The sequence below is a fragment of the Actinomadura sp. 21ATH genome (assembly GCF_041951345.1).
Taxonomy (GTDB): Bacteria; Actinomycetota; Actinomycetes; order Streptosporangiales; family Streptosporangiaceae; genus Spirillospora.
In genome coordinates this window covers 1-111,557 of sequence record NZ_JBGNUR010000012.1, presented here as the reverse complement: position 1 = coordinate 111,557, position 111,557 = coordinate 1, and the positions used below count along the sequence as shown (strand labels likewise).

112 protein-coding genes, 1 tRNA gene and 2 pseudogenes are annotated in these 111,557 nt (G+C 71.5%); 58 read left to right on the top strand and 57 right to left on the bottom strand.

The genetic code is table 11. The features are described from left to right. Positions 1-26: 26 nt before the first annotated feature. A complete protein-coding gene (locus tag ACA361_RS29195) occupies positions 27-344 on the bottom strand; it encodes a WhiB family transcriptional regulator (protein ID WP_375017188.1) in 318 nt (105 codons plus the stop codon). Between the two features lie 164 nt (positions 345-508). On the opposite strand from ACA361_RS29195, the gene ACA361_RS29190 reads away from it, so the two are divergent. Beyond that, complete coding sequence (locus tag ACA361_RS29190; RefSeq protein WP_375017438.1) at positions 509-985, top strand: GNAT family N-acetyltransferase; 477 nt, start codon at positions 509-511, stop codon at positions 983-985. Between the two features lie 135 nt (positions 986-1,120). Then, complete coding sequence (locus ACA361_RS29185) at positions 1,121-2,617, top strand: CHAD domain-containing protein (RefSeq protein WP_375017186.1); 1,497 nt, start codon at positions 1,121-1,123, stop codon at positions 2,615-2,617. Positions 2,618-2,636: 19 nt separating this feature from the next. On the opposite strand, the gene ACA361_RS29180 is transcribed toward ACA361_RS29185, so the two are convergent. Both ACA361_RS29180 and ACA361_RS29175 read right to left on the bottom strand, forming a co-directional pair. Then, a complete protein-coding gene (locus ACA361_RS29180; protein ID WP_375017184.1) occupies positions 2,637-3,563 on the bottom strand; it encodes an NUDIX domain-containing protein in 927 nt (308 codons plus the stop codon). Continuing rightward, positions 3,556-5,640, bottom strand: coding sequence for an RNA degradosome polyphosphate kinase (locus tag ACA361_RS29175; RefSeq protein WP_375017182.1), 2,085 nt, complete (start codon positions 5,638-5,640; stop codon positions 3,556-3,558). The genes ACA361_RS29180 and ACA361_RS29175 overlap by 8 nt, the downstream gene beginning before the upstream one ends. Before the next feature lie 208 nt (positions 5,641-5,848). Here ACA361_RS29175 and ACA361_RS29170 point away from each other — a divergent pair, with 208 nt between their 5' ends. The 3 genes from ACA361_RS29170 (at position 5,849) to ACA361_RS29160 (ending at position 7,044) form a co-directional block, all read left to right on the top strand. Next, positions 5,849-6,259, top strand: a complete 411-nt coding sequence (locus ACA361_RS29170; RefSeq protein ID WP_375017180.1) for a gamma-glutamylcyclotransferase family protein — start codon at positions 5,849-5,851, stop codon at positions 6,257-6,259. A gap of 38 nt (positions 6,260-6,297) precedes the next feature. Next, positions 6,298-6,678: an ArsR/SmtB family transcription factor gene (locus ACA361_RS29165; protein WP_375017178.1), complete on the top strand. Its 381-nt coding sequence runs from the start codon at positions 6,298-6,300 to the stop codon at positions 6,676-6,678. A 126-nt stretch (positions 6,679-6,804) separates the two neighbouring features. Beyond that, the gene (locus ACA361_RS29160; RefSeq protein ID WP_375017176.1) at positions 6,805-7,044 is read left to right on the top strand and encodes a hypothetical protein; all 240 of its coding nucleotides are present in this window, start codon (positions 6,805-6,807) and stop codon (positions 7,042-7,044) included. A 24-nt stretch (positions 7,045-7,068) separates the two neighbouring features. On the opposite strand, the gene ACA361_RS29155 is transcribed toward ACA361_RS29160, so the two are convergent. Together ACA361_RS29155 and ACA361_RS29150 are read right to left on the bottom strand one after the other, a co-directional pair. After that, positions 7,069-7,422, bottom strand: coding sequence for an STAS domain-containing protein (locus tag ACA361_RS29155; protein ID WP_375017174.1), 354 nt, complete (start codon positions 7,420-7,422; stop codon positions 7,069-7,071). Between the two features lie 116 nt (positions 7,423-7,538). After that, positions 7,539-8,711, bottom strand: coding sequence for a PP2C family protein-serine/threonine phosphatase (locus tag ACA361_RS29150; RefSeq protein ID WP_375017172.1), 1,173 nt, complete (start codon positions 8,709-8,711; stop codon positions 7,539-7,541). 62 nt (positions 8,712-8,773) lie between these two features. Between ACA361_RS29150 and ACA361_RS29145 the strand changes: the two genes are divergently transcribed. After that, a complete protein-coding gene (locus ACA361_RS29145) occupies positions 8,774-9,274 on the top strand; it encodes a MarR family winged helix-turn-helix transcriptional regulator (protein ID WP_375017170.1) in 501 nt (166 codons plus the stop codon). Between the two features lie 63 nt (positions 9,275-9,337). Here ACA361_RS29145 and ACA361_RS29140 read toward each other — a convergent pair whose 3' ends face one another. Further along, entirely contained in the window at positions 9,338-9,754 is a 417-nt protein-coding gene (locus ACA361_RS29140) for an ATP-binding protein (protein ID WP_375017167.1), read from the bottom strand. A 202-nt stretch (positions 9,755-9,956) separates the two neighbouring features. Here ACA361_RS29140 and ACA361_RS29135 point away from each other — a divergent pair, with 202 nt between their 5' ends. Both ACA361_RS29135 and ACA361_RS29130 read left to right on the top strand, forming a co-directional pair. Next, positions 9,957-11,153 (top strand): hypothetical protein, encoded by a 1,197-nt coding sequence (locus tag ACA361_RS29135; RefSeq protein WP_375017164.1) that lies wholly within the window; start codon positions 9,957-9,959, stop codon positions 11,151-11,153. Between the two features lie 30 nt (positions 11,154-11,183). Next, on the top strand, positions 11,184-11,549 hold the full coding sequence (locus ACA361_RS29130; RefSeq protein WP_375017161.1) for a signal peptidase I: 366 nt from the start codon (positions 11,184-11,186) through the stop codon (positions 11,547-11,549). A gap of 39 nt (positions 11,550-11,588) precedes the next feature. Here ACA361_RS29130 and ACA361_RS29125 read toward each other — a convergent pair whose 3' ends face one another. From ACA361_RS29125 to ACA361_RS29090, 8 genes are all read right to left on the bottom strand, one after another. Further along, the gene (locus ACA361_RS29125; protein WP_375017158.1) at positions 11,589-13,325 is read right to left on the bottom strand and encodes a BCCT family transporter; all 1,737 of its coding nucleotides are present in this window, start codon (positions 13,323-13,325) and stop codon (positions 11,589-11,591) included. 236 nt (positions 13,326-13,561) lie between these two features. After that, positions 13,562-14,587: a hypothetical protein gene (locus tag ACA361_RS29120; RefSeq protein WP_375017155.1), complete on the bottom strand. Its 1,026-nt coding sequence runs from the start codon at positions 14,585-14,587 to the stop codon at positions 13,562-13,564. A gap of 25 nt (positions 14,588-14,612) precedes the next feature. After that, positions 14,613-18,692, bottom strand: a complete 4,080-nt coding sequence (gene fxsT, locus ACA361_RS29115; protein ID WP_375017152.1) for an FxSxx-COOH system tetratricopeptide repeat protein — start codon at positions 18,690-18,692, stop codon at positions 14,613-14,615. Continuing rightward, positions 18,689-19,723, bottom strand: coding sequence for an AAA family ATPase (locus ACA361_RS29110; RefSeq protein WP_375017150.1), 1,035 nt, complete (start codon positions 19,721-19,723; stop codon positions 18,689-18,691). Before ACA361_RS29110 ends, fxsT (ACA361_RS29115) begins: the two co-directional genes overlap by 4 nt. An 82-nt stretch (positions 19,724-19,805) precedes the next feature. After that, positions 19,806-21,305: a hypothetical protein gene (locus ACA361_RS29105; protein WP_375017147.1), complete on the bottom strand. Its 1,500-nt coding sequence runs from the start codon at positions 21,303-21,305 to the stop codon at positions 19,806-19,808. Positions 21,306-21,395: 90 nt separating this feature from the next. Further along, positions 21,396-22,937 (bottom strand): MFS transporter, encoded by a 1,542-nt coding sequence (locus ACA361_RS29100; RefSeq protein WP_375017145.1) that lies wholly within the window; start codon positions 22,935-22,937, stop codon positions 21,396-21,398. 425 nt (positions 22,938-23,362) lie between these two features. Further along, on the bottom strand, positions 23,363-25,213 hold the full coding sequence (locus ACA361_RS29095) for a tetratricopeptide repeat protein (protein ID WP_375017143.1): 1,851 nt from the start codon (positions 25,211-25,213) through the stop codon (positions 23,363-23,365). Positions 25,214-25,310: 97 nt separating this feature from the next. After that, positions 25,311-25,493: a hypothetical protein gene (locus ACA361_RS29090; RefSeq protein ID WP_375017141.1), complete on the bottom strand. Its 183-nt coding sequence runs from the start codon at positions 25,491-25,493 to the stop codon at positions 25,311-25,313. A 374-nt stretch (positions 25,494-25,867) separates the two neighbouring features. Here ACA361_RS29090 and fxsT (ACA361_RS29085) point away from each other — a divergent pair, with 374 nt between their 5' ends. Beyond that, the gene (gene fxsT, locus ACA361_RS29085) at positions 25,868-28,357 is read left to right on the top strand and encodes an FxSxx-COOH system tetratricopeptide repeat protein (protein WP_375017138.1); all 2,490 of its coding nucleotides are present in this window, start codon (positions 25,868-25,870) and stop codon (positions 28,355-28,357) included. On the opposite strand, the gene ACA361_RS29080 is transcribed toward fxsT (ACA361_RS29085), so the two are convergent. The 4 genes from ACA361_RS29080 to ACA361_RS29065 form a co-directional block, all read right to left on the bottom strand. Next, positions 28,354-29,568: an FxsB family cyclophane-forming radical SAM/SPASM peptide maturase gene (locus ACA361_RS29080; protein ID WP_375017135.1), complete on the bottom strand. Its 1,215-nt coding sequence runs from the start codon at positions 29,566-29,568 to the stop codon at positions 28,354-28,356. The genes fxsT (ACA361_RS29085) and ACA361_RS29080 overlap by 4 nt on opposite strands. A gap of 88 nt (positions 29,569-29,656) precedes the next feature. Then, positions 29,657-30,154 (bottom strand): GNAT family N-acetyltransferase, encoded by a 498-nt coding sequence (locus tag ACA361_RS29075; protein WP_375017133.1) that lies wholly within the window; start codon positions 30,152-30,154, stop codon positions 29,657-29,659. Between the two features lie 97 nt (positions 30,155-30,251). Further along, positions 30,252-31,127 carry a hypothetical protein gene (locus ACA361_RS29070; protein ID WP_375017130.1) on the bottom strand — a complete coding sequence of 292 codons (876 nt, stop codon included), beginning with the start codon at positions 31,125-31,127 and terminating at the stop codon, positions 30,252-30,254. Between the two features lie 109 nt (positions 31,128-31,236). After that, complete coding sequence (locus ACA361_RS29065; protein WP_375017128.1) at positions 31,237-31,710, bottom strand: carboxymuconolactone decarboxylase family protein; 474 nt, start codon at positions 31,708-31,710, stop codon at positions 31,237-31,239. A 146-nt stretch (positions 31,711-31,856) separates the two neighbouring features. Between ACA361_RS29065 and bla the strand changes: the two genes are divergently transcribed. From bla to ACA361_RS29015, 10 genes are all read left to right on the top strand, one after another. Beyond that, positions 31,857-32,825 (top strand): class A beta-lactamase, encoded by a 969-nt coding sequence (bla, locus tag ACA361_RS29060; protein WP_375017125.1) that lies wholly within the window; start codon positions 31,857-31,859, stop codon positions 32,823-32,825. A gap of 140 nt (positions 32,826-32,965) precedes the next feature. Further along, complete coding sequence (locus tag ACA361_RS29055) at positions 32,966-33,160, top strand: hypothetical protein (protein WP_375017122.1); 195 nt, start codon at positions 32,966-32,968, stop codon at positions 33,158-33,160. 87 nt (positions 33,161-33,247) lie between these two features. After that, the gene (locus tag ACA361_RS29050) at positions 33,248-35,776 is read left to right on the top strand and encodes a DUF4132 domain-containing protein (protein WP_375017119.1); all 2,529 of its coding nucleotides are present in this window, start codon (positions 33,248-33,250) and stop codon (positions 35,774-35,776) included. Positions 35,777-35,816: 40 nt separating this feature from the next. After that, positions 35,817-36,659 carry a DUF6597 domain-containing transcriptional factor gene (locus ACA361_RS29045; RefSeq protein ID WP_375017117.1) on the top strand — a complete coding sequence of 281 codons (843 nt, stop codon included), beginning with the start codon at positions 35,817-35,819 and terminating at the stop codon, positions 36,657-36,659. Between the two features lie 77 nt (positions 36,660-36,736). Beyond that, positions 36,737-37,345, top strand: coding sequence for a dihydrofolate reductase family protein (locus ACA361_RS29040; RefSeq protein ID WP_375017115.1), 609 nt, complete (start codon positions 36,737-36,739; stop codon positions 37,343-37,345). Further along, complete coding sequence (locus ACA361_RS29035; RefSeq protein ID WP_375017113.1) at positions 37,345-37,854, top strand: pyridoxamine 5'-phosphate oxidase family protein; 510 nt, start codon at positions 37,345-37,347, stop codon at positions 37,852-37,854. Before ACA361_RS29040 ends, ACA361_RS29035 begins: the two co-directional genes overlap by 1 nt. Before the next feature lie 481 nt (positions 37,855-38,335). Further along, positions 38,336-38,929, top strand: coding sequence for a hypothetical protein (locus ACA361_RS29030; protein WP_375017110.1), 594 nt, complete (start codon positions 38,336-38,338; stop codon positions 38,927-38,929). A 175-nt stretch (positions 38,930-39,104) separates the two neighbouring features. Further along, positions 39,105-39,734 (top strand): LysE family translocator, encoded by a 630-nt coding sequence (locus ACA361_RS29025; RefSeq protein ID WP_375017108.1) that lies wholly within the window; start codon positions 39,105-39,107, stop codon positions 39,732-39,734. A 561-nt stretch (positions 39,735-40,295) separates the two neighbouring features. Further along, the gene (locus ACA361_RS29020) at positions 40,296-40,661 is read left to right on the top strand and encodes a YybH family protein (RefSeq protein WP_375017106.1); all 366 of its coding nucleotides are present in this window, start codon (positions 40,296-40,298) and stop codon (positions 40,659-40,661) included. Between the two features lie 276 nt (positions 40,662-40,937). Beyond that, a complete protein-coding gene (locus ACA361_RS29015; RefSeq protein WP_375017104.1) occupies positions 40,938-41,318 on the top strand; it encodes a hypothetical protein in 381 nt (126 codons plus the stop codon). A gap of 203 nt (positions 41,319-41,521) precedes the next feature. Here ACA361_RS29015 and ACA361_RS29010 read toward each other — a convergent pair whose 3' ends face one another. From ACA361_RS29010 to ACA361_RS28985, 6 genes are all read right to left on the bottom strand, one after another. Continuing rightward, the gene (locus tag ACA361_RS29010) at positions 41,522-42,097 is read right to left on the bottom strand and encodes a Uma2 family endonuclease (protein WP_375017101.1); all 576 of its coding nucleotides are present in this window, start codon (positions 42,095-42,097) and stop codon (positions 41,522-41,524) included. Positions 42,098-42,763: 666 nt separating this feature from the next. Then, positions 42,764-43,171: an endonuclease domain-containing protein gene (locus ACA361_RS29005; RefSeq protein WP_375017100.1), complete on the bottom strand. Its 408-nt coding sequence runs from the start codon at positions 43,169-43,171 to the stop codon at positions 42,764-42,766. A 1,149-nt stretch (positions 43,172-44,320) separates the two neighbouring features. Next, the gene (locus tag ACA361_RS29000; RefSeq protein ID WP_375017097.1) at positions 44,321-44,737 is read right to left on the bottom strand and encodes a hypothetical protein; all 417 of its coding nucleotides are present in this window, start codon (positions 44,735-44,737) and stop codon (positions 44,321-44,323) included. Positions 44,738-45,502: 765 nt separating this feature from the next. Continuing rightward, entirely contained in the window at positions 45,503-46,354 is an 852-nt protein-coding gene (locus ACA361_RS28995) for a serine/threonine-protein kinase (RefSeq protein ID WP_375017095.1), read from the bottom strand. 303 nt (positions 46,355-46,657) lie between these two features. After that, positions 46,658-47,659, bottom strand: a complete 1,002-nt coding sequence (locus ACA361_RS28990) for an SUMF1/EgtB/PvdO family nonheme iron enzyme (RefSeq protein WP_375017092.1) — start codon at positions 47,657-47,659, stop codon at positions 46,658-46,660. A 25-nt stretch (positions 47,660-47,684) separates the two neighbouring features. After that, positions 47,685-48,464, bottom strand: coding sequence for an aminotransferase class IV family protein (locus ACA361_RS28985; protein ID WP_375017089.1), 780 nt, complete (start codon positions 48,462-48,464; stop codon positions 47,685-47,687). Between the two features lie 118 nt (positions 48,465-48,582). Here ACA361_RS28985 and ACA361_RS28980 point away from each other — a divergent pair, with 118 nt between their 5' ends. The 5 genes from ACA361_RS28980 (at position 48,583) to ACA361_RS28960 (ending at position 50,987) form a co-directional block, all read left to right on the top strand. Beyond that, a complete protein-coding gene (locus ACA361_RS28980) occupies positions 48,583-48,810 on the top strand; it encodes a hypothetical protein (RefSeq protein WP_375017087.1) in 228 nt (75 codons plus the stop codon). A 173-nt stretch (positions 48,811-48,983) separates the two neighbouring features. Continuing rightward, on the top strand, positions 48,984-49,217 hold the full coding sequence (locus tag ACA361_RS28975) for a hypothetical protein (protein WP_375017086.1): 234 nt from the start codon (positions 48,984-48,986) through the stop codon (positions 49,215-49,217). Next, complete coding sequence (locus ACA361_RS28970; protein WP_375017083.1) at positions 49,217-50,080, top strand: SAM-dependent methyltransferase; 864 nt, start codon at positions 49,217-49,219, stop codon at positions 50,078-50,080. Before ACA361_RS28975 ends, ACA361_RS28970 begins: the two co-directional genes overlap by 1 nt. Before the next feature lie 110 nt (positions 50,081-50,190). Further along, positions 50,191-50,541, top strand: coding sequence for a hypothetical protein (locus ACA361_RS28965; RefSeq protein ID WP_375017080.1), 351 nt, complete (start codon positions 50,191-50,193; stop codon positions 50,539-50,541). Between the two features lie 89 nt (positions 50,542-50,630). Beyond that, entirely contained in the window at positions 50,631-50,987 is a 357-nt protein-coding gene (locus ACA361_RS28960; RefSeq protein WP_375017078.1) for a recombinase family protein, read from the top strand. A gap of 87 nt (positions 50,988-51,074) precedes the next feature. On the opposite strand, the gene ACA361_RS28955 is transcribed toward ACA361_RS28960, so the two are convergent. Then, a complete protein-coding gene (locus ACA361_RS28955; RefSeq protein WP_375017075.1) occupies positions 51,075-51,455 on the bottom strand; it encodes a GntR family transcriptional regulator in 381 nt (126 codons plus the stop codon). Positions 51,456-51,582: 127 nt separating this feature from the next. On the opposite strand from ACA361_RS28955, the gene ACA361_RS28950 reads away from it, so the two are divergent. The 8 genes from ACA361_RS28950 to ACA361_RS28915 all read left to right on the top strand — a co-directional run bounded on the left by ACA361_RS28950 (position 51,583) and on the right by ACA361_RS28915 (position 57,996). Further along, the gene (locus tag ACA361_RS28950) at positions 51,583-51,924 is read left to right on the top strand and encodes a hypothetical protein (protein ID WP_375017072.1); all 342 of its coding nucleotides are present in this window, start codon (positions 51,583-51,585) and stop codon (positions 51,922-51,924) included. Beyond that, positions 51,924-53,270: an FtsK/SpoIIIE domain-containing protein gene (locus ACA361_RS28945; protein WP_375017069.1), complete on the top strand. Its 1,347-nt coding sequence runs from the start codon at positions 51,924-51,926 to the stop codon at positions 53,268-53,270. The genes ACA361_RS28950 and ACA361_RS28945 overlap by 1 nt, the downstream gene beginning before the upstream one ends. A 186-nt stretch (positions 53,271-53,456) precedes the next feature. After that, positions 53,457-54,194 (top strand): DUF2637 domain-containing protein, encoded by a 738-nt coding sequence (locus tag ACA361_RS28940; RefSeq protein WP_375017066.1) that lies wholly within the window; start codon positions 53,457-53,459, stop codon positions 54,192-54,194. A 24-nt stretch (positions 54,195-54,218) separates the two neighbouring features. Next, a complete protein-coding gene (locus tag ACA361_RS28935) occupies positions 54,219-54,608 on the top strand; it encodes a hypothetical protein (RefSeq protein ID WP_375017063.1) in 390 nt (129 codons plus the stop codon). After that, complete coding sequence (locus ACA361_RS28930; RefSeq protein WP_375017060.1) at positions 54,608-54,898, top strand: hypothetical protein; 291 nt, start codon at positions 54,608-54,610, stop codon at positions 54,896-54,898. The genes ACA361_RS28935 and ACA361_RS28930 overlap by 1 nt, the downstream gene beginning before the upstream one ends. 94 nt (positions 54,899-54,992) lie before the next feature. Continuing rightward, entirely contained in the window at positions 54,993-56,390 is a 1,398-nt protein-coding gene (locus ACA361_RS28925) for a replication initiator (RefSeq protein WP_375017057.1), read from the top strand. Next, positions 56,387-56,644: an excisionase family DNA-binding protein gene (locus ACA361_RS28920; protein WP_375017055.1), complete on the top strand. Its 258-nt coding sequence runs from the start codon at positions 56,387-56,389 to the stop codon at positions 56,642-56,644. Before ACA361_RS28925 ends, ACA361_RS28920 begins: the two co-directional genes overlap by 4 nt. Next, positions 56,644-57,996, top strand: a complete 1,353-nt coding sequence (locus tag ACA361_RS28915) for a tyrosine-type recombinase/integrase (protein WP_375017053.1) — start codon at positions 56,644-56,646, stop codon at positions 57,994-57,996. The genes ACA361_RS28920 and ACA361_RS28915 overlap by 1 nt, the downstream gene beginning before the upstream one ends. Before the next feature lie 88 nt (positions 57,997-58,084). Here ACA361_RS28915 and ACA361_RS28910 read toward each other — a convergent pair. Continuing rightward, positions 58,085-58,158: transfer RNA gene (locus ACA361_RS28910), tRNA-Gly, on the bottom strand. Between the two features lie 99 nt (positions 58,159-58,257). Here ACA361_RS28910 and dcd point away from each other — a divergent pair. From dcd to ACA361_RS28890, 4 genes and pseudogenes are all read left to right on the top strand, one after another. Next, positions 58,258-58,833: a dCTP deaminase gene (dcd, locus tag ACA361_RS28905; protein WP_375017050.1), complete on the top strand. Its 576-nt coding sequence runs from the start codon at positions 58,258-58,260 to the stop codon at positions 58,831-58,833. A 114-nt stretch (positions 58,834-58,947) separates the two neighbouring features. Then, positions 58,948-60,279, top strand: a complete 1,332-nt coding sequence (locus tag ACA361_RS28900; protein WP_375017048.1) for a glycine betaine/L-proline ABC transporter ATP-binding protein — start codon at positions 58,948-58,950, stop codon at positions 60,277-60,279. Positions 60,280-60,400: 121 nt separating this feature from the next. Then, positions 60,401-61,138, top strand: a pseudogene (locus ACA361_RS28895) (ABC transporter permease); the annotation flags it as partial. A 26-nt stretch (positions 61,139-61,164) separates the two neighbouring features. Then, positions 61,165-62,049 (top strand): glycine betaine ABC transporter substrate-binding protein, encoded by an 885-nt coding sequence (locus ACA361_RS28890; protein WP_375017045.1) that lies wholly within the window; start codon positions 61,165-61,167, stop codon positions 62,047-62,049. Between the two features lie 51 nt (positions 62,050-62,100). On the opposite strand, the gene ACA361_RS28885 is transcribed toward ACA361_RS28890, so the two are convergent. Together ACA361_RS28885 and ACA361_RS28880 are read right to left on the bottom strand one after the other, a co-directional pair. Continuing rightward, positions 62,101-62,853, bottom strand: a complete 753-nt coding sequence (locus ACA361_RS28885; protein WP_375017043.1) for a ZIP family metal transporter — start codon at positions 62,851-62,853, stop codon at positions 62,101-62,103. 80 nt (positions 62,854-62,933) lie between these two features. Beyond that, on the bottom strand, positions 62,934-63,692 hold the full coding sequence (locus ACA361_RS28880; protein WP_375017040.1) for a hypothetical protein: 759 nt from the start codon (positions 63,690-63,692) through the stop codon (positions 62,934-62,936). A 149-nt stretch (positions 63,693-63,841) separates the two neighbouring features. On the opposite strand from ACA361_RS28880, the gene ACA361_RS28875 reads away from it, so the two are divergent. Further along, positions 63,842-65,503, top strand: coding sequence for a BTAD domain-containing putative transcriptional regulator (locus ACA361_RS28875; protein ID WP_375017038.1), 1,662 nt, complete (start codon positions 63,842-63,844; stop codon positions 65,501-65,503). A 33-nt stretch (positions 65,504-65,536) separates the two neighbouring features. On the opposite strand, the gene ACA361_RS28870 is transcribed toward ACA361_RS28875, so the two are convergent. The 5 genes from ACA361_RS28870 to ACA361_RS28850 form a co-directional block, all read right to left on the bottom strand. Next, on the bottom strand, positions 65,537-67,690 hold the full coding sequence (locus tag ACA361_RS28870) for a (Fe-S)-binding protein (RefSeq protein WP_375017436.1): 2,154 nt from the start codon (positions 67,688-67,690) through the stop codon (positions 65,537-65,539). A gap of 325 nt (positions 67,691-68,015) precedes the next feature. Continuing rightward, positions 68,016-69,149, bottom strand: coding sequence for a CU044_5270 family protein (locus tag ACA361_RS28865; protein ID WP_375017036.1), 1,134 nt, complete (start codon positions 69,147-69,149; stop codon positions 68,016-68,018). Beyond that, positions 69,146-69,730 carry an RNA polymerase sigma factor gene (locus ACA361_RS28860; RefSeq protein WP_375017034.1) on the bottom strand — a complete coding sequence of 195 codons (585 nt, stop codon included), beginning with the start codon at positions 69,728-69,730 and terminating at the stop codon, positions 69,146-69,148. Before ACA361_RS28860 ends, ACA361_RS28865 begins: the two co-directional genes overlap by 4 nt. A 91-nt stretch (positions 69,731-69,821) precedes the next feature. Continuing rightward, positions 69,822-71,033: an acetyl-CoA C-acetyltransferase gene (locus tag ACA361_RS28855; RefSeq protein WP_375017031.1), complete on the bottom strand. Its 1,212-nt coding sequence runs from the start codon at positions 71,031-71,033 to the stop codon at positions 69,822-69,824. A gap of 92 nt (positions 71,034-71,125) precedes the next feature. After that, positions 71,126-72,025, bottom strand: a complete 900-nt coding sequence (locus ACA361_RS28850) for a LysR family transcriptional regulator (protein WP_375017028.1) — start codon at positions 72,023-72,025, stop codon at positions 71,126-71,128. 129 nt (positions 72,026-72,154) lie between these two features. On the opposite strand from ACA361_RS28850, the gene ACA361_RS28845 reads away from it, so the two are divergent. Together ACA361_RS28845 and ACA361_RS28840 are read left to right on the top strand one after the other, a co-directional pair. Further along, positions 72,155-73,675, top strand: a complete 1,521-nt coding sequence (locus tag ACA361_RS28845; RefSeq protein ID WP_375017026.1) for a 3-hydroxyacyl-CoA dehydrogenase — start codon at positions 72,155-72,157, stop codon at positions 73,673-73,675. 91 nt (positions 73,676-73,766) lie between these two features. Next, complete coding sequence (locus ACA361_RS28840; RefSeq protein ID WP_375017024.1) at positions 73,767-74,336, top strand: dihydrofolate reductase family protein; 570 nt, start codon at positions 73,767-73,769, stop codon at positions 74,334-74,336. Here the strand turns inward: ACA361_RS28840 and ACA361_RS28835 are convergent. Next, positions 74,315-74,560 carry a dihydrofolate reductase family protein gene (locus ACA361_RS28835; protein ID WP_375017434.1) on the bottom strand — a complete coding sequence of 82 codons (246 nt, stop codon included), beginning with the start codon at positions 74,558-74,560 and terminating at the stop codon, positions 74,315-74,317. The genes ACA361_RS28840 and ACA361_RS28835 overlap by 22 nt on opposite strands. Before the next feature lie 37 nt (positions 74,561-74,597). Then, positions 74,598-75,359: a class I SAM-dependent methyltransferase gene (locus tag ACA361_RS28830; RefSeq protein WP_375017022.1), complete on the bottom strand. Its 762-nt coding sequence runs from the start codon at positions 75,357-75,359 to the stop codon at positions 74,598-74,600. Between the two features lie 98 nt (positions 75,360-75,457). Between ACA361_RS28830 and ACA361_RS28825 the strand changes: the two genes are divergently transcribed. Both ACA361_RS28825 and ACA361_RS28820 read left to right on the top strand, forming a co-directional pair. Next, a complete protein-coding gene (locus ACA361_RS28825) occupies positions 75,458-76,048 on the top strand; it encodes a TetR/AcrR family transcriptional regulator (RefSeq protein WP_375017020.1) in 591 nt (196 codons plus the stop codon). Positions 76,049-76,085: 37 nt separating this feature from the next. Next, positions 76,086-77,228 (top strand): epoxide hydrolase family protein, encoded by a 1,143-nt coding sequence (locus ACA361_RS28820; RefSeq protein ID WP_375017018.1) that lies wholly within the window; start codon positions 76,086-76,088, stop codon positions 77,226-77,228. A 271-nt stretch (positions 77,229-77,499) separates the two neighbouring features. Here ACA361_RS28820 and ACA361_RS28815 read toward each other — a convergent pair whose 3' ends face one another. Beyond that, positions 77,500-77,964 carry an NUDIX domain-containing protein gene (locus ACA361_RS28815; protein ID WP_375017015.1) on the bottom strand — a complete coding sequence of 155 codons (465 nt, stop codon included), beginning with the start codon at positions 77,962-77,964 and terminating at the stop codon, positions 77,500-77,502. A 19-nt stretch (positions 77,965-77,983) separates the two neighbouring features. Between ACA361_RS28815 and ACA361_RS28810 the strand changes: the two genes are divergently transcribed. Beyond that, the gene (locus ACA361_RS28810) at positions 77,984-78,526 is read left to right on the top strand and encodes a hypothetical protein (RefSeq protein WP_375017013.1); all 543 of its coding nucleotides are present in this window, start codon (positions 77,984-77,986) and stop codon (positions 78,524-78,526) included. A gap of 21 nt (positions 78,527-78,547) precedes the next feature. Here the strand turns inward: ACA361_RS28810 and ACA361_RS28805 are convergent, their stop codons facing one another. Beyond that, positions 78,548-79,153, bottom strand: coding sequence for a histidine phosphatase family protein (locus ACA361_RS28805; RefSeq protein ID WP_375017011.1), 606 nt, complete (start codon positions 79,151-79,153; stop codon positions 78,548-78,550). Then, positions 79,150-80,373, bottom strand: a complete 1,224-nt coding sequence (locus ACA361_RS28800) for a PEP/pyruvate-binding domain-containing protein (RefSeq protein WP_375017009.1) — start codon at positions 80,371-80,373, stop codon at positions 79,150-79,152. Before ACA361_RS28800 ends, ACA361_RS28805 begins: the two co-directional genes overlap by 4 nt. 59 nt (positions 80,374-80,432) lie before the next feature. Here ACA361_RS28800 and ACA361_RS28795 point away from each other — a divergent pair, with 59 nt between their 5' ends. Next, positions 80,433-80,828 (top strand): DNA-binding protein, encoded by a 396-nt coding sequence (locus tag ACA361_RS28795; protein ID WP_375017006.1) that lies wholly within the window; start codon positions 80,433-80,435, stop codon positions 80,826-80,828. Further along, positions 80,825-81,460, top strand: a complete 636-nt coding sequence (locus ACA361_RS28790) for a transcriptional regulator (protein ID WP_375017003.1) — start codon at positions 80,825-80,827, stop codon at positions 81,458-81,460. The genes ACA361_RS28795 and ACA361_RS28790 overlap by 4 nt, the downstream gene beginning before the upstream one ends. Positions 81,461-81,478: 18 nt before the next feature. On the opposite strand, the gene ACA361_RS28785 is transcribed toward ACA361_RS28790, so the two are convergent. Both ACA361_RS28785 and ACA361_RS28780 read right to left on the bottom strand, forming a co-directional pair. Continuing rightward, positions 81,479-82,858: a hypothetical protein gene (locus tag ACA361_RS28785; RefSeq protein ID WP_375017001.1), complete on the bottom strand. Its 1,380-nt coding sequence runs from the start codon at positions 82,856-82,858 to the stop codon at positions 81,479-81,481. 104 nt (positions 82,859-82,962) lie between these two features. Continuing rightward, positions 82,963-83,391 (bottom strand): MarR family winged helix-turn-helix transcriptional regulator, encoded by a 429-nt coding sequence (locus tag ACA361_RS28780; protein WP_375016998.1) that lies wholly within the window; start codon positions 83,389-83,391, stop codon positions 82,963-82,965. Between the two features lie 91 nt (positions 83,392-83,482). Between ACA361_RS28780 and ACA361_RS28775 the strand changes: the two genes are divergently transcribed. After that, positions 83,483-84,562, top strand: coding sequence for an NAD(P)/FAD-dependent oxidoreductase (locus tag ACA361_RS28775; protein WP_375016996.1), 1,080 nt, complete (start codon positions 83,483-83,485; stop codon positions 84,560-84,562). A gap of 180 nt (positions 84,563-84,742) precedes the next feature. On the opposite strand, the gene clpB is transcribed toward ACA361_RS28775, so the two are convergent. From clpB to dnaK, 5 genes are all read right to left on the bottom strand, one after another. Continuing rightward, positions 84,743-87,349 (bottom strand): ATP-dependent chaperone ClpB, encoded by a 2,607-nt coding sequence (gene clpB, locus ACA361_RS28770; protein WP_375016993.1) that lies wholly within the window; start codon positions 87,347-87,349, stop codon positions 84,743-84,745. Between the two features lie 23 nt (positions 87,350-87,372). Then, positions 87,373-87,825 carry a heat shock protein transcriptional repressor HspR gene (locus ACA361_RS28765; RefSeq protein WP_375016990.1) on the bottom strand — a complete coding sequence of 151 codons (453 nt, stop codon included), beginning with the start codon at positions 87,823-87,825 and terminating at the stop codon, positions 87,373-87,375. Positions 87,826-87,832: 7 nt separating this feature from the next. Next, positions 87,833-89,008 (bottom strand): molecular chaperone DnaJ, encoded by a 1,176-nt coding sequence (gene dnaJ, locus ACA361_RS28760; RefSeq protein ID WP_375016988.1) that lies wholly within the window; start codon positions 89,006-89,008, stop codon positions 87,833-87,835. Positions 89,009-89,126: 118 nt separating this feature from the next. Continuing rightward, positions 89,127-89,774, bottom strand: coding sequence for a nucleotide exchange factor GrpE (gene grpE, locus ACA361_RS28755; protein ID WP_375016985.1), 648 nt, complete (start codon positions 89,772-89,774; stop codon positions 89,127-89,129). Next, positions 89,771-91,642, bottom strand: coding sequence for a molecular chaperone DnaK (gene dnaK / locus ACA361_RS28750; RefSeq protein ID WP_375016983.1), 1,872 nt, complete (start codon positions 91,640-91,642; stop codon positions 89,771-89,773). Before dnaK ends, grpE begins: the two co-directional genes overlap by 4 nt. A 282-nt stretch (positions 91,643-91,924) precedes the next feature. Here dnaK and ACA361_RS28745 point away from each other — a divergent pair, with 282 nt between their 5' ends. Both ACA361_RS28745 and ACA361_RS28740 read left to right on the top strand, forming a co-directional pair. Continuing rightward, positions 91,925-92,530, top strand: a complete 606-nt coding sequence (locus tag ACA361_RS28745) for an RNA polymerase sigma factor (protein WP_375016981.1) — start codon at positions 91,925-91,927, stop codon at positions 92,528-92,530. Beyond that, positions 92,527-93,708, top strand: coding sequence for a hypothetical protein (locus ACA361_RS28740; protein WP_375016978.1), 1,182 nt, complete (start codon positions 92,527-92,529; stop codon positions 93,706-93,708). Before ACA361_RS28745 ends, ACA361_RS28740 begins: the two co-directional genes overlap by 4 nt. A gap of 39 nt (positions 93,709-93,747) precedes the next feature. On the opposite strand, the gene ACA361_RS28735 is transcribed toward ACA361_RS28740, so the two are convergent. Together ACA361_RS28735 and ACA361_RS28730 are read right to left on the bottom strand one after the other, a co-directional pair. Next, positions 93,748-94,113 carry a hypothetical protein gene (locus ACA361_RS28735; protein ID WP_375016975.1) on the bottom strand — a complete coding sequence of 122 codons (366 nt, stop codon included), beginning with the start codon at positions 94,111-94,113 and terminating at the stop codon, positions 93,748-93,750. Continuing rightward, complete coding sequence (locus ACA361_RS28730; protein ID WP_375016973.1) at positions 94,110-94,406, bottom strand: hypothetical protein; 297 nt, start codon at positions 94,404-94,406, stop codon at positions 94,110-94,112. The genes ACA361_RS28735 and ACA361_RS28730 overlap by 4 nt, the downstream gene beginning before the upstream one ends. Positions 94,407-94,739: 333 nt before the next feature. Between ACA361_RS28730 and ACA361_RS28725 the strand changes: the two genes are divergently transcribed. The 5 genes and pseudogenes from ACA361_RS28725 (at position 94,740) to ACA361_RS28705 (ending at position 97,656) form a co-directional block, all read left to right on the top strand. Continuing rightward, positions 94,740-95,111: a hypothetical protein gene (locus tag ACA361_RS28725; protein ID WP_375016969.1), complete on the top strand. Its 372-nt coding sequence runs from the start codon at positions 94,740-94,742 to the stop codon at positions 95,109-95,111. Further along, positions 95,108-95,536 (top strand): MerR family transcriptional regulator, encoded by a 429-nt coding sequence (locus tag ACA361_RS28720; protein WP_375016968.1) that lies wholly within the window; start codon positions 95,108-95,110, stop codon positions 95,534-95,536. Before ACA361_RS28725 ends, ACA361_RS28720 begins: the two co-directional genes overlap by 4 nt. 187 nt (positions 95,537-95,723) lie before the next feature. Next, the gene (locus ACA361_RS28715; protein WP_375016966.1) at positions 95,724-97,061 is read left to right on the top strand and encodes a hypothetical protein; all 1,338 of its coding nucleotides are present in this window, start codon (positions 95,724-95,726) and stop codon (positions 97,059-97,061) included. 79 nt (positions 97,062-97,140) lie between these two features. Next, a pseudogene (locus ACA361_RS28710) lies at positions 97,141-97,377 on the top strand (YrhB domain-containing protein); the annotation flags it as partial. 51 nt (positions 97,378-97,428) lie between these two features. Next, the gene (locus tag ACA361_RS28705; RefSeq protein ID WP_375016963.1) at positions 97,429-97,656 is read left to right on the top strand and encodes a hypothetical protein; all 228 of its coding nucleotides are present in this window, start codon (positions 97,429-97,431) and stop codon (positions 97,654-97,656) included. A gap of 332 nt (positions 97,657-97,988) precedes the next feature. Here ACA361_RS28705 and ACA361_RS28700 read toward each other — a convergent pair whose 3' ends face one another. After that, entirely contained in the window at positions 97,989-98,912 is a 924-nt protein-coding gene (locus ACA361_RS28700; protein WP_375016960.1) for an RNA polymerase sigma-70 factor, read from the bottom strand. A gap of 222 nt (positions 98,913-99,134) precedes the next feature. Here ACA361_RS28700 and ACA361_RS28695 point away from each other — a divergent pair, with 222 nt between their 5' ends. Beyond that, positions 99,135-99,284 carry a hypothetical protein gene (locus ACA361_RS28695; RefSeq protein ID WP_375016958.1) on the top strand — a complete coding sequence of 50 codons (150 nt, stop codon included), beginning with the start codon at positions 99,135-99,137 and terminating at the stop codon, positions 99,282-99,284. Positions 99,285-99,416: 132 nt separating this feature from the next. Further along, positions 99,417-99,800: a DoxX family protein gene (locus tag ACA361_RS28690; protein ID WP_375016956.1), complete on the top strand. Its 384-nt coding sequence runs from the start codon at positions 99,417-99,419 to the stop codon at positions 99,798-99,800. A gap of 145 nt (positions 99,801-99,945) precedes the next feature. Here ACA361_RS28690 and ACA361_RS28685 read toward each other — a convergent pair whose 3' ends face one another. From ACA361_RS28685 to ACA361_RS28675, 3 genes are all read right to left on the bottom strand, one after another. Next, the gene (locus ACA361_RS28685; RefSeq protein WP_375016955.1) at positions 99,946-100,482 is read right to left on the bottom strand and encodes a hypothetical protein; all 537 of its coding nucleotides are present in this window, start codon (positions 100,480-100,482) and stop codon (positions 99,946-99,948) included. A 62-nt stretch (positions 100,483-100,544) separates the two neighbouring features. Continuing rightward, the gene (locus tag ACA361_RS28680) at positions 100,545-101,138 is read right to left on the bottom strand and encodes a hypothetical protein (protein WP_375016952.1); all 594 of its coding nucleotides are present in this window, start codon (positions 101,136-101,138) and stop codon (positions 100,545-100,547) included. Positions 101,139-101,599: 461 nt separating this feature from the next. Next, positions 101,600-103,081, bottom strand: coding sequence for an MFS transporter (locus tag ACA361_RS28675; RefSeq protein WP_375016950.1), 1,482 nt, complete (start codon positions 103,079-103,081; stop codon positions 101,600-101,602). A gap of 190 nt (positions 103,082-103,271) precedes the next feature. On the opposite strand from ACA361_RS28675, the gene ACA361_RS28670 reads away from it, so the two are divergent. Further along, complete coding sequence (locus ACA361_RS28670; RefSeq protein ID WP_375016948.1) at positions 103,272-103,871, top strand: helix-turn-helix domain-containing protein; 600 nt, start codon at positions 103,272-103,274, stop codon at positions 103,869-103,871. 71 nt (positions 103,872-103,942) lie between these two features. Next, on the top strand, positions 103,943-104,419 hold the full coding sequence (locus ACA361_RS28665; protein WP_375016947.1) for a nuclear transport factor 2 family protein: 477 nt from the start codon (positions 103,943-103,945) through the stop codon (positions 104,417-104,419). Here ACA361_RS28665 and ACA361_RS28660 read toward each other — a convergent pair. Continuing rightward, positions 104,374-104,748, bottom strand: coding sequence for a hypothetical protein (locus ACA361_RS28660; protein WP_375016945.1), 375 nt, complete (start codon positions 104,746-104,748; stop codon positions 104,374-104,376). The two genes, ACA361_RS28665 and ACA361_RS28660, sit on opposite strands and share 46 nt — an antisense overlap. A 344-nt stretch (positions 104,749-105,092) precedes the next feature. Here ACA361_RS28660 and ACA361_RS28655 point away from each other — a divergent pair, with 344 nt between their 5' ends. After that, complete coding sequence (locus ACA361_RS28655; protein ID WP_375016942.1) at positions 105,093-105,926, top strand: hypothetical protein; 834 nt, start codon at positions 105,093-105,095, stop codon at positions 105,924-105,926. A gap of 32 nt (positions 105,927-105,958) precedes the next feature. Here ACA361_RS28655 and ACA361_RS28650 read toward each other — a convergent pair whose 3' ends face one another. The 3 genes from ACA361_RS28650 to ACA361_RS28640 all read right to left on the bottom strand — a co-directional run bounded on the left by ACA361_RS28650 (position 105,959) and on the right by ACA361_RS28640 (position 108,150). Then, positions 105,959-107,182 (bottom strand): winged helix DNA-binding domain-containing protein, encoded by a 1,224-nt coding sequence (locus ACA361_RS28650; RefSeq protein ID WP_375016940.1) that lies wholly within the window; start codon positions 107,180-107,182, stop codon positions 105,959-105,961. A gap of 99 nt (positions 107,183-107,281) precedes the next feature. Then, entirely contained in the window at positions 107,282-107,896 is a 615-nt protein-coding gene (locus ACA361_RS28645; RefSeq protein ID WP_375016938.1) for a hypothetical protein, read from the bottom strand. Next, positions 107,893-108,150, bottom strand: a complete 258-nt coding sequence (locus ACA361_RS28640; RefSeq protein ID WP_375016937.1) for a hypothetical protein — start codon at positions 108,148-108,150, stop codon at positions 107,893-107,895. Before ACA361_RS28640 ends, ACA361_RS28645 begins: the two co-directional genes overlap by 4 nt. A gap of 556 nt (positions 108,151-108,706) precedes the next feature. Between ACA361_RS28640 and ACA361_RS28635 the strand changes: the two genes are divergently transcribed. Further along, positions 108,707-109,690, top strand: coding sequence for a hypothetical protein (locus ACA361_RS28635; RefSeq protein WP_375016935.1), 984 nt, complete (start codon positions 108,707-108,709; stop codon positions 109,688-109,690). Between the two features lie 182 nt (positions 109,691-109,872). Here the strand turns inward: ACA361_RS28635 and ACA361_RS28630 are convergent, their stop codons facing one another. Further along, entirely contained in the window at positions 109,873-110,646 is a 774-nt protein-coding gene (locus tag ACA361_RS28630; protein ID WP_375016933.1) for an ABC transporter permease, read from the bottom strand. Next, positions 110,643-111,557: ATP-binding cassette domain-containing protein (locus ACA361_RS28625; protein ID WP_375016931.1), on the bottom strand; the 915-nt coding region annotated here is incomplete at its 5' end. The genes ACA361_RS28630 and ACA361_RS28625, both read right to left, overlap by 4 nt.

Here is a 111,557-nt window from a genome sequence, read left to right as displayed (position 1 = left end):
ATAGTGCCGAAGGACGGAACGGGCCGCTACGCCGCCACGTCGCCGATGTCGCCGCGGACCTCGATGACGGGGAGGCGGCGGCGGGGCGGGGCCTCGGCGGAGCGGCGGAGGAGGCGGCGCTCCTCGGGCGTGGTGCCGCCCCAGATGCCGTCGGGCTCGCCCACGCGCAGCGCCCAGGAGAGGCAGTCGGCGGTCACCGGGCAGTTGGCGCAGATGGCCTTGGCCGCGCGTTCCTGCTCGCGCAGGATCGGCGCCGAGTAGCCGATCGGGAAGAACAGGTCCGGGTCGGCGCCGCGGCAGATGGCCTGGTCGCTCCAGTGTTCCTCGTTCTCGACGTGCTGCATGGCTGACTCCCTGTGGCGTCGTCGCTGACGCCGGGCAAGCTGGGGTGGGTTCGTACAACACAGCGTAGTACTACGACCTGTAGTACTACAACTCGTTGGCCACCCGGACGATACGGCCCGGCGGACCTCCGGATAGCCTGTGTGACGTGCGGCGTGATCAAGAAGTGACCTTCCGCGAGGCCGGCCGTGACGATCTCCCGGCGATCGTCCGGCTGCTGGCCGACGATCCGCTCGGCGCGACCCGCGAGTCGGCGGGCGAGGTCATCCCGGCGGCGTACTTCGACGCGTTCGACGCCATCGACAAGGACCCCAACAACGCCGTCATCGTGGCGGAGGTCGACGGGTCCATCGCGGGCACGCTGCAGCTCACCTACATCCCCGGACTGACGTACACCGGCGGCGAGCGCGCCCAGATCGAGGGCGTGCGGGTCGCCGCCGAGCACCGCGGCGGCGGGATCGGCCAGTTCCTCATCGGCTGGGCCATCGAGCGCGCCCGCGAGCGCGGCTGCCGGGTGGTGCAGCTCACCACCGACCGCCAGCGCCCCGAGGCGGTCCGCTTCTACCAGAAGATGGGCTTCCGGCCGTCCCATATGGGGATGAAGTATCACCTCAGAGACGGTGCCCAAACCGGCGATCTCTGACCGGGGCCGACGGTCCCGCCCGCCCGGGACCTTCGTCACGGCGGCGGCACCTCTCTATTTCTGTTCACCCTGCCGTGGAATGCTGGTCACGCAGGTGTGGTAACCAGCGCCGACGCGTGTAGGAGGACCCGTATCGTGGCCGTGAAGCATGTCGAGATCGAGCGCAAGTACGACGCCGCCGCCGATTTCACCGTCCCCGAGCTGACCGTTCTGCCGGGGGTCGCGGACGTCAGCGCTCCCGAGGTCCACCGGCTGCACGCCACGTACTTCGACACCGCCGACCTGCGGCTGGCCGCGCACGGGATCACGCTGCGGCGGCGGCGCGGCGGGACCGACGCGGGCTGGCACCTGAAGATCCCGGCCGGGCCGGACAGCAAGAGCGAGCTGCGCGCGCCGCTCGGCCGGGCGCAGGCCGTCCCGGGACGGCTGGCCGCGCTGGTCGCGGCGTTCGCTCGCGGGGAGCCGCTGCGGCCGGTGGCCACGCTGGAGACCGACCGCACGGTCGTGCGCCTCCTGGACGACGCGGGCGGCGTCCTCGCCGAGGTCGCCGACGACGCGGTGACCGGCACCGTGCTGGAGGACGGCACGCCGGACGCGTGGCGCGAGATCGAGGTCGAGCTGGCCGACGGCACCCGCGAGCTGCTCAAGGCGGCCGGCAAGCGGCTGCGCAAGGCGGGCGCGAGCCGGGCCGCGTCGGCGTCCAAGCTCGGCCGGCTGCTGAACGGGCAGCTCCCCCGCCCCACCGCGCGCGAGACCGCGGAGCTGGCCCGCGCGGCGACGGCGGCCGACCACCCGACCGCGGGCGACGCGGTGGTCGCGTACCTGGCCGCGCAGGTGCAGGCGCTCCTCACCTACGACCCGAAGGCGCGGCTGGCCGAGTTCGACGCCGTCCACCGGATGCGGGTGGCCACCCGCCGGATCCGCAGCGTCCTGCAGAGCTACCGGCCGCTGCTCGACCGGGAGCGGACCGATCCGCTGCGGCCGGAGCTGAAGTGGCTCGCGGACGCGCTCGGCGAGGTCCGCGACCTGGAGGTGCTGCGGATGCGCTTCACCGAGCGGGTCGAGGGGCTGGACGCGATCGGGGAGCCGGCGTGGCTGGAGGAGCTGGCCCGCCAGGAGCGGTCGGCGTACCGGCGGCTCAACGCGGCGCTCAAGGAGCCGCGCTACTACGCGCTGCTGGACGCCCTCGAAGCGCTCGTCGCCGAGCCGCCGCTGACCCGCCGCGCCGGGCGTACCGCCGAGAGCGAGCTGCCGAAGCTGGTCGTGCGCGCGTGGGGCCGGATGGCGGCGTCGTACGAGGCGATCGCGGTGGCGGACGACCCGGAGACCGCGCGGCACGACACCCGCAAGGACGCCAAGCGCGCCCGGTACGCGGCGGAGGTCGCGGTCGCCGTCCTCGGCGAGCCCGCGACGCGCACCGTCAGGAACGCCAAGCGCCTCCAGGAGGTACTGGGCGACTACCAGGACGGCGTCATCGCCGGCGACCACCTGAAGGCGGCCGCGGCCCGCGCCCGCGACACGGCGGACGCGTTCGGCCTCGGCGTCCTGTACGGCATCGAGCGCTGCGAGGCCGAGGCCGCCCTGGAACGCCTCGAAGGCACCTGGGCGTCCATCCCCGCCCCCGCGTTCTGAACGGGCTCAGCGGGCACGGCTAGGCACTGTGGCGCTCCAGGGCGGCGATGGCGGGGGCGCCGTCCTCGCCGCCCGCCAGGTGCGCCACCCAGAACGAGCCCTTCCGCAGCGCCGGCTCGTCCGGGAGCTTCTCGCCCAGCCGCCGGCACAGCCCGGTGATCAGCTCCGCGACGATCTCGCCGTGGGTGCAGACGATCGCGGGGACGCCGCCGTCGGCCAGTTCGAGCAGCCGGCCGAGGGCCCGCTCGCCGTCGGTGTCGCCGATGGTGAACGCGGCGTCGGTCACGACCGCGGTGCCCATGGCGCGCGCGTACGGCAGCACGGTGTCGAGGCAGCGCGCGGTCGCCGAGCTGACCGGGCGGGACGGCCCGTACGCGCGCAGCAGCGCCGACAGCCGGACCGCCTCGGCGCGGCCGCGGGCGTCGAGGGGCCGCAGCTCGTCGGGTTCCTCCCACGCGCTCTTCTCGCCCGCGGAACCGTGCCGCAGGATGACCAGCGGCCAGGTGTGCGCCGGGCCGGCGGTGAACTCGCGCAGCAGGTCGACGTCGTGCGAGTACGAGAGCCGCTCCGCGGCCTCGTCCACCGGGAGCCACGCGAGGCGGTCGACCTCGTCGTTCGGGACGGTGTGCGCGGACGAGGGCTCCACGCAGCGCGCGGCCCAGTAGTCGACCCGCTTGGGCCGGTCGCGGTGCAGGTAGGAGACCGGCGGCAGCCGCCGGCCGAGCCGGGCCACGAGCCCCGTCTCCTCCTCGACCTCGCGGACGACGGCGCGCAGCACGTGCTCCCCGCCGTCCAGCTTGCCCTTGGGGAACGACCAGTCGTCGTACCGGGGCCGGTGGATCAGCGCCACCTCGGGGCGGCCGCCGGGTCCGTCCCGCCACAGCACGGCACCGGCCGCCCGGACGAGCGCGGGCGGTCCGGCGGATCCGGCTCGGGGGTCAGCCATCGACGGTCCTCCAGCGGCGGCTCTTGACCAGGTGGCTCTGGATGTCGAGCAGCGGGGCGCCGGTCATCGCGGAGCGGCGCGTCCAGGTGCCGTCCTCCTCCAGCCACCACGTCTCGGTGCCGTCGTCCATGGCGCGGTCGAGCAGTTCGAGCAGCTCGGTGAGGTGGCCCTTGTCGGTCACCCGGACCAGGGCCTCCACCCGCCGGTCGAGGTTGCGGTGCATGAGGTCGGCGCTGCCGATCCACACCTCCGGCTCGCCGCCGTTCTCGAACGCGAAGACCCGGGAGTGCTCCAGGAAGCGGCCGAGGACGCTGCGCACCCGGATCGTCTCCGACAGGCCGGGGATGCCGGGGCGCAGCGCGCAGATGCCGCGCACCCAGATGTCGACCGGGACGCCCTCGCGCGCGGCGCGGTAGAGCGCGTCGATGACGACCTCGTCGACCAGCGAGTTGCACTTGATCCGGACGCGGGCCGGGCGGCCCGCCCGGCGGTGCTCGATCTCGTTCTCGATCCGCTGCACCAGCCCCGGCCGCAGGCTCTGCGGCGCCACCAGCAGGCGGCGGTAGGTGTTCTGCCGCGAGTAGCCGGTCAGGTGGTTGAACAGCGCGCTGACGTCCTCGCCGACGGTCGGGTCCGCGGTCAGCAGCCCGAAGTCCTCGTAGAGGCGGGCGGTCTTGGGGTGGTAGTTGCCGGTGCCGATGTGGCAGTAGCGGCGCAGCGAACCGTCGGCCTCCTCCCGGACGACCAGGGCGAGCTTGCAGTGCGTCTTCAGGCCGACGAACCCGTACACGACGTGGCAGCCCGCCTGCTCCAGCTTGCGCGCCCACGCGATGTTGGCGCGCTCGTCGAAGCGCGCCTTGAGCTCGACCACGACGACGACCTGCTTGCCGGCCTCGGCGGCGTCGATGAGCGCGTCCACGATCGGCGAGTCGCCGCTGGTGCGGTAGAGCGTCTGCTTGATCGCCAGGACGCGCGGATCGTCCGCCGCGTCCTCGATCAGCCGTTGCACGGTGGTGGTGAACGAGTCGTACGGGTGGTGGACGAGCACGTCCCGCTCGCGGATGGCGGCGAAGACGTCGGCGTCGGCCGGGAGCGCCTCCTTGGACGGCACGAACGGCGAGTACTTCAGCTCCGGCCGGTCGAGGTCGGCGATCGCCGACATCCCGGCCAGGTCGAGCGGGCCGTCCACCCGGTAGATCTGCCGCTCGTCGATCGCCAGCTCGGTGGTCAGCAGCTCCAGCACGCCGTCGGAGATGGAGTCCTCGACCTCCAGCCGGACCACCGGGCCGAAGCGGCGGCGCAGCAGCTCGCGTTCGAGCGCTTGGAGCAGCCCCTCGCTGATGTCGTCGTCGATCTCCAGGTCCTGGTTGCGGGTGACGCGGAACGCGTGGTGCTCCAGCACCTCCATGCCGACGAACAGCTGGCCGAGGTGCGCCGCGATCACGTCCTCCAGGGGCGTGAACCGGTCGGGGGACGCCTCCAGGAAGCGCGGCAGTACCGGCGGGACCTTGACCCGCGCGAACATCGTGGCGTCCGTCTCGGGGTCGCGCATGATGACCGCGAGGTTGAGGGAGAGTCCGGAGATGTACGGGAACGGGTGCGCGGAGTCGACGACCAGCGGGGTCAGCACCGGGTAGATCCGGTCGCGGAAGAGCCGGCGCATCTGCTCGCGCTCGGTCTCCGACAGCTCGTGCCAGCGCAGCAGCTCGATGCCCTCCTTGCTGAGGGCGGGCAGCAGGTCGTCGCGGAAGGCGGCGGCGTGCCGCAGGGACAGCTCGCGGGCCACGGCGGCGGTGCGTTCGAGGACCTCGCGCGGCTGCCGGCCGCTGGCCGACTGGACGGCGAGGCCGGTGGCCATCCGGCGGGCTAGCCCGGCGACCCTGACCATGAAGAACTCGTCGAGGTTGCTGGCGAAGATCGACAGGAACCGCACCCGCTCCAGCAGCGGGAGCCGGGGGTCCTCGGCCAGCTCCAGGACTCGCTGGTTGAAGCGCAGCCAGCTCTCCTCGCGGTCGAGGAACCGGTCTTCGGGCAGCGCTTCCGCACCGTGAGGGATATGTCCTGGATTGACGCTCATAGAGGTAATGATCCCTGGTCCAGATGAACAGCGGTCGAACAACGATGACAGGGGCGTTTCCGCCATCGGTCAGATACGCGGATCATGCCCACGGTTCCCAATGATCACTCCGGAATCGGGACACCGGCCGGGTCGCACGGGTGAGGGCCCGCGCCGGTGCCCGCGTACGGGCCGTACCCTGCCCGTCCATGAGGGATGTGAACGGGCGATGAACGGGTTGTTCGTCTACGGGACGCTGCGCTTCCCCGAGGTCCTGGAGAGCCTCCTCGGCCGCGTCCCCGCCCTCGCTCCGGCGAGCGTGCGGGGCTGGAGCGTCCGGGCGCTGCCCGGGGAGGTCTTCCCCGGGATGGTGGCCGAGCCCGGCGCCACCGCCGAGGGGGTGCTGATCACCGGTCTCGGCGCGGCGGAGCGGGAGCTGCTGGACGCGTTCGAGGGCGAGCCGTACGAGGTCGTGACCGTCCGGCTGGACGGCGGCGGGGAGGCGCGGGCGTACGCGTGGAGGGGGCCGGCGGAGCCGTACGGGTGGGACGCCGCCCGCTTCGCCGAGCACGACCTGCCGGAGTTCGCCTCCCTGTGCCGCGAGTGGCGCGAGAGCCTCGCGTGCCGACCTGAACATTAGTCGTTGCTTATATAAGTCGCCCATAGAATGATGAGGCCATGCACGCCTTCGACGTCCTGGGGGATCCGGTCCGGCGCCGGATCCTGGAACTGCTCGCCGACGGCGAGCGCGCCGCCGGGGAGATCAGCGCCGTGGTCCAGGAGGAGTTCGGGATCTCCCAGCCGGGCGTGTCGCAGCACCTGCGGGTCCTGCGGGAGAACGGGTTCGCGGCCGTCCGGGCGCAGGGCACCCGCCGGCTGTACTCGGTGGACCCCGCGCCGCTGCGCGAGATCGACGAGTGGCTGGAGCGCTACCGGCGGTTCTGGAACCGCCATCTGGACGCCCTCGGCACCGAGATCGCGCGCGGAAAGCGGGAACGCCGGCTGGCGGGCGACCCGGTCGACCCGGTCGAGCGGCCTCCGGAGGCAGCCGAATCCTGACTCCCGCGGACGCATTCGGCGATAGCCGCGGATGAATTGTCAGACCCATGGGCAATCATTCGTGGTATGAGCAGAGACTCCCATTCGGGGTTGCAGTGCCCGCAGTGCCGGACGCATCTCGCGCTCGTGACCGCCGATGACGGGCCGGCCCCGGCGACGGGTGATCCGCCAATCCTCGTACGCGAGGAATGGACCCCGCCGCCGGTGGCCGAGGTGCTGGCCCAATACGCCGGAAGATCCATCGACAGCGCCACCGCGCTGCGCGGTGCCGCCCGGGTCCGCGACAGCTTCAACCGCGCCCGGCAGGCCGCGGCCAAAAAGCAGGTGGAGCAGAAGGCCGCGCGGCGCGCGGCGCGCTCCGCCTGACCACTGATCCGATCACTCGGGCCATCACGGAAGGACGAGCAGCCGCTCCAGCCCGCAGCGTTCGATCAGCATCCTGACCTGGCGGGACACCCGCGCCAGCAGTAATGCGCCGCCGCGTTCCCGCACTTTCTTGGCCGCGTGGACCAGGACCGACAGGCCGTAGGAATCGCAGAAAGAGACCTCGCCGAGATCGAGCGCGATCCGGGGCCGCTCCCGGGCCGCCAGCACCTCGTCCACGGCCCTTCGCAGACTTCCCGCCCGCGCGCAGTCGAGTTCGCCGCCGAAACGCAGCACCACCCAGGGCTCCAGGGTGACCGCGCTCCCGGCGGCCGATTCCGTTCGCGATCGCACCGGTGCCGGCACCGCCCCCTGCGGCATCCAAAACCACTCCCTCCGCGTCGCCTCCGGCATTCCCAGAGGCACACTCCGTAACCCCCTTCCCACTGAATATCCGCGGCACCGCGGGAACGGGCGATGGCAGCATTACCTCACCGTCAGGTAAGCAACTCCGCACCGACCCGATCGCCGTCGAGCCGGTCAAGACAGACGATCACGGCATCGTCCACCGCTTCCGAGTCCTGATGGAAAGCCAGGAACTGCCGGATAAGCGTGCGCACGGCCTCGGCCGGTTTCTGCAGCCGGGTGTCCCGGAGAGCGCGCGGAAGCGCGTTCTCCCCGAACCGCTCGCCGCCGGGCGACCGCGCACCGTGGACGCCGTCACTGGCGATGACCAGCCGATCTCCCCGCTCGATGCCGAACTCCTCGGTCCGGTAATGGACGTCGCCGAACATTCCGAGCGGGAGCTGCGCGTCGAATTCGACCGCCTCGGTGGCGCCGTCACGCATCCGGAAGACGCGCGGCGAGCCGGCGTCGACGACCTCGAACCGGCCCGTCCCCGGCGTGTAGTCCATCAGCAGCGTCGCCACGTGCCGGGTACCGCGGTGGCGGGCGTACAGGATCTGGTCGGCGAGCGCCGCCTGCTCGGCGATCCCGGCGCCCGACCGGCGGGCGTTGCGGAGCGCGCTCACGGCCAGTTGCGTGAGCGCCGCCGACTCCGTCCCGTTGCCCATCCCGTTGCTCACGGTCAGGATGAGCCGGTTCCGGTCGACGGCCCAGTCGAAGTTGTCGCCCCACACCGCGTACGCGGGCTCCAGCTGTCCCGCAAGCTCGAACTCGGCGGTGTCGTACGACTGCCCCGGCAGCAGGTCCCACATCATCTCCGCGGCGAGCGTGAGCCGGGACCGCCGCCGGATCCTGCGGAACACGTCGGTGCCGGCGTCCGCGATCTGCAGCGCCCGCGCCAGCGCCGCCGCGGCCCCCGCCAGGCCGCCGCCCGGACCGGTGTCGACGTCGCCGGCCGCCCGGACGCTCAGCACGCCGAGCCGCTCGCCCCGCACGCTCAGCGGGAGGTGCACGGCCGGCGGCTCCCGCATCACCTCCTGCGCCGCGAACGCCCGCCCCGCCGGGGTGTTGTCGATCGGGACGGCCTCGCCCCCGTGGACCGCCGGGATCAGGGAGACCCGCCGGTAGTCGGCCAGCAGCACCTCGACCTCGGCGCGCGGGTCGCCGATGAGCGTCCGGACCACGGCCTCCGCCGTGCCGAGGAGCTCGTACGGCTGCGCGTTCCAGAGCTCGTCCTCCAGCTCGCGCGTGAACGGTGCGCTCATGGCCCTCCTCGCACGGCCCCGGGGAGGTGCCCCGGGGCACGCGGTGTGTAACAGTGGAGGACATGGTCAGCACGCCGGGGCGGGACGACGCCGAGGAGGCGGCCGCGGCCCTGGACGAGGCGGCCGGTGCCCTGGACGAGGTGGCCGGTGCGTTCATGGACGTCTGGGCGCGCTCTCACCACACCTCCGACGTGCCGGTGCCCGCGACGCAGTTGCGGGCGCTGTTCGTCCTGGAGCGCGGCCCCGTCAACGTCAGCAGCCTGGCCACCGAGCTGGGCGCGCTGGTGTCGTCGGCCAGCCGGCTCTGCGACCGGCTGGAGGCCGGCGGGCTGCTGCTGCGCGATCCCGGCCGCGACCGCCGCGAGGTCACGGTACGGCTGTCCGCCGAAGGGCAGGAGCTCCTCGACCGGCTCCGGCTGCGTCGCCGGGAGGATCTCGCGCGCGTGCTCTCCACGATGTCGACTCCCGCGCGGGCGGCACTGCTGTGGGGGCTCACACAATTCCACGAAGCCGCCTCCGCGTCACCTGACGGGAAGGGCCGTTCCTTCTCGCTGCCCGCCTGACCGCCCGTTCCCCGGCGCTCCGCCGCGGCCCCGGAACGTTCCGGAGCCGCCGCTTTCCCGGCGTCAGTCCCGCTGCGCGGCCAAGGACTTCTCAAAATGAACGATCGCGCCGTTCCCGTCGGCGCGATCTGCAATGTCCAGGTCTTCGGTGAACGCTCTCATGAGCTGGATCCCCCGCCCGCTCTCGGCGACCGGAAGGGGCCGCCCACCCCGTTTCCAAACCGCCGCGTCACCGGAGCGGCCCCCGTCGATGACGTCGATGACGCACTTCAACCCGTCCATATGCGCGCGGACCTCGTACTCCTTGCTGGATTCCGCGTGCTGGATGACGTTGGCGCAGGCCTCCCCCAATGCCAGCGCGATGTCTTCGCGAATCTCGGAGGCCACTCCCAGACCCCGCAGCGACGCGTCGAGCGTGTGCCGCACCAGCGGCGCGCTCTCCGCGTCCCGGGGCAGGGTCATCTCGATCACGACCTCCATGGCTCCCTCCATTCCCCGTCTAGGATCAAGACTTCCCGATGCCGCCCGGTGGAAACGGATCTATCAGCCGGCTGATAAAGATCGCCGCCAATCCCTGTCCGAACGCCGCATCGCCCCGTGCCGGCGGCTCGGCATAATCGCCTTCTCCCGGCCACCCATTCGGCCATGCCCGCACGGGCCGCGACGGTTCGCTGGAGGATCGGTGACGCGACACCCTGACCCCGCCCACGGTGACGACCATCGGCTGGCCGAGGCGCTGCGGGCGGGCCGCCCCGGCGCGATCGGCCATGTGTACAACGTTTACGGCCCGCACCTTTTCGAGTACGCCGACGTCCTGCTCGGCGACCGCAACCTGGCCGTCGAATCGGTGCGCGCGGCCCTCGTCGCCAGCGGCGCCGACCCCGCCGCCGTCCCCGGCCCCGGCCGCTTCCGGAGCTGGCTGTACGGTCTCGTGCGCGACGAATGCCTCGGCCGCCTGGGAGTGCGCCCCGAGGAGCCGGTGACGCGGGCGAGGCCGCTCGCCGCGGTGGGCGCCTCCGCCGAGCACGCGACCGTGGGCCGTGCCCTCCACGAATTCCAGGACCTTCAGGACCGCCCCCCGGTCCGGGAGGTGGCCGTCCCGATCGTGCCGCCCGAGCATCCCGACGCCTCGGCGGAGTTCCTCGCCGCCGCGGCCCTGGAGGCCACCGCGGCGACGAAGGTGACCCCCGCCTCCGCCTCCGGCGACGTTCTCGGGAAGGTCGTTGCGGGCGCCCGCGCCGTCCCTCCAGCGGACGGTTCAGGGACGGGCACGGGAAAGAGCAGGCGCTCGGGTCCCTTCCAGGCCGCGGCCGCCGCGGCGGCGCGCGTCCGGGTACGGCGGGCCCGGTTCGTGGTGATCGCCGCCGGTGCGGCCGCCGCCGTCGTGCTCACCGGGCTGCTCGTCGTCGCCCAGTCGCCGGGCGGCGGCCCGCCCCCGTCCGGGGCGGTGGCCGCGCCGGAGAGCAGCGCTCCGCCGCCCCCGCCGCCGGCCACCCCGAGCCCGAGCGGGACGCCCAAGGCGGAGAAGAGCGAGAAGCCGAAGAAGGCCAAGGCCCGGACGCGGCCCGCCACGTCCGGGCGCGGGCGGCTGGCGATCAGCGACTCGGACTGCCGCGGCATCGGCGTGGCGGGGCTGGGCGGTTCCTGCACCGTCCGGCTGACCGCGCGCGGCGGGCCGGTGCGGTGGTCGGTCAGCTCGGTCGACGGGCTGGGCGTCTCCGCGTCCGGCGGCGGCTCGCTCGCCAAGGGCCGGACGGCGACGGTGACCGTACGGGTGCGGCCGTCCATCGGCTGCTACGCGCGCGGCGGCGGGACGGGCAGCGTCTCGTTCGCGCCGGGCGGCAGCGCCGCGGTGTCCTTCACCTGCTGGCGCCGCTGACCCGCTGATCGTGGCCTACGATCGCCTTCCGTGGGCGAGGTGTATGTGGGGAAGGCCGCCGCCGACGCGGCGCTCGATCGCGGCTGGCTGCTGGGCCATTTCAAGCCGGCCGGCGACGCGCGGCACAGCGACGACGTCGAGATCAAGTGGGGGACGCATCCGCCCGGCGACCGGCGGGCGGAGTGGGCCGTGAACGAGAAGCGCACCGCGCTGCTCGTCCTGATCAGCGGCCGGTTCCGGGTGGAGATCCCCGGCCGCAGCGTGCTGCTGAGCGAGCAGGGCGACTACATCGTCTGGGGGCCGGGCGTGGACCACTCCTGGTACGCGGAGGAGGAGTCGGTCGTCCTGACGGTCCGGTGGCCGTCCATCCCGGGCTACGCCGTACCGCAGGAGTGAGCGCGGGGGCGGGCCCGGAAGCCCGCCCCCCGCTCCGTTTCAGCCGCCCTTGGACGGGGGCAGGGCGTCGGCCGCCGTGGCGCCGTTGGGGGCGCTCGGCACGACACCGAGCTCGAAGTCGCCGTCGTACAGCTCGTGCCCGGTGATGACCGCCGTCTCGACGGCCTCGATGCCGCGCTCGCCGCGCCGGATCAGCGCGTCGCTGCGCAGGTCGCGCATCAGCGCCACGCACATGCCGATCATCACCGCCATGAACGGCACCGCGACCAGGATCGTCAGGTTCTTCAACCCGGTGAGCGCCGCGTCGCCGCCCCCGCCGAGCAGCAGCATGACGGCCGCCACGCCACCGGTCAGCACACCCCAGACGATCACGACCGCGCGGGTGGGCTCCAGCGTGCCGCGCTGCGACAGCGTGCCCATCACGATGGACGCGGCGTCCGCGCCGGACACGAAGAAGATGCCGACCAGGATCATGACCAGCAGCGTGGTCACGCCGGCGATCGGGTACTCGTTCAGCACCGCGAACAGCTGCCCCTCCTGCGTCGCGTCGGGACCGGCCAGGCCGGCGCCCTGCGACTCCAGCCGGGTGGCGGTGCCGCCGAACACCGCGAACCAGACCAGGCTCACCACGCTGGGGACCAGCATCACGCCGCCGACGAACTGCCGGATCGTGCGGCCCCGGCTGATCCGGGCGATGAACATGCCGACGAACGGCGTCCAGGAGATCCACCACGCCCAGTAGAAGACCGACCAGTTCGACAGCCACTCGGCGATGTTCGCGCCCGCCGTGGCCTCGGTACGGGCCGCCATCTGCGGCAGGTCGCCCAGGTACGCGCCCACCGACGTCGGGATCAGGTCCAGGATCTGCACGGTCGGGCCGAACACGAAGATGAACACCAGCAGCACCAGGGCCAGCACCATGTTGGTGTTGGACAGCCACTGGATGCCCTTCTCGATGCCGGACACGGCGGAGGCGACGAACGCCAGCGTCAGCACCGCGATGATGGTGATCAGGACGGCCTCGCCGACCTCGTCCATCCAGCCGACCTCCTGGATGCCGCTGCGGATCTGCAGCGCGCCCAGGCCCAGCGAGGCGGCCGATCCGAACAGCGTGGCGAAGATCGCCAGGATGTCGATGACCTTGCCGGTGCCGCCGTTGGCGTGCTTCTCGCCGATCAGCGGCGTGAACACCGCGCTGACCGTCTGCCGCCGGCCCCGCCGGAAGCAGCTGTACGCGATCGCCAGGCCCACCACCGCGTAGATCGCCCACGGGTGCAGCGTCCAGTGGAACAGCGTGGTCGCCATCGCCGTGCCGATCTTGTCGGCGGAGTTCTGGTCGTACGTGCCGGGCGGCGGCTCGGCGTAGTGCGTGAGCGGTTCGCTGACGCCGTAGAACATCAGCCCGATGCCCATGCCCGCGCTGAACATCATCGCGACCCAGGAGACGGTCCGGAACTCCGGCTCCTCGCCCTCCCGGCCGAGCGTGATCCGGCCGTACCGGCTGAACGCCAGCCACAGGGCGAACACCACGAAACCCGACGCCGCCAGCACGAACGCCCAGCCGAGGTTGTGCATCGTGCCGCTCAGGAGCGAGGTGGAGAAGCTCTCCAGCGAGTCCGTCGCGACGCCGCCCCAGACCACGAAGGCGAGGGTCAGCACGGCCGTCACGCCGAAGACCAGCCAGTCGGTCCGCGGCAGCCTTTCCAGGACGCCGCCCGACGTCCCCATGATCTCTTCGCCCTCAGGTCGTCCCGGTTTCACACGTTTGTCCGGCATGCTCCTCGTCCTTCTCCGGCTCCTGGCGCGGAGGGGCGCGTGACCGTCCGCGACCGCCGGCCCGACCGAGCGTGCCCGGCGACTACGTCACTTATCCCCAACCGGCGGTCCGATCCCACGTTCGAGCGTGGACCGTTCCGATCCACCAGGGTGGAACGAATTCTTCGCGAACAGGTAAACCTAGATGCCGTTTCGCGCGTCAGGCAACATCGCCCCCGCCCGGAGTCCGCTGCCCCTCAGGGGCCGTCCGGTCCCAGGAGGAGCTGAGCGATGGCTCTTTCCAGGCGGCCCAGGGCCAGGGAATCGCCGGCGAAACCGCGCAGCGCGCGCAGCAACTCCTGGAGGCCGCCCGGGTAGTCGAGGCAGGTACGGATGATCTCGTACGTGTCGGAGCGCGCGTCGAACGACCGCGGGATCACGGACCTGATCTGGAGCGGCAGCGCGTTCACCACCCGCTCCCGGCTGCGCTCCGCCGTCATCTGCGGGATCGCCAGGGCGTGCTCCACCAGCTCGAAAAGGACGTCCCCGGACGGGACGGCACCGCTCCCCGCCCGGCCCTCCACCGGGGCCTCCCACCAGGGCGGCGGCGCGACGACGGCCCCCGGCGGCGTGGCCATCAGGACGCCGCCCGGCTCCGCGGGCGGCTCCGGCGGCGGGAGGCCGCGGCCCGGCAGCGTCACCCACGCGGCCGCCCGCGTCTCCTTCACCTCGACGCCGATCCGCCGGTAGTCCTCCGGGTCGACCGCGCCCCGCCCGTGCCGGACCACGTCGCCGTACACCGCCTCGGACACCGCCAGCCCCAGCTGCGCGCCGGACGCGCGCATCACCTCCTTGAACGCGGGCGCGTCCAGGATCCGGAACGCGTGGTTCACCGCGTCGCCGACGACGCCCGTCCCGTCCCAGTGCGCCTCGCCGGTGTGCAGCGCCGTGCGCAGCCGCAGCCGCGCCGCCTCGTTCGAGACGCCGTTGTGCACGCGCAGCCGGGCGAGCAGCATGGCGGCGACCTCGGTCACGCACGTCGCGCGGTCGGCGTGCGGCGGCATGATCACCATCGCGCCGTCGCCGCGGTCCTCAACATGGCACTCGCCGAGCGGGACGGCGCCGGGCACCGCGAACGCGGCCTCCAGCGCCGCGTACATCGCCCGCCGCACGTGCGTCCGGGCCTCGTCGGTACGCCCGGCGTCCCCGAACGAGGCGATGTCGCACACGAAGATCGTGCACAGCCCCGAGGGACGCCACCCCTCGGCCGCGGGAACCGGCATGTCGCATCCCCCTTCGCGGGAACGGTCACAGGGACGGAAGCTCGATGTCGCACTCCAGCGGCTCGCCGGCGGCGGCCGCCCGCACGTCCGGATGCCCGTCGCCGAGGACCGCGGCGAGCCCGGCCAGCGCCCGCTCGCCGTCCGCCCCACGGATCCGCTCGCTGTTGTGGGCGCACGCCAGCGTGTACGGGTGCTCGGGGCCGAGCCTCGTCCAGAACTCCTCGGCGGTGCGCGCGGACAGCTCGTACGCGGCGTCCGGCTCGCCGAGGAGCCAGAGGTCGTTGGCCAGCCCGTTCGCGCAGCACAGCGTGTAGTAGTGCTCGGGCCCGGGATGGTCGCGCAATGCCGCGTGCGCCGCCTGGTCGATCTCCAGCGCCTCCTGCACGTCGCCGAGGGCGCGCAGCACGATGCCGAGCCCGGCCGCGCAGGCGTGCGTGAACGGATGCCGGTTGCCGGCCGTCGCGCGGTACCCGGCCAGCGCGTCCTCGGCGAGGGAGCGGCCCGCCCCGGCGTCGCCGTCCGCCGTGCGCGCGAGCGCCGCGGTCATCGCGGCCGCGAGCGTGGTGGGATGCGACTCGCCCAGCCGCGCGGCGTTGGCGTCGAACGCCTCGTCCGCGAGCCGTACGGCCTCCCGGGTCTCCCCCGCCTTCCGCAGCATCCCGGCGTACAGCCGGTGCGCCCCGAGGACGTCGGGATGGGCGGGGCCGAGCGCGGCCGTCGCCTCGTCCAGCGCGCTGCGCTGGAGACGGCGGGCGTCCTCGTACCGGCCCAGCGCGTGCAGGTCGCGGGCGACACGGCGCCGTGCCAGCAGGACCTGCTCGGGGACCGGACGGTCGCCGCGGAGCACCTCTCCCAGGGAGTCCATGTCCACGGCATGGGCCTCGTGGAAGCGGCCGAGCAGGTAGAGGTCCCTGCCGACCGCCGCCGCGGCGTGCAGCGTGCTCACGTCACCGTCGCCGTACCGCTGCCGCATCCGCCGCCATTCGGCGCTGTCGAGCCGGTACGCCCCCTCGAAGTCGCCGCGCAGCCGCAGCTCGGCGCCGCCCGGGTCCGGTGCCGCCGCGCCGCCGGCCCGCCGCCGCTCGACGGCGTGCTCCAGCTCGATGACCAGGCCGTCCCGCACGCCGAACCGGTCCCGCCACTCGGCCAGGGCGCTCTCTCCCAGCCGCCGGGCGCCGTCGTGCTCACCGATCAGATGCAGGAACCGCACCTGGTCGATGACGACCTCGCGCACCTCGGTGCGTTCCCCCTCGACCAGTTGGGCAGGGGCCACCTGCGAGCTGATCCAGGTGCGCGCCTCCCAGCCGGACGGGCCGTCCGGTGCGGTCACAGGGGTGCCGGCGGCCAGCAGCGCATGCACTCTGTCTCTGCTGCGGTCGAAGGACTCGGCAGGCAGCTGCGCGGCCACCATGTCCCTGACCTCCGCGGAGACCTGGAGGGTGCCGGACGCGGGGTCGAACCGGCCGAGTCCCGAACGCTCGATGATCCGCATATCGGCCAGGACGTCCGCCCTGCCGGTCGTACTCGTGGCGAGCAGCCGGGCGGGCACCGGCCCGGAGGACAGGAAAGGCCACAGCTCCAGCAGCTCCATCGCCGAGGAGGCATCCCTTCCGAGGTCCTCGAACGCCATGGTCACCGCGGTCGCGAACGGGGCCGGCACGCTCTGGGGGCCGCCACCTCTCAGCGGCAACGAGATCCAATCAAAACTCCGGGCGAACCTGCCGAAATCGCGCCCCGGTTCGGCGAGCCAGCCGACCGCCACGCGCAGCGCGGGAGGGAGGTCTCCGAGAAGATCCGCAAGTCCGTCCGCGTCGGCGTCGCTCAGGTCCGCGACCTGGGCCTTGAGCAGTGAAACGCTCTCAGCACGGTGGAACGCCCCCACCACGACGCCCGTGCCCGCCCGCGCCCAGGCGCGGTGCCGGGAGGTGACCAGCACGTCGCCCACACCGCCCGAGCCCAGCGCGTCGGCGGGCGGCATCAGCCGCAGGATGTCGCCGGGCGCGCCGGCGTCATCGTAGACCAGCAGCCAGCGGCCCTGCGGGAGGCCGTCGCGCAGGGCGTCCAGGACCCTGCCGGCAAGTGCGGCCGGATCGTCCTCCGGGGGCAGGCCCATGTCGGCCGCCGCCCGCCGCAGCGCGGCCCGTGCCATCACCGGGTCGGAGGCGGGGATCCACAACGTCCAGGCGTAGTCGTGGACGTGCGCGTGGGCGTACTCCACGGCGACATGTGTCTTGCCCACGCATCCGAGGGTGCTCCCGCCTTCGGGGAGCAGGGCGGTGAGCCCGCCGCGCAGCTCCGTTCCGATGCGGTCCAGCAGGGCCTGGCGGCCCGTGAACGCGGGGTCGCGGGCCGGGACGCCGCTCTGCCGCCCGGCCGGTTCGTCCTTCGCCGTCGCGGGCTGCTCCCGTCCCTGCTCCCCGGGTACGGCGGACCCGGCGATGCGTTCGGCGATCTCGGTGTAGCGGCCGCCCAGCCGGGCCAGCACCTGCGCGGTGACCTGCGCGAACGGCCGTTCGAGCGGCGGGAGGGCGGTGTCGGTCCGGACGGCGGCCAGCAGCGCGGGGAAGTCGAGGGAGGAGCCCATCCGGGCGCGGACCGTGTCCCACACGGCGCGCAGGACCCCCAGGGCCTCGTCCCGGCGCAGCGCGCTCAGCAGGACGTCGCGGACGCCGTCCTGGAAGTCGTAGGCGACCTCGTCCGGGTCCCCGCCGCCTTCACCGGCGACGCGGAGGAGCCCGCTCAGGAAGACCTCCGCCAGGTGCGCCGGTGTCGAGCGCGGCAGCATCGACCGCTGGACGAGCCGCATGACCGGCAGCCGCAGCGGGGCGGCGGCCAGGTAGCCCGCCAGCTCGAACGCCGCCGGGGACGCCGACGCGCGGAACCGCAGCACCCGCGCCGGCGAGGAGAGGTCCTCCTCCGGCGCCGGGGAGGGGACCGGCACGCCCGCGCCGTCCGCAGCCGTCGCGCTCGCGGCGCCCTCGGCGACCGGGCGGCCGGTGAACAGCGCCGCGCCGGCGATCTCGTGCCCGGCGCCGGCGACCATCCCCGCCCAGGGCCGCAGCCAGCGCGGCTCCAGCTCCATCACCGGCACCGCCACGCCGGGCGGCACGGGGACGCCGCGCTCGCGCGTCCGGACGGCGAGGCGGGCGTTCGCGGCGCCGGGGGCGGGCGCGGCCAGCCGCACCGGTTCGACGGCCGCGCCGCACCGCCACCACAGCCGCTGCGGCAGCGGCTGGACGATCGCGACCGCGCCCGCCCGGCCCCAGCGGTCGAGCAGCGCGGCGGCCCGGCCGTCCTGCCAGGCCGCCCCGATGCAGTCGCTCAGCACGAGCAGGATCCGCCGGTGGGCCGGCCCGCCCGGCTCGTTGCCCGTGCGCGCCGTCCCGGCGGAGGGGGACGGGGCCGCGCGCAGCACCAGGGGGCCGGTGCCGGTGTCGAGGTAGCGGACGCGCACGTCCCGGAACACGCCGAGCCGTTCCAGCAGGAGCCGCAGCTCGTCGGCGGTACGGCGCCACAGCGCCATCGACGGCGACACGTCCACCACCAGGATCAGCTCGAACCGCCGCTCGGTGGCCGGCCGCAGCACCGGCTCCCAGCTGCCGGTCTCGGCGTACCGGCGGGCCGTCTCCACCTCGTCCAGCCGTCCCGGCAGCGGGGACCGGGAGCGCAGCCGCAGCGGCCGCAGCGCCCGGGAGATCGCGAGCGTGCGCGGGACGGCGGGCACGGCGGGACTGCGGACGGGGTACGAGGCGGCCGCCGCGCCACCGCCGTTGCGGCCGGTGAGGAAGAGGCCCGCCTGCGGTACCGGCACCGGGGTCTCCACGGGCCGCGCGCCGGGCGGGCCGTCGCCGTTGGCGCCGCCGGCGACCCGCTGCGGGTCATGCCCGTTCGCGATCGCCGGGGCGTCCCGGGACGGGCCGGAGCCGCCGGAGGCATCGTCCTCGCCGCTCCGGTCCTCCGGGACGGCGGGCGCGCCGGTGCCGGCAAGGGCCGCGTGGCGGTCGTCGCGGGGCAGGTGGCGGGCGAGCCACAGCGCGTCCGCCAGTTCCTCGACCGAGGGCGGCGGGTCCAGCCCGCGCAGCGCCTCGACCAGCCGGGCGATCATCCCGGGCCCGCGGTGTCCAGCGGCCGCATGATCGCCTCCACCAGCTGCTCCAGCGTGGCCTCCGGCGGCCGGGCGCCCGAGGTCGCCAGGTAGATCGCGTTCAGCAGCTGGTCGGTGGCCAGGTCGCCGGTGCGCCGCCGGTCGAGGAACTCCGCGATGAGGGCGCGGCCGCCGTCCCTGGCCTCCTCGCCCAGATGCGCGGCCACGATGTCGGCCAGCCGCTCGCCGGACGGCGGCTCGATCGCCACCCGGACGCAGCGCCGCAGGAACGCCGGCGGGAACTCCCGCTCGCCGTTGCTGGTGATGACCACGATGGGGAAGTCGAGGCAGCGGACCTGGCCGCGGCGGATCACCGCCCGCCCCTCATCATCGGCGGTCATCACCTCGACCGGCGGGCCGTCCTCGGGCAGCCGCTCCAGCTCCGGCACCGAGAACCGGCCCTCTTCCAGCACGTTCAGCAGGTCGTTGGGCAGGTCGATGTCGCTCTTGTCCAGCTCGTCGATCAGCAGGACGCGCGGGCGCTCCTGCGGCAGCAGCGCGGTCCCCAGCGCCCCGAGCCGGACGTACCGCCCGATCGCGGGCATCGCCTCGTCCGCCGGGACGTTGGCGCGGCGCACGTTCGCCTCCTGCACGCGCCCGATCGCGTCGTAGTCGTAGAGGCCCTGCTGGAGCGTCGTACGGCTGGAGATCGGCCAGTACAGCACCGGTCCCAGGCCCAGCTCGTAGGCGATGTTGTACGCCAGCGTCGACTTGCCCGATCCCGGCTTGCCGGTCACCAGCAGCGGGCGCCGCAGGTGCAGCGCGGCGTTCACCTTGTCGGCGACCAGCGGGTCCACCCGGTACGACACCGCCCGTTCGAGATCGGCCGGGCGGCCCGCCGTCGCCGGGTCGTACGCGCCGAACCGCCGCCACGGCGGGGGCGGCGGCAGCCGGTCGATGCCGCCGTGCGGCGCGCTGTTCCCCTTGTAGACGCGCCAGTCGCCGCCGGTCCCGTCCGGGACGGCCTCGGGCGGCTGATCGGGTGGCACCATGCGGACCTCCGAGAGTCTGGGTCATCGGGCGGGCTGGCGGTCGGGGGGTCAGGGGCGGCCGGGGTCAGGTGGGCGGTCGGGGTCAGGTGGGCGGTTCGAGCCGGACGTACGGCTCGGGCACGCGGTCGGCGTCGTCGAAGATCAGTGCCAGGTGCAGTCCCAGGTGCTCGTCCGGCTCGTCGGACAGGACGGCCGCGCGGCGCAGGTCGCGCACCCGGCGGGGGAGGGAGAGCAGGTCGCCGGAGTCCAGGAGGGCGCGGGCGTCCCGGTCGAAGCCGTCCGGCCCCCGGCCGTCCCGGCACCACACCACGACGGGGACGCCCGCCTGGAGCCCCACCCACAGTTCGTCGGCCGCGCCGGGCTCGGCCGCGCCCGGGTCCCCGGCGCCCGGCGGGAAGGCCAGCGCGAGCCCGGCGGTCGTGTGGTCGGACAGCAGCGTGAAGAGCCGCTCGTCGCCGTACTCGCCCGGCCGCCCGATCACGTGCACCGAGGCGTGCTCCGGGTCGTCGCGCAGCCGCTCCCACTTGCGCCGCCAGTTGTGGTGCAGCGCCCGGTGCCGCAGCCGGTCCAGGCTGCGCAGCACCACCGGGTACTCGATGCCCAGCCGGCGCGGCAGCCCGGCCACGGACACCTGGAACTGGTCGAACGGCCGGTCGACCAGCGCGCGCGGCAGCACGAACTCGATGGTCAGGTCGGGGACCTCGCGGCCCGTCACCCGGTGGTCCTCGACGAGCAGCGACTCCACCAGGGCCGGCAGCCGGCCCAGCGGCAGCGGCTCCTCGTCGCAGCGCAGCATGATCCCGGGCTCGCCGGCGAACTGGAGCCACGCGGTGACCAGGAACCGGTCGAAGTCCGCGCCGTCCGGACGGCACTCGATCACCAGGTACGCGTCCCGCTCCGCCGCTCCCGTCCCGCGCCCGGCGGGCAGCGCGCCGGGCCGCCGCAGCCGCGCCCGTTCGACGCCGAACCGGGCGGCGGCGCGGGCCGTCCACGCGTCGAGCGCGTCGGCCACCGGGCCCTTCGCGTACGCCGTCAGGTCGGTCACGAAGGTGAGCAGCGGCGGTACGCCGTCGGTGCCCAGCGGGACCTCCTCCAGGTACGCGACGAAGTCCCGGATGCCCCACACGTTGCCGCCCTGCGCCGGGCCCAGCGGGCCGAGCGGGCCGACCGCGTTGCGGTAGAGGCCGGGCAGGTCGCCGAAGTACACCGCGTTCAGCCCCTGCGCCTCCAGGGCGTGGACGAGCTGGTAGAGCTCGCGGCGCTCGGCCGGGTCCAGCAGCGGCTCGGGCAGCAGCTCGTCGACGACGGCGCGGGCGGCGCGGACGGAGAGGCTGTCGCCGTAGAAGTTCCACAGGGCGTCGACCAGCATGTGGAGGCCGCCGGGGCAGGTCAGGCAGGCGTCGACGAGCTGCCACACGTCGTGCATGTCCTGCTCGTGCCGGATCAGCTCCAGGCCGCGGCCGAGGCCGCGTTCCAGCACGGTGATGCACAGGTCGCGGGTGCTGCGCACGCGCATCCCGTCGATCTGCAGCAGCGCGGTGACCAGCCTGCGCTGGTCCGCCACGTCAAGAGACCTGACCATCCTCCAAGGCTCCGCAGTCCTCCGGTCGAGAGCGGGCGGGCCGGCCGGCCGCCCTACCCGGCGCGAACGGCGCCCCGCCGCTTCCGATCATCACGGAACGGCGCGCGCTCCCACCGGGGAGTGACCGGTTCCGGCCGCCGCGCCCGCGACCGGTGCCTGCCCGTGTCCCTGCCTGCCAACAGGATTAGGCCACGGGGCGAGCGTCGGGCCCGTGTCACGCGACACATTTCCGGCATCCGCGTGATCTCCGTCCGCGCGCACCGGCGGCCCGGCCGCGGGCACGGCCGCCGACCCGGCCGGCGGCGCGGCCGGGCGGCGGCGGAAGAGGCGCGGCAGCAGCGGCAGCGACGACGCCGCGGCGAGGCCGCCCATGACGCAGGTGACGAGCACGGCCGTGGTCTGCGGGTTCAGCTCCGCGATGACGTACCCGGCGCTGAGCGCGCCGAGCGGGATGGCCCCGCCGGTGACGAACCCGGTGACCCCGCTGATCTGGCCCTGGAGGTCGCGCGGGACGGTCGCGCCCTTGTGGACCTCCAGCGCCACGTTCACATGGGCGCCCATGACGCTGCAGCACCCCCAGGCGACGAGCCCGATCATGGGATGGTCGGCCACCGCCACCACGCCGACCAGCAGCAGCCAGCTCCACACGCAGCCCACGACGATGACCGGCGGCCCGTACCGGCGCAGCATCCGCGGCGCGACCAGCGCGCCCACCAGCCCGCCGACGCCCGACGCGGCCAGGAAGAGGCCGGTGAGGGAGCTGGAGATCCCGCGCTCCTCCGCCGCGACCACCAGGAGCAGGACGACCATCTGGAAGAAGAAGTTGGCGATCGCGCAGATGACGATGACCGCGCAGAGGAAGCGGTCGCGGAACAGGTGGGCGAGGCCGTCGCGGATCCTGCCGCGCGCCCTTCTCGGCCGGCCGCACCGGGCGCGGCGCGCGCCGTTCCGGTACGCGGGCTCGAATTCACCGGTGCGCATTCTGGACATCATGCGCAACGAGTAGAGAGCGGTCAGCGCGTCGACCAGATAGGGGAGCAGATGCTGGGCGCCGAATAGCAGGCCGCCCAGGGGCCGGCCGACGAACTGGGCGATATGGTGCCGCGCCTCGTGGCGCGCCATCGCGGCCTTGCGCACGGCCGAGCGTTCGGCCTCGACGCTCTCCCGGAGATCACTTTGTCCCCCGGTCGTCCCCGCTTGAGCGCTTTGGGGGTTTTTTTGGGATTCCTGATTGATTCCATAAACGATGTCGCGGACGGCCGCGCTTTCCGCGATCCCGAAGAACACCGCGCACGTGCCCGCCACCGTCACGCCCATCACCAGCAGCCACGGCGGGCCGTCGAGCAGCCAGAAACCGGCGACGAACATCCCCGCCGACACGCACCGGACGATCTGGCTCACCCACATGATCGACCGGCGGTCGGCGCGGTCCGCCAGCCACCCGGCGGGCAGGTGGAACAGCAGGCCCGGCAGCGCCGCGGCCGCCGACACCCAGCCCGCCGAGACCGGCGATCCGTTCAGCGAGAGCGCGAGCAGCGGACTGGCCGTCCCCGCCCCGACGGCGCCGAACTGGGCGACCACCGAGCCCCGCCACAGCAGCCTGAAGTCGCGTTCCCATGGAGCCCGTGACATCGGCTACTGCGCAATCACTAGAACGACGGACAATTTCACCTGCCAGGAGGTCCACCGAGCGGCGGGCATCGGCCGGGAGATTCTCGGCTCCCACGCATGCCGACCAGAACTCGATCACCATGCCGCCGGCATCGGTAAACCGCGGACCGGACTGTGTGGACGGCCGCAAAACAAAGACCCGTGACAGGCTGAGATTTGCTTTTGGCGCTCAGCCGGACGACGGGTCGGGTCGCTTTACGCACTCCGAGCGCATGCTACCGAAGACTCCGGCTCCCCCATGATGTTTCGCCGAAGACGGCATGCCGGATCGCGCCACGCCGTGCTCACGTACCGTTCGGGAAGAACCGCGTCCCCGGCCCTGGAGCGTTGTGCGGCGCCCGATTTCCCGGCCGCCTTCTCGCTTCACCTGCCCCGAGAGGCCCGCTTCAACCGTCCGCCTTCGCGGCGAGGATCTCGCCGCGGGTGCGCAGCGCCTCGGGCATGTCACCGTCCCGCTGGAGCACCGCGTCCAGCACCGCCAGCGCCGCGCCCGGCTGGCCGGCCTGCCACAGCGCCCGGCCCAGCGCCGTCTGCACCACCAGGTCGTGCGGCGACCGGTTGGCGGCGGCGTGCAGCTCGCTGACGGCGCCGGCCGCGCCGTCGTCCATCACGATCCGCGCCGCGGCCGCCAGCAGCAGCCCCACGGCGCGGGTGTCCTGGACGACCTCGAAGAGGCGCGCCGCCGCGCGGTAGCAGTCGGCCGCGGCCTCCCGCCGGCCGTGCTCGTAGGCGATGTTCCCGAGCAGCCGGTGCGCCCGCGCCAGCACCCGCGGGTCGTTGCCGCCCTGCGTGCGGACGACCACCTTGGCGTGGTGCCAGGCCAGCTCGGCCGCGCCCTCGCACAGCGCCCGCTCGGCCGCGCGCAGCCGCTCGGCGGGATCCCGCCGGCGGGACGGCCCCGGCCGGTCGGCCAGCATCCCGACCACCGGCAGCAGCCGGGGATGGTGCAGCTCGTACCGGGGCTCCCCGGCCCGCCGGTACGCCCTGATCAGGTGGACGTCCTCCAGCGCCCGCAGCACCGCGACCGGCACGCCGGGGTCGGACCGCGCCACGCCGCCGGCGGCCGGGTCGCCGAACGCCGTCCGGAACCAGGAGACGAGCTCGCGCGGCGCCATCCGGTGGTCGGACGCCACCATGGCCAGCGCCTGCCCGCAGTACTCGGCCAGCACCCGATCGACCCCGGCCGTGAAGGACCGCCGTTCACCGGCGCCCGAGTCGTCCGGCTCGTCCTCCGGCTCGGCCGGGCCGGGGTCGTCCGTACCGGCGTGGTCCGTGCCGGTGCCGCGCGGGCCCTCCTCGCGCGCGCCGTCGCCGTCCGGGTGGGGCTGCCACGGGCGGACCGCGTCCAGGCCGGACTCCTCCGCGTCGGAGCCGGGCTCGTCCGGATCGGAGCCGCTCTCGGCGGGGAGGTCGGCCCACAGGCGGTCGCAGACCAGCTGGAGGAGCACCGGGGAGACGGACCGGACGCGCCGTACGGTGCCGTGCGGCGGCGTCCTGACGGTCCGGAGCTCGTCGGCCAGGGAGCCGGCGGTGCGCCGCCCGACGCGCCGGCCGGTGCCCTCGAACGGGCCGCACACCGCCTCGGCGGCGGCGTCGCGGTCGAGCGCGCCGAGCGGGTGGCAGGCGCTCCGGCCCTCGGCCAGGCCGGCCGCGAGCGCGCGGACCTCGTCCAGGTACTCCTCGCGCACCGCGAGGAGCAGGTGCAGGTTGGGTTCGGCGGCCATCGCCTCCGCGAGCTGGGCGATGAAGCGGCGGCGCTGCTCCCGGTGCGCGATCGGGTCGCGGACGAGCAGCTCGGCGTCGTCGATCGCGGCGAACGTCCGGGCCGGCAGGCCGCGGCCGCCCCGCCCGCCCTGGCGGCGCAGGAAGCCGAGGACGGTACGGCCGGCGACGCCGGGCGCGGGCTCGTCCGGGTACCAGGACGACAGCAGCGCGAACGTGAAGAGGTTCTGCTCGGGGAACGCGGCCGCCGGGACGGCGTTGCGCCGCCAGATGCGGCCCGGGCGCAGCACCCGTTCGCCCGCGGAGCCGAGCAGCGGCATCGCTCCGGCGCAGACCAGGGAGGTCTTGCCGGCGCCGGCACCGCCGTAGAGCACCGTCAGCCGGTTGTCGCGCCACAGCCGGACGACGTCCTCGGACTCCCGCCGCCGGCCGTGGAAAAGGTGATCGTCGCCGCTGCCGAACGGCCGGTCACCGGCAAAGAGCGAGGTGCCTTCGGCTACGGAATTGGTGATCACCGGACGACCTCCGCGCGGATTCCTCCCGGCCGGCGAACCGGACTCCGGGAAGACTCTGGTCCGACCAGAGTAGTACGGCCCGGGGCGGGCGCTCCGGTCAGCCGCTGAGGTTGTTTCCGAAACCGCTCGGCGGGTCGGCGGGCGACCGCAGCGGATCGACGATCTCCGCCAGCGCGCGCATCAGCGCCGACCCGGGGAACCTGGCCAGATCGTCCCCGCTGAGCGCGGAGGTGTCGATCGGGTCCAGGTCGGGTCGCGGGTCGGTGGCCTGCTGAGTCATGCAATCTCCCGGTCGAGCGCCGGGCCGCCGGATCTTCGGCGGCCGCCGTGTACCTGAGCACATCGCACCGTCGCGATGGGTGTCGCGCCATGCCGCGCCGATGTGATTCTTTCACCGGTGACCGGTTTCGTCCATATCCGAGTTGTGGATCACTGAAAAGCGAATTCAATGCTGACCGAATCCCGGAGAAGCACTTCCTTGGGTCACGTGACACAGTCATTCTGACTTGCGCATGTTTTCGTTGCGACAGAGATATGGAAGGGTTGCCGGAAAGGCGAGCAAAACGGAAAATCACCAACGGTCCCGGACCGTTAGTGACGGAGGTGTGCCGGATGAGCAGTCCACGCCCAGGAGCGCCGCGACCGGCAGGACGTGTGCCCGAGGTGTGGGGCCGGGTCCCGCAGCGCAACAAGAACTTCACCGGCCGCCAGGAACTGCTCGACCGGCTGCGCGACGGGATCGCCGGGCAGGTCACCGCGGTCGTGCCGCACGCCCTGCACGGGATGGGCGGCGTCGGCAAGACGCAGATGGCCGTCGAGTACGCCTACCGCTACCGGTCCGAGTACGAGGTCGTCTGGTGGATCCCCGCCGACCAGCCCGTCCTCGTCCGCGCCTCGCTGGCGAGCCTGGCGCCGTCCCTCGGCCTGCCGCCCGCCACCGCCAGCGGCGTCGAGGACGCGGCCAAGGCGGTGCTGGAGGCGCTGCGCCGCGGCGAGCCGTACGACCGCTGGCTGCTGATCTTCGACAACGCCGACCAGCCCGAGGACCTGCACGACATCATCCCGCACGGCCCCGGCCATGTCCTGATCACGTCCCGCAACCACCGCTGGGAGGGCGTCGTGGACACGGTCGCGGTGGACGTCTTCTCCCGCAAGGAGAGCGTCGAGTTCCTCAAGAAGCGGGTCCCCAAGGGCATCGACCCCGGCGACGCCGGCCGGCTCGCCGACGAGCTGGGCGACCTGCCGCTGGCGCTGGAGCAGGCGGGCGCGCTGCAGGCCGAGACCGGCATGGGCGTCGCGGAGTACCTGCGGCTGCTGCGCGAGCGCACCGCCCAGCTGCTCGCCGAGGGCAAGCCCAGCGAGTACCCGGTGTCGATGACCGCCGCCTGGGGCCTGTCGGTGGCCAGCCTGAACGAGAAGCTCCCCGAGGCCATCGAGCTGCTGCGGTGCTGCGCGTTCTTCGGCCCCGAGCCGATCCCGCGGGACGCGTTCAGCCAGCCGCGCGTCGCGCTCGACGAGCGGCTCGCCACGCTGATCGGCGACCCCATCCGGCTGAGCCGGGTGGTCGGCGAGCTGGGCCGGTACGCGCTGGCGCGGCTCGACATCCCCGGCCGCACCCTCCAGATCCACCGGCTGATCCAGGCCCTGATGCGCGAGCAGCTGTCGGGGGCGGAGCAGGACCGGATGCGCGGCCAGGTGCACCGCCTGCTCGCCGGGTACGCGCCCGCCGACCCCCTCGAACCCGGCAACTGGGACCGCTACGCGTCCCTGCTCGGGCACATCACGCCGTCCGGCATCGGGTTCAGCGAGCGGCCCGAGGCCCGCGACGTCTGCCTCAACATCGTCCGCTACCTGGCGGCGTCCGGTGACTTCGCCTCGGCCCGCACGCTCATCGACACGTTCCTCGACGACTGGACCGCGACCTCCGGCGAGGAGCACCCCGACGTCCTGTCGCTGCGCCTCGAACAGAGCAACACGCTGCGCGAGCTGGGGTCGTACGACGAGTCGGCGAAGCTGAGCCGCAAGTACCTGCCCACCGCCGAGCGGGTGCTGGGCCGCGACGACGACCTGTCGCTGCGCTTCCTGCGCGGCTTCTGCGCCGACCTGCGCGCCGAGGGCCGCTTCCAGCAGGCCCGGGAGCAGGACGAGGACCTGCTGCGGCGCTTCGAGGAGAAGTACGGGACCGAGGACGTGCGCACCATCCGCACCGTCAACAACCTCGCGCTCGACCTCGGGCTCAGCAGCGACTACATCGCCTCCCGCGACCGGCTGCACGAGGCGTACCAGCTCTGCCTGTCGTTCGGCCCCGAGGCCGTCGACAAGCTCACGCTGCTGAACGTGTGGAGCGGGCTCGCGCGCGCCGTCCGGCTCTGCGGCGACTACGCGGAGGCGTGCGACCTCGGCGAGGACGCCTACGCGTACGCGGTCGAGGAGTTCGGTCCCGAGCACAACCGGACGCTGCGCACCGGCCGGGACCTGTCCATCGCCTGGCGGCGCGCCCCCGACCTCGACCGGGCGAGGGAGCTGGCCGAGGACGTCCACGCGCGCTGCGTCCGGCAGTTCGACCTCGACCATCCCGACACGCTGGCCGCCGCGATGTGCCTGGCCAACCTGCTGCGCACGGTCGGGGAGAGCGACGCCGCCGTCGAGCTCGCCGAGGACACCGTGCGGCGGTACCCCCGGATCTACGGCCCGGCGCACCCGTACAACCACGGCTGCACGGGCAACCTCGCGATCATGTACCGGGTGCAGAACGACCCGGTGACCGCGCGGCGGCTCAACGAGGAGGCGCTGGCCGGCCTGGAGCCCTCCCTCGGCCGCGACCACCACTACACCCTCACCATCGCCACCAACCTGGCCAGCGACCTGGCCGCGCTCGGCGAGTACGGCGACGCCGTCGCCCTCGGCCGGGGCACGCTGCGCCGGCTGCGCGCCCTCCTCGGGCCCGAGCACCCGCTGGCGCTGTCCTGCGCCGCCAACCTTTCCGCCGACCTGCGCGCCGCCGGCGAGAAGGAGGAGGCGGAGAAGCTCTTCCAGGAGACCGAGGCCGCCTACACGCGCACGCTCGGCTCCGACCACCCCGACGTCAAGGTCTTCCTGGACGGGCGCCACCTGGACGCCGACTTCGACCCGCCGCCGATCTAACGGTTCTGGAGGACCCGCACGTCCGCGGACACCACCCGGTGGATGTGGGTGATGAGCCGGTACAGGTCGTGGCAGTAGACGGACGAGTTGAGGAAGCCGCTGCCCGACCGGTACCGGTGCGGGTAGTGGCCGCCGCCGCACACCCGGCGGATCCGGCACGTCCGGCAGCGCGGCCCCATGGCGCGCTCCCCGATCTGCCGCGCGACGATCGGCGGGAGCATCAGCGCCGCGTCGAACGGGTCGCGGGACACGTGCAGCGCCGTCCCGGCCGCCCCGTCGTACGAGGACTTCAGCGTGTCCACCTGCTCGATCCGGCCGTTGGTCTCCACGACGACCAGCGAGACCGGGGCCAGGCCGACCGACTCGCCGTACGAGCGCTTCCCCAGGAGCAGTCGGATGATCTCGCTGAAGAGGCGGATCCGCGTCTCCCGGACCTCGGCGCCGTACCAGCGGTCGAACACGGCGATGAGCCAGTCCCCGTACGGCGTCGTCGCGTCGTCCGGCCGGCCGGGCGGGGGCGTGTCCCAGTTGCCGTGCGGGAGCAGGAAGTCGATGGCGGGCGGGCCGGACTCCAGCAGCGCCTCGTACGTCCGCACGGGGTCGTTGCGCAGGTCGATGGTGCTGAGGATGCCGCCGAACAGCCGCCGGTACGCGGGCCGGGTCAGCGCGTCGAGGCCCGCCCGCACGGCCTGGTAGCTGCCCCGCCCGTCGGCCCGCCGCCGGTGCAGGTCGTGGCCGTCCTCGTCGCCGTCCATGCTGACGCCGATGACGATGTCCAGTTCGTCGAAGAGCTCCAGGAAGGGGCCGTCGATGAGGACGCCGTTCGTCTGCACGTGCAGCCCCACCTCGATGCCGGGCATCGCGGCGCGGAGCGTGGTGGCGACGTGGCGCAGATGGTCGACCCCGGCCAGCAGCGGCTCGCCGCCGTGCAGCACCACGTCCACCCGGCGCAGCAGGTTGGCCTCGGCGTGCTCGGCGATCCGGCGCGCCGTCAGCTCGACGATGGGGCGGCTCATCCGGCGCGGCTGGCGGCGCCACCCCTGGTCGGCCATCTCGTACATGTAGCAGTAGTCGCAGGCCAGGTTGCAGCGGCTGTGGACCTTGAGGATGAACTCGCGGAACGGCGTCGGCCGCCAGCCGCTCTCCAGCAGGCTCCGCACGTCGAGCGTGTCCGGCCATTCGGCCGTCCCGTTCTCGGCATCGCTGGCCACGCTGAATCGACCTCCCCGGGGGTGGGATCCGAGCGCGGCGCTGCGCAGGGTCGGGCCCTCGTCGGCTTATCACGCAGAGTCAAGATCACTAAACCCGTGGGTTAATGATCGCCCATCGCTCGTGATCCCGCCAGACCCCGTCGATCCGGATCAGCGCCGGCGAGAACCCCTCCCGGCGCAGCCCCACCCGCCGCGCCAGCCGCAGCGACGCCGCGTTCCCCGGCTGGATGTCGGCCTCCAGCCGGTGCAGCCCGAGCCGATCGAACCCGTACCGGACCGCGAGCGCGACGCCCTCCGCCATCACGCCGCGCCCCTCGTGCGGGACGAACGCCCCGTACCCGAGCACGCCCTTCTCGTACGGCGCCCGCTCGATCCGGCTGATCGTCACGAACCCCGCGATGTCGTCGCCCGAGCACACCAGGAACCCCACGGCCGCGACCCCGTCGAACCTGGCCAGGTAGTCGCCGAACGCCTCCGGCGTCGTCGGCACGCGCACCCACGGATGGTGCAGCCGGGCGCTGGCCTTCGCCAGCGCGACGAAGTCGTCCCTGTCCCCCGCCTCGACCGGCCGCAGACGCACGCTCATATCACCCGCAATCTATCGGCGAGTCCCTCGGCGTCACCCGCCGGTCCGCCCGGGAGCGGTTCTCCGGCGAGGAGTGACGCGCCCGCCCTGGCGCGGCTCAGTCGCTCGCGTACGCGGCCGCGCCCCGGGCGATGCGGCGCGTCTCCTTCTCGTACCACTCGATGAACTCGGCCTGGTACGCCATGTACCGGTCGTGCATCCCGCCGTACCGCGCGTACGGCTCGCCGGCGGGCCGCAGCGGGGCCGGCGGGACGTAGGAGTCCTCCATCAGCAGGGACGTGTGCAGCCGCTCGTCGGCCCGGCCCGCGACCACGCCCGCGATGAGGAGCGCCCGGGACGGCCAGGGGAGCCGCGGATCGCAGTCGAGGACCATCGACTCCCCGGTCAGCCGCCCCCACAGGGCACCGTCCCGCCCGACGTAGCGCACCCTGTCGGCACCGGGCGAGGCGAGCACCCGCATGACGGGTTCCGACGCCGACATCCGCACGACGACGTCGCAGAGCACCTCGTGGTTCGCGGCCCTGAGGTGGTTCCTGCCCGAGACGAGGCACGCGCCGTCGGCGTCGAACGGCCCCTTCGCCAGATCCGGCGCCCGGAACGACGCGCGGTGGTCGTTCGTCACGAAGCCGAGCACGCCGCCGTCCGGGCCGACGACGGCCCACTGCGGAGGGAACCGGTTGCCGCTCAGCTTCCGGGCCCGGTCGAGGAAGAACACCGTCGCGCCGCCCGGATCCGCCACGCGCAGCACGACGCGCGGCACTTCGAGCGCCTCGCCGGGCGCCCGGATCCCGGGGGTGAACGCGCGCCGCAGCCGCGCGAAACGGCCCTGCCGCGTCCGCTCCTCCGCGACCTCGTCCACGGCGACCGGCGCCACCTCGGCGAGCGCGGCGCCCGTACCGGGGTCCCGCACCACGTAGTGGAGGTCCTGGTCCGCGGCGGCCACATCGATCTGCCGGGCCTCGAACACGAGCATGGCGGTCCACCTCAGTCCTGGGAATCCCTGGGAGGCTACCGCCGCGCGCCGCGAAAAGCAGCGCTCGCGGGCCGGAGGGCGTACCCTCCGGCCCGCGCGGGCCGGCCGGCTACCCGAACATCCCGGGCCGGTAGTCGCCCGCGGGCTGCTGGATGATGACGTTCATCCGGTTGAACGCGTTGATGAGGGCGATGGCCGCCACGAGGGCCGCGAGCTGGTCCTCGTCGTAGTGCTTGGCCGCGTTCGCCCACGCCTCGTCGGTGACCCCGCCGGCGGCGTCGGCGATGCGGGTGCCCTGCTCGGCCAGCTCCAGGGCGGCCCGCTCGGCATCGGTGAAGACCTTCGCCTCCCGCCAGGCGGCGACCATGTTGAGCCGCTGCTGGGTCTCCCCCGCCTCCGCGGCGTCCTTGGTGTGCATGTCGACGCAGAAGCCGCAGCCGTTGATCTGGCTGGCGCGGATCTCCACCAGGTGCCGCGTCGAGGCCGGCAGCTCCGAGCCCGCCACGGCCTTGCCCGCCGCGATGACGTGCTTGATGAGCTTCGCCGCGACGCCGTTGCTCATGAGGTCGAGCCGAGCTTCCATGATGTCCTCCTTGCCGTTAACCGCTTCCACCAGGTGGACGACACCGGCCGCCGGAATGTGACATCCCGCCATATCCACCCCGGTATCGATCACGGACGGGTGCCGATATTGGACGCGAAGAGTTGATCTCTGCTCTGCTGTCCCGCATGAGACTCGACTCCCGGCCGCGGACCCGGCTGGCGGGCGTCGCGGCGCTGACCGCGTCCGCCCTGCTCGCCTCGGCCTGCGGAACGAGCACCCCCGCCGCCACGACGGGCGCCGCCAAGCCCGCCGCCGCCGTACCCGCCGCCGGGTTCGCCGCGCATCCCGGCCTCAAGCGCGCGCTTCGGGCGCTCGAAGCGTCGTACGACGGGCGCATCGGCGCGGTCGCGATCGACACGGGCACGGGCAGGGCCGTCGGCCACCGGGCGCACGAGCGCTTCCCGTTCAACTCGATGTTCAAGGTGTACGCGTGCGCCGCGGTCCTCCGGAAGGCGCGCGACACCGACCCCGGCCTCCTCGACCGGGTGGTGCGCTGGAAGCCCGGGGAGGTGCTGGAGAACTCGCCGGAGACCAAGGAGTACACCGACACCGGAATGACTCCCGCCCAGCTCTGCCGGGCGGCGATCACCAAGAGCGACGGCCTGGCGGGCAACATGCTGCTGAAGCAGATCGGCGGGCCCGCCGGGCTGACCGCGTACTTCCGCACGCTGGGCGACCGGGTGAGCCGGCTCGACCGCTACGAGCCGTACCTCACCGGCTGGGCGCCCGGCGAGCAGCGCGACACCACCACTCCCGCGGCCGCCGCGGGGAGCTTCTCCCAGATCACCGTGGGCCGCGCCCTCGACGACCGGGACCGGGACCGCCTGACCGGCTGGCTCCGCGGCTCCCTCACCGGCGCGCAACGCATCAAGGCCGGCCTCCCCGCGACCTGGACGGTCGGCGACAAGACCGGCACCGGCGGCGCGAGCAACCACGGGACCGCCAACGACACCGCGATCGTCTGGCCGCCCGGCTCCACCGCGCCGATCATCATGTCCGTCCTCACCAATCGGAACGCCAAGGGCGTCCCCCACGACGACAAGGTGATCGCCGACACCGCCACCGAGCTGGCGAAGGCCCTCGGCCGGCTCTGACCCGTCCCCCTGGAGTGCGGGGTGCCCGCTGAACTGCGCGACCTGACCGTCCACATCGACACGGGCCGCTGGAACGAGACCCCGGCGTCCTCGTCGCCGATGAGCCGGCCGGCTCCCTCGACACAGAGAACGCGTACGGGGTGTGGGCGACCCTCCGCGCGTACGCCGACGCCGGCGCCGCCGTCCTGGTGATCACCCACGACGTCCCGCTGCTCACCGCCACCGGCGTCGCCGACCGGCTGATCGTCATGCGCCACGGCAGGATCACCGCCACCGGGGGAACCGCCGACCTGGCCGCCCTCCCCGACCCGTACATACGCGGCTTCTTCCGCTGAACGCGAAGCCCGCCCCACCCCTGGCACTCGGACGGCCGTGCCCTTGCCTGGCCGGATTGTCGGGGGGCTGCCGTACGGTGGGGCGGCATGGAAACCCGGCTCTCGGACGAGGACACGCTGGTCCTTCCGGACTCGTTGCGGCGCCACGTCTGCCCGCGGCGGGACGGGAGGCCGGGTCCCAAGCCCAAGGTCAACCGGTCCGCGAGCAAGACCGTGCGGGAGCGCCTGCGCGCGCTGGACGCCGTGCGGCCGCTCACGGAGTGCGAGGGCGTCACGCCGGACATGGCCGAGGCCCTGCGGGCGTACCTGTCCGGGAACGCGGACGCCTTCGGCGCCGCGGTGGCAGCCGCGCTGCTCCTCCAGGACGCCGGGGACGATGACGAGAAGGTCGCCGTGCTGGTGGCCGACTCCTGGGTGGACGAGCACGGGCTGCCGTTCGCGGCCTGCGCGTTCGCCGAGTGCAGCCAGATCCTCTGGAACCGACCGGGGCTCGGGCTCCTCAACGGGGACGCGGTCCAGGGCATGGCCCTCGTCTCCCAGGCGCCCAAGGCGGCCGTACGGCTGCGGGTGTTCCTGGCCGCCGCCGGCGAGGACGTCCACCGGGAGGCGGTGGAGCGGCTGGCGGGGTGCCGGCGCACCGCGTCCCAGCGGGCGGCGGTCTCCTTCCTGGTGCCCACCCGGGTGGACTGGGTGGACGAGTGCTGCGCCGATCCTCCGGTCGTGAAAGGGCGGCTCGGGTTCTGGTGGATGCTGTACGGCTCGCTGGGCGCGCCCGGCCAGGTGGACCGGCTCCTGCCCCACAAGGTCGTCAACAGGTTCCTTTGGGACCGGGCGCTCCTGGCGACCATGGCGGACGCGGTGGGCCCGGCGATCACGCCCCTGGTCGTCGCGGCGTTCGACGACACCTGGGACACCTCCACGCGCAAGCTGTTCCTGGAGGTGCTGGCGGTCCTGCCGGGCGACGAGGCGTTCCAGGCACTGGTGGATCGCGCCGACCAGAAGAACGTGCGGCCCGCCCTGCTCGCGGCGGCCAAGCGGTTCCCGGAGCGGGCCCGGCGGCTGCTGCCCGAGCTGGCGGCCGAGCGGGACGCGCTCGCCGCCGGCCGGCTGCCGGACGCGCCGCCGGACGCCCTGCCCGAGCCCCTGGCCGTCCCGCGGAGCCAACCGGCCCGGGTCCAGCCGGGTGAGTGGGCCGATCTGGAGATGCTGCCGCAGATCAGGCTCCGCGGCCGGGAAGACGCGCTCCCCGCCAGTGCCACCCGCCGCCTGCTGGCGCTGCTCGCCACGTCCGATCCCGGGCAGGCGCACGCGGACCTCGCGGCCGTGAAGGACGCGTGCGACGCCGGGTCGCTGGCCGCGTTCGGCCGGGCGCTGTTCAAGCTGTGGGAGAAGATCGGCGCACCGCCCAAGGAACGGTGGGCGCTGAGCCGGCTGGGGTGGTCCGGCGACGACGAGACGGTCCGCGTGCTGGCGCCGCTCGTCCGCGCGTGGCCGGCGGAGCGCACCCCCGGCAAGGCGTACGCCGGGCTGGACGTCCTGGCCGGGATCGGCACGGACGCCGCACTGACGGAACTGGACGACATCGCACAGAGGGCGAAATACAAGGACCTCAGGAAACGCGCCGATGCGAAGTTCGCGGAGGTCGCCGGCGAGCGCGGCCTGTCACCCGAGCAGCTCCGTGACCGGCTCGTCCCCGACTTCGGCCTGGACGCGGCGGGCGGGCTCGTCCTGGACTACGGGCCGCGCCGCTTCCGTGCCGGTTTCGACGGCAACCTCCGGCCGTACGTGACCGACGAGGACGGCACGCCCCGCCGGTCGCTGCCCAAGCCCGGCGCCAAGGACGACCCGGAACTCGCGCCCGCCTCCTACGAACGCTTCGCCGACCTCAAGAAGGCCGTGGGCACGGTGGCCGGCGACCAGATCCGGCGGCTGGAAGCGGCGATGGTGGCGCGGCGCCGCTGGACCGTCCCGGAGTTCCGGTGCCTCTTCGTGGACCACCCCCTCCTCTGGCACGTCGCGCGCCGCCTGGTGTGGCTCGCCGAGGACGGCACCGCGACGGCCGCGTTCCGCGTCGCCGAAGACCGCACGCTCGCCGGCCCCGGCGACGACGCGCTGACGCTGCGGGACGGCACCCGCGTCGGCCTCGCCCACCCACTCGACCTGGACGGGACGCTCGGCACGTGGACGCGCGTCCTGTCCGACTACGAACTCATGCAGCCGTTCCCGCAGCTCGAACGCCCGGTGCACGTGCTCACCGAGGCCGAGCGCGGCGCCCGCCGCCTGGCCAGACTCCAGGACGCCGTCGCGCCGGCCAGGGCGGTGCTCGCCCTCGAACGGCACGGATGGCGGCGCGGCGCGCCCGCGGACGGCGGCTACCAGCGGTGCCTCTACCGCGCGACCCCCGGCGGCCTGTTCGTCAACATCAGGCTGGACCCGGGCATGAAGATCGGGCACGGGGAGGACAATCCCGTGCAGCGGCTGGCGGAGATCCGGCTCGACGACGTTCCCGAGGACGGCCGCTGGTCGCCGCGCGACGGGCGGCCGTTCGGGGACCTCGATCCGCCCACCGCCTCCGAGATCCTCGGCGAACTCGCCGGAGCGACCACGCGGGCATAGCCCTCTCGCGAACCGTGCCCGCGGCGTCCACACTGGGTCCATGAGGTACGTCGGCCGGGTGCCCGCCCCACCGCTCGACCGCTTCATCGACGACGTCTACTGCCTGACCGGGGAGCCGCGCCATCCCCGGATGAACGTTCCGCCGATGCCGTCGGCGCACCTGTTCATCAACCTGGGCGGGCCCGCGCGCCTCTGGGACTCCGACCCCTCCGTGCCGCCGGCCGTGCTCACCGACGGATGGTTCATGGGTCTGTGGACCAGGCGCTTCCTCGTCGAATACCCCCCGAACGTCCGACTCGTCGGGGTGCACTTCAAACCCTGGGGGCTGTCGCCGTTCATCGACATGCCGGCGACCGAGCTGCGGGACCGCTGGGTGCCGGTCGACGCCGTCTGGCGGCGCTCCGTGGACCGGATCCGCGACCAGGTCGGCGCCTTCGGCACGTCCACCGAGATCCTGCGGGCACTGGAAACGGAACTGCTCTCGCGGCTCGCCGGCGCACCGCCGCACGGGCTCGACCTCGTCCGGCACGCGGGCGGGCGCCTGGAGGCGTCCCACGGCACGCTCCCCGTCGGTGCGCTGACCGGCGCCGCCGGGGTGAGCGGCAACCACCTGGCCACGCTGTTCAAGTCCCATGTCGGCGTCACCCCGAAACGGGTGGCGCGGATCTACCGCTTCGCGCGCCTGATCCTGTCCGTGGACGCCCTGCGCCCGGTCGACTGGTCGGAACTCGCCCAGACGGCCGGATACTTCGACCGGGCCCACTTCAGCCGGGAGTTCAAGGACTTCACCGGCCACACCCCCACGGAATACCTGGCGCTGCGGCGCCGATTCCCCGCCGAGAAGGGATTCCCGCCGGACAGCGGCCCGATGCCCGCCGATTGATTTCTTACATGCCCGCCCGCCCCCGGGGAAGGCAAGATCGGAGCGAACCCGCAAGCGGACGCGACGAGGAGGACCCCGTGGGCACCGTGGTCATGCACAGCGTCATGTCGGTGGACGGCTTCATCGCCGACGACGACGATGAGGTCGGTCCCCTCCACGACTGGTACTTCAACGGGGACGTCCCGCTCGTCGAAGGCGACTCGCGGTACGACCATTCCGGCGCCGGAACCGCCTTCAAGGTCTCCAAGGCGTCGGCGGACTACGTCCGGCCGGCGTGGGAGTCGATCGGCACGATCGTGATGGGCCGCCACCTGTTCGACCTGGTGAACGGCTGGGAGGGCCGGCCGCCCGCGGGCGACCACGTGGTCGTGGTGTCCCACCGCCCCAAGCCCGAAGGCTGGCACCCCGAGGCGTCGTACCACTTCGTCGACGACGTGACGGCCGCGATCGCCAAGGCCCAGGAGCTCGCCGGCGAACGGACCGTCAGCGTCAACGCCGGCGAGGTCGGCGGCCAGATCCTCGCGGCCGGCCTGGTGGACGAGGTGGCGATGGACGTCGTCCCCGTGGTGTTCGGGTCGGGCAAGCGCTACTTCGGCGGCATCGACGGGCAGCATCTGCTGGAGCATCCCCACGTTGTCCTCCAGGGCGACGGGGTGCTGCACCTGGCGTTCAAGGTACGCCGCTAGTGGACGACCTCGACGCGCACGCGCGCGCCCTCGTCGACGCCAACCTGTACATGACGCTCGGCACCGCCGACGCCGAGGGCCGGCCGTGGGTGTCGCCCGTGTACTTCGCGACGGCCGATTACGGCGAGTACTACTGGGTGTCTTCTCACGCCGCCGTCCACTCGGGCAACATCGCGCGGCGCCCCGAGGTGAGCATGGTCATCTTCGACTCGCAGGTGCCGCCGTTCCACGGGCGCGCGATCTACCTCTCGGCGACGGCCACCGAACTCACCGGCCGCGACCTGGACCGCGGCCTGGAGATCTACCCCGGTCCGGAGACGCGAGGGGCGACCGGGCTGACGCTGGACGACGTCACGGCCCCGTCCCCGTACCGCCTGTACCGCGCCACCGCCACCGAGGCATCCGTCCTCTGCCCGCGAGAACCCCGCCGGCCGTGCCCGCTCCACTCGCTGAACGCCGACCACCGAACCCCCGTCCACCCCTGGCAGCGCGCCCACCGGACGCACTAGATCCGCCGTATCCGGCTTGATGCGGAAATGCCCGATCAACGACGTCACCTCCTGCGACTCCTGAGGGACCTCGAACCATGGGACGAGATCGAGGAACGGCATCGCCGGAAGACCATGGACTGGATCGCCGGCGGGGCTCCCCTGTATCGGACGCGGAAACCCGACGTACCGCCCGTCCACCTGGTGAGTTACGCCGTCCTGATCGAGCACGGGCACGTACTGATGGTCGACCAGCGACATCACGTCATTCGACCGCCGCGAGTTCGCGAGCATCGCTTGGATGAGTCCCGCGGGGCTCCTCGCCGCACCGATCGCCACCCGGGACCCTCACATGCACCGCTTCACGCACAAACTCCAGCCCCTCCTCTGACCCGGTCGGCCGGCCACGCGACAGTACGCCGCAAGCTCGTCCAACCCGAGAAGCCGGATTTCCCCCGGACGGGGGAGGATGCACCCCCTCCGACCTGGATTTACTGCTGCCATGGCCTCGACTCATCGCGCACCCGACCGCCATGAAACCCGGCCACGCCCCGGCATCGTCGTCACGGTGGCAGCCGCGCTGGTGGCTCTGGCCTGCATCGGCTTCGCAGTAGTCAACGTCGTCTTCGAGATGACGGACCGCTTCGCCGAGGGCCCCTATGCCGAGCACGCCTCCGCGATCTCCGTGATGAACTGGCTCGTCGTCGCCCTCAAATTGCTAGGCGCGGCAGTAGCGATCCTGTCGGTCACCCAGCCGCCAAGGCTCCTGTCCCCCGCCCGTCTGGGCGTACTGCTGTGGGGGGCGTTCACCCTGCTCAGCGTGTACGTCCTTGGCAGCCTTGTGCAAGCGGTCGGCATCGCTTCGGGCCTGATGGGCAGCACCGACCAGCTCACCATGGCAGGAGCGGCCTACGTTCTCTTCTTCCTACTGCTGGCCACCGGATACGGGGTCCTGACGGTCTCCTACACGCGGCGCCATCAGCTACGGAAAAGCGTCACGGCTCTCGGCGTTGTAGGCGGCCCCGTACTGCTGGGCGTGGTCCTGGCGGCCGCTCCCGCAGCGCTGACGGCTCTCGGCCTCATGTCTGAAACCTGAATCGCGAACCAAGCAAATCCCGGCCCTTCCGGAAACCTGTCCGGGAACGGTCCCCAAACCGGCCGATAATCCTCCCGCAAGATCGAAAATCAATTCCCGGCCACCTGCTGCGTCGAGCCAAATCACGGTGGCTTGCCTTGTCATCTCCAACCCGCCTTGGGGTAGGGAGATGCGCATGCAGAACAACCTGGCCGCTTTCGCGGTGGCCGCCCTGCTGGTCTCGATGGCCCCTGGCCTGACCACGGCAGTGATCATGCGTCAGTCGATTCGCTTCGGGCGGTCGGCGGGTGTGGCAACGGTGCTGGGCAACGAGACCGGGTGGCTGCTGTGGTCGGTGACGGCCGCGCTCGGCCTTTCGGCGCTGCTCCTGGCGTCCCAACTGGCTTACGACGTGATGCGGATCGCCGGTGCCGCCCTGCTGGTGTTCCTGGGCCTCAAGATCATTTGGCAGGCGTGGCGAGGCGAGCCCGAACGACCAGAAGTCGACCAGGAGCCGGGCCCCTCCAGGTGGCACAGCTACCGGCTGGGCCTGGTCACCAACCTGGCCAACCCGAAGGCCGGAGTATTCGCGGTGGCGTTCCTGCCGCAGTTCGTTCCTGCGGGCACACCAGCGCCGACGTTGCTGCTGCTGTTGCTGGCGATCACCTCAACGGTAATCGACCTGGCCTGGTATTTGGCGATCGTAGGTCTGATCGCCAAGGCCAGGCGCTTCCTCCAGCGCCCCCCGGTACGACGCCGGCTGGAATGCGTCTCCGGGGCCGTTCTGGTCGCCCTGGCGGTGCGCCTGGCCACCGGAGCCCGCTAACACCTCCGAAGAGAACCCTGCGACGGGAGCGGAGGCCCCGGGGCCGGAGGGGCGCATCGGCTGGCATCCGGGCAACGTCAACGACGGCCCCGCCCAGATAGATCTCGTCCCTGACCAAGCACCGGCCGAGATCATGATCGGTGACACTGGCGACCTGTACATCTTCACCTGCACACAATGCGATCACCGTCCCACCCTGACCCTGATGCAATGCTCGTGATCCGCCCTAGAGTCGCCTCTCCAGGAGAACGAGCGAGCGGCAAGCAAGGTGTGACAGACCGCCTCGCGTAATCGCGCGCACCGGCCCGCGGGGTCTGGGACGACTGCGGAACTCCCGCTTCAAGCTCGTAGCCGTGGTGTGATCGAGGGGGCGGTCAGGACTGTCCCGGGCGTAGGTGACGGGCCGCGGACAAGCATGACGACAACTGTCCTGTAGGGCAGCTACACGACGTCGGGCGGGTGGGAAATACTGGGCTGTAGTGATCTTGCCGGCCCCGGGTTCCCGGGCGTGATCGCCTTGGCCCGCGCAAGCGCTACCAGGACGGCATGGAGGGAGACCCGATGGGTCCCGAAGAGCTGCATCGGCTCATGGCCGCTCGCTTCACCGACGGCGACCTCGCCGGGGTCATGAGCCTCTACGAAGACGGCGCCACCTATGATGCCGGGCGGAGAGGACGGCTCCAGGGCATCGACGCGATCCGGGAGCACTACCGCCGTTTGCTTGCACTGAACCTGGCGCTGGAACTGCGGACCCGCAAGGTGGTCGCCATGGGCGAGATCGCTCTGCTGGCGTGCGACTGGCGACTGCGCGGCACAGGGGACGACGGCAAACGCGTCGACAGAAACGGGACCGCAGTCGAGGTCGCGCGACGCCAGGCGGACGGAACCTGGCGCTACCTGATCGACGAGCCTGCTTTCCTCGCCTGAGTGACTTGCCAGGGCCCCATCCGTCCTTAGTTGCACGCTAATTGCACGGCGGTGAAGCCGCCGACCTGGCACTCTCTGGGCTCTGTGCCCTGTCCCCCCGCACGGACCCCGCATCGGTCCGAAGTGTTCATCCGCGCGAACGGCAGGACGGTGTGACAGACGGGTCCTGGCGGGAGCGCTCTCCGGCTCCCTTGGCTGGGGTCGCGAAACCCGGCAGTGCTGAACCTTGCCGATTAGTATCCTGCTGATTGACCTTGCCAGGCAGGGAGCGCAATCATGTCTCGCCCGTCCGCACCCCCCGGCGGACGCCCGCGTGCGATCGCGGCATTGCTGCTGTCCGCGTTCTTCTTCCTGCTGATTGGATGCGGGGCGATGATGGTGTTCATCGCTGCCCGTGACATCTATGTGGCTGACCGGCCGATCAAGTGCGGCGGCGAGGTGGTGCCTCCAGACGGACCGTACATGTGCTTCGGCGGTTATGGCCCCCGTGACTACGACGATCTCGTGCAGGAAAGACGCGACGGAGCGGAACGGGCACCGTACATGCTCGCGTTCGGGGTCCTGGTCGTAGTCATCGGTGTGCCGGGCTTCAGACGCGCTACTCGTTACGTAGGGCGTGTCCAGCGATGGGCGATCTCAGGCGTTTGGACCGAGTGAGCCTTCGGTTCCCTCGGGAACACCGCCGACCAAGAGATCTGTTCCCGCGCCGATAGACCGTCGAGCATCCTCGTCCTGCGTGAACTGGGGCGTTAACGCATCGCTCTGGAGTTACAGAGGCAAGCCGATGGACAGGTGCGAGACGGGAGTTTGGTGCCCGGCCGGCCGAGGCTCCCGGATCCAACCGGTAGGCAGCCTGAATGTCAGCGTCCGCGGACGACCTTGAGGTCGATGTCCAGGGCGAAGGGCAGCGTTGCGGTGATGTGGTCGTGGTGTACGCCGGTGGCAACGTACGAACCGGTGGCGTCGTCGAGTTCGTAGGTGTGGACCGCGAATGCCGGTGCAGTCTGGTCGGTCTCAACTCGCCAGTAGTGCCGGATACCGGCCGCTGCGTACAGGGTCGGCTGCATGCGTCGATCCTTGCGCTTGGTAGACGGTGACACCACCTCGGCGACAAGGGTGACCGACTCCGCGTGGATAGGACGTTCGTACGGGTCGTGTTCGGCCGAGTAGACGACGATGCCGGGAGCGATCTCCACCGGCTCCGTCGCGTCATCGTCCAGCAGCACATCCACGTCCGTGTCCACCTGCCAGGCGTCCGGTGCTGCATCTTCGAGCCGGGTCGCCAGGCGCCGCGCGATGCGCTGGTGGATCGGGCGGCGCCGTGGGCTCACGACGAGTTCTCCGTGGACGAGGCTCACACGTACAGGAAGGTCTTCGGGGAGTGCCTCGTAGTCCGCCCGAGTCCAGGTGTCACCGGACGGCAGGGGGAGGGTCATCGCAGGCATGGTTCCCGGTGCCTCCGGTCGGGTCGGTGCGAGTACCCGGCCAGAGTACCCTCGGCACCTCTCCCCGGGCCTTCGTCAGGACCGCTGCCGGGCACGGGTCCGGTGGGCGGCGTTCATCGACAGCCACGCCAGCGTGGACGGAGTCCAGGTGGTGGTGGAGGCTGATCGCCCGTTGATGGCCCGGCGAGGGTCTGAAGCAGAGACGATCAAGGCCCAGTGTTCGGGATCATGTCCCGGACCTGGGCCTTCTTTGTGGAGCGGGTGACGGGAATCGAACCCGCGCTGTCAGCTTGGGAACCAAACCGATCACGCCCCCTGGGGCCGCTGACCTGCCTTCCAGCCCTCCCACGAGTGACCGTAAGTACCCCTAGATCACCCTGGCTAATTGCCCGCTAATTGCCCGCCGCTCTGTCGCTGACCTGGCCTCTCGTCCGCACTCATCGCCCGCCCACGCCCCTTGTCTCGCCCGCACACAGGCGCGTGGGGCTGGCCAGCGAAGCCGACAGAGCCATGCGACGTCACCTGCCGGCCGCTCACCGACCGTCCGCTTTCAGAAGCAACAACCACCCTGCGGCGGTGGCGTCCACCGAGGTAGGACGGTGCCTGACGTGCGTCAGTGGTGCCCGTCGGTTGGTGTCGTTGCCGTCAAGGTTGCCGTCAACGTTCCGGTCTGAAGCCTGTCCCGACCCACGGACACGGAGGGCAGGAAGGGGGCTCGGTGCAGTTGTAGCGGCTCAAGACAGGCTCTGAATGATCACACTTACAGCGGGCCGTCTCTGACCACCCCGCGGCTCGACAATCTGGGCACCTGAGCCAGTGCTGGACGTACATCCAGTCTTCGGCGTTCCGGGTGTGGCGCCCTGGGAAGGCGCCTCGATCGATCGACTGCATGAGGCCGTTGCAGTAGTTGCAGAGGATCCCGCGTATCCAGCCATGAGAATGACAGTGGTCGCGGACACGTGGGTGATCCACGCCCCCACATACCTCGCATGGCTCCTGAGGTCGTCCGAGCTTACGGAACTGCTCCCGGTTGTATCTGACGGGGTCCTGCGCACCGGTTCCCATACCGACGACCTACCCGCATGACCGTGAGCCGCGCTGAGACCAGTTCATTAGGAGACCACTGAACAAGATCCACACCCGGTCTCCTGACCTGCTGCAAGCCCCCCTCAGTTCCCCCAACGTCCAGGCCTGCCCAGGCCCGCCGTTAGCACCTGTGTGGGCAACGCTGCCCACAGCGCCCACTCATCCGAGGGCAAGGGGACCCGGAGCGCAGGGCCGGCCACGGCGCGAGCACCGGAAGCCCCGCGGCAGCCCTTAACCCGCACATTCGACTTTCATAAATTATCCGCAAATAAATCAGTTGACCACGTTGGCCATAACCGTATGCGATAACCAAATATAGTAATAAAAGTGATACTAACCCCCCCTGGACGTGACCTATGTCACAGCGTGTAATGTTAACTCATGCCCAAGGACGCACTCACTTTTGGCGGTGGCTCGGTGGATGCGCTCGTCGAGTACACGAGTCGCACCAGCAAGCCGGGAGTCAGGTTCGCGCCGACGGCAGAGGCGGCGCTGGACTCCGCACTGCGTGACCTGGCTGCGCGTCTTCCTGGCGCTCATCGTGGTGGAGTGCTGGTGAGCGAACTCCCCGGCCCGTCAGGCGTGCCAGACCTCATTGCCCTACCCAACCCAGGCAAGGCCTTCGAGGTACGTCTAGCTAGTCCAATCGCGCCCCTTCTGCGCTGGGGTGAGGCACGGCTAGTGAGCATACTTAATACCAGACGGCCGATAGCAACTGATCGAATCCCTGACCTGCTCGACTCAGATGTTTCTACAACCGAGCGTCTACTGCGCCGATTGACCGCCAGCGGGGCCGTAACTATAGAGAATGGGGCAGCACTCAGAGCTGCGGCTCTCACGCCTGTCGGTCGCTTGTACGCCTTGGAGGCCAAAGTGCGTGACTGGCGCCAAGGATTGGCACAGGCCTTTAGATATCAAGGATGGTGCGACGCTAGCGCACTTGTTCTCGCACATTTCCCGCGAGATCCTACCCCAGTGATTGAATCCGCCGTCAACCTAGGCGTCGGGCTCGCTACCGCTGAACGATGGATCGTGCGCCCAAGAATCCGACCACTTAGTGGAGCGCGAAGATTGTGGGGCAGCGAGCACTTGGTCGCCTCACTCAAGGGAGGCGCTAGCTAACTTGCCTTACCATAGGTTTTCGGCTTCAGCGTATTGCTGCAAGGCCCTATAGGGTGCGTCAATCCACATCTCACGATCACTTCGCCCCATGAGACGAACCTGACCAGTGAGTTCGTTGAACTGATGTTGCGCCGCTTCATAACGTCGACGTAGCGCCGCAACTTTTGCTCGACGCTGGCCCTCCATCGCGATCTCATCAACTAGCTCGCGAAGCATACGCAGGTGATGCCACCGTTCACGAGTATCGTCAGCCGGCATTGCGCCGTGACGCAACTGAGAGGCCAACTCAGGGTTCAAGCGTTCGATGTCATCAGCGATAGTGCGCCTCAATACGGCCACAAGCCCGTGTTGCGTTACATAGGATGCCGGGATTCGAATAGCGGGCGATGACTGCTGATAAGCAGCCGGATCAAAACAGCGCATTGCCCGATCCCAGCCAGAGCCGACTGTGTCTGCACCCGCGGCAACGGCCAGAAGACCGAGCAAGTCAGATTGAGCAACTATTACTCGACTCCTCTGGGTCAGAGAGTGAATAGTTCGCAACCATCCAACAAATGCTGTTGTAGCCGAAGCGTCTGAAGCACTCTCCACAGCACCATTGCTTGTCATGGTAACAACCCACGTAGAGGCGCGAAGGGCTGCGAGTCGTCCAACATGAGCATCAAGGTCAGGCCCTGAAGCAAAGAATGCGCGATCACCTGCGAGCGCCTGATAGCAATCTCGATCTCGCCCCCTCGCCACCTGAGCCGTTTCGATCGCGTGTAGCGCGTCAGATGACGTCGGTGAAGTCAGAGCAATGGTAGGAGATAGTTTAGGTACCCCCAATTCGCCTTGGTGCTGAAATACTCGGTCAACGTGCTCTATTCTGCGCGCAACCGTGTCCAGTCCAATGCCCGCTGGCCCCCACAACTCCCAGGTGTCGTACAGCTTTAGTAGATTCGTCCCAGGTAGCAGGCGAGCATGAGTGGTCGGATCGAACAAAACCTCGTTACCCGGGAGGCCGGCGACCACAGCAGACGCATCCTGGTACCTGGGCTGAGGCACACGCGGAGTAGCAAAAGGACTGATGATCACACCAGTAGCGCGTGATTCGCGTATTGCAGTCTGGCACCACCCGAGATGACCACCCCGTCGGCCGTCTTGGACTAGAACACCCATTCAGCATCTCTTTCGGGTCGAGCCGGGCTACTACAGCTGTTCGATCTCCTTTAGGTCGGACAAGAGTTCGCCGCCATCGAGGTAGCGTCTCGCGGGCTGGCGTTGCAGACACCTGTCCACAATGTCTACCAGGGGGTCAGGGATGTCGTTTCTCTTGAGGCGCACAGAGGCAACGTCTTGAGTCCGCAACCTAGCGAAATATTCGTCCTCCGTACCGCCGGGTTCTACAGGGAGCGCCCCCGTGAGAGCCTGAAAAGCGAGAATACCTAGACCGAAAATGTCACTTGCCGGCTGGACATCACCTCCTGGCACGTGCTCAGGGCTCCTGTATCCACGTGTACCAGGTTGGAATAGCCCAGTCAATGCCGTCTTCGCCAGGTGGCGCGCCAGCCCGGGATCCATCAGAGTGAAGGAGCCGTCGTCCCGCACTCTGATATTCGCGGGGCTCAGATCTCGGTGAACAACATCGAGGGCATGGAACTCAGAAAGTCCTGCCCCTATGTCTGCAAGCATTCGGCTTACCGTCCGAGGATCCCAAAGGGGGCCGAGTTTGCTACGCAGGTCGGCGCCATCCAAAAATTCTTCCAGCCAAGCTATAGCCATCGGCTTTCCTGCCTGATCCGCTACCTCGACCGCTTCAGTCAGTACACGCACGACGCGTGGCGAGTCAATTTCGGCAAGGATTTCAACTTCGCGCTGCGCGCGCTCGAAAACATGCAAGAAATCAGGCCCATCGGGCAATAGAACGACCTTCGCGGCAGCCTTGACCCCTTCGAGACGGCAAGAGTAGACCGCTTTTTGTCCTCCCACTTGAAGTGGCTGAATATCGGTTATAGATAGTGAACTTTTTAGTGCTTCGACAATGTCGGCTTCGGTGGGCATTATATGTTCCTCCTCGATGGGTTGGTTGCCGCTGCAGTAGCTCAAGAGTCGGCTTCCGATCTGAGGCCCTTAGCCAGATGCTAGTCAGCATGCCACAAGGTGCACATGTGAGTCGGCAATCGAAAAGAAGATCATGCTTAGCAAGTTTTCATCAGTCCCGTGGCCGCCCGCCCTGGCGCGCCGGGATCGGACGGAACAGGCCGCACGCCCGGCGCGCCAGGGCGGGCGGCCGCCGGCGGCGCGAAGCGGCGCCCTTGAAGACGTAATGAAAGTTCTCATCCGGCCCCGTGGCCTGGGCTGTCGTCAGGACTGGCTTGGACGGTCTCTCATGTTGAGGAGGGCTCGCATGGTCTCGGCTGGGGTGACGCAACGAAAGCCGGTGTCGTCGTCAAGCATGTCTGCTGCTGCGTCGTTGAAGGTTGACGGTGTGCAGCGGAGGAACGGACTCGTAAAGGCACTGCCCTTCAGCTCGTAGCGTCCCGGCTCGGACTCGGTTGAGCACCACTCCCAGGTGTTGCCGCACATGTCGTAGACGCCGTATGGGCTCACGCCGCTTGCGTAGCAGTCAACGGGGGTTGTGCTTCGCTTTCCGCCCTCGCGGCAGTTGACCTTGGCGGGCGTTCGCTGGCTGCCCCATGGGTAGATGTCGCCTCGGGTGCCTCGGGCGGCCTTCTCCCACTGCTGGGCGCTCGGCAGGGCCTTGGCGGACCACTGGGCGTAGGCGGTGGCGTCGTGCCAGGTGGTGAACACGACGGGGTGGTCTGAGAGCCCTTCTGGGACTTCCCCGTTCTCCCAGTGCTGCGGCGGCTTGTAGTCGGTCGCTGCAACGAACCGTGCGTAGTCGGCGTTTGTGGTCGGGAACACATCGATATAGAAGGCTTGGAGGTACGCCGGTTCGTTGGTTTCGCCGGCGAAGTAGACGCCGGACGGCACGAGGGTCATCAACTTGCCGTCGATGGGGTGCCTGACCTGGTCTTCGTCTCCGACGGGGATGGACGGCTCTTGCTCGGGGCTCGCGGGCTGATCAGAGGTCACGCCCGGATCCTGCGTGGGTGCGCTCGGTGTCGTCAAGCCGACCATCTCGGCGAACCGGGTCTGGACCTCGGCGCTCGCGGCGGCGAGGAGGGTGTCTAGGGCCTGCTGGTTGACCGGCCGCGGAGTCAGCTTCTCCCCGGCCTTCTCCCACTTGACGATGATTCGTTCGCTAACGCCCAGTTCGGCGGCGAAGTCGACCTGACTCGCGCGCTTGGCCTGGCGTAGTGCGCGTGCTTCAAGACCTGTCCAGCGTTGGACTGTGGGGGGCATGTCGTGGTCTCCGGGAGGGCTGGACTCAGACGGCTTCGGCGGGGATCTCTTCGTATTCCTTGCGGAGCGTCTTGAGAACGGGATGCTCTCCGGGGAACTCCACTTCGTTGATGGCGGTGATTGCGCGTACGCCTATCGCGGTGTTCGTCGCGAATGCGGCTTCCATGCGGGGAAGGTCTGCGATGTTCACGGGGCCCAGCGCGGACGCGTCGTGTACCTGCTGCAAGAGACGCATGGTCACGCCGGGCAAGACCTCGGCGTTAGGCCAGATGACTTGCTCGCCGTCGTAGAAGCCGATGTTCCACGTTGCTCCCTCGGAGAGGTACGCCTCGGCATCGACGAACACGCAATCGTCGAAGCCGTCGAGCTGGGCGCTACGTCGGTGCCACAGCGCACCGAACAGGCCAACGTGCTTCACCTCCGGTAGGTCTCGCATGTACTGGGCCGTCTGCACTCGGAGAGGGGCCATCGGCCATGTGCCCGCCGGCCTGGTCGTGACGAGGATCTTCGGCCCTGCTGGCGCTCCCGGCCTGCCCAGCTCTAGATCGGGGTCGAACACGGTGACCCGGACCACGAAGGAGCCTTCTTCGTCTGCGGTGGCTTGCCGCACGTACGCGCGGACCTGATCCCGGTCCAACTCGCTGCGGAAGAGAACCTGACAGTCGCGAACAAGGCGCTCTATATGGTGCGAAAACCCCCGAATGCGATGGTTCTCCATACGCATGGAGGTGAAGTGCCCGTAGTTGATAAGCGCTAGGGCCTTCAGTTCATCGGGGCCCACAGGTGCGCCGTTGAGTTCCGCCATGCGCCCCAGTGTGGCAGCACGTATGTGCTGTTCACAGTCCTGGGTGCGGTGCAAGTTCAGTGCTGAGTCGGTGGCGGGACATGGGAAAGCCCGTAATCACCGAGCACTCTGAGATGCCATGAGCACTCGTGGGCGTGCAGAAGACAAGGTCGTGCGGCTGGACATGCCGCGTTCACGGAGCAACACCCTGCGGAAGGCGGTCAAGCTGACTGAGGAAGAGCGCCACCTCCTTCTCGCCGAACTCGCCGAAGTCACGGCGGAACTCAACTGGCTCCAGGCCCGCTCGATGGAGATCGCGGCCCGCGTCCTCGAAACGTCGTCCACCGAGCACGCCCGTTCGGCGTAGGCCACGCCCTGAATACAGCTCAACATCCGAACACACAGAGAGATGTGGCGATGGTGGACGAGGGTCTTCAACCGGCTGGAAGACACCGGCTGAGTGGTGCGCTGGGTGAGGGTCGGTTGCATCTGGCGGCGTTGGATGCGGTGCTGGTGCATCGGTCGGCGGAGCCGTTGGGGGTGGATCGGCCGTTCGGGCTGGCGTGCGGGGTGGTGAGCCGGGACGGGGCGGCGCCGGTACTGAACGTGATCCACGTGGACCGGCCGGAACGATCGGTGGACGTGGAGGCCGAACGCGTCGGGGGGCGCTGGTGGTACCGGGACGCCGAGACCGGTGAGGGCCTGGTGCCGGTGGATGAGGTCGACAAGGCACCGGCCGTGCTGGCTCGTGTCCTGGCGCGGGGAGTGGAGTGATGGCACGGCGCTTCGATGAACCCTCCGAGGTGCCGCCGGTGGTGCCTGACGGGGCGCCGTTCGATGTGCGAGAGGCGTTGGAGCACACGATGCGGCGGCCGTCCACGGCGCGCATGTACGACGTGTTCCTGGGCGGCAAGGACAACTACGCCGAAGATCGGGATGCGGCGGAAGCGGTGGAGAAGGTGGCGCCGTCGATTCCGAGGGCGGCGCGGGACAATCGGGCGTTCATGGCGCGGGCGGTGGCCTGGTGCGCGCAACAGGGCATAGAGCAGATCATCGACCTGGGCACCGGGTTCCCCACCGAACCGAACGCTTTGGACACCGCGCGGCGGTTCATGCCCGATGCGGTGGTGGTCGGCGTCGACCATGATCCGGTGGTGCTGGCGCACGCGCAGGGGCCGGCTGGGATGTCGGTCCTGCCCGGTGACATCCGCGACCCCGGCGCCGTGATCGCGGGGCTGAGTGAGTGGATCGAGTGGGAAGAGCCGGTGGCGGTGCTGATGGTGGCGGTGCTGCACTTCATCGCCGACGAGGAGGACCCGGCCGGCATCGTGGCGGCCTTCGCTGAACGCCTGGTGCCGGGCAGTGCGGTGGTGATCTCGCACGTGTGCTCCACGGGCGCCGATCCTTCGACGGTGGCCGAGGTGGAGCGGGTGTATGCCGGGTCGACCTCGCCCGGCTCGCGGTTCCGCACGCACGAGGAGATCACGGCACTGTTCGGCGGGCTTCACCTGGTTCCGCCCGGGGTGGTGCAGGTGCAGCACTGGCCGATCGAGCGGGGCCCGGTCACTGATCTGCCGGTGCTGGGCGGCATCGGCACCGTTCCGGCACGGCGACGCAGGAGGCGGCGGCCACGATGACTCTGACGACACGACTCAAGCGGCTGGTTGCTCGCGCCCGTGGCGCCAACGGTGCCGGGCACGGTCGGACCGAACCCGCTCCGGTCCCGCACACGCCGGTGGGAACGAGCGTGGCGGACCGGATCGGCGGGCTGTCCGATCACGCCTTCGATGTGCGGGTGGGGTCCGTGCGCGATGCCGAGGAGCTGTCCCCGGCGGACCTGGCGGAGGCGCTGGAAAGCCTGACGGGCGTGATGGACGAGATCTGGCACACCCTGTCCCCGTTCCAAGAGCGGCTGGAGACCATCCGCAAGGGTGAGACCGTCGCGCGCGCACACACCGGCCGGAGCGTCCATGACCTTGTGGACTCGGCGGCGGTGAACCTGGACTACGGGCGCGATGGCCTCATGGTCGCCCGGCACCTGATCGCAGAAGGCCGCGCAGACCTGATCGCGGCCGAACGTGAGGGCGGCATCGGCTGACCCCTCGTAAGAGACCGGCGCGGCGGTGTGGAGTACCCCCGTAACCACACCGCCGCGCCTTCCACCTGCCCGGATACAGAAAGAACGGCATGCAGCTTCGCAGCGCAGGACGCTACCGCCCCAAAGAGGCGGCTGCCCTGCTCGGTGTCTCCCCTAAAACGCTGGACCGCTGGGAGCAAGCGGGCCGGCTGACCGCGGTTCGCACCGCGGGCGGTCATCGCCGCTACCCGGTGGAAGACGTGCACCGGCTGATGCATGTGGAGCGCCGGGGCGCCTGCTACCAGATCATTTTGGGCTGCTCCCTGCGCGACAGCGCAGCAACGGCGCTCACCTCGGTGGTCCATCACCACTTCGGCGGAGACGGCGCGGCGGCCCTGACCGAACTGGCCGCCCTCTTCGCCCTCACGGTGATCGTCGTTGAGCCTGAGCCGTCCGGAGAGAGCTAGAAACCCGCCTGTGTGCTGCGGGCCTGGCATTACGCCGCTTCCGGCAGCTCTCGCGAGGAGAGCCGGGTAGCTACGCCGGGACTCGGCTCACAGGTCCCGTGTCCGCTCGTCAAGCTCGTCCAGCCTGGAACTCAGCCGCCGGAGATGGCCCCGGATTTCCTGGAGTTGTGAGAAGAGGAGTGTGAACTCCTCACTCCGTTCCACCGGGGCCTCTTCGGCGTCTCGCATGTCCGGGGTGGCGATGACGGTTGCCCCTCGCGCTCCCTGCCGGGTCGTGACCAGGCCCTCTTCCTTCAGAACGGCGATCGCGTTGCTGACGGTCATGCCGGACACGTCAAAGATGTCGGCCAGCTTGGCGCCTGGCGGCAGTGTCTCCCCCACTGGGTACCGGCCCGATGCGATGTCACGGCGCAGCTCGTCAGCGATGCGCACGTACGGCTTGCGACGGTCCACCGGGCCTTTTCCCATGTCAGGCAGTGTACGCCTACGGCTAGGTCTCTAGGTACCTAAGGAAAAAATCGGCCACTCGCTTGACTTATCAAGGTACCTAGGTATCTTTGTAACTAGAAACACCCCTCAAGCCCCGGAGGCTGACATGCGCAACATGCCCATCGACCTGTCCAACCTGGCGTTCGTGTGCGTCTCGCCGCCGCGCCCGAAGCTGGTGAGCCAGGAGACGGGAGAGGTCAAGCTCGACAAGAACGGCGAGGCGGTCTATCAGGTGGGGCTGTCGTGCTCGAACGAGGCGGGTCGGGTCGACCTGCTGACGGTCGCGGTGACCGGTGACCCCGGCGTCGCGCTGGGCCAGGTGGTGACGCCGGTCGGGCTGGTCGGTTTCTACTGGGAGCAGACGCTCAACGGTGAGCGGCGCTCGGGCGTGGCGTTCCGCGCGGAGCGGGTCGTGGCGGTCGGCGGCGAGGCTGCGGCGGCTGCCTGATGGACGCCTCCACGCTCTACCCGGTGCTCGGGGTCCTGGCCGCTGCGGCGGCCGGGCTCTGGGCCTGGGCGCGCTGGTCGCCGCTGTCGTTCTGGTACGGCGTGGCCTTCCCGATCCGGGTCGTGCGGGTGTACCTCACCTGGCGTTCGGTGGCCTCGGGCTGCAAGCTCACCCGCCGCAAGCGGGCCTGGCGGGTCACCCTGGACGCGATTCCGGTCGTGGGGCCGGCGGCCCGGACGGCGGCGACGGTGGTCGAGCACAAGCGGCGGGTGCGGCGGGTGGATGTCGAGCAGGCTCCGCGGTTGGGGCTGATGCTCCCGACTCCGTACGGGTGGCGGCTGCGGGTCAAGCTGCTCGACGGGCAGGTGCCCGACGATTACGCCAAGGTCGCTGAGCGGCTGGCGCACTCGTGGCGGGCGCATGGCGTGCGGGTGCTGGAGGACGGGCCCAAGCGGGTCAGTCTGCTGGCCACCCGGCGTGACCCGCTCCAGCTCGTCACGGTGACCGGCGGCGGCTCGGGTGACCTGCTGGTGGTGCGTCCGGGGGTGCTGGAGAACGGCGAACCGTGGGTGATGGACTTCCGCACCGTCCCGCACTGGCTAATCGTCGGCGCGACGCAGTCGGGGAAGTCGAACCTGGCCAACGCGGTCATCAGGGCGCTGGCTCCTCAGCCGGTGGCCCTCATCGGGTTCGACCTCAAGGGCGGGGTGGAGTTCACCCCGTACGCGCCGCGGCTGTCGGCGCTGGCCACCACCCGCAAAGAGTCGGTGGATCTGCTGGCCGACCTGGTGGCCGAGGTGGAAGACCGGATGGCGGTCTGCCGCGCGCACGGTGCCCGCAACATCTGGAAGCTTCCCGACGCCGTGCGGCCGGTGCCGGTCGTCGCGCTGGTGGACGAGGTGGCCGAACTGTTCCTGATGGCCGACAAGTCCGAGAAGGACGAGGTGTCCAAGACCGGTACGGCGCTGCTGCGAGTGGCGCAGCTCGGCCGGGCGTTCGGGGTCTTCCTGATCATCTGCGGTCAGCGCGTCGGCTCCGACCTGGGCCCGGGGGTGACCGCGCTGCGTGCGCAGCTCTCCGGGCGGGTGTGCCACCGGGTCAATGACCCGGAGACGGCGAACATGGCGCTGGGCGACCTCGACCCGGCCGCGCTGGACGTCGCCCGCTCCATCGCCCCGGAGACTCCCGGCGTCGCGGTGGTCGCCGGCCAGGACGGCACCTGGCATCGAGCCCGCGCCGTGCACGTCACCGAACAAGAAGCCGAACAGGCCGCCCTCGACTTCGCGGCTCTGGCTCCGTCCTGGGATGACCTGATCGGTGGTCCCCCAGCCATCGACGCCGCCTAACCCTCCCCCTCCTTCGGCTCGGCGTGAGCCCTGATCGCGCCAGGTCCCTACCCCTCCCATGCCCGAAACCGTCCCGGAGGTGCCCATGTTCGCGCTCTCCTTCCGTCTCCGTCCTGGCGCCGTCCTCGTCCATCCCGGCTCGTCCTGGGTGTCGTCCTCGTCCGTCCCGGCCGCCGGGGGCTCGCGATGACCCGGCGCCTGGTGGCTGCGGTGGCCGACTCCGGGCCGGTGCTCGTCCTGGCCGCCATCGCGGCGGCGGGATCGTTCACCCACATCCGCGACACCGCCGCCGAACACGGTCAAGGCGGCTGGATGGCCTGGGCCGTCGCCGTCTGCATCGACCTCACGTGCGTGATGGCGGCCCGCGAGCGGCAGCGCGACAAGCGCACCGAACGAGACACGGCGCGGCTGTCGTGGCCGACGCTGGTCCTGGTCGGCGGCATCCTGCTGTCCCTGGCGGCCAACCTCGCCCAAGCCGAACCGTCGGTGTGGGGCTGGCTGTCGGCGGCCACTCCCGCCGGCGCCTTCCTCGTCGCCGTCTCGATGCTGGAACGCCGCGCGTCCGGCCCCTGGCCCGCGCCGTCCGCCGTCCCGTCCTCGGACGCGATGCCCGTCCCGCCGTCCTTCGGCCGTCCCGATGTCCCGGCGCCGTCCCCGGCCGTGGCGGACGAACCGCGCCCGGAACCCGCCCCTGTCCCGGACGAGCAGGACGAGCAAACCAAGATCCCCGTTCCCGCCGCTGCGTCGGCTCCTGCTCCTGGTCCGGCTGCTCCGCTGCTCGACTTCGCCCGCCGGGTCGCTGAGGAGCACCGCGCCAAGCACGGCCGCCCGATCACCCGTGACGCGCTCCGGGGCCGCCTGGGCGTGTCCAACCAGCTCGCCTCTGACCTCCTCCGCCAACTCCGCACCGAAACACCCGCCTGAACACCTCACCTCAAGGAGATCACCATGACCGACCACACTCCCGCGCTCGACGCTGACGAGATGGCACACCGGGACCGCATGATCGCGGGCCTGGTCGACCTGGCGGCCTTCCTGGAGGCCAACCCCGGGGTACCCGTCCCCCGGTTCGACTGGACGCTAGGCGTCCCGTCCGGCGTGAGCGTGAACGGGACCACCGACATGCGCCAGCGCGCCGAAATCGACCGCATTGCTGACGAGCTGGGCGTCCCCGTCCTGGACGAGACCCGCGACGGCGGCCACTACATCGCACGGCGCCACTTCGGCCCGGTCACCTATGAAGCCACGCACGTCCCGGCCCGCCGCATGGCCGCCTTTGATGCGCTGCACAGCTACGCCGACAACATGCGGGCCGGCGTCGCCGGTGAGGTGGCCTGATGCCCGCCCGTGAGCTGGCGGCCTGGCGGCTGCGCTGCCGTGCCTGCCAGGTGACCACCGGCGGCCTGACCTGGGTGGGTCTGCTGGGCCTGCGGGGCGGTCCCGCGTGCGCCGCCTGCGGGTCCGGCGAGGTGATTGCACAGGACCCGGCGACCGGAACGGCCATCACCTTCCCGCGCCCGCTCGCCCCGCTCGGCCAGTGGTGGCAGTGCTGCAACTGCGGCGGCACCGGCCTCGACGGCTACGGCGACACCTGCCCGCACTGCGCGGGCCTCGGGCACTGCCAATAGCTCTGAGCGCCCCCGGCGTGGCCACACAACCGCCAAGTTCCGTGCCACGTCGGGGGCCATCCCCAACCGCTAACGGTAAGGAGACCTCCCCATCGTGCCTCACCCCGTCATCACGCCACACGACGCCCGGCTGATGGCCAAGATCCTCGACCGCCCCGACTTCGCCCAGTGGGCGGCCCGCGCCCGCGCAACCGGCGGATGCGCACAGCCGGTCTTCCTGACCGGCACCGTCGACCACATCCACACCGGCACCGGCCAACTCCTGCACCGCTACACCACCGACCGTGAGCCGGACGGGGCACTCCCGGTGGCCTGCAAGACCCGGCGGGCCTCCCGCTGCCCCGCCTGCGCCGAGATCTACCGCGCCGACACCTACCAACTCATCCGCGCGGGCCTGGCCGGCGGCAAAGGCGTACCCGACACGGTGTCAGGGCACCCGGCCGCGTTCGTCACCCTGACCGCGCCCTCGTTCGGCCCCGTGCATGCACGGCGAGCCAAGCCCGGCGGACGTGTCGAGCGCTGCCACCCCCGCCGCGGCGCCAAGCCATGCCCGCATGGCGTGGTCGCCTCCTGCGGCGTCCGCCATGACGAACATGACCTTCGCCTCGGCGAACCGCTGTGCCCCGACTGCTATGACCACGCCGGGACGGTGCTATTCAACGCCCTCGCCCCGGAACTGTGGCGACGCTTCACCCTCGCGCTCCGCCGCTACCTCGCCAAAGCCGCCGGACTTACACAGAAAGAGTTCCGCGAGACGCTCGCGGTCTCCTTCGCCAAGGTCGCCGAATACCAGCGGCGCGGCGTCGTCCACTTCCACGCCGTCATCCGCTTCGACGGACCCGCCGGACCGACCACACTCCCGCCCGGCTGGGCGAACGTCGGCCTCCTGGAGGACGCCGTCCGGCACGCTGCGGCAGCCGTATCGGTCACCACCCCGGCCGCTCCCGGCATGCCTGCGCGATCGCTGGCCTGGGGCTCTCAGGTGGACGTGCGGGCGCTCACGGCCTCCTCGGGCGCGCTGACGCAAGAGGCGGTGGCGGGCTACATCGCCAAGTACGCCACCAAGGCCGCCGAATGCGTCGGCACCCTCGACCGGCGGCTACGCCCTGCTGAGGACCTGGACGAGTTGCCCATCACTCCGCACGCCCGGCGCCTCATGAGCGAATGCCTGCGGCTGGGCGAACTGGAGGAGTTCGCAGACCTGCGGCTCGCCCAGTGGGCTCACATGCTCGGGTTCCGCGGCCACTTCTCCACCAAATCCCGCCGCTACTCCACCACCCTCGGCGCACTCCGCCAAGCCCGCATCGCCTACATCCGCGAGCAGGACCCCGGCTGGCAACCGCCCGACGACCAGGACCCGGACCTGATCATCACCGTCGCCGAATGGCGCTTCCACAGCCAAGGACTCACACGCGGCGAAGCACTCGTCACCGCCGCACTCACCGGAAGACCCCTTCCGCCTCCCGCCTCGACCGACAGGAGAGCCGCATGAGCAAAGCCAAGCCTGACGTGTCACCGATCGACCTCGGCGAACGACTGCTGACCGTTGCTGAGGCAGCCGAGGTGCTGTCGACCTCAGAGCGGTTCCCTCGACGGCTCATCGCGGAGCGGCGGATCCGCTTCGTCCGCCTGGGCGAGCCGGGCAAGCGCGGTTACGTCCGCATCCCTGAGTCGGCGCTCCGCGAGTACATCGCGGGGGGCCTCGTCGAGCCCATGACCACGTCCGACGTCTGGAAGGCTGCCTGATGGCCAAGGGGAACAAGCCGGGTCACCGCCGGTTCGGCAACGTCCGTAAGCGCGACTCGGGCCGCTGGTCGGCCAGTTACATCGGGCCGACCGGTCAGCGTCATTTCGCGCCGGAGACCTTCGAGCGCAAGAGCGATGCGGAGCGCTGGCTGTCGCTGGTGGAGACGCAGATCTACCGGGGCGAGTGGTCCGACCCGGAGCGGGCCAAGATCAAGCTCGGCGAGTACGCGGCGAAGTGGATCGACCAGCGGGCGGGTCTGCGGCCTCGGACGGTGGAGCTGTACCGGTGGCTTCTCAAGAAGCACATCGCGCCTTACCTGGGCGGGGTGCAGCTTGGCAAGCTCAGTACGGCCATGGTGCGTGACTGGCGGTCGGAGCTGCTCGACGCCGGGGTGTCGGCCAGCATGGCGGCCAAGTCGTATCGGCTGCTGCGGGCCGTGCTCATGACGGCGGTCGTCGAGGACAAGCTTCTCAACCGCAACCCGTGCCAGGTCCGCGGGGCCGGCACCGAGACGGCGCCCGAACGTCCCACGCTCACCGTCGCTCAGGTCTTCGAGCTGGCCGAACGGGTGGGTGTGCGGCCGGTCGGCAACTTCCGCAAGCTGGACTCGGGGGAGTACCGCGTGCGCTACCGGGTCAAGGGCGGGGTCATGCGGCGGTTCCCGCAGACCTTCGCTACCCGGCTCGCAGCCGAGCGGGCGCTGTGGAAACTGGCTGAGGACGGGCACGCGGACACCGTGCAGGATGACCGGCTGCGGGCGTTCATCCTGCTCGCCGCGTTCGCAAGCCTGCGGTGGGGCGAGATCACCGCGCTCCGGCGGTGCGACATCGACACCGTGAACCGCACCGTCCGGGTACGGGCCGCGTACGTCGAGCAGGCCAACGGCAAGATGCTTCTCGGACCTCCCAAGTCCAAGGCCGGGCGGCGAACCGTGGCCATTCCGGCGGCCATCGTGCCGTACCTGGTGGCGCACCTGGAGAAGTACACCAAGGCCGGTGATGACGCCCTGGTCTTCACCGGCGTCAAGGGCGGGCCGCTGCGGCGGAGCGGGTTCAACAAGGCCACGCGGTGGCGCCACGTGGTGGAGGCACTCGGCGTCCCGAACCTGCACTTCCATGACCTTCGGCACACAGGTAACACGCTGGCGGCTGACATGGGCGTCTCGCTGCGCAACCTCATGGCGCGTATGGGGCACGACAACGAGCGGGCCGCGCTGCGGTACCAGCACCGCTCCAACAACGCTGACCGGGCCATCGCGGACGGCTTCGACGCGCTGATGGAGGCGGAGCGGAAGCGGGACGAGGACGAGGGGGACGACGGGGCGGCCGGGAAGCTCGTGCCCGTGGCCTAATTGCCCGCTAATTGCCCGTGGGGCTCTGACCCCTCAAACGATCAAGGCCCAGTGTTCGGGAGCGTGTCCCGGACCTGGGCCTTTGTTGTGGAGCGGGTGACGGGAATCGAACCCGCGCTGTCAGCTTGGGAAGCTGAAGTTCTACCATTGAACTACACCCGCTTGGCGTGCGGTGGGTACCGCGCCTCGGACATCGTACCGGATGGGGCGAGGTCGGGGGGACGCTGCGAGGGGTGGGACGGAGCCGGTAGCTTTTCTGACGTGCTGCTCTCCGATCGCGACATCAGGTTCGAGCTCGAGTCCGGGCGGGTGAAGATCGATCCCCATGACCCGGGGATGGTCCAGCCGTCGAGTGTGGACGTGCGTCTGGACCGGTTCTTCCGAGTGTTCGAGAACCACAAGTACCCGCACATCGATCCGGCGGTCGAGCAGGTCGACCTGACGCGGATGATCGAGGTGGCGGCGGACGAGGCGTTCGTGCTGCATCCCGGGGAGTTCGTGCTGGCCTCGACGTACGAGGTGTTCGCGCTGCCCGACGATCTGGCGGCGCGGCTGGAGGGGAAGAGTTCGCTGGGGCGGCTCGGGCTGCTGACGCACTCGACGGCGGGGTGGATCGACCCGGGGTTCAGCGGGCACGTGACGCTGGAGCTGTCGAACGTGGCGACGCTGCCGATCAAGCTGTGGCCGGGGATGAAGATCGGGCAGATGTGCCTCTTCAGGACCAGTTCGCCGGCCGAGTATCCGTACGGGTCGGAGAAGTACGGGTCGCGCTATCAGGATCAGCGGGGGCCCACGCCGTCGCGGTCGTACCTGAACTTTCACCGGACGCGGGTCTGACCCTTCACCGCAGGTCGGACCATGTGACGCAGATCACCAAAAGATGAAACATGCTCGCGAGGCGGGTAGTTTCGTTCGACGCGTGGTGTTGACGTCCGGTTGACCTTCTTTTGTGTGCTGCACATCTCCTTCCGGGCGCCCGCCCCACTGGCAGGACGTTCATCGAGTCAGTTTCCCTCAGAAGGGGGAACCCGGAAGGAGAACGTGTCCATACTGCGCGCTGAAAGCGTTACCAAATTGTTCGGCCGTAAGGTCGGGGAGGCACAGCGAAAACTCGGCGCCGGCGCGGCGCCGGAGGAGGTACGGGCCCTGGGCGTGACCGCGGCCGTGGTGGACGCCACGTTCGAGGTCGAGCAGGGCGAGATCTTCGTGGTCATGGGGCTGTCGGGATCGGGGAAGTCGACCCTGATCCGGATGCTCAACGGGCTGCTGGAGCCCACCAGCGGTGTCATCGAGATCGATGGCAAGGACATCGCGAAGCTGACCGGGAAGCCGCTGCGGGCGCTGCGGCAGGACAAGGTCAGCATGGTGTTCCAGCACTTCGCGCTGTTCCCCCATCGGACGGTTCTGGAGAACGCCGCGTACGGCCTGGAGGTCCGCGGGTTCTCGAAGGAGGAACGTGCCAAGAAGGCGCGTGAGTTCCTGAGTCAGGTGGGTCTGGAGGGCTGGGAGGACAAGCTTCCCGGCCAGTTGTCGGGCGGTATGCAGCAGCGGGTCGGGCTCGCCCGGGCGCTGGCGGCGGGCACCGACATCATCCTGATGGACGAGGCGTTCAGCGCTCTCGATCCGCTCATTCGCCGGGAGATGCAGGATCTGCTGCTGGATCTGCAGTCGCGGCTGAACAAGACGGTCGTGTTCATCACGCACGACCTGAACGAGGCGATGCGGATCGGTGACCGGATCGCGGTGATGCGGGAGGGCCGCATCGTGCAGATCGGCACCGCCGAGGAGATCCTCACCGATCCGGCCAACGACTACGTGGCGCAGTTCGTCGCCGACGTGGACCGGACGCGGGTGCTGACCGCGGCGTCGGTGATGGAGAACCCGCTGGTGACCGTTCCGGCCAATACGGGGCCGCGGACGGCGCTGCGGACGATGCGCGAGCACCAGACGTCGGCGGCGTTCGTGGTGGGCCGCGACCGGAAGCTGATCGGCAAGGTGACCGGTGCCGCGGTGGCCGACGCCGTGCAGGACGGGGTGCAGACCCTGGACGAGTTGATCGATCCCGAGGACCTGGAGCCGGTGGGCCCGGAGACTCCCGTGGCCGATCTGTTCGCCCGGAGTGCGGAGAGCGATCTTCCCGTGCCGGTGGCCGGTCCGGACGGCGTGCTGCTGGGGGTCATCCCCCGGGTCACGCTGCTGGCGGCGCTGGGTGCGATCAACACCCATGTGACCGAAGTGATCACCGATGAGGTCAGCAAGGAGGGCAGTGCCGTTGACGCTTGATGTGGAGCTGCCCCGCATTCCCGTGGGCGACTGGTTCGACGGCGCCGTCACGTGGCTGACCGACAACCTGGAGTGGCTGTTCGACGCGATCGGCACCGCCGTCGAGGGAACGGTCGAGGGGCTCGTGAGCCTCCTGACGAGCCCGCCCGCGCTGGTGCTGACCGTGGTGTTCGCGCTGATCGCGCTGCTGCTGAGCGGGTGGCGGCTGGGGCTGTTCACGCTGCTCGGGTTCGCGCTGATCGAGAGCATGGAGCTGTGGGAGCCGGCGATGGACTCGCTGGCGCTGGTGCTGGTCGCCGCGGTGGTGGCGGTGGTGATCGCGATCCCGCTGGGGATCGCGGCGGCGCGCAACGACGTGGTGAGCGGCGTCGTGCGGCCCGTGCTGGACCTGATGCAGACGATGCCGGCGTTCGTCTACCTGATCCCGGCGATCTTCTTCTTCAGCATCGGCGTGGTGCCGGGCGTGGTCGCCACCGTGATCTTCGCGCTGCCGCCCGGGGTGCGCCTGACCGAGCTGGGCATCCGCGGTGTGGACGCGGAGATGGTGGAGGCCGGTGAGGCGTTCGGTACGCCGCCCGGCCGGATCCTGGCCCGCATCCAGATCCCGCTGGCGATGCCGTCGATCATGGCCGGGATCAACCAGCTGATCATGCTGGCGCTGTCGATGGTCGTCATCGCCGGGATGGTCGGCGCCGGGGGCCTGGGCAACGAGGTGCTGGAGGGCATCCAGCGGGTCGACATCGCTCAGGGCTTCGAGGGCGGCGTCGCCGTCGTGGTGCTGGCCATCTTCCTGGACCGGATCACCAGCGCGCTGAGCAGGCGTACCGCCGTGTCGCGCGCCATGGCCCAGGTCGCCTGACGTCTAGAGAGAGGAACGTTCCGAGTATGCGCTTCAAATTCATGGGTGTGGCCGCGGCGGCGCTCGCGCTGTCGCTGGGGCTGTCGGCCTGCGGCGGCGGGGACTCCGGGTCCGGCGGCGAGGGCGACAAGAAGCTGACCATCGGCCTGGTGGCCGGCTGGGCGGAGGGCGAGGCCGCCACCGCCCTGTGGGAGAAGATGCTGGAGGACAAGGGTTACGAGGTCGACGTCAAGACGCTCGACGCCGGTCCGCTCTACGCGGGCATGGCGAAGGGCGACATCGACCTGTACCTGGACGCCTGGCTGCCGTTCACTCATGAGGACTACTGGAAGCAGTACGGCGACAAGCTCGAGAAGATCTCGATCTGGTACGACAACGCCCCGCTGACCATCGCGGTGCCGAACTACTCGCCGCTGAAGTCCCTGGAGGACCTCAAGGGCAAGGGCTCCACCTACGGTGGCAAGATCATCGGCATCGAGAAGAGCTCCGGGCTCTACCGCGTGTCCAAGGAGGACATGCTGCCCGCGTACGGTCTCGAGGGCGAGTACGAGGTGACCACCTCGTCGACGGCGGCCATGCTCGCGGAGCTGAAGAAGGCCACCGACGCCAAGAAGGACATCGTCGTGACGCTGTGGCGGCCGCACTGGGCGTACGCCAAGTTCCCGATCCGCGACCTGGCGGACCCGAAGGGCGCGATGGGCAAGCCCGACGCGATGAACATCGTCGGGCGCGAGGGCTTCTCGAAGGACCAGGCGGAGGTCGCCGGCTGGCTGAAGAAGTTCAAGATGAACGACCAGCAGCTGGGCACCCTTGAGGACCTGATGGAGAACAAGCACAAGGGCAAGCCCGAGCAGGCCGTCAACGAGTGGCTCCAGGCGAACCCGAACTTCGTCAAGGGCATCACCGGCTGACGCCCCCCGGGGAACGAGTGGAGGGGCCGTCCGATCCGTTCGGGCGGCCCTTCACTCCGCGACGCCGACGATGAGCAGCACGGCCAGCACGCCGAGGCCGGTGGCGGCGAGCGTGAGGGCGCGCGGGTGGCGGCTGTGCGCCTCGGGGAGGATCTCGGCGGCCGCCAGGTAGAGCAGGACGCCCGCGAAGAAGCCGAGGTAGGGCCCGAGCACGCCGTCCGGTACGGCGATCACGGAGCCCGCGGCGGCCCCGGCGACGGGGGCGAGGGCGTCGGCGAACAGGAGCGCCAGCGCGGGACGGCGGTCCGCGCGGTTCAGCGAGGCCGCGGTGAACGTGTTGAAGCCGTCGGCGAAGTCGTGCGCGATCACCGCCAGCGCGACGAAGACCCCGGTGCCGGTCCCGGCCTGGAAGCCGAGGCCGATGCTGAGGCCGTCGACGAAGCTGTGCGCGACGAGCGCACAGGCCGCCAGGATCCCCGCCCGTCCCGCGCCCGCGTGCCCGTGGCCGTGGGGGTGCTCGTGCGGCGCGTACTCCCCCTCGTGCGCCTGGTGGATCGCCGCGGCCTGCTCGGTGACGTGCAGCAGCAGGAACCCCAGCGCGAACCCGATCATCGGCCCGGGCACGCCCAGCGGGCCGCCGGGGGACTGCTCCAGCGACTCCGGTACGAGGTCGAACGCGACCACGCCGAGGATGAGCCCGCCGGCCAGCCCCAGCACCAGGTGCCGGCGGTCCCGCACGCGCATGGCGACGAGGCCCCCGGTGAGGGTCATCAGGAACGCGACCACCGCGAGGACCAGCGCCATGTGCCGGTCCTACCAGGCGGTCCCGGCGTACGGGGCGACCCGCGCCGGTCCTGGAGATCCCTTGACCGGGGGGCGCCGCGTCAGCCCAGCTCGGAGGCGTCGATCACCTCGGCGGCCGGCGGCGGCCGGAGGTCGACGCGGCCGCCGTACTCGATGAAGTCGAGCCGGTTCCGGGGCCCGGCGTCCAGCCGCAGCAGGTAGGGCCGGCCGCGGGTCGCCACGTGGACCTGCTCGCCGTCCGGGCCGGTCAGCGCCACGGCGGGGACGCCGGCGACGTTCCCGGCCGCGCCCTTGGTCCAGCCGCCTCCCGCGGACGCGACCATCTCGCGCAGCAGGCCGGAGAGGTCGGCGAAGGACGCGAGCTCGGCGAAGTCCGGGTCCTTGGAGGTCGTCTTGACGTACTTGCCGGACAGCAGCGTCACCACGCTCTGGCCGCCGATGCCCTTCAGGAACTTGTCGTCGCCCTTGAAGTAGACGGTGGAGCCGAGGCGGGTCAGTTCGATGTTCTGGTCGCCGAGCCGGAGCTTCCCGGCGGCGCGCTTCTTCCCGCCGAACCGGAAGTCCAGCGCGATCTCGTCGCCGCCTTCCTTGAACGCGCCCTTGAGCCGGACGGACGGCGCGCCGGCGGTCGCCTCGCGGGCGCGGGCGAGGATCTTCGCGGCGGCCAGCTTCTCGACCCCGTTGGCGGCCTCCGCGGGCGGCGCGGGCGCCGTCGCGGGCGCGGTGGCCTTCTTCTTCTGGACGGTGCTCGTGCCGCCGCCGGAGTCGCAGCCGGCGGTGAGCGCGAGCCCCAGCGCGACCGGCATCGCGGCCAGCGCCGCGGCTTTCGTGGTGAGCATCCCGGAACCCCCTGTCTCGACGTTCGCTGTCACCGAGAAGCGTCATGGGTGCCGATGCGAAAGCTCTGTCGTTATGCTGCGGTTCACTGCGGTACGGCTGACGGGGAGCCGCGCCCTCGCTGCCGCACCGGTGAGCGGAGGTGGTGAGGGTGGCCGAGGACGCCGCCGCGCCGCGCTTCGAGATCCTGGGCCCGCTGCGCGCCTGGAGCGGTGACCGGGAGCTCGACCTGGGCCCGGGCAAGCAGCGGGCCGTTCTGGCCGTCCTGCTGCTGCACCCCAACCGGCCGGTGTCGACGGCCGCGATCGTGGACGCGGTGTGGGGGGACGAGCCGCCCGACAACGGGGCGAACGTCGTCCAGAAGTACGTGGCCGGATTGCGCCGCGTGCTGGAGCCGGACCGGTCGCCGCGCGCGCCGTCGACGCTGCTGACGCTGACCGCCGCCGGGTACGTCCTGCACGTCCCGCCGGACGGCCTGGACGCCGAGGTGTTCCAGAAGCGGGTCCGCGAGGCACTGGCGGTACGGTCGGGCGGCGAGCCGGCGGAGGCGGCCGTGCGGCTGCGCGAGGCGCTGGCGATGTGGCGGGACGCGGCGCTGGCGGGGCTGGACGGCCCGGTGTTCGACGCGGCCAGGGAACGGCTCGTGGAGGAGCGCGCGGCGGCGCTGGAGGCGTGCGCGGAGATCGAGCTGGAGCTGGGGCGGCACCAGCGGCTCGTTCCGGAGCTGATCCGGCTGGTGGCCGACTTCCCGCTGCGGGAGGGGCCGCGCTACCTGCTGATCCTGGCGCTGTACCGGTGCGGCAGGCAGGCGGAGGCGCTGGCGGCGTACCGGGAGGCGCGCGCGTTCCTGGCCGAGGAGTTCGGCGTGGAGCCCGGCGAGCGGCTCCAGAACCTGCATCTGGCGATCCTGCGGTCCGATCCCGGCCTGCTCGCCTGGGCTCCGGTGGACGGCCCCGGCGACCGTCCCGGCCAGGCGGTGGACGCGCCGGAACGGCCCGCGGCCCCTCCGGGCGGCGCGTTCGCCGGCCCCGCGCCCGCGGCCCCCGGGCACGGGCTCGCGCCGTACGCCGCCGGTGCGCACCGGGCCGCGCCGGCCGGCCACCCCGACCTCCACTCGCGCGACCTCCGGCTGCCCACGCCGGTGCGCGCGCTGCTCATCGCCACGCCGATGCTGACGTGCGGGGGCCTGGGCTGGGTGGTGGTGGCGGTCTACGCGGGCCTGCGGCGGAGCGTCCTGACCGGGCTGGCCGCGGCGGGCTACCTGGCGCTGACCGTCTTCGCCTGGCTCACGCTGGGCAGCGGGGACGAGAACGTCCTGCGGCCGATCGACGACGCGGCGATGGTCGCCGGGCTGCTCGGGGCGGGCGGCGCGACGGTGCATCTGGCGCTGCTCACGGGCGGGCCGGGGCCGGGACGGGCGCCGGCCCTCCCCGCCCCGGCGCTGGTCGACATGATCGAGCGGCGGGCGCGGCGCGAGCAGGCGCGCGTCCTGCTGCTGCACCATCCCGCCGTGGCCGCCGAGCTGCGGGTCGGGCGGCCGGACCTGCCGCGGACGTTCGACGACGGCGGGCTGGTGGACGTGAACGCGGTGCCCGAGCACGTCCTGGCGGGGCTGCCGGGCCTCGACCCGTACCACGCGAAGCTGATCGTGGCGGTGCGGGACGCGCGGGGCCCGTACGCGTCCATCGACGACCTCATCGGCCGCGGCGTCGTGCCGGCGCACGTCCTGCGGGCGCTGCACGAGGTCCTCGTCGCCGTCCCGCAGCCCGTGGATGCGCCGCCGCCCATAACGGAGAAGGCCCCCGGCGCCTAACGCGCCAGGGGCCCTCCACGTACGACGGCCGCGTCACTCGGCGGGGACGGGCTCCTTCTCCTGCTCGGCGGGCGGCGCGCCGCCCTCGCCCTTGATCGAGCGGATGAGCAGCTGGGAGACGTCCACGACCTCCAGGGACTCCTTGGCGTCGCCGGAGTTCTTCTTCTCGTTGATGGCGTCGCCGAGCATGACCAGGCAGAACGGGCACGCGGTGGAGACGGTGTCGGGGTTCGTGGTCAGCGCCTCGTCCACCCGCTCGGTGTTGATGCGCTTGCCGATCCGCTCCTCCATCCACATCCGGGCGCCGCCGGCGCCGCAGCAGAAGCCGCGGTCCTTGTGCCGGTGCATCTCCTGCGTCTTGACGCCGGGGACCTTGGCCATGATGTCGCGGGGCTGCTTGTAGACCTTGTTGTGGCGGCCCAGGAAGCAGGGGTCGTGGTAGGTGATGTTCTCCTCGATCGGGGTGACCGGGGTGAGCTTCCCTTCCTCGACCAGGTGCGCGAGCAGCTGGGTGTGGTGGACGACCTCGTAGTTCCCGCCGATCTGCGGGTACTCGTTGGCGAGGGTGTTGAAGCAGTGCGGGCAGGTCGCGACGATCTTCTTGGCGCCCGCGTCGTTCAGCGTCTCGACGTTCTGCTGGCCGAGCATCTGGAAGACGAACTCCATGCCCAGCCGGCGGGCCGGGTCACCGGTGCACGCCTCCATCGGGCCGAGCACGGCGAACTTGACGCCCGCGATGTGCAGCAGCTCGGCGACGGCCTTGGTGGTCTTCTTGGCCCGGTCCTCCAGGGCGCCGGCGCAGCCGACCCAGAACAGGTACTCGGTGTCCTCGGGCAGCTTCTCGTCGACGACCTCGACCTCGAAGTCCAGCTCCTCGATCCACTCGAGGCGCTTCATCTCGGACATGCCCCACGGGTTGCCCTTGTTCTCCAGGTTCTTCAGCATGACGCCGGCCTCGCTCGGGAACGAGGACTCGATCATCACCTGGAAGCGGCGCATGTCGAGGATGTGGTCGATGTGCTCGATGTCCACCGGGCACTGCTCGACGCAGGCACCGCAGTTGGTGCAGGACCACAGCACGTCGGGGTGGATGACGCCGTCCTCGGCGACGAGCTCCTTGTCCACCTGCATCGCGAGCTTCTGCTCGTCGGTGAACTTCTCGCGCTCCTCCTCGGACGCGAGCATGTACGGCGCCTTGGCGAACGCGTGGTCGCGCAGTTCCAGCACGAGCATCTTCGGCGACAGCGGCTTGCCGGTGTTCCAGGCGGGGCACTGCGACTGGCAACGTCCGCACTCGGTGCAGGTGGCCATGTCGAGGAAGCCCTTCCAGGTGAAGTCCTCGATCTTGCCGCGGCCGAAGGTGTCCTCGTCCGGGTCGGCCTCCTCGAAGTCGAGGGGCTTGCCCTTGCTCATCATCGGCTGGGCGGCGCCGAGGCCGTCCGGGCGGCGCTTGAACATGACGTTCAGCGGGGCGATGAAGATGTGCAGGTGCTTGGAGTTGACGACGATGACCAGGAAGATCAGTGCGACGCCGATGTGCGCCAGCAGGAACGCGGCCTCCAGGAAGACCATGTGGCCGGCCTCGGGGTCGCCGAACTGCTTCATCAGCTGGCCGGTGCCGTAGGAGGCGTAGGCGGCCTTGCCGTAGGAGAAGTTGTCGTTCGCGACCTCCATGCCGCGGAACGCGAACATCGTCCAGATCACGTTGAAGATCATGAACAGGATGACCCAGGCGCCGCCGGTGTGCGAGCCCTTGAACCGCGACTGCCGGTCCAGCTTCTTCGGCGAGTTCCTGATCCGGATGATCGCGAAGACGATCAGGCCCAGCAGGCACGCGAGCGCGATGGTGTCCTGGACGAACCCGATCGGCCCCCAGGTCTGCAGGAACGGGATGTGCGCGTGCAGCCCGAACAGCAGCTGGACGCCCGCCTCCAGGTACACGGTGGCCAGCAGGAAGAAGGCCCACATCACCGCGAAGTGCGCGGCGCCGGCGACGGTCCACTTCAGCAGCTTGCGCTGCCCGAGAACCTCCACCGCCTGTCCCTCGATGGCCTTGGCCGGCTCGCGCTTGACCTGGAGCGTCCGCTCGGGGTCGGGCTGGCCGGTCTTGAAGAGATCCCATAGGAACTTCACCCGCCGGCCGGCCAGCGCTAGCGCCACCGCCGTACCGACGAGCCCAACGATCAACGTGATCGTGTACTGCAAGGTTCCGTCCTCCTGAGGTACGGGCGTCGGCTGTCAGCGTAGGGCTCGCGTCTGACTGCACTTCATCCGGGCCCCGAATACTACTCGGCAGTAGCTTATGTGATGTCCAATAGTCCCGCCCGGCCGAGTTCGCAACGTCAGATCGCTATATATACGCGCCGCGTTACCCAGGGCAAACACCGGCCCACCCACTGGGACCGGCCACAACGGAACCGGCGGGCCGCTGGGAAAGCGACCCGCCGGTCCCGCTCACCGCACGCGCGGAGCGGCCTTGCTCACGACCCGGACGTTCAGGCGTTCGGAACGCTCAGGGCAGGGACGGCGCCTGCGGGGCCTGGTTCGTCCAGCCCGCGCCGAGGTAGAGGGTCGTCCTCTCCTTCCCCTTGCCGGCCTTGCCCGCCTTGCTCGCCACATGCTCCGACAGCACCTGCGAGGTGGCCGGGTCGATGATCAGCCGGGTGCTCGTCACCGAGCCGCCGGCGCCCGGGACGTCGATCGAGAACGCCACGCCCGGCCGGCCGCGCTTGTCCGTGGCCTTCCCCTCCGCCTTGACGATCGGCATCTTGGCCAGCGCCCGGAACGCCGCCGCCCGCACCTTCGGCGGCACCGGCGCCTCGGTCAGCAGGGTCACCAGCTTCCCGGCCGCGAACGCCTCCCGAGCCTGCGCGCCGTCGGCGGCCAGCGGCCTGTCCGCCCCGTCCGACAGCGCCCGCTCGTCCGCCAGGGCGCGCAGCCTCACCGGATCGGCGGGGAGGCTCCGCAGGTCGGCGAACGTCGGCTTCGCGCCCGCGATCGGCACGTGCAGGCTCGCGGGCCCGGACTCCTTGACCAGGCGGCCCCGGCCCGGCTTGGTCTGGACGTACACCGTGGCCTTGTCCACGGTGTCGCCCACCCCGAGGTTCCATCGCGCCGGGGCGCCGTCGAGCCGCCACGCCTTCTCGTCCGCCGGCGTCGCCGGCTTCGCCCCCGCCGTACGGAAACCGGCCCAGCTCGCCCCGTTCCCGGCCAGCCACGTCTCCTGGATACGCGCGTCCAGAACGGTGTACGGGCGCGCCTTCGGACCGACCTCGACCGGGATCAGGTGCATCTCCTTGACCCGCCAGAACTTCCCGGTCGCCGGGGCCGCCTCCGCCTTCTCGGCGGCGGCGAGCAGGACGGTGCGGGCGTCCAGCGGCGCCTCCTGCGCCTGCCCGGGGACCCCGCCGCCCGCGCCGCCGCCACCGGCCATCGTGGTGACGACCAGCGCCGCGGCGGCCGCGGCGCCGACCAGGCCCGCCCCGCCCCAGACCGGCCGCGCGATCCGTACCCGCCTGGCACGCTGCGGGGTCGCCCGCATGGCCCGGCCCAGCTCGGCGGCCCTGGTGGACGGGTCGACCGGCGCGGCCGGGTCCAGTTCGGCGGGGCGGGCCTCCGCCAGCGTCCTCAGCACGTCTCGGCTCACGACATCTCCTCACTGACGATCCCGGCGCGGGGACGAGCGGGCGCCGCGGCGCGCCCGGGGGAATCCTCGACGGCGCGGACGAGCCGCTTGCGGGCCCGGTGCAGCCGTACGCGGAGGGTCGCGGCCGTGCAGCCGACGACCTTGGCGGCCTCGCGGGGCGAGAGCCCCTGCCAGGCGACCAGGATCAGGATCTCCCGGTCGGCCTCCGGGAGCGCGGCCATGGCGCGCAGCACGGCGAGCCGCTCGGCCACCCCCTCGGCGATGTCGCGCTCGGCGGACCGCTCCAGGCCGGCCTCCCAGCCGCGCAGCTCCGCCGCGAACGACGCGCGGCGCGCCTCCTCGCGGTAGCGCTCGCGCAGCACGTTCCGGGCGACGCCGAGCAGCCAGGGCAGCGCCGGATCCGGCATGTCGCCGATCCGCCGCCACGCGACCGTGAACGTCTCGCTCACCACCTCGTCCGCGGCCTGCCGCCCCACGCGGCTGACCGCGTACGCCCACACGCGCTGCCGGCACGCGTCGTAGACCGCGGTGAAGCGCCCGGCGTCCCGGGAGTCCCCGGGTCCCTCGGCCTCATCGGTCATTCGCCCGCACCTCCGTCCGTCCCTTGCCTCTGGTGTGTTGACACCAGGTAGTGGGCCGGGAGGAGCGATCGTTACCGGAGATCGCCGGAATTCAGGAGATCCGCTCGAAGACGGCCGCCAGGCCCTGGCCGCCGCCGATGCACATGGTCTCCAGGCCGTACCGGACCTCGCGGCGGTCCATCTCGCGCGCCAGCGTCGCCAGGATGCGGGCACCGGTCGCGCCGACGGGGTGGCCCAGGGAGATGCCGGAGCCGTTCACGTTGAGGCGGTCGAAGTCGCTCTCCTTGAAGTCCCACTCGCGCAGGACGGCGAGGACCTGGGCGGCGAACGCCTCGTTCAGCTCGATGAGGTCCATGTCGGCCAGGGTGAGCCCGGCGCGCTCCAGCGCCCTGGCGGTCGCGGGGACGGGGCCGATGCCCATCGTGCGGGGCGGCACGCCGGCCTGCGCCCAGGAGACGAGCCGGACGAGCGGGTGCAGCCCCAGCTCGGCGGCGCGCTCGGGGGTCGTGACGACGCAGACGGCGGCGGCGTCGTTCTGGCCGCTGGCGTTGCCGGCGGTGACGGTCGCCTGGTCGTCGGCCTTGCCGAGGACGGGACGCAGCCTGCCGAGGCTCTCGACGGTCGTGTCGGCGCGCGGGTGCTCGTCGGTGTCCACGACGGTGTCGCCCTTCCGGGACCGCACGGTCACCGGGACGATCTCCTCGGCGAACCGGCCGTCGCGCTGGGCGGCCACGGCGCGCTCGTGCGACATGACGGCGAGCCGGTCCTGCTCCTCGCGCGGGATGCCGTACTCGCGGCGCAGGTTCTCGGCCGTCTCCAGCATGCCGCCGGGGACCGGGTGGTTGTGGCCGCCGGCGGTGACCCTCCCCTGGGCGAGCGCGTCGTGCAGCTCCAGCGCCGCGCCGCGGATCCCCCAGCGCGCCTGCGTCGTGTAGAACGGCGCGGTGCTCATGCTCTCGGCGCCGCCCGCGATCACCAGGTCGCTCGCGCCGGTCTGGACCTGCATCGCCGCGTTCAGGACGGCCTGGAGGCCCGAGCCGCAGCGCCGGTCGAGCTGGCTGCCGCCGACCTCGATCGGCAGCCCGGCGTCCAGCGCGGCCACCCGGCCGATGGCGGGGGCGTCGGAGTTGGGGTTGCACTGGCCGAGGATCACCTCGTCGACCGCGCTCCCCGGCAGGCCGGTGCGCTCCACCAGCGCCCGGATGACGGTGGCCGCCAGCTCGGCCGGCGGCACCGTCTTGAACGCCCCGCCGAACCGCCCGATCGGGGTCCGTACCGGCTCGCAGATCACCGCTTCGCGCATCTCTCGCTCCTCAAGCTCAGCTCTCCGTCGAGGATAGGCGGCCCCGACCGATCTCGACTCAGACCGGATCGGGCATGCGGTAAGACGCGCACCTAATCAATGACAGGAGTGGGAAGCACCTCTTCGGCGACGGCGAGCACCGAGCGCAGCGCCGCCGACGGGTTGTCGGCGCGCCAGGCGAGCGCCAGCTCCAGCACGTGCGGGTCGCCCGCCAGCGGCCGGTAGACCATGCCGGGGATGCGGATGTGCTGGACCGACGAGACCGTCAGCGTGACCCCGACCCCGGCCCCGACCAGCGCCAGAATCGTGTACGAGTCGGGTGCCTCCTGGACGATCAGCGGCTGGAACCCGGCCGCCGCGCACGCGCGGACCAGCGCGTCCCGCACCGCCGAGCCGCGCGTTCCCGGGAACGTCACGAACGGCTCCCCGGCCAGGTCGGGCAGCCTGATCTCGTGGTGCCGGGCCAGCGGATGCTCGGCGGGCAGCGCGGCGACGAGGAACTCCCGCTCGATCAGCCGCACCGCGACCCCCTCGCGGCGCACCGGCAGGCGGACGAAGCCCAGGTCGTCCTCGCCGCCGGCGACCCTGGCCAGCGCCTCCCCGGAGTACGTCTGGCCGCGCAGCACCAGCTCGATGCCGGGATGGCGGGCCCGCACGGCCTTGGTGAGCACGGGCAGCGTCTCGTGGCTGCTGGCGCCGGCGAACCCGACGCCCACCCGGCCGACCTCGCCGCGCCCGCCGGCCTGCGCGGCCCGCCGGGCGACGTCCAGGTCGGCGAGCACCTTCCGGGCCGGTTCCAGGAACGCCTGCCCGGCCGAGGTGAGCCGTACCGAACGGGTGCTGCGCTCGAAGAGCCGCACGCCCAGCTCGCTCTCCAGCTGGCGGATCTGCTGGCTGAGCGGCGGCTGGGCGATGTGCAGCCGCGCGGCGGCCCGGCCGAAGTGCAGCTCCTCGGCCACGGCCACGAACCCGGCGAGATGGCGGAACTCCATGGCGTCGATTATGACGTCACACATCTGAATCTAATAAGGACTCTGTATCGAGTCCTCTTGAAAGCCGCACCTCGAATGGGATTCCATCGTGGGAACGCGTTGAGGGGGAGAAGGAGGAGGAGGCGGCGCATGGAGCGGTGGACGGCCGAGGGCCCCGGCACGGTACGGGTGATCGGCACCGGCGTGATGGGGCGCGGGATCGCGCAGCTCGCGGCGGCCGGCGGGCTGGCCGTCGAGCTGGCCGACATGCGCGCCGAGGCCGTGGCGAGCGCCGCCGACCACATCGCGGCGATGTTCGGCAAGCTCGTCGCCAAGGGGCGGATGACCGAGGAGGCCGCTCAGGCCGCCACGGCGCGGCTGCGCCCGATCGGCGACCCGCTCGCGCCCGCCGCCGGCTGCGACCTCGTCGTCGAGGCCGTGCGGGAGGACCTGGAGACCAAGCGCGAGCTGTTCGCGGCGCTGGAGAAGGTCTGCGGCGAGCGGACCGTGCTGGCCACCAACACCAGCTCCCTGTCGGTCACCGCGATCGGATCCGCGCTCGCCGACCCGGGCCGGCTGGCGGGGCTGCACTTCTTCAACCCGGTGCCGCTGATGCGCCTGGTCGAGGTCGTCCCCGGCGCCCGCACGGAAGGCTGGATCCCCGGCGCACTGGCCGGTCTCGTCCGGCGGCTGGGCCACGAGCCCGTGCTCGCCCCGGACGCCCCCGGCTTCCTGGTCAACCACGCCGGCCGCGGCCTGGTCACCGAGGCGGTCCAGATCCTCGCCGAGTCGGCCGCCGAGCCCGCGGACGTCGACCGCGTCGCCCGCGAGGCGCTCGGGCTGAGGATGGGGCCGTTCGAGCTGCTCGACCTCACCGGCCTGGACGTCTCGCACGCGGTGATGGAGAGCATCTGGAACGGCTTCTACGGCGACCCCCGGCTGCGTCCCGGACACCTCACGCGTACGCGCGTGGAGGCGGGGCTGTTCGGCCGCAAGACGGGCGAGGGCTTCTACACGTACGTGGACGGCGCCAAGCAGGAGCCCGCCGAGCCGCCCGTTCCGCCGGTGCCTCCCCGTCCCGTGTGGGTCCACGATTCCGATGCGCTGCGGAGACTGCTCCCGGATGTGGAGACCGGTGCCCGCCCCACCGCGGACGCGATCGTGCTCGTCACCCCGTACGGGCAGAGCGCCCTCGGCTGCGCCCAGGCGAACGGCCTCCCCGTGGAGCGCACCCTCGGCGTGGACCCGCTGGGAGATTTCGAGGGCCGCCTCACCCTGTCGGTGCATCCGGGCGTGGACCCGTCCGCCGGGCAGGCCGCGCTCGCGGTCCTCGCCGCCACCGGACGGCCCGTCACGGTCGTCCGGGACGCGCCCGCTCCCGTGGCGCAGCGGCTCCTGGCCTCGGTCGTCAACGTCGCCTCCGCGATAGCGGAACAGCGGCTCGCCCGCCCTCAGGACATCAACACGGCCGTACGCCTCGGCCTGGGGTACCCGTACGGCCCGCTGGAATGGGGCGATCGCGTCGGGGCCGCCACCATCCTCCGCATCCTCCGCGGCATGCACGACGCCACCGGAGACCCGCGCTACCGCCCGAGCCTCTGGCTGACCGAACGCGCCGCCCTGGGACTTCCCCTCTCCGAGACCGGCACCGCTCCGGGCGACCTCCGCTGAACGGGCCGGCCGCCAGGCCGCGATGATTTCCGGCCGTCCGGGCGGTCTGCCTCCCTGACCACCTGACGACCCTGACGACCGGAGGAGCACCATGGGCAGGCTCGTCTACTCGATGAACACGTCGATCGACGGCTACATCGAGGACCGCCACGGAAGCATCGCGTTCTCGGAGCCCGACGAGGAGGTCCACCGCGTCGCGAACGAGCAGGCCCGCGACACCGCCGCGTTCCTCTTCGGCCGCCGCCTCTACGAGATGATGGAGGAGCCCTGGCGGACGGTCGCCGCGAACCCGGACGCCTCCGACGTGGAGGCCGAGTTCGCCCGCGCCTACCTGGACACGCCCCGGTACGTCTTCTCCGACACGCTCCGCGACGTCCCCGAAGGCGTCACCCTCGTCCGCCGCGGGGACGCGGTGGCCGAGGCGGCGCGCCTCAAGAAGGAGATCGACGGCACGCTCGACGTCGGCGGCCCGGAGCTGGCCGCGTCCCTGGCCGATCTGATCGACGAGTTCCGGATGTTCGTGATGCCCGTGGTGGTCGGCGGCGGCAAGCCGTACCTGCCGCTCGACACCGAACTCCGGCTCCGCCTGGCCGAGCACCGCGTCTTCGCCTCGGGGATCGCGTTCTTCCGCTACGTCCGTCAGGAGCGCACCGGCTCGTAGTGCAGGGCGAGGATCCCGCAGTCGAACGTCCGGGACGAGGCCAGGCGGAACCGGTGCTTCGCCCCGGTGCTCGGGAACACCGGGATGCCGGCGCCGATCGCCGCCGGATCGACGAACAGATGCAGCTCGTCCAGCAGCTCCTCGGCGATCAGCGCCCGCACCAGCGTGCTCCCTCCGTACGTGATGAGGTCCCCGCCCGGCCCGCCCTCTCGATGTGCCTTCAGCTTGGCGGACCCCCCTTACGGACGGCTTGCGGCTCGCCTACGGCGCCTTGAGCGCGGCCGTAGCCGCGAACGTCGTGTACGGCATGGTGAACGCGCCGCCCACCCTGTCGATCGCGGCGCCGACCTCCTCCAGGACCTCCGCCAGGCCGTCCGGCGGGAGGCCCGTCACGGCGCCGTGCGTGGGCAGCTGGTCGAGCCACTCGTCCCGGGTGAAGGACCTCGTCCAGTCGTAGCGCCACCGCTCCGGCTCGCCGAAGCCGCCCGCGGCCCGGATCCCGTCGGCGGCCTTCGTGTAGAACGCCTGGTAGAGGTCCACGACCCGGGCGTCCGGCCGGACGTCGATCGGCGAGTCGGGCGCCACCCGGCGCAGGGCCGTCCAGAACGCCTCGCCCACCTCGGCCGGGGGCTGGAACGCGTGGCCGAAGACCGCGAGCCGGCCGCCGGGGCGCAGCACCCGCGCCGCCTTGGCCGCGCCCGCGACCGGGTCCACCCAGTGCCACGCCGTCCCGGCGACGACCGCGTCGAACCGGCGGCCGGCGGGGTCCCAGTCCTCGAACGTCGCCACCTCGGCCGGGACGCCGGCGCGGCGCGCGAACTCCGCCATCCGCGCGTCCGGGTCGACGCCGAGCACGGTGCAGCCGGCCGCCTGGAACTGCCGGGCCGCGATGCCGGTGCCGGTGCCGACGTCGAGGACGTCCGGGCCGGGGCTGGCGGCGACGATCCGTTCCACCAGGGCTTCGGGGTAGGGGAGGCGGGTCCGGTCGTAGCGTTCGGCGTCCGCCCCGAACGATTCCGCCATCCGCCGCGCGCGATGGGGTTCCGGCTGCTCTCTCGCTATAATGGGCATGCGCCCACCTTAGTGGGCGCTCGCCCACTTTGGAAGGGACGGGACGCACGTTGCCCACGGGAGTGCACCTCCGGGACGTACGCGAGCAGCTCTTCGACGCCGCCGACCGCGTCCTGCTCCGGGACGGCCCCAGCGGCCTGACCAGCCGCGCGGTCACGGCGGAGGCGGGCTGCGCCAAGGGCGTCCTGCACCGCCACTTCGCCGACTTCGACGCCTTCCTCGCCGAGCTCGTCCTCGACCGGGTGAACCGGATGGACGCCCAGGCCGCCGCCCTCCGCGACGCCGCCGGGACCGGCCCGGTCGCCGGCAACCTCACCGGTGCGCTGACCGCCCTCTTCGGCTCGGTCGCCGTGGCGATCGTCGCCCTCGTCACCTTCCGGGACGAGCTGCGCGCCCGCCTCCGCGAGACCTGGCCGGCGGGCGTCCCGGTGCTCACCGAGGCCGCGATCATGATCGCCGGCTACCTCGCCGCCGAGCGCGACCTGGGCCGGCTCGCGCCCGACGCCGAGGTCGACGCCCTCGCCCCGACGCTGATCGGGACGGCCCATCTCCTGTTCGCCGACCGCACCGGCCCCGCACCCGACCCCGAGGCCGTCCGCAAGGCGGTGATGAACGTCATCGGCCCAGCCCTGCCGGGTTAGGACCGGTCCTGACCTAAGAGGTTCCTAGCGTGGTGCCATGACGTCCACGGAGATCAGCCCGTTCCGCATCGACATCCCGCAGCCCGCGCTCGACGACCTGCGCGACCGGCTCGCCCGCACCCGCTGGCCCGACGAGCTGCCCGGTGTCGGCTGGTCGTACGGCATCCCGGTCGCGTACGTGCGGCGGCTGGCCGAGTACTGGCGCGACGGCTACGACTGGCGGGAGCACGAGGCCGCGCTCAACGCGTACCCGCAGTTCACTACCGAGATCGACGGCCAGAACGTCCACTTCCTGCACGTGCGGTCGCCCGAGCCCGGCGCGCTGCCGCTGATCGTCACCCATGGCTGGCCCGGCTCGGTCGTCGAGTTCATGAAGATCATCGGCCCGCTCACCGACCCGCGCGCCCACGGCGGCGACCCCGCCGACGCCTTCCACGTCGTGGCGCCGTCCATCCCCGGCTTCGGCTTCTCCGGCCCCACCCGCGACACCGGCTGGGACCCGCACCGGGTCGCCCGCGCGTGGGCCGAGCTGATGAGCCGCCTCGGCTACGAGCGCTACGGCGCCCAGGGCGGCGACACCGGCGCGGTCGTCTCCCCCGAACTCGGCCGCGTCGCCCCCGGCCGCGTCGCCGGCGTGCACGTCAACGGCGCGCTCGGCTTCCCGACGTTCGACCCCGCCGAGGCCGAGGGCCTCACCGAGAGCGAGCTGGCCCGCCTGCGGACCTACGCCGACACCGACGGCTCCGGCTACGCGGTCATCCAGTCCACCCGGCCGCAGACCGTCGCGTTCGGCCTCCACGACTCCCCCGCCGCCCAGCTGGCCTGGATCGCCGAGAAGTTCAGGGAGTGGACCGACCCCGCGCACGACCTGCCCGAGGACGCGGTCGACCGCGACCAGCTGCTCACCGACGTGACGCTGTACTGGCTGACCGGCACCGCCGCCTCGTCCGCCCGCCTCTACAAGGAAGGCGCGGCGCGGTGGGGGAGGCCGGTCGAGCGCTCCGGGATCCCGCACGGCGTCGCCGTCTTCCCCGGCGACGGCGGGATCCGGCGGATCGCCGAGCGCGAGCACCACGTGATCCACTGGTCGGAGTTCGACCGCGGCGGCCACTTCGCCGCCATGGAGGCGCCGGACCTGCTGGTCGGCGACGTCCGGGCGTTCTTCCGCAAGGTCCGCTGACCGGCCGCGCTAGCCGGTGAAGACGGCGACCCGGCCGTCCACGTTCACCACATGGCCGGCCCCGAGCGCGGCGACCGCCCGCGCCCAGTGGACATGGCCGCACAGGGTCAGCGCGGGCGGCCGCCGCTCGATCCGCTCCCGGATCGCGGGATTCCCCGGCTGGCCGGCGTTTCCCGCCGCTCATGCAAGACCAGCACTCCGTCGTCGTGTGCACCGCGTCCACGTGGAGGGTCCCCATGTGGCTCCCGTGGAGCGGGGGCGCCGGACGCGTTCAGGTGGCCCACAGGGGGTCTATGCGGTGCAGCCAGGTGTCCTGGCGGTCGGCCAGGGGGTGGGCGAGGGGGAGGGGGACGAAGCGGCAGGCGAAGGTGAGGCCGGAGTCGCCGTCTTCGCCGGAGACGGTGTGGTGCCACGCGTCGGGCGTGGAGGCGGGGGCGCGGAGGTGGAAGTAGGTGGTCCTGCGGGGCTGCCCGGTGTCGGGGTGCGGCTTGTTCTCGACGGCGAGCCGGCCGGCCAGGACCGCGGTGCGCAGGCCGGTCTCCTCGGCGACCTCGCGGAGGACGGCCTGCTCCAGGGTCTCGTCCGGGCGGGCGCCGCCGGCGGGGATCTGGGTGCCGGCCTCGGGCAGGCCGGCGTGGTCGAAGACGAGGAGCTCGGGGACGGCCCGCCGCCTGACGACGTACGCGGCGACGCGGATCCTGGGACGGCCGGGCGTGATGGAATCGATCTCGATCACCTGGTGGAAGGAGTTGGGGATGACGTTCCGGCGGCATATGGAACGGGAGGTCCTGCGGGCACTGGCGGAGTTCCCGGACGACGGCGGGATCTACGTCGTGACGTTCCGTATCGACAGTGTGGACCAGGATCCCCGGTTCCCGTACCTGGCGGTCGGCTACAACACCGAGGCCGAGGTGGCGCGCCAGATCGAGGTGGTGGGCGCGGCCGAGGCGTGGGAGGTGCGGTGGAGTTACGCCTACTTCCCGCCGTCCGGGCTGGAGGGCGTCCGCAGCGCCGGGAACGACCCGGAGGGGGCCGCGCTGTTCCGCCGGGAGGCGGAGGAGCAGGGGTTCTGGGACGACGAGGAACGGCTCGACGAGCGCTTCCGCGAGTCGTGCGTCGATCTGGCACGGTGGCTGCACGCGGAGGGGCACCTGGTCAAGGCGCTCGGGCGGCCGCTGCCGATCGTCCTGTACGACATGTTCGACCCGGACGCGATGTTCGCGATGACCAGGGACGCCAACCCGGCCGAGCTGGTCGAGGAGTTCCTGGCGGAGGATCCCGAGGGGGAGGACTCCTAGGACGCGGGGCGCGGCGCCGCCTCATGGCCTCGTGCCGTCGGGGAACCCCGTCCAGCGCAGGTCGGCCGGCAGGTGGCTCATGTCGTTGAACATCACGAGCGTCGGCGGCAGGCCGGGGCGGTGGTCGATGACCGTGAGCGCGGCGCTGGAGCTGTTCAGGCCGAGCCACCGGGACGGCGGCGCGTCCAGGGCGTGCCGCACCAGCCACGCGATCGGGTAGGCGTGCGTCACCAGGACCTCGTGGGTGTCGCGCCCGGCTCCGGACGTGTCGGGGAGCCTCCCGAACCGGGCGACCAGGGCTTCGGCGAGCCGGTGTCCCGCGGCGGCCTCGGCGCCGTCGTAGCCGTCGAAGAAGCCGGCCCAGGACGGTGGTGTCTCGTCCGCCCGGGGGACGTAGGGCACGTGGTCCACGAGTTCGGCGGCCTCGGTGACGGGCGCGTCCGGCAGGTGGCGGGCGATCTCGTGCGCGCAGGCCGCGGCGCGCGGTAGCGGGGAGTGCCACACGGCGTCGATCGGCAGGGCGGCGAGCCGTTCGCCCAGCAGGGCCGACTGCCGGCGGCCGGTCTCGGTGAGGTTCCCGAACGCGTCGGCCGCGCCGTGGCGCGCCAGATAGAGGTGCCGCGTCATGCGCCGGCCGCCGTGACGGTGCCGGTGGCGCCGTCGATGACGACGGTGCCGCCGTCGTGGAGCCTGCTCGTCGCGCCGGGAATCCCGAGGACGGCGGGGATGCCGTTCTCGCGGGCGACGATCGCGGCGTGGGAGAGCGCGCCGCCGGTCTCGGTGACGACGCCGGCCGCGATGCGCAGCAGCGGAGTCCACGCGGGGTCGGTGAACGGGCAGACGATGATGTCGCCGGGGCGGGCGCGCGTGAAGTCGCGGGGGCCGCGGATGATCCTCGCGGTGCCGGTCGCGGTCCCGTGGCCGCCGGGCGTTCCGGTCAGCGTGGGCGTCGCGGCCGGTTCGGGCAGGGCGGGTGACGGCCACTCCGGGAGTGCGGCGGTGACCGGCCGGGCTTGCAGGATCCAGGTGTCCCCATCGGCGATGGCCCACTCGACGTCCTGCGGTCCGCCGCGTCCGGCGGCCATCTCCCGGCCCAGCCCGGCGAGCCGCCGGGCTGTCGCGTCGTCGATCGCGGGACGGTCGCGGGCACCGGCCGGCACGTCGGAGGCGACCAGCCGCCCGCCGCGCCGGTCGAGGCGGGTCCGCTTGTGCGCGACCGCGCGGGCGACCGTCCCGTCCGCGGCGACGCGGTAGGCGTCGGGGGTGACCGTGCCGCCGACGACGCTGGGGCCGAGCCCCCAGGACGCCTCGATGCGGGTCGCGCCGTCCGGGTGGTCGGGGGTGAACATGACCCCGGACACCTCGGCGTCCAGATGGCGCTGCACGAGGACGGCCATGGCGAGATCGTCGAAGGCCCGGCCGGAGGCGCTCCGGTAGTCGACGGCGCGCGCGGTGAACAGCGAGGCCCAGCAGGCGCGTACGGCGCCCGCGACCGCGTCGGCCCCGCGCACGGCGAGGAAGCTGTCGTGCTGGCCGGCCGCCGACGCCCGGCCGGTGTCCTCGTGCGCGGCGGACGATCTCACCGCGACGGGCGGATCACCGAGCTCGGCGAGCGCGCGCCCGAGCGCACGGGTCAGGGCGGTGCCAAGGGGGCGGGCCTCGATCGCCCGCCGTACGGCGTCGGACCGGTCCGGCTCGACGTCCAGATCGCGGACGGCGGCGCGGTAGGCGGCGAACGGCACGACGAAACCGTCGGGAACCGGCAGCCCGGCGCGGAGCAGAGCGCCGAGCGCGCCGGCCTTGCCGCCGCACGTGGCGGCGCCGGCCGCGGCGAGGGGCACGATCACAGCTGCCTCACTCTCAACGAAATGTTGACAACATTTCGTTGATTGTGGACCATGAACGCATGCCACGCAAGCACGACACCACTCCCGCCGGGAGCGCGGACCACACCCAGGCAGGCCGTGAGCGCGACGCGAGCGCGCACCTCCTGCGACTGGGCGCGGACGCGCTCGACCCCCGACCCTGGCGCCCCGCACCGGCCCCGCCGTCGGCGGTCGACCTCGTCCAGTTCGCCGTCTGGCGCAACGCCGACCTCGGCCCGGCCGACGTCCTGAGCGCGCTCGCCCTGATCCCCGCCGCGCGCGCCGAGGTCGACGGGCTGGAGTCGGCCCTGCTGTTCACCGCTCGCAGTGCCGGAGCGACGTGGGCGCAGATCGCGGACGCGATGGGGTTCAACTCCCCCCAGGCGTGCCAGCAGCACTTCACCCGCTTGACGGCCCGCCAGGAAGGCGACTCGTGACCTGTGACTCCCCGCCCGCCCTGCTGGTCCTGCACGCGGTGCGCATCGTCGGGTTCGCGGACACCCCGGTGATCGCCCGGCGGTTCGGGCTCGACCCGGCCCGGACCGCGGACCTGCTGCGCGACGCCGAGGCGCGCGGCTGGGTCGGGCACACCGCCTTCGCCGGCACCGCCGGCTGGTCGCTGACCGAACCGGGCCGCGCCGAGAACGAGCGCCTGCTCGCGGCCGAACTCGCACGCGTCGGCGGCGCCGGCGAGGTCCGGGACGTCTACCGCCGGTTCCTCCCGCTGAACGCCCTCCTGCTGGCCGCCTGCACCGACTGGCAGATCCGGCCCACCGCCGGGGACCGGCTCGCCGTCAACGACCACAGCGACCCCGCCTGGGACGACGGCGTCCTGCACGAGCTCGACGGCGTCTCCCGCGCGCTCGCGCCGCTGGCCGGCCGGCTCGGGAACGTCCTGGCGCGGTTCCGCGGCTACGACGTCCGGTTCGCCGCGGCCCTGGCGCGCGCCCGGGCCGGGGAGGACGCGTACGTGGACCGCACCGACGTCGACTCCTGCCATCGCGTCTGGTTCGAGCTCCACGAGGACCTGCTCGCCACGCTCGGCCTCGACCGGAGCGCGCACCCCTGACGCCCGGCGCGGGCACCTCTAGCGGCGCGGGACGTACAGCCGGATGTCGTCCACGTCCGCGGAGCCCTCGTAGTAGTTCAGGTGCGGGTCACCGATGATGAACGAGTCGGGGTACGCCGACCCCTTCGGCCAGGTGTGCGCGGTCGTGTACGTCCCGGCCGGGCCGGTGTGGGTGAGGCTGCGGTCGAAGCGGCCGTCGTACTCGCCGGGCGTCTGGTTGTAGTGCCAGATCGGGCGGCCGTCCTCCACGAACCTGTGGTGGACGCGCAGCGTGGTCTGCCCGCTGTGCAGGAACGGGCCGCTCATCTCCAGGGTGTAGCCGGACCGGTCGCGTTCCACGGCGAAGCGGTAGGACGCCCCGGGCATCAGCTCGGGGCGGATCTCCGCGCTGGTGAGGTGGCCGCGGAACCGGCCGCCCGGCCCGTACGGCTCGTCCATGGAGACGTTCCCGCACCGGGTCTTGATGTAGTACTCGTTGCTGATGTTGTTGTTCGCGGCCTCGCGGAACCGGTCGCCGCGGACGAACAGCGCGTTGACACCGTTGAACGTGCCGTCGAAGGTGCGGCGGATGCGGCCGGTCGCGGGGTCGCAGGTCCCGGCGTCCTTCCAGCGTTCGTCGTCGCTGTAGTAGCCGTCCATGATGACCTTGCGCCGGTAGTGGATGCCGGGGTTGCCGTGCGGCGCGGGGTTCGCGTAGTCGAGGATCGTCATGTAGTAGAACCCGTTCTCGCGCGTGACGTCCGGGTACGCGCAGCGCGTCCGGCCGGGCAGCGCGCCCTGGAACGTCCAGGGGAAGCGGGTCTTGCAGGGCTCGCGGGTGTAGCCGTTGTGCTTGCCGTCGTAGTCGAACGTGCCGTGCCGCTTCCCGCCGAAGTCGATGCCGCGGAGCGTCATCTCGACGCGGTAGCGCCGCGGGAGCGGGCGGGTGGGGCGGATCAGGACGCCGGCGTCCCAGCTGGGCTCGGAGATCCGCGCGACCTTCTGGCCGTCCGGGAGGCGGGCGGTGTGCAGGCCGGGCCGGGAGTCGGGGCGGCCGTCGCGGTCCTTGTCGACGGCGGCGACCTCGGCGGTCAGCCAGCCCTTGCCGCCGAACGCGACGCGCTTGCGGAACACGTTCAGCGAGTCGAGCCGCTCCTTGAACTCCGGGCCGCTGATCTTCGTCCATGCCTCCCCGTCGTCGTCGAACGCGTCGACGTGCCACGGGCTGCGCCGGCCGTGGGGGTCCAGGCGCCACTTCGCGCCGTCCACGCGCAGCGGGCGGTCGAAGCCCTCGTGCGCGACGAGCCTCCAGCGGTCGGCGGGAGCGGGTGACCCGGCGGTCCCGGCGGTCGCCGGCCAGGTCGAGACGGCGGCGGCGCCTCCCGCCACCGCCACGATCACCTTGCGGTACGTCCTCATCGCGCGCCTCCCCCGGCCAGCACGGCTCCTGCCGCCGGACGTTACGGCGAGCGGGGCGGCGGGGCGGCGTGCGGCGCGGGGGCTTGCCCGTTCCTTGGCCGTACCTAGGCCGGGGCGATCTCCCCGGACGCGAGGGCGGCCAGCAGGGGCGCGATCCGTTCGCGGTCGCCGGGCGGGAGGGCGTCGCCGAGGGCGTCGAGGCGGTCGCTGACCCGTTCGTGGGCTTCGAGGCCGAGGCGCTCGCCCTTGTCGGTGAGGGACACCTGGTACGCGCGGCGGTCGCACGTCTCGCGCGTGCGGGTGACGAGTCCCTGGCGTTCGACGCGGTCGACCAGGCCGGTGAGGCCGGAGCGGCCCAGGCCGAGGATCTCGCTCAGCCCGGTCATCCCCTGCGGGCCCTGGCTGAGGACGCACAGCAGTTCGATCTGCTGCCGGGTGAGGCCGTAGTCGCGGGCGACCTCGGTGAAGACCCGCTCCACCAGGTGCGCCATCTGCACCAGCGCGGTGGACAGCCTGTACTCGCTCCCGGTCATGGAACCGATTCTAGCTTGACAGTACTTCAGGTCGCGAACTAATTTACTTCGCGTCACGCATGATTCAGGTTGCGAACTAAAGGGGTCCGACATGACCGGCACAGTGGTGATCGTTGGCGGCGGCTACGGCGGCGTCGCCGTCGCGAAGGAACTGGACGAGGTGGCGGACGTCGTCCTCGTCGAGCCCAGGGACGCGTTCGTGCACAACGCGGCCGCGCTGCGCGGGCTCGTCGACCCGCAGTGGACGGACCGCCTGTTCTTCCCGTACGAGAAGCTCCTCGCCCGCGGCCGCGTGGTCCGCGACCGGGCGGCGAGCGTGGACGGCACCACCGTCACGCTGGGATCCGGCGAGCGGATCGAGGCGGACTACGTGGTGCTGGCGACGGGCTCGGGCTACCCGTTCCCGGCGAAGTTCGAGATCGAGGACAGCACCGCGGCCAAGGCGGCCGTCCGCGCGGCGCACGGCGAGCTGGCCGGCGCCGGCCGGGTGCTGCTGCTCGGCGCCGGGCCGGTCGGCCTCGAACTCGCCGGCGAGATCAAGCACGCCTGGCCGGACAAGGCGGTGACGCTGGTCGACCCGGCGGGCGAGCTGATGGGCGCGTTCCCCGACGAGTTCCGGGACGAGCTGCGCCGCCAGCTCGCCGCGCTCGGCATCGAGGTGCTGCTCGGCACCGGGCTCGCGGGCGACCCGCCGTCCCGCCCCGGCACCGCGGAGGCGTTCACCGTCACCACGGCGGACGGCGCGGAGATCTCCGCCGACCTCTGGTTCCGCTGCTTCGGCGTCGCGCCGCAGACCGGCTACCTGAACGGCGAGCTGGCCGAGGCCCGCCGCGGGGACGGCTTCGTCGAGGTGACCCCCGAGCTGCGGGTGGCGGGCCAGGAGCGCGTCTTCGCCCTCGGCGACATCACCGCGGTCCCCGAGGCCAAGACCGCGGCGAACGCGGGCCGGCACGCCGAGGTGGTCGCGGCGAACGTCCGCGCCCTCCTCCGCGGCGCCCCGGCGGACGGCACGTACGCCCCCGCCGGCCCGATGATCGCCATGCCGCTCGGCCCGGAGGCCGGCCTGTCGTACACGCCCGAGATGGGCGTCCTCGACGCCGAGACGACCGCGCAGATCAAGGGCCGCGACATGATGATCGAGGAGTACCTCAAGACCTTCAACCTGGTCTGAACCCCCCAGAACGGAGCCGGCTCACACCTGACCGAGGTCGATCTCCGCCGGGAAGGGGGCGACGACCTTCAGGACCCCGGTGAACACCTCTCCGTCGCGGTAGGTCTGCGTGGCAGGTTCTCCCTGGGGCACGAAAGGGGGCCGGGCGGGGTGGGCCGCCCGGCCCCCGGGCTCGGGGAGCTAGGACTTCGTGAGGGTGAGGCCGCCGGCCGGGGCGACCGTGAGGGCGTCGGCGGCCTCGTCGAGGTCCACCACCACCTCGTCCCCGTCGCGGACCTCGCCGGCGAGCAGCTCGCGGGCCAGCTGGTCGCCGATGGCCGTCTGCACGAGGCGGCGCAGCGGCCGCGCGCCGTACAGCGGGTCGTAGCCGGTCAAGGCCAGCCACTCGCGGGCCGCGTCGGTCACCGTGAGGGTGAGCTGGCGGTCCGCGAGGCGGGAGGCGAGCCGCTCCACCTGAAGATCGACGATCCGGGTCAGCTCCCGCGTCGACAGCGCGTCGAACAGGATCACGTCGTCCAGCCGGTTGAGGAACTCCGGCTTGAACGCGGCGCGCACCGCGGTCATGACGGCGTCCCGCTTCGCCCCGTTCTCCAGCGTCGGGTCGACGAGGAACTGCGACCCCAGGTTCGACGTCATGATCAGGATGGTGTTGCGGAAGTCGACCGTACGGCCCTGGCCGTCGGTCAGCCGGCCGTCGTCGAGGACCTGGAGCAGGATGTCGAAGACCTCGGGGTGGGCCTTCTCCACCTCGTCCAGCAGGACCGCGCTGTACGGGCGGCGCCGCACGGCCTCGGTGAGCTGGCCGCCCTCCTCGTAGCCGACGTATCCGGGCGGGGCGCCGACGAGGCGGGCCACCGAGTGCTTCTCGGAGTACTCGCTCATGTCGATCCGGGTGATCGCCCGCTCGTCGTCGAACAGGAACTCCGCCAGCGCCTTGGCCAGCTCGGTCTTGCCGACGCCGGTCGGGCCGAGGAACAGGAACGAGCCGATCGGCCGGTCCGGGTCGGAGATGCCGGCGCGGGCGCGGCGGACCGCGTCCGACACGGTGCGGACGGCGGCCTCCTGGCCGATCAGCCGCTGCCCCAGCTCGTCCTCCATGCGCAGCAGCTTGGCCGTCTCGCCTTCGAGGAGACGGCCGGCGGGGATGCCGGTCCAGGACGCGACCACGTCGGCGACGTCGTCCGGCCCGACCTCCTCCTTGACCATCGCGTCGCGGTTCTCGTCGTCGGCCTGCTCGGACGCCTCCTGGAGCTGCTTCTCCAGCGCCGGGATCTCGCCGTACGACAGCCGCGCCGAGGTCTCCAGGTCGCCGTCGCGCTGGGCGCGCTCGGCCTCGCCGCGGAGCTGGTCGATGCGCTCCTTGATCTCACCGACCCGGTTGAGCCCGGCCTTCTCCCGCTCCCACCGCCCGACCAGGGCGTTCAGCTGCTCCTGGCGGTCGGCGAGGTCGCGGCGGAGGCGTTCGAGGCGCTGCTTGGACGCCTCGTCGGTCTCCTTGCCGATCGCCATCTCCTCCATCTTGAGGCGGTCGACGGAGCGCTGCAGCTCGTCGATCTCCACCGGACGGGAGTCGATCTCCATGCGCAGCCGGGACGCCGACTCGTCGACCAGGTCGATCGCCTTGTCGGGCAGGAAGCGCGAGGTGATGTAGCGGTCGGACAGGGTCGCGGCGGCGACCAGGGCGGAGTCGTTGATCTGCACCTTGTGGTGCGCCTCGTACCGGCCCTTGAGCCCGCGCAGGATCGCGATCGTGTCCTCGACCGTCGGCTCGCCGACCATGACCTGCTGGAACCGGCGCTCCAGGGCCGGGTCCTTCTCGATCCGCTCGCGGTACTCGTCCAGCGTCGTCGCGCCGATCATGCGCAGCTCGCCGCGCGCCAGCATCGGCTTCAGCATGTTGCCGGCGTCCATCGCGCCCTCGGCCGCGCCCGCCCCGACGACGGTGTGCAGCTCGTCGATGAACGTGACGATCTGCCCGTTGCTCTCCTTGATCTCGTTCAGGACGGCCTTGAGCCGCTCCTCGAACTCGCCCCGGTACTTGGCGCCCGCGACCATCGCGCTGAGGTCCAGCGACACCAGCCGCTTGCCGCGCAGCGACTCGGGCACGTCACCCGCGATGATGCGCTGCGCCAGGCCCTCGACGACGGCGGTCTTGCCGACGCCGGGCTCGCCGATCAGCACCGGGTTGTTCTTGGTACGGCGCGACAGCACCTGCACCACGCGGCGGATCTCCGCGTCCCGGCCGATCACCGGGTCGAGCCGCCCGTCGCGGGCGGCGGCGGTGAGGTCGACGCCGTACTTCTCCAGCGACTGGTACGTGTCCTCGGGGTTCTCGCTGGTCACGCGCGCGTGCCCGCGGACCTTCTCGAACGCCTCCAGCAGCGCCTGCGGGGTCGCGCCGAACTCCTTCAGCAGCCCCGCGGCCGGCCCCCCGTCGGCGGCCAGGCCGACGAGCAGGTGCTCGGTCGAGACGTACTCGTCCTCCAGCTGCTTCGCGCGGTTGGCCGCCGTGTTCACCGCGACGATCGTCTGCCGCGCCATCTGCGGCGACGAGACGGTCGAGCCGGCCGCCTTCGGCATGTTCGCCAGCTGCTCCTCGGCGCGGCGCCGCAGCGCCTGCCAGTCGGCGCCGACCGCCTCCAGCAGCGGTACGGCCGTCCCCTCCGGCTGGCTTATGAGCGCCACCAGCAGGTGCTGGGGCTCCACCTGGGGGTGTCCCTCGGCCGCGGCCCGGCGGATCGCGACCGACACCGCCTCCTGGCTCTTCTGCGTGAGCTTGTAATCCATGTCCGTCTTCCCCGTCCCCCGCGTCAGTCCCTCTTGCGGTCGCGTTCCTGCCACACCACGACGCTGGTGTGGCGGATCGGCACCAGATCGCCGCCCGGTGCGCCACCGGCGTCGCCGCGCCGCCGCTGCTGCGCCAGGCGTGCCGCGACGGCACGGGTGGACTCGAGTTCGTTCGCCAGGTCCTCCAGAGCCGCGTGCGCCTTCGCCAGCTCCTCGCGGAGCATGACGTTGTCGCGCTGAAGCTCGAGGATGTGCTTGATGCCCGACAGGTTGATGCCCTCCTCCTGCGAGAGCCGCTGGATCTCGCGGAGCTGGACGATGTCGCGCATGGAGTAGCGGCGGCCCCGCCCGGCCGTGCGGCCGGGCGAGACCAGCCCCAGCCGGTCGTAGGTCCGCAGCGTCTGCGGATGCAGGCCGGACAGCTGGGCGGCCACCGAGATCACGTAGACCGGCGTGTCGTCGCCGAACGGATCCATGGCTCGATCACTCCTCCCGGGCCTGCTGGAGCAGCTCGCCGCGCAGGTCCTCGCCGGACCCGGAGTCGCGGAGCCGCTCCAGGGCCTCCCGCGTCTGGTCGTCGAGCTTCTGCGGCACCTGGACGTCCACCGTCACCAGCAGGTCGCCCTTGGTGCCGTCGCGCCGGGTCGCGCCCCGGCCGCGGACGCGGAACGTCCGGCCGTTCGGCGTGCCCTCCGGCAGCCGCAGCGTCACCGGCTGGCCCTGGAAGGTCGGCACCCGGATCTCGGCGCCCAGCGCCGCCTCCGGGAACGTCACCGGCACCGACATCGTCAGGTTGTCGCCACTCCGGCCGAACACCTTGTGCGGCCGGACCTTGATGTTCACGTAGAGGTCGCCGGCCGGGCCGCCGTTCTCGCCCGGCGCGCCCTTGCCCTTCAGCCGGATCTTCTGGCCGTCGGCCACGCCCGCCGGGATCCGCGCCTGGATCGTCCGGGTGCCGGTCGCCCGGCCGCTGCCGTGGCAGGTCGGGCACGGATCGTCCACCACCAGGCCGCGGCCGCGGCACTCGCGGCACGGCTCCTGGAACCCGAAGCTGCCCAGGTTGCGGGTCTCGTGCCCGGTGCCCTCGCAGTTCGGGCACACCCGCGGCACGGTCCCGGCCTTGGCGCCGGTGCCGCGGCAGCTCGGGCAGCCGGCCTCGCTGGTCAGTTTCAGCGGTACGGTCACGCCGTTCAGCGCGCGGCCGAACGACAGCGTCACCTCGGTCTCGATGTCCTGCCCGCGGCGGCCCCGGCGCGCGCCGGCGGTCGTGCGGGTGCCCCCGCCGCCGCGGTTGAACAGCCCCCCGAACAGGTCCCCGAGCCGGTCGCCGGCGCCTCCCGCGCCGCCGCCCTGCTGGCCCTGCCCGAACAGGTCCCCCAGGTCGAAGCCGAAGCCCTCGCCCTGGCGGCCGCCGCGGAACCCGCCCGGCATCGACCGGACCGAGTCGTACTCCTTGCGGCGCTTCTCGTCCGACAGGACGTCGTACGCCTCGGAGACCTCCTTGAAACGGTCCTCCGCGTCGGTGTCGCCCTTGTTGGCGTCCGGGTGGTACTTGCGGGCCAGCTTCCGGTAGGACTTCTTGATCTCGTCCTGGGAGGCGTTCTTCGCGACACCGAGGACCTTGTAGTAGTCCTTCTCCAGGTAGTCCTTGGTGCTCACGGCGCCCCGCTCTCCCTCTTCTCGTGCCCTGCGTCAAGTCGTTCGTGCCCGGGACGGCCCGGCCTAGGCCGGGCCGTCCCGGATGTCGCCGATTTTCGAGTCGAGATTCGAATCCGGATCAGGACTCGGCGGCCGGGGCGTCGCCGCCGGCCTCGGGCTCGGCCACCGCGACCCGAGCGGGACGCAGCACCCGCTCACCGATCCGGTAGCCGGGCTGGAGGACGTCCGCGACGCTGGTCTCGGTGACGTCCGGCGAGTACGCGTGCATCAGCGCCTCGTGCACGGTCGGGTCGAAGGGCTCGCCCTTCTCGCCGTACCGCTCCAGGCCGAGCTTGCCGGTCACCGCCTCCAGCGCCTCGGCGACCGACTTGAACCCGCCGACCAGCTCCTCGTGGTCGCGGGCCCGGCCGATGTCGTCCAGGACCGGAAGCAGCTCGTTCAGTACGTTGGCCAGGGCCTGCTCGCGGACCGCGACCCGGTCCCGCTCGACCCGGCGGCGGTAGTTGTCGTACTCCGCCTTGAGCCGCTGGAGATCCAGGGTGCGCTCGTCGAGCTGGGCCTGGAGCGCGGCGGCCTCGGCGCTCGCCTCGGCCGCCGGGGCGCCGGCCGGCGCACCGCCCTGCCCGGGGCCGGGCGGCGGGGCCGGGGCGGCCGGCGTCTCCGCCGGCTCCCGGACCGCGCCCGTCTCGGGGTCGATGCGCCGCTTGTCGCGGATCACCGGGCCCTCGCGCTCCTCGCCCTCGCCCTTGTTGGGAGGGGTCGTCACGCGGCACCGCCCTTCTTGTCCTTGTCGTCGTCCACGATCTCGGCGTCGACGACCTCGTCGTCGTCCTGCGCGGTGTCGCCGCCCTGGGCGTCGGCCGTCGGGCCGGCGTCGCCGGCCTGCGCGCCGGCCTCGGGGTTCTGGGCGTACATCGCGGCGCCCATCTTCTGGCTGACCTGGGCCAGCTTCTCGGCGCTGGTGCGGATCGCGTCGACGTCGGTGCCCTCGAGGTTCTTCTTGACCTCGGCGACGGCCTCCTCGACCTCGGTCTTGAGCTCGGCGGGGACCTTCTCGTCGTTCTCGCGCAGGAACTTCTCGGTGGAGTAGGCGAGGGTGTCGGCCTGGTTGCGGACCTCGGCCTCCTCCTTGCGGCGGCGGTCCTCCTCGGCGTACTCCTCGGCCTCGCGCATCATCTTGTCGATGTCGTCCTTCGGCAGCGCAGAGCCGCCGGTGATGACCATCGACTGCTCGCGGCCGGTGCCCTGGTCCTTCGCGGAGACGTTGACGATGCCGTTGGCGTCGATGTCGAACGTCACCTCGATCTGCGGGACGCCGCGCGGCGCCGGGGGCAGGCCGGTGAGCTGGAAGGTGCCGAGCTTCTTGTTGTACGCGGCGATCTCGCGCTCGCCCTGGAAGACCTGGATCTCCACCGACGGCTGGTTGTCGTCGGCCGTGGTGAAGGTCTCCGAGCGCTTGGTCGGGATCGTGGTGTTCCGCTCGATGATCTTGGTGAAGATGCCGCCCTTGGTCTCGATGCCCAGGCTGAGCGGGGTGACGTCCAGCAGCAGGACGTCCTTGACCTCGCCCTTGAGGACACCGGCCTGGAGGCTGGCGCCGATCGCGACGACCTCGTCGGGGTTGACGCCCTTGTTGGGCTCCTTGCCGCCGGTCAGCTCCTTGACCATCTCGCTGACGGCGGGCATCCGGGTGGAGCCGCCGACCAGGACCACCTGGTTGATGTCGGACAGCTTGATGTTGGCGTCCTTGAGGACCTGCTGGAACGGCGCCTTGGTCCGCTCGAGCAGGTCGGCGGTCATCCGCTGGAACTCCGCCCGGGTCAGCTTCTCGTCCAGGTGCAGGGGGCCCTCGGCCGACGCGGTGATGTAGGGCAGGTTGATCTGCGTCTCGCTGGACGAGGACAGCTCGATCTTGGCCTTCTCCGCGGCCTCACGCAGCCGCTGCAGCGCCATCTTGTCCTTGGACAGGTCCACGCCGTTGGCGTTCTTGAACCGCTCCACCAGCCAGTCCACGACCTTGGAGTCCCAGTCGTCGCCGCCCAGGTGGTTGTCACCCGAGGTCGACTTGACCTCCACCACGCCGTCGCCGACCTCCAGCAGGGAGACGTCGAAGGTGCCGCCGCCCAGGTCGAACACCAGGATGGTGGCCTCGTTCTCCTTCTCCAGGTGGTAGGCCAGCGCGGCCGAGGTCGGCTCGTTGATGATGCGCAGCACGTTCAGGCCGGCGATCTGCCCGGCCTCCTTGGTGGCCTGCCGCTGGTGGTCGGAGAAGTAGGCCGGCACGGTGATCACCGCGTCGGTCACCTTCTCGCCCAGGTACGCCTCGGCGTCGCGCTTGAGCTTCTGCAGCACGAACGCGCTGATCTGCTGCGGCGTGAAGTCCTTGCCGTCGATCGAGGTCTTCCAGTCGGTGCCCATCTCACGCTTGACCGACCGGATCGTGCGGTCGACGTTGGTCACCGCCTGCCGCTTGGCGACCTCACCGACCAGCACCTCACCGTTCTTGGCGAACGCCACCACCGACGGCGTGGTCCGGGACCCCTCCGCGTTGGCGATCACGGTGGGCTCGCCGCCCTCCAGAATCGCGACGACCGAGTTGGTCGTCCCCAGGTCGATACCGACCGCACGTGCCATGATCTCTCGTCCTCCGTGGTGGTCTTGCTCTTCCGTATGAACGCCCGGCCGCACCCGCTCCCCCCACGGGGCGCGGCCCGGTCGAGTCTCTGTTCGCAAGGGTGCCTGGCGGCATCCTCACTGTCAAATCACTTGAGTCGAGCAGACTCAACTTTGCTGACGCTCTCTCCAACAGGACGGATGAGCCCCTTATTCCGGTTCCCCGGGACACGGCACGCGAAGGCAAATCATCGGTACGGATGAGTACCGGGTGACCGTCCTCCGCCACGAGAAGGACCTCGCATGAGACCAAGCCAAGCCCCGGGCGACGGCCCGCCGCCCGGGGACGCGGAGCTGATCGAGGGGTCGCGGCAGGAGCCCGAGCTGTTCACCGAGCTGTTCCACCGCTACTTCGACGAGATCCACGGCTATGCCGCGCGACGCCTCGGCACCGACGCCGCCGACGACATCGCCGCCGAGACGTTCCTGGCCGCGTTCCGCCGCCGGGACCGGTTCGACCCGGCGAAGGGCGCCGTACGGCCATGGCTGTACGGCATCGCCACCAACCTCGTCGGCCTGCACCGGCGCGCCGAACGCCGCCGCTACCGCGCGCTCGCCCGTACCCCGGCCGACGGTGTCGCGCAGGGCCACGAGGACCGCGTCACCGCCTGGGTGACCGCGGGCGGCGCCCGTGGGGACCTGGCCCGGGCGCTGGCCCGGCTGTCCCCCGGCGACCGCGACGTGCTGCTGCTGGTGGCGCTCGCCGACCTCACCTACGACGAGGTCGCCGCGGCCCTGGACCTCAAGAACGGAACGGTGGCCTCCCGGCTGAACCGGGCCCGCAGGAAGCTGCGCGAGGCGCTGGGCGGAGTCAACCCGATGCTGATCACCGAGGAGTCGACCGCATGAACGACATCGACATGGTCCGCGACCTGCTGCCCGAGCCGCCGGCGCCGTCCGAACGCGCGACCGGGGCCGCGTTCCGGGCACTGGAGGACGAGATCGCGGGACGCGGCGCGCGCCGTACACGGCGGAGGCTCCCGTTCGGCCGCCTGCAACTGGGCCTCACCGGCCTGGTCGCGGCGGGCGCCGCGGGCACCGTCGCCATCGCCACGCTGGGCGGCGGTGGGCCGGCGGAGCCGCGGCCGGGCGGCGGCGACGCCTCCGCGCGCTCGCTCCTGCTCGCCGCCGCCGAGCAGGCCGCCAAGGAGCCCGCCGGGCGCTACTGGCGCGTCCAGACGATCGACGGCCAGGCGTACCGTGTCGGCAAGGGCCCGGACGGCTACACCGTCCTCGGCTACCAGTCGCAGTGGGACCGGTGGACGGCCCGCTCCGCCGCCGACCCCGACGTCCTCTACGCCCGCGACCTGGGCGCCCGGCCGCTGACCATGGCCGACGCGGCGGCCTGGCGCAAGGCGGGCGCGCCGAGGACGATGCGCGTCTGGTCCAACGACCACTGGGCCACGCTCAGCACCGTTCCGGGCGAGACCTTCGGCGCGGGCCCGGGCGACTGGACGGCCGACCGCTCCACGCCCGCGGAGAAGAAGGAGGCCACCCGGAACCGCGACGCGTTCTGCCGCCGCCTGGAGAAGGACGGCGAGCCCGTACCGCCGGCGGACTGCCAGGCGCTCAAGCGGGCCCCCGGCGAGGCGCTGCGCCTGGCCGACGACCCGGCGAAGCTGGACGAGCAGCTCTTCCCCCCCAAGATCCGCGGAACGCGCAGCGCCGCGACCGACCTCATGTCCGGCTTCGACTTCCTCACCGCCCGCCCCGCCACCCCCGAGATCAGGGCCGCCGCCTTCCGCAGGCTCGCCGCCGTCGCGGGCGTCCGCACGATCGGCGAGGTCACCGACGACCGCGGCCGTACCGGGATCGGGCTGGCCGCCCGCGGCACCATGGCCGAGGGCAGCGGCACCGTGTTCGACTACCAGCTCATCCTGGAGCCCGGCACGTACAGGATCCTGGCCGGCCGCAAGGTCGTGGTGAAGGCGGGGGGCACGATGACCGGGATGCGCCCCGGCGACGTCCTCAACAGGGAACTCGTCCTCGGCGCCGGCTGGACGAACGAGTCCCCCCGGCACCCCTGAGCCCGTACGGCCCGGTCCGCGGCGGATCGGGCCGTCCGCTCACAGTCCCAGCATCCGCCGCAGAAGGGACCGCCGCCGGGGCGCCGTCCGCGCGCCGGGCCCTCGCGGCGGCCCCGGCGGCACGGGACGCCGCCTCGGCGGCGCCGGCCGCGGCCTCGGCGGCGCGGGCGCACGCGCGTACCGCGGAACGCCCCGCCACCGCGCGTCCTCCTCCAGGTAGCGCCCCAGCTCGGCGGACGACGCGGCCTCGATCAGCCGGTCGCGCCCGTAACGGTCCCGGACCATCGCCCACCAGGACCCGGTGTACTCGCCGCGCCACGCGCACACCCCCGGGAACCTGCGGGCCAGCTCCGCCACGACCCGTTCCGGATCCAGTTCCACCACGGCCCACGGCGCCGCGGTCATCGCCCGGCTCCGTGCGAGCGTTCGCCCAGGTACTCCAGGACGCGCAGCGCGGCGTCCGTGACGCGGTCGGCGGGGGCGATCGGCCAGCCCCATGACGTCCAGAACCACACCCGCCCGCCGTCCTCGGCCCGCGCCCGGCAGACGACGGTGTCCGCCACCACCGTGCAGCACCCGCGGACCTGCGGGTCGCTCACCCTCAGCCCGCCCGCGGCCCGCTCCACGGTGAAGCCGCACGCGGTCAGGAAATCGCCGAGCACTGCGAGCGGCCCGGCCTCGGTCGTACGATCGCCCATGGGTCCGACGCCTCCTGTCGGATCAAGGCCCCGGGCAAACGGTGCTGCAACACCGTCCGGGGCCGCTCTGTCTTCTGGGGCGAGCAGCGACGCCCGCCGTCACCCAGTGAAACGCCTCGGCGTCGCTGCGTCACCGTGATAGGAACGGATATCCGCGGATACGCAGCGCATCCGCGGATATCCGCGCCCGCACCCTGACCAGGAGATCGCCGGTACGGGAACCACGCTGCGCGCCAGGCGCAAGACCGGCGGCTACACCGTCACCGGACTCCTCGGCCCGACCGGAATCAGGGGTTGCATCCGGCACCGGGGTACAGGCTTACCGTCGAAGACATGGACCCACAGCAGGTACGCGACACCACCCAGGACGAGGATTGGGCACCGCAGGCGTGCACGCTGCCGACCGCCGAGAGACCGCTGCGGCTGGCGGCGTTCGACGCGCTGTTCGCCGAGGCGGTGACCGGGGTTCGACGCTCGGCGCCAGGCCAGGCGCGTCTGGAACTGCTGCCCGAACCGACAGTGGCAGGCATAGCGGCCGAACTGGCGGCCGCCGAGACCGGATGCTGCTCGTTCTTCACCTTCACCCTGACGGCCACCGGCGGCGCGCTGACCCTGGAGATCAGCGTCGACGAGCAGCACATCGAGGTCCTGGACGCGCTGGCCGCCCGCGCCACCGAGAAGAGCGCCACGAGGACGCGGCCGTGACCACCGGCGACCGGTTGCGCAGCGGGCAGGTCGCCGCAGCGGCCGGAGTGAACCAGCAGACGCTGCGCTACTACGAGCGGCGCGGCCTGCTGAACGAGCCGGACCGCACCCCCGGCGGGCACCGGCTGTACCCGGCCGAGGCGGTGACCCTGCTACGCGTGATCAAGACCGCGCAGCGACTCGGCTTCACCCTGGACGAGGTCGCCGAACTACTGGAGGCCGGCACCCACCGGCACGGGCACCCGGACACGGGCCTGCGGGAACGCGCCCGTACCAAGCTCACCGAGGTCGAAGCCAGGATCACCGACCTCCACCTCATAGCGGACACCCTCCGCCGAGCCCTCGCCGCCGGATGCGACGACCTGATCGCCTGCGCCGCCGAGGAAGACTGCCCGCTCCCGTTCACCGACCCGACCGCCGGATAAGCACGTACACACACGTATCCGCGAATATCCGCCCGCGCAACGAGCTGCCCCAGCGGCCAGCGACATCTACCCGCCGTCACCTCACGAAAGGCGCCCGCGACACACGGTCACCGTGATACGTACGGGTGAGCGCGGAAACGGCCTGCGTATCCGCGGATATCCGCAGATCACACGGAGGGTTGAGGCCGTGCCAGCCCGCGACGCCACCCGTACCGCCGCACTCCTGCGCGCCCGCCGCAACACCGGCGGCTACACCGTCACCGGCCTCGCCGAACGCCTCCGCGAAGTCGCCCCCGAGCGCATCAGGCGCGAACTCCCCAAGCCCCGCGACCTCGAACGCACCATCCGAGGCCACGAGGCCGCCGCCCACAACGTCGGCCCCCGCTACCGCCTCCTGTACGCCCTCGCGTACGGCACGACCGAGGACGAGCTTTTCGCCGCCCCCGAGTCAGAAGCACCCCATATGGGTAGCGTCCAGGAGACGGATCCTCCCCACGATCGGGACGAGATGGAGCGTCGACGCCTGCTGCAATTCGTCATCCTCAGCATGGGTGCCGGTGGGTTCGCCTCGCTGGGGGAGACGACGCGCCAGCTGTTGAACGCCACCCTGACCAGCGCACCGCGCGGCATTGACGACTGGCATCTCGCCTGCGCCGATCACCTACACGCCCTTCGTACGCGTCCGGCGCAGGAGGCTCGCGAAGACCTCGTCCTGGACCTCCTCAGCCTCCAGCGACAACTCCAGGCCCCGAACGACGAGGAGACCACAGAGCTGCTGCGAGTGCTGGCCGCCCTGTCGACCCTGCACGGCAACCTCCTGACCCGGCTGGGAGACCATGGCGCGGCGATCCGCTGGTGGCGTACGGCCCGTACAGCAGCCGACGCCACCGGAGATCTGGACCTGCACCTAATGGTCCGGCGCTCGGAAGCAGGCGCCGGTCTCTACGGGCAACGCGACCCGGCGACCGTGCTCCACCTCACCCGCCAGGTCCAGGAGATCTCGGGCAGTCGCCCGTCCCTCGGCGCGGCGCTCATCGCCGGAACGCAGGCCAAGGCACTCTCCCTCCTTGGCAGGCACGCCGAGGCCAAGCAGGTCTTGCGCGGATTCGTGAACGCCGCGCCTGACAACTGGCCCTCAGATCTCATCCCCGCCTACTGGACCAGCGACCAGGTCCACTTCACGCAGAGCTGGGTTCACGCGGCCGTGGGCGAGGAGAAAGCCGCGGACACGGCGCGCGACCGGGTCTTGGCCCATCCCTTCCTCGACTACCAGTACACGGCGAATGTCCGGCTGCACGAGGCCCTGTGCACGGTCGTGAACGGCGGCGCCGACCGGGGGTCTCGCCAGGCCACCGCCATCCTTGACGGGCTGCCGCCCTCGTACCGCAGCCACATGATCACCGAGATCGGAAGGACCGTCCTCCGCGCCATTCCCGCCGAAATGAGCGAGCGCCCTGCCGTACGTGAGTTCGCCGAAGTCCTGACCAAGACGGCCCCCACTCCGCACACCTTGCCCGCAGCCTGACAAATCGGGTGGCGAACGGCATGGGACGCTGCCAGGATGAGCCGGTGATCGACCGAGAGGGCGCGATTCGCCTGGTCGAATCGGTGCTTCGCGAAGAAGAACGCAAGCGCGCCGACTTGGGACGGCCGCTGCCTATGGGCATCGTGGCCGTCGACGAACACCTCTCGGCTGGCTCGTCTACTGGCAATCGCAGACCTACATCCAAAGCCGCAAGAACCGCGACTTCCTTGTCGGCACCGGCCCGTACCTCGTCGACCGCCATGACGGCAGCGTCCATTCCATCCCGGGGGTCCACGTCATCAGCGGCGTCTGGGAGGAGGAGTACGAGGAGCGCGTCCGCCCGTCCGCCGCGGAACGGCAGGACGCGTTGCACGGCGTTCCTTTCAGCTCCGAGCTGCGGGAAGTGTGGGAGCGGGAAGGGCGGATCACCGCCGTCCGCCGGCTCCGGCGGCTCGCGCCCGGCCTCACCATCACCCAGGTCGACGACGATCTGCGCTCCTGGGTCGGCGAGGCCCGTCGTCGCGGCATGTCCTGGGACCGCATCGGTGAAGCACTCGGGATGCGCCGCCAATCGGCGTGGGAACGGTTCTCGTGACGCACCCAGAGCGCCGCCGGATACGGACGCAGTGACCGGCCACGTGTCACATGCCAACGCCCCACTTTCCGTGGAAGGCCGCCGTCGGCTCGTCGAACGCTGCCGGACCCGCCCCATCGCGCATGTCGCAGCAGGCGAACAGAGAAGTGTCCTCCTCCTGCCCTTCGGGTGACTGATACTCATCTGCACTACGACTGGGCGGCAAGGGCTGCTGTAACCGGGGTCGTGGTAATCGCAGAAAATCCACGAACTTGTCCATGGCCCGCGGTGATGGATGTGGCCGGGCCTCAGCGGTGACGCGGCGGAGAACCGTTCGCCCAGGTCGTTGGGCCTCAGCGGCTCAGCGCGATCTCCCGCTCCACACGCGACAGCTTCTCGGGATTGCGTACGAAGTAGAGCTCGGTGATTAGGCCGTCCTCGATCCGCATCGTCACGACACCGTCGATCTCTCCGTTGAGCCGCACGATCAGAGCCGGGCGGCCGTTGAGCGTCACCGGCTGGAACGACTCTTGGGCGCCGAGGGCGGCTGCGTGAGCGACCAGCAGGCGGGCCAGCTTGTCGATACCGACGACGGGTCGTGCCATGGCCTGGCGGATGCCGCCGCCGTCGCTCAGGGCGATGACGTCAGGCGCGAGGATGTCCAGTAGATCTTGCAGGTCGCCGGTCTGCACGGCGTGCTGGAAGGCGGCGAGCGCGGCCCGGGTCTCGGCTGCGGTGGCGGCCTCGCGGGGCCGACGGGCGGAGACGTGTTCGCGCGCCCGGTGGGCGATCTGGCGGACGGCGGGCAGGCTCTTGTCGACGGCATGGGCGATCTCGTCATACGGAAGCTCGAATACCTCGCGCAGCACGAAGACCGCTCGTTCGATCGGGGTGAGCGTCTCCAGTACCAGCAGCATGGCCATCGAGACGCAGTCGGCCAGCTCCACATCCTCGGCCACGTCTGGGGCGGTCAGCAGCGGCTCGGGCAGCCAGGGGCCGATATAGGTCTCCTTGCGACGGCTGAGCGTTCGCATCCGGTCCAGCGCCCGGCGGGAGGTGATGCGCACCAGGAACGCGCGCTGGTTCCGCACCGTGGCCAGATCGATCTGCGCCCACTGCAGCCAGGTCTCCTGCAGGACGTCCTCGGCGTCGGCGGCCGAGCCGAGCATCTCGTAGGCGACGGTGAACAGCAGGTTGCGGTGGGCGACGAACGCCTCAGTAGCGGGGTCTGGGCGGGCGCTGCCGCTCACGCCAGATCTTGCAGCGTGCTCTGCCACCGGTGGCTCCTCATCTCCTCACCCTCGCCCGTCCTTAAGGCGCCGCGCCCACCAGGGGTGTTGGCATCTCGGCAGACCGACCGGGGGACGAAACACGATCACATCACGGCGGGCCGTCGCTCGCAGCCTGCTTGTTGTTCACGTCACACCGCCTGCGCTGTCACATAGATCGCGGCATCGACGACTCGTGTGCGAACCAGCCACGACAGCAAGGAGCACACGATGGCTGCCCGCTTGAACCTCTTCGGTAATCCGACCGCAGGCAAGTCCCTGCAGCACATCATCGCGGCGGGCAGAACGCTGGCGGACTCGACGCTGCCGGCCGCGATGCGCGAGCTGGTGAGGCCGGCACCGATGACCCGGCTCAGGTAACGAGCAGGGGCCCGGCCGGATGCTGCCTGGCATCAACGGTACGGCGCAGCCCCCTCGCCCCGGCGGCAGAACTCGATCGCCGCTCCGGTTCTCCGGACCGGATTCACCTATGACCCCGCAAGGAGCAAACCCATGAACCTCGCCCTTTGGATCTGCGCCGGACTGTTGGCCGTTGTCCTGCTCATCGGTGGTGTCGGCAAGCTGATCGTGCCCAAGGAGAAGATGGCCGCCATGCGCGGTGCGGGATGGACCGCAGACGTCAGCGCCAGATTCCTCAAAACCATCGGGGCCATCGAGGTCCTGGGAGCGGTGGGTCTTGTCCTGCCCGCCGTGACCGACATCGCGCCGGTTCTGGTACCGATGGCCGCCGTCGGTACGGCGTTGCTGATGGTCGGCGCGATGGCCACGCACCTTCGCCGCGGTGAGGCCGTGTCAGCCGTGGGGAACCTGGTCTATCTCGCCCTGGCCGCCTTCGTGGCGTGGGGCCGCTTCGGCCCCGAGTCCTTCACAAGCTGATTCCGGGTGCCAGGCCCGATGTCGGGTCCCGTCGACGGCTGCGGATCACGACACGAGCAGCCATGATCGCCCACCTGCGTCTAGTACGGCGCTTGCCGTCATGCCGCGGGGGCAGGTGGGCGGGCTATGGCGGACGGCGGGTACCTCACGGCTCCATGTGGAGCGTGAACGGCGGGTCGGCCAGGTAGTCGCCCTCCCAGGCGAAGTGGTCCCCGTTCCGGATGATTCCGAAGCAGCCGACCACGGAGGAGGCGGTGAGGGTCGAACTGCCGGTGCCGTCGAGGCGCAGGACCGCGGTCCCGTTGTCGTAGGTCCCCGGAATCGAGCCGGTGAATGTGGCACCGCAGGCGGGCCCGTTGAGGTGCAGCGAGATGTTCTCCAGAACGACGTTGTTGACGTCGGGGTCCGCTGTCGGGGAGACGGCGGTGAGTTCCCAGGTGTAGGCCGCGTTCAGCGTGAACACCATGCCGATCGGGCCGCTGCAGCTGGTGGCTTCCTGCTCGTTCAGCAGGGCGAATCGCGGGTCGGGCCTGTTGATGAGGGAGCCGCCCATGTGGTGCTCCTCGCAGCCCAGCGTCATGTTCCTGGGGGATGTGAACGACACCGAGTACCCGCTGAACCAGACCGGGGTGCCATGGGGTTCGGAGATGATCCAGCCGACGGCCAAGGCGGGGTGTGCCATAAGGGAGAAGGCCCCCACGAGTGCGGTCAGCAGAATGGCGACCCGTCTCATGATGCACCGGCTCACTGGTAGCTGAGCGTGAACGGCGGGTCGGCCTCGTAGTCGGCCGTGATTCCGATGGAGGCGCCGTTCGTGATGATGCCCAGGCACCCCGACACGTTGGACGCGGTCAGGTACATGCCGTCACCCAGGCTCAGAATCGCTCCATTGTTGTAATAGACCCCCGGGATCGTGCCGGTGAACGTCGCGGAGCACCCGGGGCCGCTCATCTGCATGCCCAGATTAACCAGTTCGACATTGTTCTTATCGGGGTCGCTCGTCGTGGAAACGGCGTTGAGGTGTTCCTGGCCGCCCGCCGACACGGTGTACGTGAGGCCCAGCGGGCCGACGCAGTCGATGAATTCGTGGTAGGCGAGCTCGGCGAACTTCACCGGCGCCGGATCGGTCAGCATGCCGTGCATGGAGTGCTCGGCGCAGGTCATGAAGGCTCCCCCGCTCGAACCGAACGTGACTCCGAGCCCTCTGAACGTGACGGGCGTGCCGTGGGGTTCGGAGATCACCCAACCGGCGGCCGAGGCCGGCTGGATCGCGAGGGAGAGGGCGGCGGCGAGTGCGGTCAGCAGAATGGAAATGCGCCTGATGCTCGCTCGTACCATGCTTCGACCCCTTCCAGCGGCGGAAAGGCGCGACCCGGGCGAGAGGGTTCGCTCCATGCCTTTCTCGCGAAAGTACGTCGGTTCGGCGGAGCAAGCAAGAAGCGTTTTTGGAATTGTCACATCCGGAGCACCTTTTAGCGCCGGGTGCTAACGGTCTTAAGCGATGGGGCGACCCGCGGCAGGCCAGTGGGCCGTGGTGGGAGTGGTGATCGGGTGGGAGGGGGTCGTCTAGCCAGATACCGGTGCCGATCTCCAGTACGCGCATGCCGGGCTCGGCGTCCAGGGCGGCCAGCATCCGCGCCACGACGTTCGGGCGGCCGGCGGAGCTGGTGATGTCCCGGCCGGCCTGCCCGGGGCCGGCCGGGTTCCCGTCGTCCACCTGCGTGATGACGAACGCGTTGGCGCGGCACAGCCCCAGCCAGGCCGCCTCGTCGTCGTCCCGGCGCAGCGGGAGCAGGCGGTCACCGTCCTGGGTCCACACCGTGTCGGGAACGAACCGCTCCCGGGGCACGGCCAGGAACGCGTCGCGCCACGCCGGTGCCAGGTCTCCCGACTCGGTCAGCTCCTTCACGAGCCGGGCGGTCACCTACTTGCCGCCCTTCTCGTGCTTGCCGTCGCCTTCCTTCTTCTCCGTGTGCTTGCCCATCGGGTCCTGCTCCCATCGCGTCACGAGGCGGTGTGACCAAGTGAAGCGGAAGGGTTGCGAAGAGCCACCGTGATAGGCGCGGATGTGGCTGCGTATCCGCGGATATCCGCTGGGGGGCATGCCGGCGCCGGGAGAGTGCCCGGTCCAGCAGGATGGCCGGCACGACGGACACCGCCAGGGCGGCGCCGATCCAGGGGACGGAGACGATGCCCGCTCCGGCGTTCAGCGCGGCACCGGCGAGTGCCGGGACGATGCTGATGCCCAGCTGGAACGCCGAGACGGTGGTGGCTCCGGCCAGTGTCGGCGCGTTCGCCGCGATGGTGAAGACCCGTCCGTAGATGGCCGGGTTCAGCACGAATCCGGCGATACCGAGAAGCAGGACCAGCGGGACGACGGCCAGCGCGTGCCGGGCCAGCAGCGCGAGCAGGACGGAGCAGGCCGCGATCCCGAGCGTCCCGGCCAGCAGCGCGAGGGCGGGACGCCTGTCGGCGATCCTGCCTCCGACGAACAGGCCGGCGAAGGCGCCGGCGCCGAAGAGCGCCAGGATCGCGGGCACCCAGACACCCGGAATGCCGGTGATGTCCGTCAGGAACGCCGCGAGGTAGTTGAACGAGATCATGTAGGCGGCGGTGCTCAGGATCGTGGCCGCGTAGACGGCCCACAGCTGCGGCCGTTTCATGGTGCGCAGCTCGCGGCGGACGCTGGGCCTGGTGCCGGTGCCGGTCGCGGGCACCGCGAGACGGCTCAGGACCGCGCCCGCGGCGGTCAGCGCGACCACGCCCCAGAAGCCGCCCCGCCATCCGGTGAAGTAGCTCAGCAGCGCCCCGGCCGGCCCGCCGGCGACCATCGCCAGGCTGAGGCCGCTGACCACGACGCCGGAGGCGCGCGCGGTGCGGTCGGGGGTGACGAGGCTGATCGCGGTGACCGCCGCGACTGCCCAGTACCCCGCGTACGCCAGGCCGCAGATCAACCGGGTGGCCAGCAGCACCGGGTAGCTGTCGGTCAGCAGGCCGGCCGCCACGGAGGCGGCGAAGACGGCCTGCGTGGCCACCAGCGTGGTACGGCGCGGCCAGCGCAGCGTCAGGATGGCCAGGGGCGGGCCGCCGACGACGACGCCGATGGCGAACGCCGAGATCAGCGCGCCGGCGGAGGACAGGCCGATCCCCAGGTCGTCGGCGACCTCCGGCAGCACCCCGGCCAGCAGGAACTCCGCGCTGCCCATCGCGAACAGGCTGAACGCCAGCAGGTAGACGCCGAGCGGCAGCCGGCGAGCCGGCGGCGCGACGGCGGCGCTCACCGGACCTCACCCCGCGCCGGCACCAGCGCCGCGTTCAGCCCGGCGGCGCCCCCGCCGACCACCTCGGCGTCGTACTCCGCACCTGCCACATCGCTCATCGCGATCACCTCCGGCGCCGACGATGACCCGTCGGTCCCGGAGGCGACAACTCTTGTTGCCATTTCCGGGACGGACGCGGTGGGATGGGCCCATGGACCACTCTCCCGCGATCGGCGCCGCGCTCGCCGAGGTCGGCCCGCGCCTCAAGCGGCTGCGCACCCGGCGCGGCGTGACGCTGGCCGAACTCTCCGAGGCCACCGGAATCTCCAAGAGCACCCTGTCCCGGCTGGAATCGGGCCGGCGCCGCCCGAGCCTGGAACTGCTGCTGCCCATCTCGCAGGCGCACCAGGTCCCCCTCGACGAGCTGGTGGGCGCGCCCGAGGTCGGCGACCCCCGCGTCCGGCTGAAGCCCCGGCGCGTGAACGGCAACACGGTGCTCCCGCTCACCCGGCAGCCCGGCTCGATCCAGGCGTACAAGATGGTCCTGCCGCGCGAGCGGCACGAGCCGGACCTGTGCACCCACGAGGGCTACGAATGGCTGTACGTCCTGTCGGGACGCCTGCGCCTGATCCTGGCCGACCACGACCTGACCCTGGGCGCCGGCGAGGTCGCCGAGTTCGACACGCGGCTGCCGCACTGGTTCGGCACGACCGGCGAGGGGCCCGTGGAGGTCCTGAGCCTCTTCGGCCGCCAGGGCGAGCGCATGCACGTCCGCGCCCGGCCGGACCCCCGCCACGCGGTGACCACCTGAACCGCGGGCGCAACCGGCACCGCTCGGGCGGGGTTCCCGGGTCATCGATGAATCGTGGAGGGATGATGACCATGGAAGCTGCGGCGGAGCGGGCGACGGGCGCCGCGCGGGCGGACCGGCCGGATGACGCCTGGACGGTGATGCAGCGGTTCTACGAGGCCGAGGCGGCGTACGTGGCGGCCGGCGGGTACGGCAAGGCCGACTACGGGCGCGTCGCCGCCCATCTGGATCCCGAGGTCGTCCTGCACCAGGCCCCGGGGCTGCCGTTCACGGGGACGGGCACCTGGCGCGGCCACGCGGGCATGGAACGCTTCCTCGCCCGCTTCAGCGAAGTCTGGGAGTCGATGGAGTTCCTCGAACAGCGGCACTGGGGCGATGCCGAGACCGTGCTGGTGCGCAACCGGGTCCGCTTCCGCGCCCGCGCCACCGGCCGGGATGTCGAGACGCTGATCCTGCAGATGATCACTGTCAGGGACGGGCGCATGCTCGAATGCCGTCCCTTCTACTGGGACCCCGCCGCCGTGACCGAAGCCTGCGCGACCCGCTGATCCCGTCTGCCCGCGGGACGGCGGCGCAGGTAGTAGGCGCAGGTCAGGGCCAGCGTGATCGGTCCCCACAGGGCCAGCGGCGCGACGCACGCCTCCGCGAGCGTCTCCCACCAGACGTTCTCGTACGCGACGCCGCCGGTGACGCCGAACCAGCTGAGCACCATCGTCGCCGACACGGCGGTCAGGACGAGCCCGCCGATCGTGGCGGGGACGACGGCGGCCATCGGCGGGACGCGCCTGCCCCCGATGATCGGGAACCGGTCCGGTACGACCTCGCCCCAGCGGCTCACCAGGCCGATGCAGAGCAGCGCCAGCGTTTCCGAGAGCACGCTGAGCCCGAATACGTAAGGGATGGTCACCCACAAAGGCGCGAGCGATTCGCCCTGGACCTGTCCCATTTCGAAGTGGAAGGCGAAAGGGAGCCGCCACAGGCATGAAGGCAGCAGGAGGAGGGGGAGCGCGTACGCGGCGCGCAACGCCCAGCGCGGGACTGGCCGTTCCGTGCCGGTGTCGACCGGAATTCCATGGATCAGTTTGAGCGGCATGGCGCCAGCGTTCCGCACCGGCGGTAACCGCTGATCACCCGCTCAGGCGAACTTTCTCCCCCATCCGGTTGAGGCGGTATCGCGCTGATGCGCGGCCGTTGTCGGTGGGGTGTGCTTTCATGCCGTTCATGGACGGTGAGCGGTTGCTGGGCGCCGTGGCCAGGTGGATGGACATGGGTCCCGGTGCCCTGGCGTGCGATGAGCCCGGGCATCCGGGCGGGCATGCCTGCCTGCCGGTCTCCGTCGGCGTGGACGTGAACGGCCTGGTGAAGGCGCTCACCGAGCGGTACGCCGGCCCGTTCACGCATGCCCGCGGGCTGCCGCCGTTGCAGGTCGGGTGGACGCACTCCTGGGTGTGGGACGCGCGGTCGGTGGCACTGGGCGAGGGGCCCGATGGCCGGGTGGTCGTGGCCGTCACGGAACGGGACATACCGCGCCCGGACGAGCTGCCCGCGGACATGCCGTGGACGGACCGGCTGGTCGCGATCACTTCGTGGGCGGCGCCGCCGGGTCCCGTACCCGATTGGGCGGCGGTCGAGTCCCGCCTGGGCACGCCGCTGCCGAGCGACTACAAGCGGCTCGTCGAGACGTTCGGCTGCGACGGCCTGTTCGACGAGTTCTTCCAGGTCTTCACTCCGGAGGAGCTGATCTGGCATACCGAGTTCCACGCCGGCGACAAGTGGGCGCCGGGTGACGAGCATCCGCCCTTCCCCGCCCCGGGCGGGCTGATCCCCTGGTCGAACAACGAGCACCACGAGACGTTCTTCTGGATCACCGAAGGGCCCGATCCCGACGGGTGGCCGGTCTACGCCGTGGACAGCCTCGGCAAGGGGTTCCGATTCGGATGCACGGCGGCGGAGTTCCTCTTCCGCCAGCTGACCGATCCCGGGTTTCCCCTGACGACTACGGCGGACCACTTCCGCGGGCACTGGTTCGCGAGATTCGTCCGGCGGGAATCCTGACGCGCGCCGCCCGTTCGACCACCCGCGCGGGGTCAGCGTGCCGCGTCCCCGAACTCGACCTGCGCCGTTGACGCGCCGCGCAGCGCGGCAATGCGTTCGGCCTCCTCGCACAGCCGTTCGCGCGGCTTGGCGGTGAGCGCCCCGAACGTCTCGACCTTCAGCACGAGCTTCCGGCCGCTCTTGCGGGGCCGCCAGGTTCCGGCGATCCGGCCGTCGGCCAGCACCGTTCCGGGTGTGCCGGTGGCCTTCCAGACGGCCCGGTGGTGCTTCCTTTCGACGATGGTGTCCCTGTCGCGCAGCTGGGTGTAGGGGTCGCTCGGCGGCAGCAGCCGCACCCCGCGCGGCTCCGGCGCCGACTTCAGCGCGTCGAGGTCCCCGGTGAGGATCCACGCGCGGCCGCCGGCGAATCCGACGGGGGTGAGCTCGTCCTCCAGGGCGCTCCACCACGGGCCGACGTCGCCGGCGCGGACGCCGAGCCAGCCGGCGAAGCCCTCGCGGGTGGACGGCCCGTAGCAGTGCAGGTAGCGGCGCAGCAGGGCGGCGCGGGCATCGCGGGGATCGTCCCGCGGCGGCGGCCGGCCGAGCCACTCCTCCAGCAGGACGAACGGTGCCTTGTTCCCGCTGCGCGGCGCGAAGCAGACGGTGCCGCCGAGCGTCAGCATCCGGACGCAGAAGTGCGCGACCGCCTCGCCGACCGGGATGTTCGCACCGTACGGACCCGCCGCCCGCCAGGTCTCGCGTTGGGCGGGCGTCAGGCCGGCCGCGACGCGCTCGGCGAGTTCACGGCCGAGTTCGCCGATCGCCAGCCGCCGCCCGGACAGCACCGCCTCGATCTCCCCGGCGGTGCGGCCGACCGCCTCGTCCAGGCCCATCCCGAGGTCGTCCAGCGCCTGCTCGACGCCGTTGATCAGATGCAGCCGCCCGTCCTCGGTGGGCGGCAGGACGCCGGTGGTGAAGACCGGTGCGTCGGCGGCCGGGAAGAAGAACGGCGCCCCGCGCATGCACCAGCTCTGGAGCAGGCTCTTCTCCTCGCCGACGAGGCGGTCGAAGCGGTCCCGCGTCACATCCTCGACGCGGGCGTGCAGGGCGAGCAGCGCCGAACCGGGCGGGCTGTTCTGGACCCCGCACGCCCCCGCCGCCTCGAGCAGGTCATCGGCCGGCCGCCGCGTCACGAGATTGTGCGCACCCAGCCGGAACGCGATGACGTCGCCGGCCCGCACCTCCGCGGCAGTGCCGCCGTCGCTCTTGCGGGACACCGGTTCCCCCTCCCGTTTCGGCGGTGGTACCCGATGGTCGCCACCGCCAACGTCACACCGCACCGCCGTACGGCGTCAACACCCGTGCCCCGCGCCGGTTCAGTGCGTGGGCGGGGTCCAGATCCAGGCCCGCGCACGGGTCTCCTTGCAGGTGACGCGCTGGGAGGTGTACGCGGCCGGGTTGACGAGGCCGCCGCCTTCGACGGCGTCGGTGTAGAGCCGGTCCGACACGATCATGGCGAGGTCGGCGACGGCGCTGTCGGCCGCCTTCTTGAACGCCGGGGCGTCCAGGAGCCGGAACAGGTGGACCAGCGCGGGCCCGGCGACGCCGTGCTCGTCGCGGTGGATCTGACCGGCGTGGACGGCCAGGCGGAGCCGGAGCCGGGTGGCGGGGCCGGCGAGCCGGTTGTAGCGGCGCAGCACGACGGTCAGATGGTTGGCGAAGGGGTCCAGCAGGTGGTCCGCGGCGACATCGGGCGGGACGATGAACAGCGCGCCGTCGCCGCGGTCCTCGCGGTGGCAGTCGTACCAGGGCACCCGGGTGATCCGGCACGCCTCGGCGACCAGCCCGTACATCTCCTTGCGCAGGAGCAGCTGGGTGGGCGCGTCCCGGCGGGTCCCGAACCGGCAGATATCGACGGCCGCCAGGGTGGTGGTCGTCGGGCGGGGCAGGCGGGCCCACGCCGGGAGCTGCCCGGAGGTGTCGCGGCTCACGCGGAGGTCTCCTTCGACGCGGCGGGCTCGCTCCAGTACTCGATCAGCTCGGCCTCGGTCATGTCCGCCGGCGGGACGGCCGGGGCGGGGCGGCCGGTGTACAGCTGCCAGGTGGAGGTCAGCAGGAACAGCAGGAGGTCGTCATCGCTGAACCGGGTGGTCGCCGTGGGGACGGTGGGGGGACTGAGCACGGCGCGGTGCCGGCACGCGGGGCGGTGGCCGGGCCGGGCGGTGGCCGGTGTGTGCGAACGCATCGGATGAGGATCCTTCGAGTGATCGCCGAATGGGACGATCACCAGTACGCCAGAGCGGCCTGGAACCGGCCACCTCAAACGACCGTTCGGAAGCCATTGGAACACCGACAAATGTCGACATCCCGTCAATCGGACACTCGACCCATCAGGGACCGTTCATGGGCGAATTTAGTTCTAATACTGACGGGTTTGCGTCACCTGACTCAGAGATCGACACGATTTACTCCTGGAATGTTCCGAAGTGTTCCAGTTCGCTGTGACCAGGAGCTACCCGTCCCCGGAGCCCGACATTCCGCCCTGTCCAGAACTTCTAGACCTACCCGTCAATTACCGCACAAGGTCCCCGCCGTGGAATATGCTGCCCCGAATAAACGATCATCGACCCCGACCGCATGGGAGCCCGACAATGACGAGCCATCCCCAGTCGGCGAGTACGGCGCTGGACGAGTTCGTCCGCGATCTTGAACGGTTCAAGCACGCGTGCTGCGTCCCCAGCAATCGGGAGTTGGTGAAGAGATCCTCCGAAGTCAGGGAGCGCCACAAAGAGAAGATCAAAATGCTGCGGGTGGTGACCGCGGCGGTGCTCAGCGATGTGATGTCGCGCAAGCGGCAGGGCCCGCCGTCCTGGGGCTGGGTGGCCACCTACGTGCTGACATGCCTGGACTTCCTGGACGAGTCCGGCGCCACCCTCGACTTCGAGGGGCCGGCGGACCTGCAGGGCTGGTACGAGCACTGGAAGGCGATGCGGCACCGCCTTGACCGGGCACCGGCGTTCCCTGCCCCGGCCATGCCCCCGCCCGGCGCCGTACCGCCCGAAAGCGCCGCGGACCCGGCGGGAGAGAGCCGCCAGGACGGCCAGCACGCGGCTCCGGCCGACGGCCCCGTCTCCCCCGCCCCCGTGGCACCACCCGGACCACCGCCCGATCCGCCCCCGCCCGCGCTGACGACCCGGATCCTGCGGTGGCAGGACCTGCACGACGCCTCGCTGAAGGACTGGCTGCACCGGCTGCGCCACCAGCAGTCCATGGCGCACCGCCGCCTCTACGAGCTGTTCGGCCGGCACGGCGCCGACCTGCTGATCGCCGCCGAGGACGGCGGCCGCGAAGCCGCCTGCCGGCTGGGCATCCTGCTGCTGTGCCACGACCGCCCCAACGAAGCGCGGGCCTGGCTGAAGGCGGCGGCCGAGGACGGCGACGCTCCCGCCGACATCCTGCTCAACGCGGCCCCCAGCCGGCGCCGGGAGATGGCCGCCGAGCTGGCCTACGAGTTCACCCTGCCCGGCTACGCCCAGGACCGTCCCGACGAGGGCACCCCGACCGCCGCCGAGGTCTACTACCGGGCCGCGACCGCCGCGGGGCACATGGGCGCCACCGTCCGCCTCGGCCTGATCTTCGAAGCCCGCGGCGACCTCACCAGCGCCCTGCACACCTTCGCCCGGGCCGCCGCACGCTGCCACCCCGACGGCCTCCGCCACTTCGAACGCCTCAACGACCAGCTCACCCGGAGCCAGGACGACAGCCGTCCCGGTGACTCCCACTAGCACCAGCGGAAACCCACGTCACAGCGCGAGTGGCCACGATCTCGACGCGCTCATCGGGCCGCCGAGCGAGGACGTCGTCGCGTGGAACGACGGGGGCGGAAGCTCATCCGCGTACCGGGGTGGGAATGCGGTCGGGGCCGCCGGACCGGGTGGTCTGGCGGCCCTGTTCGGCCGGTTCATGGTCAGGACTTGTTGAAGGTGTGTTTGGCCCAGAGGTAGGACAGGATCGCGATGGCGGTGCACCAGGTGGTGGCGATGGTGGCGCTGTTGCCGATGGGGGTGCCGAGGGTGAGGCCGCGGATGGTTTCCATGATGGGGGTGAAGGGCTGGTAGTCGGCGAACCAGCGCAGGAGGGTGGGCATGTCGTCGGTGGGGACGAAGCCGCTGCCCAGGAAGGGCAGCAGGACCAGTGGCATGGGGGCGTTGCTGGCGGCTTCGGGGGTGGCGGAGTTGAGGCCCAGGGCGACCGATAGCCAGGTGATGGCGATGATGAACAGGGTGAGTAGTGCGGCGGCGGCCAGCCACTCGACCGGCGTGGCGTTGGGGCGGAATCCGATGGCGAAGGCGATGGCGATCAGGACGATGGTGCCGAGCCATTGCTGGAGGAGGCTGCCGATGACGTGGCCGGTCAGGACCGAGGCTCGGGAGATGCGCATGGTGCGGAAGCGGGCGATGATGCCTTCGGTCATGTCGGTGGCGACCATGACGGCGGTGCCGGTGGCGGCGGTGGCGGCGGCCATCAGCAGGATGCCGGGCAGGACGTAGTTGACGTAGGCGTCGCGGCCGCCGCCGATGCCGGCGCCGAGGGTGCCGCCCAGGACGTAGACGAACAGCAGCAGCAGGATGACCGGGGTGATGATGAGCTGGATGGTCATGGAGGGGTAGCGGATCAGGCGCTTGAGCTGGCGGCGGACCATGGTGGCCGAGTCGCGGGCCGGCAGGGTGAGGGTGCTCATCGGGTGGCCTCCTGCTGCTGGTTGGGGGTGTCGTGCTGGCTGGGGGTGCCGTGCTGGTCGGGGGTGTGGTTTTGGCCGGTGAGGGTGAGGAAGACGTCGTCGAGGTCGGGGGTGTGGATGGACAGGTGGGCGGGTTCGATGCCGGCGGCGTCGAGGCGGCTCAGCAGTTCGCGCAGGGCGGTGACGTCGCCGTCGGAGGGGACTTGGAGGGTGAGCCGGTCGTCGTCGGCGGGGTCGATGAGGCCGGTGCCGAGTGCGCCGAGCGCGTTGTGCAGGGTGGTGTCGTCGGTGAAGCGCAGGGAGACGTGGCCGCCGGGGATGAGGCGCTTGAGTTCGTCGGCGGTGCCTTCGGCGATGAGTGTGCCGTGGTCGAGCAGGGCGATGTGGTCGGCGAGCTGGTCGGCTTCTTCGAGGTATTGGGTGGTCAGGAAGATGGTGACGCCGCCGGCGACCAGTTCGCGGACGATCTGCCACATGGAGCGGCGGCTGCGGGGGTCCAGGCCGGTGGTGGGCTCGTCCAGGAAGATGATGCGCGGGTCGCCGACCAGCGTCATCGCCAGGTCGAGTCGGCGGGCCATGCCGCCGGAGTAGGTGGAGGCGGGCTTGCCGGCGGCCTCGGTCAGCTCGAAGCGCTCCAGCAGCTCGGTCGCCTTGCGGCGGCCGTCGGTGCGGGACAGGTGGTGCAGGTCGGCCATGAGCAGCAGGTTCTCCTGGCCGGTGAGCAGCTTGTCGACCGCCGAGTACTGGCCGGTGACGCCGATCGCGCCGCGGACGTCGTCGGGCTGGCGGTTCAGGTCGAACCCGGCCACCGTGACCTGGCCGCCGTCGGCGCGCATCAGCGTGGACAGGATCTGCACGGTGGTGGTCTTGCCGGCGCCGTTGGGGCCGAGCAGGGAGAAGATCGTTCCTTG

What these genes read in the sequence shown, in the direction of transcription:
- ACA361_RS28765 (WP_375016990.1), bottom strand. Translation starts at nt 87,825, where the DNA reads ATGGATCCGTTCGGCGACGACACGCCGGTCTACGTGATCTCGGTGGCC.
- dnaK (WP_375016983.1), bottom strand. Translation starts at nt 91,642, where the DNA reads ATGGCACGTGCGGTCGGTATCGACCTGGGGACGACCAACTCGGTCGTC.
- ACA361_RS28630 (WP_375016933.1), bottom strand. Translation starts at nt 110,646, where the DNA reads ATGAGCACCCTCACCCTGCCGGCCCGCGACTCGGCCACCATGGTCCGC.
- ACA361_RS29145 (WP_375017170.1), top strand. Translation starts at nt 8,774, where the DNA reads ATGGTCAGCACGCCGGGGCGGGACGACGCCGAGGAGGCGGCCGCGGCC.
- ACA361_RS28985 (WP_375017089.1), bottom strand. Translation starts at nt 48,464, where the DNA reads ATGGCGGAACTCAACGGCGCACCTGTGGGCCCCGATGAACTGAAGGCC.
- ACA361_RS28880 (WP_375017040.1), bottom strand. Translation starts at nt 63,692, where the DNA reads ATGCTCACCACGAAAGCCGCGGCGCTGGCCGCGATGCCGGTCGCGCTG.
- ACA361_RS29025 (WP_375017108.1), top strand. Translation starts at nt 39,105, where the DNA reads ATGCAGAACAACCTGGCCGCTTTCGCGGTGGCCGCCCTGCTGGTCTCG.
- ACA361_RS29125 (WP_375017158.1), bottom strand. Translation starts at nt 13,325, where the DNA reads ATGCCGGACAAACGTGTGAAACCGGGACGACCTGAGGGCGAAGAGATC.
- ACA361_RS28935 (WP_375017063.1), top strand. Translation starts at nt 54,219, where the DNA reads ATGACCGACCACACTCCCGCGCTCGACGCTGACGAGATGGCACACCGG.
- ACA361_RS28820 (WP_375017018.1), top strand. Translation starts at nt 76,086, where the DNA reads ATGACGTCCACGGAGATCAGCCCGTTCCGCATCGACATCCCGCAGCCC.
- bla (WP_375017125.1), top strand. Translation starts at nt 31,857, where the DNA reads ATGAGACTCGACTCCCGGCCGCGGACCCGGCTGGCGGGCGTCGCGGCG.
- ACA361_RS28970 (WP_375017083.1), top strand. Translation starts at nt 49,217, where the DNA reads ATGGCACGGCGCTTCGATGAACCCTCCGAGGTGCCGCCGGTGGTGCCT.
- ACA361_RS28680 (WP_375016952.1), bottom strand. Translation starts at nt 101,138, where the DNA reads ATGGTACGAGCGAGCATCAGGCGCATTTCCATTCTGCTGACCGCACTC.
- ACA361_RS28685 (WP_375016955.1), bottom strand. Translation starts at nt 100,482, where the DNA reads ATGGCACACCCCGCCTTGGCCGTCGGCTGGATCATCTCCGAACCCCAT.
- ACA361_RS29175 (WP_375017182.1), bottom strand. Translation starts at nt 5,640, where the DNA reads ATGAGCGTCAATCCAGGACATATCCCTCACGGTGCGGAAGCGCTGCCC.
- ACA361_RS28795 (WP_375017006.1), top strand. Translation starts at nt 80,433, where the DNA reads ATGCCACGCAAGCACGACACCACTCCCGCCGGGAGCGCGGACCACACC.
- ACA361_RS28745 (WP_375016981.1), top strand. Translation starts at nt 91,925, where the DNA reads ATGAGACCAAGCCAAGCCCCGGGCGACGGCCCGCCGCCCGGGGACGCG.
- ACA361_RS29140 (WP_375017167.1), bottom strand. Translation starts at nt 9,754, where the DNA reads ATGGAGGTCGTGATCGAGATGACCCTGCCCCGGGACGCGGAGAGCGCG.
- ACA361_RS28850 (WP_375017028.1), bottom strand. Translation starts at nt 72,025, where the DNA reads ATGGAGTTCCGCCATCTCGCCGGGTTCGTGGCCGTGGCCGAGGAGCTG.
- ACA361_RS28695 (WP_375016958.1), top strand. Translation starts at nt 99,135, where the DNA reads ATGGCTGCCCGCTTGAACCTCTTCGGTAATCCGACCGCAGGCAAGTCC.
- ACA361_RS28980 (WP_375017087.1), top strand. Translation starts at nt 48,583, where the DNA reads ATGAGCACTCGTGGGCGTGCAGAAGACAAGGTCGTGCGGCTGGACATG.
- ACA361_RS28890 (WP_375017045.1), top strand. Translation starts at nt 61,165, where the DNA reads ATGCGCTTCAAATTCATGGGTGTGGCCGCGGCGGCGCTCGCGCTGTCG.
- ACA361_RS28940 (WP_375017066.1), top strand. Translation starts at nt 53,457, where the DNA reads ATGACCCGGCGCCTGGTGGCTGCGGTGGCCGACTCCGGGCCGGTGCTC.
- clpB (WP_375016993.1), bottom strand. Translation starts at nt 87,349, where the DNA reads ATGGATTACAAGCTCACGCAGAAGAGCCAGGAGGCGGTGTCGGTCGCG.
- ACA361_RS29170 (WP_375017180.1), top strand. Translation starts at nt 5,849, where the DNA reads ATGAACGGGTTGTTCGTCTACGGGACGCTGCGCTTCCCCGAGGTCCTG.
- ACA361_RS29015 (WP_375017104.1), top strand. Translation starts at nt 40,938, where the DNA reads ATGTCTCGCCCGTCCGCACCCCCCGGCGGACGCCCGCGTGCGATCGCG.
- ACA361_RS28780 (WP_375016998.1), bottom strand. Translation starts at nt 83,391, where the DNA reads ATGACCGGGAGCGAGTACAGGCTGTCCACCGCGCTGGTGCAGATGGCG.
- ACA361_RS28955 (WP_375017075.1), bottom strand. Translation starts at nt 51,455, where the DNA reads ATGGGAAAAGGCCCGGTGGACCGTCGCAAGCCGTACGTGCGCATCGCT.
- ACA361_RS28665 (WP_375016947.1), top strand. Translation starts at nt 103,943, where the DNA reads ATGGAAGCTGCGGCGGAGCGGGCGACGGGCGCCGCGCGGGCGGACCGG.
- ACA361_RS28730 (WP_375016973.1), bottom strand. Translation starts at nt 94,406, where the DNA reads ATGGGCGATCGTACGACCGAGGCCGGGCCGCTCGCAGTGCTCGGCGAT.
- ACA361_RS29070 (WP_375017130.1), bottom strand. Translation starts at nt 31,127, where the DNA reads ATGCTCGTGTTCGAGGCCCGGCAGATCGATGTGGCCGCCGCGGACCAG.
- ACA361_RS28885 (WP_375017043.1), bottom strand. Translation starts at nt 62,853, where the DNA reads ATGGCGCTGGTCCTCGCGGTGGTCGCGTTCCTGATGACCCTCACCGGG.
- ACA361_RS28805 (WP_375017011.1), bottom strand. Translation starts at nt 79,153, where the DNA reads ATGACGCGGCACCTCTATCTGGCGCGCCACGGCGCGGCCGACGCGTTC.
- ACA361_RS28990 (WP_375017092.1), bottom strand. Translation starts at nt 47,659, where the DNA reads ATGCCCCCCACAGTCCAACGCTGGACAGGTCTTGAAGCACGCGCACTA.
- ACA361_RS28785 (WP_375017001.1), bottom strand. Translation starts at nt 82,858, where the DNA reads ATGAGGACGTACCGCAAGGTGATCGTGGCGGTGGCGGGAGGCGCCGCC.
- ACA361_RS29110 (WP_375017150.1), bottom strand. Translation starts at nt 19,723, where the DNA reads ATGGTGCCACCCGATCAGCCGCCCGAGGCCGTCCCGGACGGGACCGGC.
- ACA361_RS28775 (WP_375016996.1), top strand. Translation starts at nt 83,483, where the DNA reads ATGACCGGCACAGTGGTGATCGTTGGCGGCGGCTACGGCGGCGTCGCC.
- ACA361_RS28690 (WP_375016956.1), top strand. Translation starts at nt 99,417, where the DNA reads ATGAACCTCGCCCTTTGGATCTGCGCCGGACTGTTGGCCGTTGTCCTG.
- ACA361_RS28995 (WP_375017095.1), bottom strand. Translation starts at nt 46,354, where the DNA reads ATGCCCACCGAAGCCGACATTGTCGAAGCACTAAAAAGTTCACTATCT.
- ACA361_RS28845 (WP_375017026.1), top strand. Translation starts at nt 72,155, where the DNA reads ATGGAGCGGTGGACGGCCGAGGGCCCCGGCACGGTACGGGTGATCGGC.
- ACA361_RS29105 (WP_375017147.1), bottom strand. Translation starts at nt 21,305, where the DNA reads ATGGTCAGGTCTCTTGACGTGGCGGACCAGCGCAGGCTGGTCACCGCG.
- ACA361_RS28930 (WP_375017060.1), top strand. Translation starts at nt 54,608, where the DNA reads ATGCCCGCCCGTGAGCTGGCGGCCTGGCGGCTGCGCTGCCGTGCCTGC.
- ACA361_RS29195 (WP_375017188.1), bottom strand. Translation starts at nt 344, where the DNA reads ATGCAGCACGTCGAGAACGAGGAACACTGGAGCGACCAGGCCATCTGC.
- ACA361_RS29090 (WP_375017141.1), bottom strand. Translation starts at nt 25,493, where the DNA reads ATGACTCAGCAGGCCACCGACCCGCGACCCGACCTGGACCCGATCGAC.
- ACA361_RS28945 (WP_375017069.1), top strand. Translation starts at nt 51,924, where the DNA reads ATGGACGCCTCCACGCTCTACCCGGTGCTCGGGGTCCTGGCCGCTGCG.
- ACA361_RS29010 (WP_375017101.1), bottom strand. Translation starts at nt 42,097, where the DNA reads ATGACCCTCCCCCTGCCGTCCGGTGACACCTGGACTCGGGCGGACTAC.
- ACA361_RS28920 (WP_375017055.1), top strand. Translation starts at nt 56,387, where the DNA reads ATGAGCAAAGCCAAGCCTGACGTGTCACCGATCGACCTCGGCGAACGA.
- ACA361_RS29050 (WP_375017119.1), top strand. Translation starts at nt 33,248, where the DNA reads ATGGAAACCCGGCTCTCGGACGAGGACACGCTGGTCCTTCCGGACTCG.
- ACA361_RS28640 (WP_375016937.1), bottom strand. Translation starts at nt 108,150, where the DNA reads ATGCGTTCGCACACACCGGCCACCGCCCGGCCCGGCCACCGCCCCGCG.
- ACA361_RS28725 (WP_375016969.1), top strand. Translation starts at nt 94,740, where the DNA reads ATGGACCCACAGCAGGTACGCGACACCACCCAGGACGAGGATTGGGCA.
- fxsT (WP_375017152.1), bottom strand. Translation starts at nt 18,692, where the DNA reads ATGATCGCCCGGCTGGTCGAGGCGCTGCGCGGGCTGGACCCGCCGCCC.
- ACA361_RS29180 (WP_375017184.1), bottom strand. Translation starts at nt 3,563, where the DNA reads ATGGCTGACCCCCGAGCCGGATCCGCCGGACCGCCCGCGCTCGTCCGG.
- ACA361_RS29005 (WP_375017100.1), bottom strand. Translation starts at nt 43,171, where the DNA reads ATGGGAACCGGTGCGCAGGACCCCGTCAGATACAACCGGGAGCAGTTC.
- ACA361_RS29100 (WP_375017145.1), bottom strand. Translation starts at nt 22,937, where the DNA reads ATGTCACGGGCTCCATGGGAACGCGACTTCAGGCTGCTGTGGCGGGGC.
- ACA361_RS29000 (WP_375017097.1), bottom strand. Translation starts at nt 44,737, where the DNA reads ATGCGCTGTTTTGATCCGGCTGCTTATCAGCAGTCATCGCCCGCTATT.
- ACA361_RS29155 (WP_375017174.1), bottom strand. Translation starts at nt 7,422, where the DNA reads ATGCCGCAGGGGGCGGTGCCGGCACCGGTGCGATCGCGAACGGAATCG.
- ACA361_RS29030 (WP_375017110.1), top strand. Translation starts at nt 38,336, where the DNA reads ATGGCCTCGACTCATCGCGCACCCGACCGCCATGAAACCCGGCCACGC.
- ACA361_RS28810 (WP_375017013.1), top strand. Translation starts at nt 77,984, where the DNA reads ATGACGTTCCGGCGGCATATGGAACGGGAGGTCCTGCGGGCACTGGCG.
- ACA361_RS28950 (WP_375017072.1), top strand. Translation starts at nt 51,583, where the DNA reads ATGCGCAACATGCCCATCGACCTGTCCAACCTGGCGTTCGTGTGCGTC.
- ACA361_RS28860 (WP_375017034.1), bottom strand. Translation starts at nt 69,730, where the DNA reads ATGACCGATGAGGCCGAGGGACCCGGGGACTCCCGGGACGCCGGGCGC.
- ACA361_RS28655 (WP_375016942.1), top strand. Translation starts at nt 105,093, where the DNA reads ATGGACGGTGAGCGGTTGCTGGGCGCCGTGGCCAGGTGGATGGACATG.
- ACA361_RS28635 (WP_375016935.1), top strand. Translation starts at nt 108,707, where the DNA reads ATGCTGCGGGTGGTGACCGCGGCGGTGCTCAGCGATGTGATGTCGCGC.
- ACA361_RS28855 (WP_375017031.1), bottom strand. Translation starts at nt 71,033, where the DNA reads ATGCGCGAAGCGGTGATCTGCGAGCCGGTACGGACCCCGATCGGGCGG.
- ACA361_RS29120 (WP_375017155.1), bottom strand. Translation starts at nt 14,587, where the DNA reads ATGCCGGTTCCCGCGGCCGAGGGGTGGCGTCCCTCGGGGCTGTGCACG.
- ACA361_RS29020 (WP_375017106.1), top strand. Translation starts at nt 40,296, where the DNA reads ATGGGTCCCGAAGAGCTGCATCGGCTCATGGCCGCTCGCTTCACCGAC.
- ACA361_RS28735 (WP_375016975.1), bottom strand. Translation starts at nt 94,113, where the DNA reads ATGACCGCGGCGCCGTGGGCCGTGGTGGAACTGGATCCGGAACGGGTC.
- ACA361_RS29165 (WP_375017178.1), top strand. Translation starts at nt 6,298, where the DNA reads ATGCACGCCTTCGACGTCCTGGGGGATCCGGTCCGGCGCCGGATCCTG.
- ACA361_RS29045 (WP_375017117.1), top strand. Translation starts at nt 35,817, where the DNA reads ATGAGGTACGTCGGCCGGGTGCCCGCCCCACCGCTCGACCGCTTCATC.
- ACA361_RS28915 (WP_375017053.1), top strand. Translation starts at nt 56,644, where the DNA reads ATGGCCAAGGGGAACAAGCCGGGTCACCGCCGGTTCGGCAACGTCCGT.
- ACA361_RS28840 (WP_375017024.1), top strand. Translation starts at nt 73,767, where the DNA reads ATGGGCAGGCTCGTCTACTCGATGAACACGTCGATCGACGGCTACATC.
- ACA361_RS28830 (WP_375017022.1), bottom strand. Translation starts at nt 75,359, where the DNA reads ATGGCGGAATCGTTCGGGGCGGACGCCGAACGCTACGACCGGACCCGC.
- ACA361_RS29075 (WP_375017133.1), bottom strand. Translation starts at nt 30,154, where the DNA reads ATGAGCGTGCGTCTGCGGCCGGTCGAGGCGGGGGACAGGGACGACTTC.
- ACA361_RS28670 (WP_375016948.1), top strand. Translation starts at nt 103,272, where the DNA reads ATGGACCACTCTCCCGCGATCGGCGCCGCGCTCGCCGAGGTCGGCCCG.
- ACA361_RS29150 (WP_375017172.1), bottom strand. Translation starts at nt 8,711, where the DNA reads ATGAGCGCACCGTTCACGCGCGAGCTGGAGGACGAGCTCTGGAACGCG.
- ACA361_RS29065 (WP_375017128.1), bottom strand. Translation starts at nt 31,710, where the DNA reads ATGGAAGCTCGGCTCGACCTCATGAGCAACGGCGTCGCGGCGAAGCTC.
- ACA361_RS28960 (WP_375017078.1), top strand. Translation starts at nt 50,631, where the DNA reads ATGCAGCTTCGCAGCGCAGGACGCTACCGCCCCAAAGAGGCGGCTGCC.
- ACA361_RS28740 (WP_375016978.1), top strand. Translation starts at nt 92,527, where the DNA reads ATGAACGACATCGACATGGTCCGCGACCTGCTGCCCGAGCCGCCGGCG.